This window comes from Limimaricola variabilis (assembly GCF_014195545.1).
In the GTDB taxonomy this organism is placed as follows: Bacteria; Pseudomonadota; Alphaproteobacteria; order Rhodobacterales; family Rhodobacteraceae; genus Limimaricola; species Limimaricola variabilis.
Genome location: NZ_JACIBX010000013.1, coordinates 1 through 92,205, shown reverse-complemented (window position 1 = coordinate 92,205; position 92,205 = coordinate 1). Strand labels below are relative to the sequence as shown.

Genomic DNA, 92,205 nt, shown 5'->3' with positions numbered 1-92,205 from the left:
GCCGCCAGGCCCGCCCCCGCCTCGATCAGGCACTCGTGCCCAAGCTTCTGCAAGTCACGCGCCGAAGACGGGGTCATCGATACCCGCGCCTCGCCAGCCGCCATTTCTCGTGGCGATCCAATAATCACGGTTCTGTCCTCCCACTGCCCATGGGCGCCCTCCCAAGCACCGCATGAAGCCTGACCCGACTATCCGCGTTGTTTTATCTAGTAGTCAATTATTTTGATCATGAAGAAATGATCATAAGCACCAATATGTTGCTTTTAAATAATAAAAACTGACGTCAGGCTGTTTTTTGATCTGATGCTAAAAATAGTTTTGACAAGTCGTATCGAGATCGCTCAGCCTTGGCGGCAGGAGGAGATCATGACCAGCCACTTGCCCAGCACCGGCGCCGCGATGGCCGAAACAGGGGATCTCGATGCCCTGATGGCCAGCGCCCGCCAGATCCGCGACGCGGCCTGGGGCCGCACGGTCACCTACTCGCGCAAGGCCTTCGTGCCGCTAACCAACATGTGCCGCGACACCTGCGGCTACTGCACCTTCGTCAAGCATCCCTCCTCGCCCGAGGCGCGGATCATGACGCCCGAACAGGTGCTCGCCGAGGCGCTGCGCGGCGAGCGCGAGGGCTGCAAGGAGCTGCTGTTCAGCCTCGGAGAAAAACCCGAGCTGCGCTATGAGGCGGCGCGCAAGGGGCTGGAACGGCTGGGTTATTCGAAGCTGACCGACTACCTGCGCGACATGTGTGCGCTGGTGCTGCGCGAGACCAGCCTGCTGCCGCATGTCAACGCCGGCACGCTCACCGATGACGAGATCGACACGCTCAAGCCGGTCTCGGCCTCGATGGGCATGATGCTCGAAACCGTCAGCCGCCGCCTGACCCGCAAGGGCCAGCCGCATTACGCCTGCCCCGACAAGACGCCGGTGCAGCGGCTGCGCACGCTGGAGCGGGCGGGCGAGAAGCGCGTGCCCTTCACCACCGGGTTGCTGATCGGCATCGGCGAGACCTGGGCGGAGCGGATCGAGGCGCTGGAGGCGATCAATGCCGCCCATGCGCGTCACGGCCACGTGCAGGAGGTCATCATCCAGAACTTCCAGCGCAAGCCCGACATCGAGATGGCCAACCACCCCGAGCCCGGCCTCGAGGACATGCTGCGCACCATCGCGGCGGCGCGGATCATCCTGTCGCCAGAGATCAGCCTGCAGGCGCCGCCGAACCTGAGCGCGCGGCACATCGCCTATCTCGACGCGGGCATAAACGATTGGGGCGGCATTTCCCCGGTCACCATCGACTTCATCAACCCGCAGCACGAATGGCCCGAGATCCGCGCCCTCGCCCGGTCCTGCGCCGAGGCCGGGTTCGAGCTGCGCGAAAGGCTCACCGTCTACCCGAGATACCTCACCGGCGACTCGGGCTTCATCAACCCGTCCGTGCGGGCCCGGGCACTCGGCATGGCCGGGGGCGAAGGGCTGGCGCGCGAGCAGCGGCACATCGGAGAGACAGCATGACCTTCCAGTCGACGACCCGGCAGTTCGCCTGCGATCCCGCCGCCGTGGGCGGCGCATCCGACCCGATCCGCGCGATCCTCGAAAAGGCGCTCTCGGGCGGCGAGGTGAGCACCGAAGAGGGCGTGGCCCTGTTCCGCGCCGAGGGGGCGGATATCGACGCCGTCTACCGCACCGCCGACACGCTGCGCCGCCGCGCCAATGGCGACCGGGTGAGCTTCGTGGTGAACCGCAACATCAACTTCACCAACATCTGCTACATGGGCTGCAGGTTCTGCGGCTTCGCCAAGCGCACCGAGGACAAATCCGCCGAATGGCTCGAACCTGCGCAGATCGTAGAGCGCGCGCAGCAGGCCTGGGATCGCGGCGCGACCGAGGTCTGCATCCAGGGCGGGCTGCACCCGAAGATGGAGGGGACCTACTACCGGCAGATCATCCGCGCCATCAAGACGGCACTGCCCGGCATGCACATCCATGCCTTCTCGCCCTTCGAGATCTGGTACGGCGCCTCCAAGACCAAGATGTCCTACCGCGATTTCCTGACCGATCTGAAGGAAGCCGGCCTCGATTCGATGCCCGGCACGGCGGCCGAGATCCTCGACACCGAGGTCCGGATGCAGCTCACCACCAATAAGCTCTCGGCCGAGCGCTGGGTCGAGATCATCCGCACCGCGCATGAGGTCGGCATCCCGACGACGGCCACCATCATGTACGGTCATGTCGATGCGCCCGAGCATTGGGCCGCGCATATCGCGCTCCTGCGCGACATCCAGAAGGACACCGGCGGCTTCACCGAGTTGGTGCCGCTTTCCTTCGTGCACACCGACTCGCCGCTCTACGCCCAGAACCCCGACAAGGTGCGCCCCGGCCCGACCGCGCGCGAGGTCGACCTGATGCACGCGGTGTCGCGGATCATGTTGCATGGCTGGATCGACAACATCCAGGTGAGCTGGACAAAGCTCGGTGCGGCGCGGGCGCAGGAGATGCTGTCGCGCGGGGTCAACGATCTGGGCGGCACGCTGATGAACGAGAGCATCTCGCGCGCCGCGGGCTCCGACCACGGGCAGGAGATCACTGCGAAGGAGCTGGTGCGGATGATCCGCGCCGCGGGCCGCGTGCCGGTGCGCCGCAACACCGTCTACGAGACGCGCGAGGTGTTCGAGCATCATGATCCCGAGGAACTGGCGCCGCTCGTGGACCGCAACGGCCGTGATCCGCTGGCCTTCCTCGAGATGTTCCCCGAGCGGCCCGCTGCCTCGGTCGAGGCTGCGCAATGAACCCGCGCAAGGTCTGCCTGCTGGCCGGTGGCGTCGGTGGCGCCAAGATGGCCGAGGGGCTTGCCGCCCATGACGACGTGGCGCTGACGGTGATCGGCAACGTCGCCGATGACGAGAGCTTCCACGGGCTGTGGGTCTCGCCCGATATCGACACGCTGACCTACAGCCTCGCCGGGCGGATCGACCGCGCGCAGGGCTGGGGCGTCGCCGATGAGGGGCACCGGGCGCTGGAGACGCTGAAGCTCTTGGGCGCCGAGACGTGGATGTCGCTCGGCGACCGCGATTTCGGTCTGCACATCCACCGCACGATGCGGCGCGCGCGGGGGGACCGGCCCTCCGACATTGCCCGTGACGTGGCCCGCGCCTTCGGCGTCACACCTGCGATCCTGCTGCCCACCGACGACGTGGTGCAGACCCGGCTGCGCACCACCGATGGCCGCTGGCTGAGCTTTCAGGAATATTTCGTGCGCGAGCGCTGCGCCCCGGAGATCCGCGAGATCGCATTTTCCGGCATGGACATGGCCCGCCCGACGCCCGAGGCGCTGGCCGCGATCACCGCGGCCGACCTGATCGTCATCGCGCCGTCGAACCCGCTGGTGAGCATCGCGCCGATCCTCGGCGTGCCCGGGATCACGGAGGCGCTGCGCGCCGCCACCGCGCCGAAGATCGCGGTCAGCCCATTTATCGACGGGCGCGTGGTCAAGGGCCCGGCCGACCGGATGATGGCCTCGCTCGGCCTGCGCGCCGACGCGCTCGGGGTCGCCCGGCGCTACCGCACGCTGGCCGACCGACTGGTCATCGACCATGCCGATGATGCCCTTGCGGCGGAGATCGCGGCCGAGGGCCCCGCCCCGCATTACAGCGACATCCTGATGAAATCGCAGGCCGACAAGGCCCGGCTGGCGCGCGAGATCCTCGATCTCGCCTTCACCCCGGCGGAGGCAATGGCATGAACACCGCGGGCAAGCGGCTCGTCGCGATTCCGATGAAGGATCCGCGCGACGCCAAGACCCGGCTCGGCCTCGCGCTGACGCCGGAGGAGCGCGGGCAGTTGGCGCTGAGCCTGTTCCGGGTGACGGTGAACCGGCTGCGCGATGCCATCGAGGGGCTCGGACCGCAGATCGATCTCGCCGTGGTCAGCGCAAGCCCGACCATTCGCGAGGAGGCCGAGACGCTCGGCCTGAGGGTCATCGACGATGGTGGCGCGGCGTCGCTGTCGCTGGCTGTGGAAGCGGCGGCAAACTGGGCCACGACGCACGGCTACGACGCGCTCTGCGTCCTGCCTGGCGATCTCGCCGATCCCGACCCGGTCGATCTGGCCTGGCTGCTCGACCACCCGCTCGAGGACGCGACGGCGGTGATCTGCCCGGCCAAGGACCTAGGCACCAACGCGCTGATGGTGCCGCTGCCCTGCCCCTTCGCCTTTGCCTACGGCGCGAAGTCGACGATCCGGCACCGCCGCGCCGCCGAGGCGGCGGGCCTCACACCGGTGATGATGCCGCTTGGCAGCCTGCGCGTCGACATCGACACCGTCGCCGACCTGCACCACCTGCCCACGGGCCATCTGCGCCACCTGCGTCAGGAGAACGCGCAATGAGCCTTTCCGTCTCGCTCACCGCCATCCCCGGCATCCCCGACATCCGCAACGGCGACGATCTCGCCGCGATCATCGGCGACCGGCTCGACGCCGCCGATCTCGGCCTGCGTCACGGCGACGTCCTGTGCGTCGCGCAGAAGATCTTTTCCAAGGCCGAAGGCTGCATCATTCCGCTCGACACGGTGACGCCTTCCGAGGAGGCGCTTCGCTACGCCGAGGAGCTGAACAAGGACCCCCGCAAAGTCGAGGTGGTGCTGCGCGAGAGCACTCGCGTGGTCCGCTCCTTCCGCCGCCCCGATCAGAACGAAGGCACGATGATCTGCGAGCATCGGCTCGGCTTCATCTCGGCCAACGCGGCGGTCGATGAATCGAATTTCGGCGAGGAAAGCGCCGTTATGGTGCTGCCGCCCGACCCGGATGCGAGCTGCGCGGCGCTGCGCGAGGCGCTAAAGGCCCGTTTCGGCGCCGAAATCGGCGTGGTGATGACCGACACCTTCGGCCGGCCCTGGCGGCTGGGACAGGTGAACGTCGCGATCGGCCTGTCGAAGGTGCCCGCGACGATCCGCGAGCAGGGCAACACCGATGCCTGGGGCCGCCCCCTGCAGGTGACCGAACCGGCGCTGGCCGACGAGATCGCCGCCGCCTCGGGCCTCGTGGTGCGCAAGGACGGCAAGACGCCCGCGGTGCTGCTGCGCGGTCTCGACTGGACGCCCGCCGAGAGCCGCGGCGCCGACATCCTACGCAAGAAACAAGAGGACATGTTCAGATGACTATCGCGATCATTGGCGGCACGGGACCGCAGGGACAGGGCCTCGCGCTGCGCTTCGCGCGGGCCGGCGTCGAGGTGGTTCTCGGCGGCCGCGACGGCGTGCGCGCCGCCGCCATCGCCGAGGAACTGCAGGCACAGCTGCCCTCGGACGCGGCGAAGATCCGTGGCCTCGACAACGAGGGTGCCACCGCCGCCGCCGAGGAAATGGTGATCCTCGCGGTCCCCTTCTCGGCCCACAACGCGACGCTCGAGGCGCTCAAGCCCGCGCTCGCGGGCAAGATCCTCGTCGACATCGTGGTGCCGCTCGCCGAGGGCGACCCTAAGAAGGTGGCCATGCCGCCCGAGGGCTCGGCCACCGAGGCCGCGCAGGCGCTCTTGGGCGACGAGATCCCGGTGATCGGCGCGCTGCACAACGTCTCGGCGGTGACGCTGAAGGCGCTCGACCAGTCGATCAACTGCGACATCCTCGTCTGCGGCAACAGCCTCGAGGCCCGCAAGAAGGTGATCGAGCTCGTGCGCAAGCTCGGCGTCGAGGCCTACAACGCGGGCGACGCGCAATCGGCGCGCTGCATCGAAGCGATCACCCCGATCCTGATCCGGCTGAACATCTCGAAAGCGGTGCCCTTCAGCCATGCGGGCATCCGCATCTGCCCGCCCGATCACTGAACGAACAAGAGACCATCAATTTTCTAGGGAGGAAAAATCACATGGAATTCGGCATCTGCTTCAAGGGCTTCGTCGAGCCCGAACGCGCCCGTGCCCTGGTCCGTCAGGCCGAGAACGCGGGCTTCGACTATTGCTGGTTCTACGACAGCCACATCCTGTGGCGCGAGAGCTTCGTCGCCATGGCGATGTGCATGGAGCACACCACCAAGATGCGCTTCGGCCCGCTGGTGACCAACCCGAACTCGCGCGAGTGGTCGGTCGCGGCCTCGCTGTTCGGCTCGCTCGCCAAGCAGTCCGGCGGCCGCTTCGACATCGGCCTCGGCCGCGGCGACAGCGCGGTGCGCGTGATGGGCAAGAAGCCCTCGACGCTCAAGCGGCTCGAGGAGTTCACCCACGTGGTGAAGGCGCTGATCCGCGGCGAGGAAGTGCAGTATGGCGAATGCCCCGAGCCGGTGAAGTTCCCCTGGGCCGACGGCTACGAGCTGCCCGTCTGGATCGGTGCCTACGGCCCCAAGGCGCTGGCCTCGGCCGGCCGTGTCGGTGACGGCGTGGTTCTGCAGATCGCCGAGCCGAAGATCGTGAAGTGGCTCGCGGATCAGGCCAAGAACGCCGGCACCGAGGCCGGGCTCGACATGTCGAACTACAAGGTGATGGCCGCCGCGCCGGCCCATACCGGGCCGATCGACGAGGCGATCGAGAAGGTGAAGTGGTTCCCCGCCATGGTCGGCAACCACGTCGCCGACATCGTCGAGAAATACGGTGCCGACAGCGACCAGGTGCCCTCCTCGCTCACCTCCTACATCGAGAACCGCAAGGGCTACGACTACTCCAAGCACGGCCAGAGCGATAACCCGTATCTCGACTTCATCACCGAGGACATCATCAAGAGCTTCTGCGTGCTCGGCACCCCTGAGGAGCACATCGCCAAGATCCGCGAGCTCGAGGAAGCCGGGACCACGCAGTTCAACATCTATCTCGACAGCGGCGACGAGGAGAAGATCATCGCCGATTACGGCGACACGGTGATCCCCGCCTTCCGCAAGGATGCAGGCAACGTCACCCAGCTGAAGGCCGTTTCCTGAGGGCCCAGCGCTCCGAGACACCCCCGGCGGGCGGCTCAGCCCGCCCGCCGGAACGGTCCGCCCCTGCCATCCGACCGCTGGTCTTGCCGTCTAAGTTGTGCAATAGGGCAAGCGGATTGACCTTTACGAGGGGCTGGACGGCTCATGGCACGCATGGCGGGCACGAAGCCCAAGACCCGGATCCAGCGCAAGAACACCGAACAGATCCTCGGCGCCGCGCTCGAAGTCTTCGCCCAGCACGGCTCCTCCGGCGCCTCGATCAACCTGATCGCCAAGACCGCCGGGCTTACCACGCCGAACCTGCTTTATTACTTCGAAAGCAAGGACGCGATCCGCCGCGAGCTTCTGGCCCGCACGCTGCAGCTCTGGATGGCGCCTCTGAACATGCTCAGCCCGCATGGCGAGCCGGTCGAGGAAATCTGCCAGTACATTCGGCGCAAGCTCGACATCTCGAAGAACTTTCCCAAGGAGAGCAAGTTCTTCGCCAACGAGATCCTGAGCGGCCTGCCGCAGTCCAAGAGCGAGATCTTCGGTCCGCTGAAGGAGCTCTACAACGCCAAGATCGCGGTACTGGAGGACTGGATCCAGACCGGCCGCATGGCGCCCGTTGACCCGCATCACCTGCTGTATTCGATCTGGGCCACGACGCAGCACTACGCCGATTTCGATGTGCAGATCGAGGAGATCGCACCGGAGAAGGCCAAGGACCGGTTCGCCGACGCCGAGGCCTTCCTGCTCGAGATGTATCGCAAGCTCCTCGCCGTCTGAACGGCCCAACCGGACCTGCCGATACATCGCAGGTGCGACGGGGAGAGGCTATAGGCTCCTGCCGCCCCTACGCCCAGCGCTGCCGGGCAAATATTGTCAGCGGGTGCAGTAGAGCTGGTGCAACGTTTCGAGCACGGCCGCGACCTCGCGCCCCTTCACGCTGTAATAGATGGTCTGCCCGTCGCGCCGCCCATCGACCAGACCGGCCTCCTTCAGCCGCTTGAGCTGCTGCGACATGGTCGGCTGCGACAGGCCGCAGGCCTGCGCCAGATCCCCCACCGAACGCTCCCCGTCCAGCAGGCGGCACAGGATCTGCAGCCGCGCCTCGGAGGCCAGCATGCCCATCAGCGCCGCCGCGCCCTGGATGTCGCCTTCGAGGAAATCGTCAGTGATTTTCATATTCGACCCATTGAATATTCATTCAAGCAAATATATTGATGTCCTGAAACAAGACAAGCCCGGCGGCGTTGACCGTCGTATCACGGAGTCGAGAGATGGAAACAGAGTTCACCCCCTGGCTGTCGCTCGCGGGCGGCATGATGATCGGGGCCTCGGCGGTGCTGCTGATGGCCACGAACGGCCGCATCGCCGGCATCAGCGGCCTCACCTCGCGGATCTTCGCGCGCTCCACCGATGGCGAGGCGCGCGGCGTCTCGGCGCTGTTCGTGCTGGGGCTGCTGCTCGCCGCGCCGATCTGGCTGGTGGTGTCCGGCGAATGGCCGCAGCAATGGGTGCCGTCGAGCCCGGTGTTGATGGCGGTCGCGGGCCTGCTCGTGGGCTTCGGCGCCACCTATGGCAATGGCTGCACCTCCGGCCACGGCGTCTGCGGCATCAGCCGCGGCTCGATGCGCTCGATCGTCGCCACCGGCACCTTCATGGCCGCGGCTTTCGTCACGGTCTTCGTCACCCGTCACCTGAGCGGAGGCTGAGATGAAACAGATCTTTGCGCTTCTCTCCGGCCTGATCTTCGGCTTCGGCCTGATCATCTCCGGCATGTCCGACCCGGCCAAGGTGCTGAACTTCCTCGACGTGTTCGGCACCTGGGATCCAAGCCTCGCCTTCGTCATGGGCGGCGCCATCGCGGTGACCGCACCGGGCTTTGCCTGGCTCACCCGCAGCCGCTCGCGCCCGTTCTTCGACACCGAGTTCCGCATTCCGAGCCGCACCGACCTCGACCCCAAGCTGCTGACCGGCGCAGTGCTGTTCGGCACCGGTTGGGGGCTCGGCGGCTTCTGCCCCGGCCCGGCGCTGACCGCGCTGCCGATCGCGGCGACCGGGACGCTGATCTTCGTGCCCTTCATGCTGGCCGGCATGTGGCTGGCTCGGCACACCCCCGACCTCTCCATGCCCCTTAGCAAAGGAGCCACCCAATGACCGACCCCCTCAAGAGCCGCGTCGTCCGCCATTCGCCCTCGACCGGCGAAGGCAGCCCCGATGTCTGGGGCATCTACGAGCCCGACACCGGGTCGATCCAGTATATCTGTGCCGACCCCAAGACCCGTCAGGCGGCGCTGATCGACGTGGTCTGGAACTTCGATCCCAAGAACTACCGTTTCTCCACCGAGAGCATGGATCAGGTCCTCGACATCGTGCGCGACAACGACCTGAAGGTGCAATGGGTGCTCGACACCCACCCCCATGCCGATCACGTCATGGCCTCGGCGCACCTCAAGGAGCGCACCGGCGCCCCCAACGCGATCGGCGCGCTGGTACCCGAGATCGCCAAGATCTGGGCCGACATCTACAACCTGCCCGACGCCTTCGACGCGAACCGTGATTTCGACCACCTGTTCGAGGAGGGCGAGACCTTCAAGATCGGTGAGCTGGACGCGCGCGTGATGCTCTCGCCCGGTCACACGCTGGGCTCGATCACCTATGTCTGCGGCGATGCGGCCTTCGTGCATGACACGCTGATGCATCCCGACGCCGGTACCTCGCGCTCGGATTTCCCGGGCGGCAAGACCGCCGAGCTGTGGGACTCGATCCAGGACATCCTCGCCCTGCCGGGAAACACCCGCCTCAATGTCGGCCATGACTACGGCACCAAGGAGCGCAAGGAGCCGATGTGGGAGGCCACGGTCGACGAGCACCGCGCGCACAACATCCACGTCAAGGATGGCACCGAGCGCGAAGCCTTCATTGAGCGCCGTCAGACCCGCGACAAGACGCTGGCGCTGCCGAACCGCATCCTCGCCGCGCTGCAGATCAACCTGCGCGGCGGGCGGCTGCCCCCGGCCGAGGATGACGGCAACCACTACCTGAAGCTGCCGGTGAACCGCTTCGATTGAGCTTTCGGGCGGCCCACGGGCCGCCCGCTTTCCTTCCCCCAAAGACCGGACGGATACGGATGACCATGCCCCCGCTGTCGCGCTATTTGCCGATCCTCAACTGGGGACGGCGTTACGACCGCTCCACCTTCACCGGCGACATGGTCGCCGCCGTGATCGTGACGATCATGCTGATCCCGCAGTCGCTGGCCTACGCGCTGCTTGCCGGCATGCCGCCCGAGGCCGGGATCTATGCCTCGATCGCGCCGATCGTGCTCTACGCGATCTTCGGCACCTCGCGCGCATTGGCGGTGGGCCCGGTCGCGGTGGTGTCGCTGATGACGGCGGCGGCGGTGGGCAACATCGCCGAGAGCGGCACGGTGGGCTACGTCGCCGCGGCGCTGACGCTCGCCTTCCTGTCGGGCGCGATGCTGCTGGCGCTGGGGCTGTTCCGCCTCGGCTTTCTCGCCAACTTCCTGTCGCACCCGGTGATCGCGGGCTTCATCACGGCGTCCGGCATCCTGATCGCGGCGAGCCAGCTGCGCCACATCCTTGGCATTCAGGGCGAAGGCCACACGCTGATCGAGATACTCGATGGGCTTTGGGCGCATGTGGGCGAGACCAACTTGATCACCGTCGTGCTCGGCGTCTCTGCCACCGCGTTCCTGTTCTGGGTCCGCAAGGGGTTGAAGCCGCTGTTGCGCCGTATCGGCCTTGGCCCGCGCATGGCCGACATCGGTGCCAAGACCGGCCCCGTCCTAGCCATCGTCGCCACGACACTGGCGGTCTGGCTGTTCGATCTGGGCGAACGCGGCGTCGCCATCGTCGGCGAGGTGCCGCAAAGCCTGCCGCCGCTCACCCTGCCCTCCCTTTCCCCGTCGCTGATTTCGCAGCTCTTCATCCCGGCGATGCTGATTTCGATCATCGGTTTCGTGGAGTCGATCTCGGTCGCGCAGACGCTGGCCGCCAAGAAGCGTCAGCGCATCGACCCCGACCAGGAACTGATCGGTCTCGGCACCGCCAATCTCGGCGCGGCCTTCACGGGCGGCTTCCCGGTGACGGGGGGCTTCTCGCGCTCGGTGGTGAACTACGATGCCGGGGCCGAGACCCCCGCCGCCGGGGCTTTCACCGCCCTTGGCCTCGCGCTGGCCGCGCTATTCCTGACGCCGCTGATCCACTACCTGCCCAAGGCGACGCTGGCCGCCACGATCATCGTGGCCGTGCTGAGCCTCGTCGATTTCTCGATCCTGAAACGCGCCTGGGCCTTCAGCCGCGCCGATTTCGCCGCCGTCTCGGCGACGATCCTGCTGACACTGGTGTTCGGTGTCGAGGTCGGCGTCACCGCGGGCGTGGTCACCTCGATCCTCGTGCATCTCTACAAGACCTCGCGCCCGCACATGGCGGTGGTCGGCCGAGTGCCGGGCACCGAGCATTTCCGCAACGTGCTGCGCCACGAGGTCGAAACCCAGCCGCATGTGCTGACACTGCGCGTCGATGAAAGCCTCTACTTCCCGAACGCCCGCTATCTCGAGGACCAGCTGTCGAACTACGCGGCCGACAAGCCCGAACTCACGGACGTCGTACTGATGTTCCCGGCGGTCAACGCGATCGATCTCTCGGCGTTGGAGTCGCTCGAGGCGATCAACACCCGGCTGCACGACGCGGGCGTCCGCCTGCATCTGAGCGAGGTGAAGGGACCGGTGATGGACCGCCTGAAGCGCAGCCATTTCCTCGACGAACTGACCGGCGAGGTGTTTCTCAGCCAACACGAAGCGGCCTGCAAGCTGGCCAAGGCAGCACCTCCCGCGGAGCCGTCCGAGCGGGCCGCCGGCTAAGGCCGGGCCCGTTCGGCCGTCATGCCGCCTGCACCTCCGGGCGGCGGCGTCCGAGCACGGGCGACAGCGCCGCGATCAGAAGGGCGAACAGCGCCACCAGCACGAAGGACAGCCGCAGGGATGCAATGTCGGCGATGAAGCCGATCGCCGGCGGACCGATCAGCATCGCGCCGTAGGCCAGCGTTGCGACCGAGGCGATCGCCTGCCCTGGCGGGATTTCGGGGTCGGCGGCGGCGCGGCTGAAGGCGAGCGGGATCACCGCGGCGTAGCCCATGCCCATCAGCACGAAGCCCAGAAGCGCCATCGGCAACGCCGCGGCCGTCGCGCAAAGCAGGTAGCCCGACGCGGCGAGCAGGCCGCTCGCCAGTGCCACGCGGCGCGGACCATGCCGCGTGATCAACCGATCGACGCAGAGCCGCATCGCCACCATCGTCACCGAGAACACGGCGTAGCCGAGCGTCGCGCCGTTCTCGCTGGCGCCGAGTACCTCGGAGAGGAACACCGCGCTCCAGTCCACCGCAGCGCCCTCGCCCAAACCGGCCCCCAGTGCGATCAGGCCGACCAGCACCAAGGCGCCGCGCGGAAAGGCAAAGACCGGATCACCGGCACCGCCGCTCCGGGTCCGCGAGGTCCAGTCGATCCGCAGGAACGGTCCGAACAGCAGTGCCGCCAGGATCGGCGCGGCGATGAAATGCAGCGCCACCGGCGCGTCGAGGCTGGTTGCGGCAAAGCCGCCGGCCGCGCCGAGACCGGCGCCAAGGCTCCACATCGCGTGAAAGGACGACATCACGGATCGGCCCATGTGACGCTCCACCTCAGCCGCCCAGGCGTTCATCGTCACGTCCATCGCGCCGTGCGACATGCCGAACAGAAACAACGCGAAGGCCAGCGCCGGCACCACCGGCGCCACCCCCACCAGCATGATCGAGACCAAGTAGGCGGCAGCGATCCAGCGCGTAACCCGCACCGCGCCGAAGCGGTCAGCCAGCTTTCCAGCCATGGGAAAGGAAACCAGCGCGCCCACCCCCATGACCAAGAGAAGCAGGCCGAGCCCGCCTTCGCCCAAACCGAAATTGGCGGCGACCGCCGGCACACGCGAGGCCCAGCAGCCCAGCAGCACGCCGTTGAGCGCGAAGGCCGCGGCCACGGCTCGCCATGGGGTGACGAGGTCAGGCATTGAGGATCTCCATTCCGGTTTCGGCCAGCGTCGCCGTCGCGCGCGCATCAGCATCGGTGACGAGAATCCGCAGCGCGTCACAGCCGACGACGCGGTGCCGCGCGCGGCGGCCGATCTTGGCGCTGTCGGCCAGGACCACGGCGCGGTGGCTGGCGGCGATCATCGCGCGCTTGGTATGCGCCTCGTCCGCGTCGTCCGCGCTCAACCCGAAATCGGCGTCGAGCCCGCAGGCCCCGAGAAAGGCGATGTCGACCGCGACGTTGGCAAACGCCTCGACCGTGTCCGATCCAACGGCGATGGCCCCCGCTTCAGAGAGACGCCCGCCCAATATCCGGGTCGGGATGCCCCCCGCGAGACAGGCCAGCGCCACTGCGGGCGAGGGCGTAACGACAAGGGCGCCGGGCAGCGACGGCAGGCGTTGCGCCAGTGCCAGCACGCTCGTCCCGCCATCGAGGGCGATCACCATGCCGTCCTCGATCAGGGGCAACGCCGCGGCGGCGAGCCGTTCGGCCATCGCATCAGTGATGGCTAGCCGTTCGAGGGTCGGGCGCACCGGCCGGGCCACGGGCAGCGCTCCGCCGCGGATGTAGCGCGCCCGGCCCTCGGCCTCGAGCGCCTTCAGGTCACGTCGGACCGTGTCGACCGACACGCCGAAATCACGCGCGGCATCCACGAGCGACAGCGGCGCGCCCCGGTCGAGGCGTGCCCTGATCGCGTCCCGCCGCAGTTCAGGGCCCTGATGATCTCCGTCCATGACACCTCCGGCACCACCAATATGCAGCTCCTTGCAGATTTCTGCAGCATCTTGCAATGATTCTGCAAGATTGTACCCGACGTGTGCGACTGCTGCCTGCCGACCGGCGCCTCAGACCTCGGGCGGCAGCACCAGAAGGGCGCGGAAATCATTGACGTTAGTCAGGGTTGGCCCCGTGACCACCTGCGCACCGACCTTCTCGAAGAAGCCATGCGCATCATTGTCGTCGAGCGCGTGGCAAGCGGCATCGAAGCCGAGCGGGTCGAGCGTATCCGGACCGACACAAGCCCCCGCCACCTCGTCGGCGCCATCCACCCCATCGGTGTCGCAGGCGAGCAAATGAACACGCGGATGGCCCGCCAGTTCGATAGCCGCCGCCAACGTAAATTCCGCATTCGGCCCGCCGCGCCCGCCGCCGCGACGCGTCACGGTGCATTCGCCGCCCGACAGCAGCAACACCGGCTTATCACCGGGCGCCATATCGGCGGCGATGTCGCGAGCCATGTGGGCTTGGCTCCGCGCCAGCTCACGCGCCTCACCCTCGAGCGCATCGCCGAGCATTCGCACCTCGCAGCCTGCCGCACATGCCAGTTCCTCCGCCACCGCGAGCGATTGCGCAGGCGCGGCGACGATCCGGGTTTCGGCCCGCGCCAGCCGCGGATCGCCTGGCGGCACCGGGCCGTCACCGGGTCTGGCCGCGGCGATCGCGGCGCGGGCCGCTTCCGGCAGAGCGATCTTCCAGCGGTCGATGATCTCGAGCGCCTGCGCCGGGGTGGAGCGATCGGCCACGGTCGGACCCGAGGCGATCTCGGCCGGGTCGTCACCGGGCACGTCCGAGATCACCAGCGTCAGCAGCCGCGCCGGCGCGCAGGCTGCCCCGAGCTGCCCGCCCTTCACCCGGCTGAGATGCTTGCGTACCACGTTCATCGCCGAGATTGGCGCGCCCGAAGTCAAGAGAGCACGGTTCACCGCCTGCTTGTCCTCGAGCGTCAGCCCCTCCACCGGCGCGCAAAGCAGGGCCGAGCCGCCGCCCGAGATCAGCGCAAGCACGGTGTCCTCGGAACCCAGCCCCGACACCAGTTCCAACATTCGCGCCGTCGCTTCGAGTCCCGCCTGGTCGGGGACCGGATGCGCCGCCTCGACGATCTCGATCCCCTTGCAGGGCCGGGCATAGCCGTAGCGGGTCAGCACCAGCCCCTCGCAGGGGCCATAGACGGCCTCGACCGCCTCGGCCATCCGCGCGCTGGCCTGACCCGCGCCGATGACCACCAGACGCCCTTCGGGGCGCGGCGGCAGGTGTTCGGGCACCACCCGCATCGGATCGGCGCGCGCCACCGCGGCATCGAACAGATGGCGCAGGAAACGGCTCGGCTCGGTGACGGCATCGGGCAAGGCGGTCATCTGGGTCTCCTCCTCGGCGCCCGGAGCGGGGGAGGCCAACCCGGCGCGCTTGCCCACCGTGATACAACCTCCTGCCAATCGGGCAAGCGCCCGGCCATCGAGGAGCAGATGCAGCTCCGTCGTCACAAGGCTCAACAAAGGCGGCAAGGACGCTTTCGACGGTGGCGCGACGGTTTCGCAGCGGCTCGGGGTCGTGCTGCTTATCGGCGCCACCGGCGCAGCGTGAGAGTGGACGGCCGGACCCGATGCGGGTCCGGCCGCCTAGACCGCGGACGTCTCAGACGCCCTCGAGCGCCACGGCGATACCCTGGCCCACGCCGATGCACATGGTCGAGAGCGACTTCTCGCCCGATGTCAGATCGAGCGCGGCGGTGCCGGTGATCCGTGCACCCGACATGCCCAGCGGGTGGCCGAGCGCGATGGCGCCGCCATTGCGGTTCACCCGTGCGTCGCCATCGGCGATGCCGAGATCACGCAGCGTGGCGAGCCCCTGGCTCGCGAAGGCCTCGTTCAGCTCGATCACCGCAAAGTCGTCCGGCGTCAGCCCGAGCCGCGCCATCAGCTTCTTCGAAGCGGGCGCGGGTCCGAAGCCCATGATGCGCGGTGCGACGCCCGCCGTCGCACCGCCGAGGAAACGCGCGATCGGGGTCAGCCCATGCTTCTTCGCCGCCGCAGCGGAAGCGACAATGAGCGCCGCCGCTCCGTCATTGACGCCCGAGGCGTTGCCCGCCGTCACCGAGCCGCCCTCGCGGAACGGAGCGCGCAGCTTGGCCAACGCCTCGAGCGAGGTGGCGCGGGGATGCTCGTCGGTGTCGACGATCTTCGGATCGCCCTTGCGCTGCGGGATCTCCACCGGGGTGATCTCGCGCGCCAGCCGTCCCGAGGCGATGGCCTCAGCGGCCTTGACCTGGCTGCGCAGCGCGAAGGCGTCCTGATCCTCGCGCGAAATGGCGAAATCCTCGGCCACGTTCTCGGCGGTCTCGGGCATCGAGTCGACGCCGTATTGCGCCTTCATCAGCTTGTTGACGAAGCGCCAGCCGATGGTGGTATCGAATATCTCGGCCGAACGCGAGAAGGCGGTTTCGGCCTTGCCCATCACGAAGGGCGCGCGGGACATGCTCTCGACCCCGCCGGCGACGATCAGCTCTGCCTCGCCGGCACGGATAGCGCGCGCGGCGGTGATCACCGCGTCCATGCCCGAGCCGCAGAGCCGGTTCATCGTGGTGCCCGGCACCGTCACCGGCAGACCGGCGAGCAGGGCCGACATCCGGGCAACGTTGCGGTTGTCCTCGCCCGCCTGGTTGGCGCAGCCATAGATCACCTCGTCGACGGCGTCCCAGTCGACACCCGCGTTGCGCGCCATCAGCGCGCGCAGTGGGATAGCGCCGAGATCGTCGGCACGGACCCCGGCCAAAGCGCCGCCATAGCGGCCGATGGGGGTGCGAATGTAGTCACAGATATAGGCATCGGTCATGTCAGAGCTCCGGAACGATAAGGTCGGCCACGGGGCCGTCGAGATTGAGCGTCGCGCCGGTCACGGCCTGTAGATCGCCCAGCGAGATCGCGGCGAGCTTCTCGCGCAGCACGAAGCGGCCCCCCTCGATATCCACCACGGCCAGCGAGGTGTAGACCCTCGTCACGCAGCCCACCCCGGTGAGCGGCAGCGAGCAGCGCTCCACCAGCTTGGGCGCGCCGGTCTTGGTGACATGATCGGTGATCACCGCGACACGCTTGGCGCCATGCACGAGATCCATCGCGCCGCCGACCGCGGGCACGCCGCTCTTGCCGACGCTCCAATTCGCGAGATCGCCGTTTTCGGCCACCTCGAAGGCGCCGAGGATGGCCACGTCGAGATGGCCGCCGCGCACCATGGCGAAGCTATCGGCGTGGTGGAAGAATGCGGCACCCGGGTTCAGCGTCACCGCCTTCTTGCCGGCGTTGATCAGGTCCCAGTCCTCCTGCCCCGGCGCCGGCGCGGGGCCGAAGTCGAGGATGCCGTTCTCGGTGTGGTAGATCGCCTTGCGCCCCGCGACCTGGTAGCGCGCCACCATCTCGGGAAACCCGATGCCGAGATTGACGTAAGAGCCGTCCTCGATGTCCTGCGCCGCGCGCCAGGCGATCTGCGCGTTGGACAGCTTGATGTTCGCGATGTCGCTCATGCGTAGACCGCCCCCTCGATGTTGAGATCCTCTTCCTGGCGCGCATGCGGCACCGCGACCACACGGTCGACGAAGAGCCCCGGGGTCACGACATGCTCGGGATCGATCGCGCCGGGCTCCACGATGCGAGTCGCCTGCACGATCGTCGTGGCGGCAGCCATGCACATCAGCGGGCCGAAATTGCGGCCGGCCTTGCGATAGACCAGGTTGCCGTGCCGATCGGCGATCTCGGCCTTGACCAGCGCGTAGTCGGCCTTGAGCCAGCGCTCCTGCACGTAGCCGCGCCCGTCGAACTCCGCGGTGGGTTTGCCCGCCGCCAGCTCCGTGCCGAAGGAGGTTGGCGTGTAGAAGGCGGGAATGCCTGCACCGCCCGCGCGGATCCGTTCGGCCAAAGTGCCCTGCGGCACCAGCTCCAGCTCGATCCGACCAGCGAGATAGGCCTCGGTAAAAGCGCGGGGATCCTTGGACTTCGGAAAGGAGCAGATGATCTTGCGCACCATGCCGGCATCGATCATCGCGGCGATGCCGATCCGGCCGTTGCCGGCGTTGTTGTTGATCACCGTCAGATCGCGCGGGCCGCGATCGATCAGCGCGTGGATCAGCTCGATCGGCGCGCCCGAGCCGCCGAAGCCACCGATCATCACGCTCGCCCCGTCGGGGATGTCGGCCACCGCGGCGGCGACATCGCCTATCGTCTTGTCCATATCCTGTCCTCCTCAGGCCGCCGCGCGGCGGCGCTTGGCCCCGATCCCTAGGAAGGACGGCCCCCGCCGGTCCAGAGGTTTCGTGCGCATCTTGACATTTGTTCGTAGTGCGGAACTTCTCGTGCGCATGGTGAACAAATCCCCCGATTTCGTGGCATCCTTCGCCAAGGGGCTGCGGGTCATCGCGGCCTTCGGCGCAGCCCATCCGCGGCTCTCCGTGGCACAGGCCGCGGCGCGCGCGGATCTCGACCGCGCCACGGCCCGGCGCTGCCTGCTGACGCTGGCGGCCGAGGGATACGCCGCGCATGACGGCAAGTTCTTCACCCTGACGCCGCGGGTACTGCGGTTGGGCATGTCGGCGCTGGCGGCGCTGCCGCTGGCGCAGATCGTGCAGCCCTGGCTCGACCAGCTTTCGGAGCGGGTCGGACAGTCGGCTTCGGTGGCGGTGCGCGACGAATGCGAGATCGTCTATCTCGCTCGCGCGGCGCAGCGGCGGGTGATGTCGATCGGGCTGATGCCCGGCTCAAGGCTGCCGGCGCATTGCACCTCGCTCGGGCGGGTGCTGCTGGCGGCCCTCCCCGAAGCCGAAGCGCGTGCCCTGATCGAGCGCAGCGACCTCGCGCCGCGCACACCGCTCAGCCTGACCGATCCGGAGGCGATCATGGCGCGGGTGGCGGCGGCACGCGCCGACGGCTACGCGATCATCGACCAGGAGGTCGAGCTGGGTCTGCGCTCGATCGCGGTGCCGCTGGTCGATGCGCGCGGGCAGACCGTCGCCGCGCTCAATCTCGGCATGGCCGCGACCCAGGACCGCGCCGAGACGCTGGCCGAGACCTACCTGCCCGAGATGCGCCGGGTGACGGCCGGGCTGGCGCGGGTCATCTGACCGCCGCCTGCCGCCGCCCAATCCGCAAACGACGCCAGGCCGTGGCCACGTCCATCTGGATCGCGACCAGGGATGGCACGACCAGCAGCACGATGAAGAAGCCCGCCGTCAGCCCGACGCAGAGCGTCACGACCATCGGCTTGAGGAATTCGGCCTGGGTGCTGGTCTCGGACAGCAGTGGCGCGAGGCCCAGCACCGTCGTCAGCGTGGTCAGCAGCACTGGGCGCAACCGCTCGGCCACCGCGCCGGTGATGGCCTGCAGCGGCGCCTCGTCGCGCAGCCGCTCGGTGATCGCCGAGACCAGCACGATCGAGTCGTTGACGATGATCCCGCTAAGCCCGATGAAGCCGACCGCCGAGAAGATCGACAGCGGCATGTCCCACCAGTAATGCCCCCAGACCAGCCCGGTGACGCCGACCGGAATGACCGCCATGATCGACAGCGGCCAGAACCAGTGGCCCAGCACCAGCGCCAGAACCATGTAGATCGCCAGCAGACAGACGGCATAGCCGATCACCGCGTCCGACCGGAAATCGGCCTCCTGCGCCGCGAGACCCTGCAGGTCGTAGGTCACGCCGTAGGGTGCGGCGACGCGCGGCAGCTCGACCGTCTCGATCTGCGTGCGCAGGCTCTCCGCCAGCGCCGCGTCCTGGGTCGACAGCTCTCCCGTGACCCGCACCACGACCTGTCCCGCCTCGCTGCGGATGGTCGACAGCACCGGCGCAGAGGAGCGGGTCGTGATCTCGGAGAGCGAGACCCAACGCCCCTCGGGGGAGTGCAGCAGGATCTCCTCGAGATAGGCCGCGCCCAGCGCGCCCTCGGGCAGCCGCACCTCGATCTTCGCGGTCTGCGTGCCCTGCGGCCAGCTCAGCGCCTCGACGCCCTGCAGCCGCTCCCGCAACTCGGTCGCGATGCCGCTCTCGGTAAAGCCCAACTCCTCTCCATAGGCGTTGAGCCGCAGCGCCTGCGCGGTCCCCGCCAGCGTCAGGTCATCCTCGACACCGGTGATCTGGGGGATCGCGGCTAGCGCGGCCTCGAGCGCCTCCGCGGCGGCATCGAGCTGCAAGGGATCGTCGCCGTAAAGCGCGATGTCGAGCCCGTCGCCGCCCGGCCCAAAACGCGCGGCACGGAAGCTGAAGGTCTCGAATTCGGGCGGCCGCACCAACGCCGCCTCGAAGGCCGCAACGAAGGCGTCCGTATCGTAGGGCCGATCGTCGGCCGGGATCAGTTCGATGGTCAGCGCGCCGAGCAGATCGGCATCCTTGTCGTCGGCACTCGCCAGCCCGCGCCCGGCACCACCGCCGATCTCGGTCAGCACCGTGACCACCGGGTCGGTGCCATGCTCGCCGGTGAAATCGGCGCGCACCTCGTTCGCGGCGCGCAGCATCTCCTCGAGCATCGCCTCGGTGTCGTCGCGGGTCGCGGAGTCGCGCATCGCGATGTTGGCTGTGATCACCGGCTCCTGCGGCGCGACGAAGAACCGCCAGGCGACGTCACGCTCCACGATCATCAGCACCGCCTGCAGCGTCACCCCCACGGCGACCAGCAGCACGGCGTAGCGCAGTGCCAGCACGCCCCGGATCGCCGGGGCGAAGACGCCGTCGCGCAGCCGCACGAAGCCGCGGTTCACCATCCGGCTCGGCCAGGCCAGCACGCCGCGATCCAGCCGCGCCAGACCATGGCCGAGATGGTGCGGCAGCACCAGGAAGCATTCGGCGAGCGAGGCGACCAGCACAGCGGCGACGGTGAAGGGAATGGTGGCGATGAATTCGCCGAAGCGGCCACCGACCGCCTGCAGCGACATGAAGGCCACCACGGTGGTCGCGGTCGAGGCGAGGATCGGGCCGAGCATCCGTCGCGCCGCCCGCTCCGCCGCCTGGGCGCGGGTTTCGCCGCGCTCGCGCCGACGCGCCTCGGCACTCTCGGCCACGACGATGGCGTCGTCGACGATGATGCCGAGGCAGATCATCAGCGCGAAGATCGAGATCATGTTGAGCGACTGACCGGTCAGCCACAGCACGCCCAGCCCAGCCGCCAGCGCGACCGGAATGCCACCCGCCACCCAGACCGCCGCCGAGGGCGACAGGAACACGAACAGCAGCACGAGCACGAGCACGAGGCCGAACAGCGCATTGTCCGCAAGCACCGTCAGCCGGTCGGCGATCTGCTCCGCGTTGTCGCGCATCGGCACGATCCGGATGTCCTCGGACCGACTGGCGACGAAGGCCTCGGCCACTTCGAGCGCCGCGGCGCGGATCTTGAGCGCATCGCCACCGACGCCGCGCTCGATGCCGATCACCACCGCGGGATCGCCCTCGAGGAAATAGGCGCGGCCGGAGCCCGCCTCCTCACTCTCGAAGGTCGCGATGTCGCCCAGCGCGACGGGCCCCGCATCCGTGGTCAGCGACAACGCCGCGAGGCCGGTCTCGGAGCGCCGCTCGGCGCCCACCCGGACGGCGGTGCCGCCGGACGCGGTCTCGCCCGCGGCGGCGTCGCTGGCGTTGCGGGCGATCGCCTCGGCGACGTCGCCGAGGCTCAGCCCATGCTCGGCCAGCCGCGCCGCCTCGATCTCGACGGCGATCTCCGGCGAGGTGGTGCCGCGCAGCGCGGCGCGGGTGATCCCGGCGCGCAGCAATTCGCGCTCCAGCGCCGCGCCCAGCGCCTCGATCCGGGCGCGCGGCAGGTCGCCCGCCAGCGCCAGTTCGAGCACCCGGTCGCGCCAGACACCGCGCCCGGTTTGCGCCTCCTCGGCATCCTCTGGCAGCGCCGCCGCCGAGGGCAGCGCGGTCTCGACTTCGGCCAGCGCCCGGTCGATGTCCCAGCCCGGTTCGAATTCGAGGCTGAAACGCGCGCCGCCCTCGCGAGCCACGGCCTGGATCTCCGAAAGCCCTTCGAGCGCCAGGAGGCCGGGGGTCGCCACGTCGACGATGCCCGCCTGCACGTCCTCGGCCGAGGCGTCTTCCCAGTCGATCGAGACGCTGACGGTCTCGCTCACCACGTCGGGGAGGAACTGGGTGCGGATCTGCGTCGCGGCGAACAGGCCGAGGGCGGTCACCACCAGCATCAGCAGGTTGGCCGCCGTGGCATGGCGGGTGAAGAAGGAGACGAGACGCATGGTCAGTTCTCCGACACGCGGTCGAGCCGCTCGAGCATCGCCGCCGGCGCGGCGCCGGTCTCGAGCGCGCTCTCGATCCGCGCTCGCAGCGGCGCGGGCAGCCCCTCCCCGGCCTCGAGCCGGGCCATCAGCCGAGCCCGGGTCGGTGGGTCGAGATCGACCATCTCTGCCTCGTTCGGGCTCTCCACCCGCTCCGCCGTCTCGGGAAGCGCGATACGTCCGCCGGCGATCAGCTCGGGCGTCGGGGCCACCACGTAGCGCAGCCCCGCCGCGTCGGGCGTCAGAATGGCGGCATCGACGGTGCGCCGTTCCACCTCGACCGCGACGCGGTCGAGCAGGCCGGTCTCATCCACGACCAGCAGCGTGTCGTCGGCGGAGAGCGCGTCATGCGGCACGGCCACCGCCTCGTGCGACGGCTCCTCGATCCGCAGTTCGACGAAATCGCCCGGTTGCAGACAGGCGCAGCCGCCCGTCTCGACGCGCAGCACCGCGATGCCGCGCGTGGTGCCGTCATTCCCGGTCTCGAGGCTGAGCCGGTCGAGCCGGCCCTGCGCGAGACCACCGCCCGGCGCCTTGATCTCGGCCGGGAGCGGCAGCAGCGCGCCGGTCTCGTCGCTTAGCCGCGCCAGCGTGCTGCGGGTCGGCTCCGCCCGCACCTCGAGCGCGTCGAGATCGGTGATCTGGCCCAGCGCGGCAGCGGTGACGCTTTGCCCCGCGACCGGCACTGCGCCGGTATAGAGCCCGCCGATCGGCGCATGCAGCTCGTGATCCTCGAGCGTGCGCTCGGCCCGCTCCACTGCCAGCCCGGCCTGCTCGAGCGCGATCTCGCCTTGGCGCACTTCGCTTTCGGCGGCAGCGATCTGGGCGGCCTGCGCGGCGACGCTCTGCCGTGCGCCCAGCGCCTGCGCGGCGGCGTCGTCGCGCGTCGAGGCCGCGACCCCTCCGCTCTGCGCCAGCGCACCGACGCGTTCGAGATTGGCCGCGCGCAACGCCGCCACTTCCTCGAGCAGCGCCATCTCCGCCTCCAGCTCGCCGATCCGGCGCCGGGCATCGGTCAGCGCGGTCTCGGCGGCCGCACGGGTGGCCTGCGCCTCGGCGAGCACGGTGCGGGCGGTGCTGTCGTCGATGCGCAGCAGCAGCTCTCCCGCCGCGACCCGGGCCCCGTCGCGCAGCCCTTCGGCCACCCAGGCGACGCGGCCGGTGACGGCTGGCGCGATCTCGACCGTGCGGGGCGCGACGACACGGCCATAGGCGGTGGAGACCGGCGTGACCGGCGACAGCGTCGTCGTGGCCAGCGCAACCGCGGCAGCCCTGGACTCGGCGCGCCGTCCCGGCCTACCGGGACGGCCCGACGCGGCTGCGTCGTCAGGTGCCAGCGCCGCGTCGAGACGCGTGGCTTGCCAGACAGCGAAGCCGGAGGATGCGGCTATGACCGCGAGGACTAGCAGCAGGCGCAGCATCGGGATCACGACCACCCCCTCCCGAAGGACGTGGCAATCGCGTGATCAGAGGAGGCGTTTCGTGGCCCGGCGGGCGTTCGGCAAATTGGCGACATGGGGTGCACGTCCTGACTACGGGAGCCGGCGGCTGTCAGGGCGGCGTCGCCACGGGCGTGGCGGCGGCGCGACGGCCGGCGTTACCCGAGGACTAGGCGAGGGTCGCCTGGCTGACCAAGATCGAATTGTCGCGAATTGTCGCAAGCGCCGGACGCCGGGACAGTCGACGACAATTCGTCCACGCGCCTGCCCGATCGGGAGGCGTTCCGTTCACCGCGCGGGGTCGGTCGCCTCGCGCTGGAACGGCAGGGGGCCGCCGGAACCGCCCCCTGCCGGTATCATATGCGCTACCTTTGGCGGCGGCGTCAGGCTCAGCCGCCGAAGCGCTCGCGCAGCAGCGCCTTTTGCACCTTGCCCATGGTGTTGCGCGGCAGTTCTTCGACGATCTCGATCCGGCGCGGCTGCTTGAACCGTGCGAGGCTGCCCTGCATCGCCGCCATCACAGCCTCGGGGTCGATCTCGGCACCGGGGCGCGGCACCAGCACGCCGACCACGCTTTCGCCGAAATCGGCGTCCTTCACGCCGATCACCGCGCTCTCAAGCACGCCGGGCTGCTCGTCGAGCAGGAGCTCGATCTCCTTGGGATAGATGTTGTAGCCGCCCGAGATGATCAGGTCCTTGTCGCGCCCGACGATCGAGACATAGCCGTCCTCGTCGATCCGCCCCAGATCGCCGGTAATGAAGAAGCCGTCCTCGCGCAGCTCGGCCTTGGTTTTCTCTGGCATCTGCCAGTAGCCCTTGAACACGTTGGGCCCGCGCACCTCGATCAGGCCGACCTCGCCTCGGGGCAGCTCCTCGCCGGTCTCGCGATCGGTAATCTTGAGCTCGACACCCGGCAGCGGAAAGCCGACTGTGCCGGCGCGCCGCTCGCCATCATAGGGGTTGGAAGTGTTCATGTTGGTCTCGGTCATGCCGTAGCGCTCGAGGATCCGGTGGCCGGTGCGCTTCTCGAACTCGACATGGGTCTCGGCAAGAAGCGGCGCGGAGCCCGAGATGAAGAGCCGCATGTTCTCGGTCAGCTCGCGGGTGAACCGCGCATCGCCCAGAAGCCGGGTGTAGAAGGTCGGCACCCCCATCATCGAGGTGGCCCTGGGCATCAGCTCGATCAGCGCGTCGAGGTCGAATTTCGGCAGGAAGATCATCGAGGCGCCCGCCACCGCGATCACGTTGGTCGCGACGAACAGCCCGTGGGTGTGGAAGATCGGCAGCGCGTGCAGCAGCACGTCGTCCTCGGTGAAGCGCCAGTGCTCGACCAGCGTCACGGCGTTGGAGATGAGGTTGCCTTGGGTCAGCATCGCGCCCTTGGAGCGTCCCGTCGTGCCCGAGGTGTAGAGAAAGGCCGCGAGGTCGTCCTCGTCGCGCGGGACGGTCTCGAAGCGGTCCTCATGCCGTGCCGCCTGCGCCATCAGCCCGCCATGGCCGTCGGCGCCGAGCGTCAGGATCTGCGCCCCGAGCCGGTCGCAGAGCGGCGCCAGACCGTCTTCGCGGGCCGGGTCGCAGATCACCAACCGTGCGCCGCTATCCTCGATGAAGTAGCTCAGCTCCTCGACCGTGTAGGCGGTGTTGAGCGGCAGGAACACCAGCCCGGCCCGCACGCAGGCGGCGTAGAGCGCGAGCGCCTGCTGGGATTTTTCCACCTGCACCGCGACCCGGTCGCCGGGCTTGAGCCCTGCATCGACCAGCGCATGGGCGATCCGCGCCGCCAGCGCGAGGAACTCGGCATGGCTGGTCACGCGCCCCTCGCGCGAGATCAGGAAGGGCGTATCGCGGCCCTCATGGCGTCCGAACAGCGTGTCGTAGAGCGGGTTGGCCATGCTCATGCCCCTTCCTTGCGTGCCCGCCCGTTGCGCGGGAGAAGGCCGCGCACCGCATCCGATGCCGCCACCTCCTGCCGCTTGGCAAAGCCTTCGTGGTTCTGGGTGATCTTTCCCAGGTCATAGAGATAATTCACCATCGCGCCGCAGCTCTCGGCGCGGCCCTTGGGCGAGATGTCGGCATTGGCATGGACCGCGTGCAGCTGCGCGCCATTGCCGAGGTGGAACCGCGCCACCGGGTCGAGCGGCATGCCGCCCTCGCGCTTGGCGGTGAGCAGATAGCGCGCCGCCGTGCGCCTGAGCGCCTCGTCGTCGAGCGTGGTCGGGTCGATCGCCTCGGCATCCATCCAACGGCGCAGGCCGGGGATTGGCGACAGCGTCACGAAGGTCCTGAGCCCCGGCAGCTCGGCCGACAGATCGGCCACCACCTGCTTGATCAGCGAATTGCCGAACGAGATCCCCGCCAGCCCCGACTGGCAGTTCGAGATCGAGTAGAACACGGCCGTGTCGGCCTCGGCCGCCTCGACCTCCTCGCGGTCTTCGGCCAGAACCTCCTGGATCGAGCCGGGGATGCCCCGGGTCAGCGCCACCTCGACGAAGATCACCGGCTCGTCCGGCATCGCCGGGTGAAAGAAGGCGAAACAGCGCCGGTCGGTCGGCTCGACCCGACGGCGCAGATCGTCCCAGCTGTCGATCGCGTGCACCGCCTCATAGGCGATGATCTTCTCGAGGATCTGCGCCGGGCTCTCCCAACTCACCGGGCGCAGCACCAGAAAGCCGCGGTTGAACCAGCTCTGGAACAGGTGTCGGAAATCCTGATCGAGCGCGGCGCGCGGATCGTCCCGCTTCAAGAGCCGCAGCAGGTCGGCGCGCATCGCCACAAGCCGCGCCGTGGCCCCCGGCACCCGGTTGAGTCGGCGCACCAGTTCCTGCCGGGGCGGCTCGGCCGCCTCTAGAAAGGCGCGGTAGGTCTTCGGCCCGGGCTTGGCCTCGTAGGCGTCGAGCGCGGTGCGCACCGTCTCGGGGTCGATGTCCAGCTCCTCGGCCAGATGTGCGAAGAAGGCGATCTTGGCCGCGTCGTCCTTGGCGGCGTAGCGCTCGAGCAGTTCGCGCGCCGATGTCAGCCCCGAGATCTCACCCGCGTTCGACAGCAGGTCGGCGATCAGCGCCGCGTCGGAGCGCGGGTCGGCCTCGCGCGCCGGCTGCCACGGGTAGCGGCGCTCGAGGATGGTCGAGAGGACGTCCGACAGCAGGCTCATATCGCTTTCCCCATGACGAAGTCGGGCAGCCAGGTCGCCAGACCCGGGAAGACCGACAGGATGACGATGGCCGCGACCATGCAGCCGACGAAGGGCAGCGAACCGAACAGCACCTTCTTGAGCGAGATGTCCGGCGCGATGCCGTTGATGACGTAGAGGTTGAGACCCACCGGCGGGGTGATCAAGCCGATCTCCATGTTGATCGTCACGATCACCGCGAACCAGTAGGGGTCGAAGCCGGCGGCGATGATGATCGGCAGCAGGATCGGCGCCGACATCAGGATCACGGCCACCGGCGGCAGGAAGAAGCCCGCCACCAGCAGGAACAGGTTGACGATCGCCATCAGCACCCAGCGGTTGACCTCGAGCCCGCCAATCCAGGCCGCCACCGACTGGGTGATGAACAGCGAGGACAGCATGAAGGAGAACACCCCCGCCGCGCCGATAATGAACAGGATCATCACGCTCTCGCGGGTGCTGTCGCGCAGGATCGCCCAGAGGGCCTTGGGCTGGACCATCTTGTAGATGATCATCACCACGATGATGCACAAAAGCGCGCCGACGGCGGCCGTCTCGGAGGGCGTCGCGATGCCGCCATAGAGCGCGTAGAGCACGCCCACGATGATCGCGAGGAAGGGCAACACGCGCGGTAGGATCTCGAATTTCTGGCGCCAGCTATAGGTGATGCCCGACAGCGCCACGCCCGCCGCGCCCCGCCGCCAGGTGTCGAAGATCGACCAGGCGATGAAGAGAAGCGTCAGCAGCAGGCCGGGGATGACGCCGGCGAGGAACAGGCGGCCGATCGAGGTCTCGGTCGCGATGCCGTAGACGATCATCGTCACCGAGGGCGGGATCAGGATGCCCAGCGTGCCGCCCGCGGCGATGGAGCCGGCTGCCACTTCGTCGGGGTAGCCGCGCTTGCGCATCTCGGGGATGCCCATCTTGCCGATCGCGGCGCAGGTCGCGGGGCTCGAGCCCGACATCGCGGCGAAAAGCGCGCAGGCGCCGAGGTTCGACACCAGAAGGCCGCCCGGCACGCGGGTCAGCCAGCGCTCCAGTGCCTCGTAGAGATCGGGGCCGGCGCGCGAGGACGAAATGGCGGCGCCCATGATGATGAACATCGGGATCGACAGCAGCGCGAAGCTGTTCAGCTCGCCGAAGAACAGCTCTGGCAGCGCCTCGAGCGAGCGGGCGCCGTCGACGATGAAGAGAAAGCCGGTGGCGACCACCAGAAGGCCGGTGCCGACCGAGATGCCGGAGAACAGCACCAGCACGGTGAACAGCGCGACCAGCGCGCCGAGGGTAAGCGGTTCCATCAGTGCCTCCGGTCTTCGGGCGAGACGGTCGGATCGGCGTCGTCATGCCCGGTGGCGACGGCCCAGAGATCGGCTACCAGCTGCAACGCGAAGAGCGCGAAGCCGAGCGGCACGGCGAGATAGGGAATCCACAGCTTCACGCCCCAGACGGTTTCCGAGCGCCAGTTGCGTTCCCAGGCGAGGTGGAACATCTCCCAGCCATAGAACAGCATCAGCCCGATCATCACGATCGTCGCGCCGAGCACGATGGTGGCCAGCACCCGGCGTGCCCCGGCGGGCAGAAGCCCCGGCACCAGGTCGACGCCGACATGGCCGCGCAGCTTCTGCACATAGGGCAGGCCCAGCAGCGTCGCACCGATCATCAGGTAGATGACGGCCTCGGTCTGCCACACGGTCGAGCGGCCCATCACGGCGCGCAGGAAGATCATCTGGCAGGTGATCAGCACGGAGGCGAAGATCATGAAGGCGGCCACGACCCCGCACAGGGTCGAAAGCTGGCCGATCGCGCGGATCGCGGCGGGTTCGGCCCGCCGAGTCGTGTCGGTCATGGAATGTCCTCGGGAATGGGGATGGCCCCGGCCTGCGCCGGGGCCGGTCGCTCTCACTCGACGGCCAGTGCCTTGTCGAGCAGCTCCTGACCATTCGGCGTCTCTTCGACGAACACCTTGAAGGCGGTCTCCTTGGCCAGCTCGCGCCAGGCGTTGAAGTCTTCCTCGGTCATCTCCGCGATCTCGACGCCGGCTTCGCGGAAGGTCTCGCGCGCCAGGTCGTCGCCCTTCTTGCCCTCTGCGAGGTAATAGGCCTCGGCCTTCTCGGCCGCCGCCATCAGCGCGGCCTGCTGCTCTTCGGTCAGCTCCTCGAAGGTCGTCTTGTTCATGATCATCGGCTGGTACATGAACCACAGCGCCGTGTCGCCGGCGGGCGTGTAGCACTTGAGCTGTTCGTAGAGACGATAGCTCACGAAGCTCTCCGACGAGGTGTTCGCGGCGTCGAGCACGCCGGTCTGCAGCGCCGGGTAGATCTCGGACGAGGCCATCGAGGCGATCGAGGCCCCTGCCCCGGCCAGCATTTCCTCGAAGCTCTTGCCGGCCGCGCGGATCGTCACGCCCTGCACGTCCTCGGGCGCGGTGATGCAGCCCTTGTTGGAGCCGAAGCCACCCGCGAGGTAGCCGTCGACCAGCACCATCACGTCGTCCTCGGCCATCACCTCGCGGATCGCGTCGCCGAACTCGGATTTCGACAACCGGTCGCCGTGCTCGAGGTTGCGCACCAGACCCGGCATCAGGGTCAGGTTGTAGGCCGGCTGCTGACCACCTGCATAGCTCAGCGGCAGCACGGTCATGTCGAGCTGGCCGCGCGACAGCGGCGTGTACTGCTCGCGCGCCTTGAACAGGGTCTGGTTCGGAAAGATCTGGATCTCCAGATCGACATCGGCAGCGGCCACCTCGTCGGCGACCATCTGCGCGACCTGGTGGCGGACGTCGCCCTCGGCCCATTGATGCGACAGGCGCAGCGTCTCGGCCCCTGCGGCGAGCGGTGCGAGCATGACCGCGACCGCGGCGAGCGGCATGGATTTCTTCATGGTGTCTCCTCCCTGTGCGCCAAGCCTCCCCGCCCGACGCCGCGTCACGCTGCGCAGGATTGCATGCGGTGTCAAGCTTTCGTATACAAGAAACAACATTCTGCATGTGCGAAGGGACGGGGGATGAGCGGCAGCCGCAGCGACCGGATCGCCGAGACGCTCGAGGACCAGATCCTGCGCGGTCGCTTCGCGCCGGGCACCCGGCTCGACGAGACCCGCCTCGCCGATGAGCACGAGGTATCCCGCACGCCGGTCCGTGAGGCCCTGCAGCGCCTCGCCGCGGCAGGGCTGGTGGAGCAGCATCCACGCCGCGGCGTCTTCGTGCGCGAGATCGGCACCATCGAGCTTCTGGAGATGTTCGAGGTGATGGCGGAGTTGGAAGCGGCCTGCGGGCGGCTCGCCGCGCGGCGGATCTCGGACGAGGCGCTGGACGAACTCGACCGGGTCAACGAGCGCTGCCACGCGGCGATGGAGGCGGGCGCCATCGACGGCTACTACCGCGAGAACGAGAGCTTCCATCACCTGATCTACGCGCAGTCCGGCAATGGTTTCTTGGAACGCGAGGCGATCCGACTGCATCGCAGGCTCAAGCCGTTCCGGCGCACCCAGCTGCATCTGCGCGGTCGCATCGCACAGTCGATGCAGGAGCATCGCGAGATCGTCGCCGCGCTGCGGGAGGGTGAGGCGGAACGGACGGCGGCGCTGCTTCGCGACCACGTGGCGATCCAAAGCGAGAAGTTCCGCCATCTGATGGCCGGGCTGCGCGAAACGGGCTGACCGGCGGTCCGGGCGGGATCGGATTGACGCGGCCCCGCACGGGGCCGCGCCATGGGTCGGGCGGTGGATCAGGCCAGCGCGAAGCTGGCGGCCGCGAGGTAGAGCGGAATGCCCAGCACGAGGTTGAACGGGAAGGTGATGCCCAGCGCCAGCGTCAGGGAGATCCCGGCATCGGCACGCGGCAGGGCCACGCGCATCGCCGCCGGCACGGCGATGTAGGAGGCCGAACCCGCCAGCGTCATCAGCAGCACCGTGCCCCCGAGCGACAGGCCGAGCGGCAGCGCGAGCGCGAGGCCCATGGCGGCGCCGAGCGGCGGCATCAGCAAGCCAAAGGCCAGCAGCCGCGCGGGGAGCTTGCCCCGGCTGCCTGCCAGGCTGCGGCCTGCGACCAACCCCATGTCGAGCAGGAACAGGCAGAGCACGCCGGTGAAGGGGGCGACGATGAAGCTCGACAGGTCCAGAAGACCCTTCGGCCCCGAGGCCAGCCCGATGAAGAAGGCGCCTACCAGCAGCACGATCGAGCCGTTGAGCAGCACCTCGCGCATGAGCCCCGGTCCGCTCTCGCCCGGCCCCGCCCGACGGGCAGCGAGCCAGAGCGCGGAGATGATCGCAGGCGCTTCCATCGCGGCGGCCACCGCCACCATGTAGCCCTCGGGCGGCAGACCGCGCGTCTCCAGTAGGCTGGTGGCGGCGACGAAGGTGACGATCGAGATCGATCCGTAATGCCCGGCGATGGCAGCGGCGTTGGTGGCGTCGACCCGGCTGAACCGCGTCAGGATCATCCAAGCCACCAGCGGCAGGGCGAAGGAGAGCATGGTTCCGGCCAGCAGGGTCAGCGCGAGCCGCGCCTCGAAGCCATGCGCCGAGACCGCCGCGCCGCCCTTGAAGCCGATCGCGAAGAGCAGGTAGATCGAGATCCCCTTGGCCGCCGCCTCGGGGAGCGCGAGGTCGCTGCGCGCCAGCGCCGCCGCGAGGCCGAGCGCGAAGCACAGGATCGTCGGGGCGAGCAGGTTGGAGGTCGCGAGAGCGAAGAAGCTGTCCATGCTCAGCCCTCCCCGCCGAGAGGAGCGATACCGGGCAGGCAAGTCGTGTGGCGCATGACGATGTCCTTCGAGGGCGCAGCGATATGGCGCTCCCTTCCCGCATTGCCGGTCATCGCTCAAATATATAGATACGATGCATTGGATAGTTATTGGCTATGCTCATGCGCCCGACCCTGCGACAGCTGCAGTACATCGTGACCGTGGCCGATACCGGCCGCTTCGGCCTCGCGGCCGAGATCCTCGGCGTGAGCCAGCCCAGCCTTTCGGCCCAGCTGGCCGAGGCCGAGGCGAGCCTGGGTGCGCGGCTCTTCGAACGCGGCCGGGGCGGCGCGAACCCCACCCCCATCGGCAAGGAGGTGGTGCGCCGGGCGCGGCGGCTTCTGGCCGACATGGAGGATCTGCGCGCGGTGAGCCGAGCCGGCGGTGCGATGCCGGGGCGGCTGCGGCTCGGCGTGCTGCCGACCGTCGGGCCATACCTCCTGCCGGAAGCCACGCGGGCGCTGCATGCGAGCTATCCAGATCTGCGGCTGATGGTGCGCGAGGAAGCGACGCGTGAGCTTGAGGAAGGGCTCGGATCGGGGCGCTTCGACATGGTGCTGTCAACGCCCGAGGACCATCCCGGCACGATCAGCCTGCCCGTGGCCGAAGAGGCGCTCTATGCCGCGGTGGCGGCCGACGACCCGCTCGCCCGGGGCAACGGTCCGGTCCGCCCGGCCGAGATCGGCGCGAGGCTGTTCCTTACCTTAGGCAGCAACCACCGCCTCGCGCGGATGGTGGCGGCGCTGGCGGCCGAGGCGGGCGGGCTGATCTCGGAGGAATACGAGGGCACCAGCCTCGACGCGATCCGCTCCATGGCCGCGACCGGCGCCGGGGTGGCGATCCTGCCCAGCCTCTACGCGCTCGACGCGGCCAAGCGCGGCCCCGACATCGTGCTGCGCAGCATCGTCTCGCACCACGCCCGCCGCACCATCGCTCTTGTGACGCGGGTTCGCGGCGATCGTCAGCCCGAATTCGAGGCCTTGGCCGCCGCCCTGGCCGAAGTCGCCCAAGGCCGCCTCGCCCAGTCCGCCTGAACCGCGCTGAAGCCTCCCCTCCCCCATGCATCGCCCTGTGCGCGCGCCCCGGATTGATCTCCGCCCTGCGAGCGCCGATGATCGCGCCTCGGGGAGGACGGTTCTTGGACAAGACTGAAGGCGACATCGCCGAGGCCGCGCGGCTGACCGCGCGCCTCGCCACCGCGCGGCTGCTCGTCGTCGACGACGAGCCCGGCATGCGCAACTTCCTCGTCAAGACGTTGGCGCCGCATTGCCGCGAGGTGGTCGAGGCCGACAGCGCCGAGGCCGCGGATGCGTTGACCGCGCGGCAGCTCTTTGACGTGGTGATCCTCGACAACCGCATGCCCGGCCGATCGGGGCTGGAATGGCTGGCCGAGCAGCGGCGGCGCGGCAGCCTGAGCGACACGATCATCATGACCGCCTTCGCCGATCTCGACACGGCGATCGAGGCGATGCGCGCCGGCGCGGTGGATTTCGTGCTCAAGCCCTTCCGCTCGAACCAGCTTCTCAATGCAGTGCGCCGTTGCGTCGAACTGGCCGCGATGCGCCGCGAGAACGCGCTGCTGCGCCATGAGCTGGCCACTGGCGATCCGGGCCGCTCCCGCCGGGCCCGGCTGATCGGCGCCTCGCCGCAGATCGAGGAAGTGCGGCAGATGCTGGAACGCGTCGCCCGCGTCCCGAGCCCGGTTCTGCTCACCGGCGAGAGCGGCACCGGCAAGGAGGTGGCAGCGCGGCACCTGCACGGCCTGTCCGAGCGCGCGGCCGGTCCCTTCGTGCCGGTTAATTGCGCGGCGATCCCCGCCGACATGCTGGAGATCGAGCTGTTCGGCCACACCCGCGGCGCCTTTCCGGGCGCCGACGCTCCGCGCGAGGGGCTGCTCGTGTCGGCGCAGGGCGGCACGGTGTTCCTCGACGAGATCGGCGAGCTTTCGGCTTCGGCCCAAACCGCGCTTCGCCGGGTGATAGAGGACCGGGCCGTGCGCCCGGTGGGCAGCGAGCGGGAGCGACCGCTCGACATCCGCCTCGTGTTTGCCACTTCGAAGAACCTCCCCGAGGAGGTCGCGGCCGGCCGCTTCCGCGAGGATCTGTGGTTCCGCGTCAACGTGCTCGAGATCAACATGCCGCCGCTGCGGCGGCGCGGGGCCGACACCGTCGATCTCGCCCGGCTCTTCGTGACGGAGCTGTCCTCGCAGCTCGGCCTGCCGGGGATCGACATCGACGCCGCCGCGCGCGCCGCGATCCTGCGCCACGACTGGCCCGGCAACATCCGCGAGTTGCGCAACTTCGTCGAACGCGCGCTGATCTTCGGGCGCTTTCCGGTCGAGCAGCTCAGCCCACCGCCCAGCGGCCCGATCGAACCGCTCGACGATGTCGAGCGCCGCGAGATCCTCTCGGCTCTCGAGGCGACCGGCGGCAACCGCGCCGAGGCCGCCCGGCGGCTCGGCGTCAGCCGCAAGACCATCGACCGCAAATGCGCGGCCTGGGGGCTGTGACCCTGCGCCCCTTCGGCATTTTCGCGCGGTCGGTGCGCGCGCGGCTGCTGGCGATTGCGCTGCTGCCGATGCTGGTGCTCTTGCCGCTGTTCATCGGCGTGAGCGTGCTGCGATGGTCGGACCGGCTCGACGAGCTGCTGATCGTCAAGGTGAACTCGGACCTGACCATCGCCGACCAGTATCTCGGGCGGCTTCTCGAGAACGCGGCCGAGCGGCTCGACGCGCTGGGCCGCTCGACCGAGTTCGCCAGCGCCATCGCCCGCGATCCCTCGGCGCAGGCCTTCCTTGCCGCGCGGCGCGAGGCGCTCGACTTCGATTTCCTGTTTCTTGCCCGGCCCGGCGGGCTGTCGCGCTTCGACGCGATCCTGCCTGCCGAGGACTGGCCGGTGATCGCGGCGGCGCTGGAGGGGCGCGCGATGAGCGCGGTCGATCTCTTCGCCCCCGACACGCTCGCTGCGCTGTCGCCGGATCTGGCCGAGCGGGCGGCGATCCCGCTCGTCCCCACCGCCGCCGCGCGGCCGACAGACAGGTTGCAGGAGGATCGCGGCATGATGGTGCATGCTGCAGCCCCGGTCGCGCTCGCCGGGGGTGGCCGCGCGGCGCTGGTGGGGGGCGTGCTGCTCAACCGCAATCTCGGGTTCATCGACACGATCAACGACCTCGTCTACCGCGACCGCTCCCTGCCCGAAGGCAGCCGGGGAACCGCGACGCTGTTTCTGGGCGACGTGCGAGTCTCGACCAATGTGCGGCTCTTCGAGAACGTGCGCGCGCTCGGCACCCGCGTCTCGGAGGCGGTCTCCGAGCGGGTGCTCGGCAATGGCGAGACCTGGCTCGACCGCGCATTCGTGGTCAACGACTGGTACGTCTCGGCCTATGAGCCGATCCTCGACAGCCATGGCGAGGCGGTCGGCATGCTCTATGTCGGCTTTCTCGAGGCCCCCTTCTCGGCGGCGCGGGCGAACTCGCTGCTCTCGGTGCTGCTGGCACTGCTCGCGGTTCTTGCCGTTACCGTGCCGCTGTTCCTGCGCTGGGCGGGACGGATCTTTCTGCCGCTCGAACGCATGACGCAGACCATGGCGCGGGTCGAGGCGGGCGACCTGCAGGCGCGCATCGAGACCCATGGCCCGGATGAGATCGGCCAGGTCGCAGGCCATCTCGACACCTTGCTCGACCAGGTGCAGGAGCGCGACGCGCGGCTGCGCGACTGGGCCGCCGCGCTGGAACGCGAGGTCGAGGCCCGCACCCGCGACCTGCGCGAGACCAATGCAAGGCTGGAGCAGACGACCAGACAGCTCGTCCTGTCGGAGAAGCTCGCCGCCGTCGGCGAGATCACCGCCAGCGTTGCGCATGAGATCAACAACCCTGTCGCGGTGATCCAGGGCAATCTCGACGTCGCGCGCGAGATGCTGCCGCCCGAGGCCGCCGGCGCGGTCAAGACCGAGTTCGACCTGATCGACGCACAGGTGCACCGGATCTCGGCGATGGTCGCCAAGCTGCTGCAGTTCGCCCGACCGGGCGACTATGCCCCCGGCGGCGAGAGCTTCGAGGCACGTGCGGCGGTCAGCGATGCATTGGCGCTGGCGCGCCATCAGTCCGGCATGTCCGGCATCGACATCGTCACCGACCTGGCGACCCAGGCGCGGGTGACCATCGACCGCGGCGAGCTGGTCCAAGTCCTGATCAACCTGATCGTCAACGCCATCCATGCCATGCCCGATGGCGGCACGCTGCGGATTGCTGCGCATGAAGCGCATCAGGAAGAGAAGGACTGGGTCAAGATCGTGGTCGCCGATACCGGCGCGGGGATCGCGCCAGAGGTGCTGGAGCGGGTGTTCGACCCGTTCTTCACCACCAAGCGCAGCCGCGGCACCGGTCTCGGGCTGTCGATCAGCCAGACCTTGGTGACGCAGGCCGGTGGCACGCTCCTTGCCGAGAGCACGCTCGGCGAAGGAAGCCGCTTCACGATCCGCCTGCCGGTCTCCACGGCGCCGTGAGGGACCGGCTGACCCGAGCCGTGCCTGCCTTCGGGCGACGTCGGGACAAAATGTCCACTTCGAATGCATCTGAATCCGGTCAAGAAGACAGAATGTCCATCTAAGTCTTTGTTTCATTTAAGCATTTTTCTTGACAGCGCAAGGGGCGCGTTACAAGCATCCTCGCCATGACGGCGCCTCCCGGCGGGCGGCTGCCGCGACTCTGGGAGGAGACATCAATGAGCTTGAGTGATGCGAAGGGGCCGCTGGGCTTCCTTCACAAGGACAACATCGTGGCCAAGCCCGGCTTCAACCGCTGGCTGGTCCCCCCCGCGTCCATCGCGATCCACCTGTGCATCGGCTCGGTCTATGCCTGGTCGGTCTTCAACCCGCCCCTGACCCGCGAGCTTGGCGTCGTGGCGGCCGCGGGCGACGACTGGTCGCTCTCCTCGGTGGTCTGGATTTTCTCCGTGGCGATCGTCTTCCTCGGCCTCGCCGCCGCCTTCGGCGGCAAGTGGCTCGAGAAGGTCGGCCCGCGCATGGTCGGCGTGCTGTCGGCCTGCCTGTGGGGCGGCGGCTTCGTGGTTGGCTCGCTCGGTATCGCCAGCCATCAGCTCTGGCTGGTCTATCTGGGCTACGGCGTGCTGGGTGGTTGCGGCCTCGGCCTCGGCTACGTCTCGCCGGTCTCCACCCTGATCCGCTGGTTCCCCGACCGTCGCGGCATGGCCACCGGCCTCGCGATCATGGGCTTCGGCGGCGGCGCGATCATCGCCACTCCGCTCAAGTCCTGGCTGCTCGGCCTCTATTCCGAGGCACCGACCCTGCTTGGCATGGCCGGTGAAGTCGAGACCGTGACCGAGAACGGCCGCCTGTTCGTCGAGCAGAACGGCACGCTGGTCGAGGCCGTGACCGCCACCGCAGCGCAGGCAGGGCAGATCGAGGGCGTGGTCGCCAATGGTCTCTACGCCGTCGGCACCGGTGACACCGGGGCGAGCGCCACCTTCCTGACGCTCGGCATCGGCTACTTCATCGTCATGATCATCGCCGCCTTCGGCTTCCGCGTGCCGGCCAAGGACTGGAAGCCTGAGGGCTGGCAGCCCAAGCCGGAATCGGCCTCTGCCGGGATGATCACCCGTTCGAACGTCCATATCGATCAGGCGATGAAGACGCCGCAGTTCTGGCAGCTGTGGATCATGCTGTGCTTCAACGTGACCGCCGGCATCGGCGTGATCGGCGTTGCCAAGACCATGATGAGCGAGATCTACGGCACCTCGATGCCGCTGATCGTCACCGCCGCCTTCGCCTCGACCTACGTGCTGATGATCTCGGTCTTCAACATGGTGGGCCGGTTCTTCTGGGCCTCGACCTCCGACTATATCGGCCGCAAGACCACCTACACGATCTTCTTCGTGCTGGGCGCGGCGCTCTACATGTCGATCCCGTTCTTCGCCTCTGCCACCGCGACCGACCCGTCGATCCTCTGGCTAATCGGCTTCTACGTCGCGACCATGATCATCTTCACCATGTATGGCGGCGGCTTCGCGACGATCCCGGCCTACCTGGCGGACATGTTCGGCACCATGCATGTCGGCGGCATCCACGGCCGTCTGCTGACCGCCTGGTCGACCGCGGGCGTGCTCGGCCCGCTTGCGATCACGAGCCTGCGCGACATGTCGGTGAAGTCGGCGATCGCGGATCTCGCGGCCCGCGTCGATCCGGCTGCCTTCGCGGAGAAGTTCGGCGCCGGGCTCGACCAGATCGACCAGCTCGTCACTGCCAAGACCGTGACCATCGCCCGGCTGATGGAGATCGCGCCCGAGGGCACGATCGACCCGACGCCGAGCCTGTACAACACCACGATGTACGTGATGGCGGCGCTGTTGGTGGTGGCCTTCTTCGCCAACCTGGCCATGCGTCCGGTGCGCGAGAAGCATCACTACCGCGCCCCCGAGACGGACATGCGCGCCGTCCCGGGCGAATGAGCGATCCGGTGTAACGTCGAACCCTTGGGGGCTGCGCCGATGGCGCGGCCCCTTTTTCGTTGTGCCATGCGGTCCGGCCAATGGCGCGAGCCCGCATGCACACGGCGCCTGTCCGGGCTCCGCTCCCGTTCTATGTCCCATTACGGACCGGCCGCACCACCGACGGATGCGGCTGACACTGTCAGGAGGAGGTTCACTTGTTCAAATTCACCATCGGCCCCGCCGCCCTGCTCGCCCTCGGGCTGAGCCTGCCGGCAGCGGCGCAGCAGGACGACACCGAGAGCAACCCTGCCGAGGCGTCGTTCTGCACCCCCGACTATGCCCCGGAAGACGGGGATGATGCCGAGGCCCGGCACGCATCCGAATTCGCCGAGATGGATCTCGACGAGGACGGGATGGTCTCGCAGGAAGAGTACACCGCCTGCCGCACCGCCGCCGAGGGCGGGTCCGAAGAGGCCAATGCAGAGGGAGAGACGGAAGGGTCCGGCGTCGATGTCGCCGCCGCCGATCTCAAGGCCGGGGAAGGTCTCTACAAGAAGGTCTGCCGCGCCTGTCACGGGCCCAAGGCGCAGGGCATGGCGAGCTTCCCGAAGCTCGCGGGCAACGATGCGGATTACCTCGCCTCGCGCCTGCACCAGTACCGCGACGGTGAGAAGGTGGGCCCGAACTCGGCGCTGATGATGCCGGTGGCGGCCAAGCTCTCGGATGACGATATCGCCAATGTCGCGGCCTATATCGCGACCGGGATCGAGTGATCGCGCGCCCCGATCGCGGGGCAACACGCGGGCGCTACGCCGTTTTTCGCGGCGCGCCCGCCGGATCGACCTAGTTTCATAACTGCCGATCAGGCGAAGACCTGTCGGAAATCTCAGGGAGGAGAAGAGATGACCCTATTGAAAAGCAGAACCGCGATGCCCGGGCTCATCCCGGTTATCGCTGGCGCTCTGGTCTTCGGCACGACGGCCGTCGCGCAGACCGGGACCAATACCTCGAGCCTGCAGCACGAGGTGGTGCTCGAGGGGCTGGAGAACCCGTGGGACATGGCCTTCCTCGATGACGGCACGATGTTCTTTACCGAAAAATGCAAGGGCCTCTCGGTTCGCATGTCCGACGGCACCGTCAATCCCTTGCTCGGCATGGGCGGGGTCGAGGGGTATCCCGAGACCTTCGACGACCTGTTCTGCGAGGGGCAGGCCGGCATGAACGGCGTGGCGATCGATCCGGAGTTCGACCAGAACCGCCGCATCTATGTCTACTCGGCCTCGAACATGTCGGACCCGCATACCAACCGGCTGATGCGGCTCACCGTGAACGAGGACTTCACCGCCGTGGCGGATCGCACCGACATCGTCGACGACGTGCCTTACAAGATGGAGGCGAGCGACCACCCCTTCGGCGGGCCGGGCGCGCATAACGGCGGCCGGGTGCGCTTCAACCCCGGCGATGGCTTCCTCTACCTGACCACCGGCGACAACCATAACGAGGAGATCCCGCAGAGCCCGACGCTGATGGGCAGCAAGGTGCTGCGCATCGATACCGACGGCAACGCCGCGCCCGACAACAACCCGCCCGAGGGTTTCGACGACCGCACCTACACCTATGGCCACCGCAATGTGCAGGGCATCGCCTTCCACCCGGGCACCAACACCCCGATCGTCGCCGAGCATGGCCCCTGGCACTCGGACGAGATCACGGTGCTCCAGAACGGCGGCAATGCCGGCTGGGACCCGCGCCCCAACATGGCCGGTCGCGACGACTGCCCGGATGACTATTGCGGCTATTCCCCGAACCAGATGGAGGGGATGAACCGCTACGAGCGGGCGGCCTTCATGCCGATGACCGACTTCGAGACCTATCCCGACGCCATGCCCCCGATCTGGGACAACAACGGCTGGTCGCAGGGCACCTCCTCGGCCGCCTTCCTGACCGGCGAGCAGTGGGGCGACTGGGACGGCGCGCTGGTGGTCGGCATCATGGGCATCGGCTTCGGCGGCACGCCGATCGGCCAGCGCATCGACGTCATCCAGCTCGACGATGATCTCGCCGTGACGGACGTGACCGAGATGACCCTGCCGATGGATGCCGGGCGGTTCCGCTCGGTGGTGATGGGCCCCGATGGCAGCCTCTATGCGGCTGTCGACGAGGGCATGATCCACAAGCTCACCCCCCAGTAACGGGGAAACGCGCCGCCTTCGGGCGGCGCGTTTTTCTTTGGGGACGGCTCACTCGTAGCGACGCCCGACCACACGCGGGAGGTGCCGAGGTCCGTCCAACACGCGGCCCCTGCCCGACCTTCCCCAGATCCGGAAGCATCTCGGGCGGGCGCGCGCGGCCGTGAAGCGTATCGCCTGCCGGAAACTGCAAGTGCCCCATCATGGCCGGGTCAACCGTGCCGCAGCTTGGGGGCATCCGCAATTCGCGCCTAGGTGTGACGGCCCGCGCCCCGGTGACCCGGGACGCGGGGTGGCGTGCCTCAGGAGGCGAGCGCCCGGTCGGTGCCGCGCTCGGACGGCACCAGGGCACGGACGAGATCACGCATGTGCAGCACGCCGACCTGCCGCCCGTCGCGCATGACGCGGTAGTGGCGGTTGGTGTCGCCCTCGGCCATCGAGATCACCGATTCCAGCGTGTCGTCGTGGTCGACCTCGCCGTCGAGCCCCTCGACCGGCGCTTCGGTCTTCTCCATCACCGATCGGGTGCGCAGCACCCGGGCGCGGTTGATGTCGCCGACGAAGTCCTCGATGTAGGGATCCGCCGGGTTCAGCAGGATGTGCTGCGGCTCGCCCTGCTGCACCACGAAGCCATCCTTGAGGATCACGAGGTGATCGGCGAGCTTGAGCGCTTCGTCGAGGTCGTGGGTGATGAAGACGATGGTCTTGTGCAACTCGGCCTGCAGGTCGATCAGCAGGTCCTGCATGTCGGTCCGGATCAGCGGGTCGAGCGCCGAGAACGCCTCGTCCATCAGCATGATGTCCGAGTTCGAGGTCAGCGCCCGGGCGATCCCGACACGCTGCTGCATCCCGCCCGAGAGCTGGTGGGGATACTGGTCGCCCAGGCCCTGTAGCCCGACCCGGTCGAGCCACTTGGTGGCCTCGTCGGCATAGGCGCGCGTCTTCTTGCCCTCGATGGAGGGGGCAAGGCCGGTGTTTTCCAGAACCGTGCGATGCGGCAGCAGCGCGAACTTCTGGAACACCATCGACATGCGGTGCTGGCGCAGGTCGCGCAGCTGCCGGGCGTTGTAGGTCAGGATGTTGTCGCCATCGACCAGCACCTCGCCCGCGGTGGGTTCGATCAGCCGGTTGAGATGGCGGATCAGCGTCGACTTGCCCGAGCCCGACAGGCCCATGATCACCGTGGTCTTGCCCGCGGGCATGTCGACGTTGATGTCGTTGAGGCCCAGCACGTGGTTTTCCTGCTCCAGCAGGTCCGCCTTGCTCATCCCCGCATGGACATGGGCAAGCGCCTTCTCAGGCGCGTCGCCGAAGATCTTGTAGAGGTTGCGGATCGAAATCTTGATCTCGTCGGTCATGTCCGTCTCCTCAGTGCTGCGACGCGTTGATGCGGGCCAGCGCCGCCTTGGTCACCCGGTCGAGGATGATCGCCAGCAGCACGATGCCGAAGCCGGAGACGAGGCCCACGCCCAGTTCGAGGCTGCGGATACCGCGCAGCACCAGCACACCTAGACCCGGCGCCGAGACCAGCGAGGCGATGACGACCATGGCGAGGCTCATCATGATGGTCTGGTTCACGCCGGCCATGATGTTCGGCAGGGCCAGCGGGATCTGAACGCCGAACAGCTTCTGGCGCTCGGTCATGCCGAAGGCGTCGGCGGCCTCGATTACTTCCTTGTCGACCATGCGGATGCCGAGATCGGTCAGGCGCACCACCGGCACGATGGCGTAGAGGATGATCGCGATGCCGTAGAGCTTGGGTTCGGTCACCGAGAACAGGAAGATGAGCGGGATCAGATAGACGAAGGGCGGCAATGTCTGAAGCATGTCGAGCACCGGGATCATGCCGCGCTGGACCTTGTCGTTACGGGCCATGGCGATGCCGATCGGCACCCCGAAGAGCACGCATATGAAGGCGCAGACGAAGATGATCGCCAGCGTCTGCATGGTGTAGTCGTAGTAGTCGATGAAAGCGAGGAAGGCGAAGGAGAGACCGACCAGCCCCGCCAGCTTGAGCGAACGGCCCACCGCGAAGGAGACGATCATCAGGATCGGGATCATCAGCCACCACGGCACCGCCTGCATCAGCCACAGCGCGTTGGTCAGCGCCCAGCTCAGCGGCTGGGTCAGCGGGTCGACCACCACCTGCAACCCGTCCTTGATGGCGAGAAAGCCGTTCTCGAGCCCGGAGGTCAGGTCGCGCGATTGCGGCATGGCCGGGCAGGCCTCGTTGAGCGCGTCGAGCGATGGGAAGGGCGTGTCCCAAGCCGATACCTCGGTCGCTTCGCCGCTGGTCTCGCTCAAGAGCGCGTCCATCGACATCAGCCCGCCTCCGGCGTCGTCGCCGCCGCACCACTCGCGCAGGCCCAGCCCGTCGAACACGAAATCATAGGTCGCCATTAAGGCTCTCTCCCGGCGGTTACCGCCTTGTTATTGCTTCAAAGAACATGACAAGGGGCGGCGCGGGCCGCCCCTTGAAGCGATCGGGCACAAGGCGCCGTCTTACTTGAGCAGCGCCGAGAGCTTCTCGCGGGCCTCGTCGTTGAGCCACTCGGACCAGACGTTTGGGTTGTTCTTGAGGAAGTAGACCGCCGCTTCCTCGTTCGAGGCGCCGTTCTCGTCGGCCCAGGCCAGAAGCGCGCTCATGGTCTCGGTCTCGAAGGAGAGCTTGCTCATCAGCTCGGCAATCTCCGGCTCGCGCTCGCGGAAATCAGTGGTCACCACGGTATAAACCGGGGCGGCCGGATAGGCGCTCACACCGGGGGTTTCGGTGTCCTTGTTGGCGTTGGCGGCATGCGCTTCGGCGTCGTATTCGCCGATCTTCACCTCGGTCATGTCGAACTTGCCGAGCGGCACGGTCGGACCCCAGTAGTAGCCGAACCAGGGCTCTTCGTTCTGCACGGCGGAGGCCATCGAGGTTGCCAGCGTCTCGCCAGAGCCGTGGTTGAACACTTCGAGGCCCGAGCTCTCGAGATCGAGCGCGCGGATCAGGTTGTCGTTGGTGACGCGGCAGCCCCAGCCGTCGGGGCAGTTGTTGAAGCGGCCGCCGACCAGCTCGGGGTTGGCCATCACGCCTTCGATGGTGGTCAGCTCGGGATGCTCCTCGGCGAGGTAGGTCGGAATCCACCAGCCCTCGACGCCGCCGGGGGTGAGCACCTGGCCCAGCTCCTCGACCTTTCCGGCCTCCTTGAGCTCCTTGTAGACGTCGCCGGTGGAGTTGGTCCAAAGCTCGGTCAGGATGTCCGGCTCGCCGTTCTCGGCGACCGAGGTGACGGCCGGCACGGTATCGGAGGGCACGGTCGCGACTTCGCAGCCATAGCCCTGCTCCATCAGGAACTTGGCGACGGCGGTGACGATCTCGGAGGATGCCCAGTTCATCTGGGTGATCGAGACCTCGCCGCATTCGGCAGCGGCGGCGCCCGGCAGGGCAATGGTCGCGAACAGCGCACCGAGTATCTTCTTCTTCATTCCGTTCTCCTCATGCTGGTCCATTGGCCTGACACGGCCGGATCCGTCGTTCAGATCCATGCCATGCTGGCGGGGATCTCCTGTCCCGTCAGGGGGCACGCGGCGTCACGCCGGCCCCGGGGACGAATATCGACCACTTGCCGCCATTCGGGGGGGCAACTTAGCGATTGTGCCGGGAGGAGCAAGCTAATAGCCCCAGAAAGCAATTAAACAGTTGTTTTATAACCGTATTCTGCCCGCGACACCCCGTCGAACGAAGCGGGCCAGGCTCGCCTCCCGGTAGAACTCGCGCCCCTCGGCCTGCGTTCCGCCGATGCCGGGGAAACCCGTTTCGCGCCGTGCGGAGGCGCGGAGTCTCTACCCATTCCAAGGCAGGGAATGCGCCCGTTACCGGCTGCCCGTTGCATCCTTTCAGGCCGATCCGGGTTGGACCGAGGAGACCAACGGGAGAACGCAGAATGATCGTCGGGCTGCTGCTTGCCGCCGGTGCATCGCGACGCTTCGGCGCGCAGGACAAGCTGCAAGCGGACTTCCGGGGCCGTCCGCTGGTCACACATGTCGCCGGGGCGCTGAGCCGGGCTGAAACGGACCGGCTGCTCGCGGTCTGCCGCACGGCCGAGGTCGCGGCGCTGCTCGATGGCTTCGAGAACCTGTCGCCCGATCCGGAGGGCGACCAGGCGGCGTCGCTGCGGGCGGGCGTGCGGCGCGCCCGGACGCTCGGCGCGACCAAGCTGCTGATCGCGCTGGGCGACATGCCCTTGGTTGGAACAGAGCTGCTCCACTCAGTAATCGCGGCCTGCGACTCTACGCATCCGGCGGCGGCGCATGACGGAACGCGGATGATGCCGCCGGCCTGTTTTCCGGCGGACATGCTGGCCGACCTTATGTTGCTTGCGGGCGACCGGGGGGCGGCCAGCCTGTTGCGCGGCCGCCCCCCGGGCACGGTGCGGCTCTGTCCCTCCCCCGCTGATCGGCTGCGCGACATCGACACGCCAGAGGCACTGCGTGCCGCCGAGGCGGGCTGAACGCTCAGAGCCCGGCCAGCACCTTGTCGAGCGTGGCCGGGAAGTCGCGGACCCGCACCCCGGTGGCGTTGTAGATCGCGTTGACGATCGCACCCGCGGCACCGCAGATGCCCAGCTCGCCGATGCCCTTGGCCTGCAGCGGGCTGGCCCAGTCGTCGCGCTCCTCCAGAAGTTCGACGGTGATCTGCGGCACATCGGCGTTCACCGGGATGTGGTATTCGGCGAGATTGTGGTTCGCGAGATGGCCGTCGCGGTCGTCGAAGGCCATTTCCTCGGTGAGCGCCATGCCGATGCCGAAGATCATTCCGCCCAGGCATTGCGAACGTGCGGTCTTGGCGTTGAGGATGCGACCGGCGGCGAAGCTGCCATGCATCCGCCGCACCCGCGTCTCACCGGTCACGCCGTTCACCGCCACCTCGACGAAATAGGCGCCGAAGGTCGCCTGCCGCACCGCCTTGGAGGTCTCGCCGGGCAGCACGTGACCTTCCTTGACGATCTCGTCGCCGTTCAGGATGGCAGCGAGGCTTTCGGTGCGGTTGTCGAACACGGCCTGCCCGTCCCTGAGCGTCAGATCCGTCTCGGCAACGCCGAGCCGCTGCGCTAACTGGGCGCGGATCGCCTGACAGGCGACATAGACCGACGTGCCGCTCGACGACGCACCCCATGATCCGCCCGACCCTGCGGCGGCCGGCAGGTCGGTGTCGCCAAGCACCACTTCGACGCTCTCGCGCGGCAGGCCGAGCATCTCGCCCGCGATCTGGCCGAGAATGGCATAGGTGCCGGTGCCGATATCGGTCATGTCGGTTTCGACCCGGGCGGTGCCGTCCGGGGCCAGCGTGACGCGGGCGCGCGATTCCTTGAGCACGTTGATCCGCGCTGCCGAGGCCATGCCGTAGCCGATCCACCATTCGCCCTCGCGGCGGCTACGCGTCGCCGGCCGGTCCTTCCAGCCGAAGGCCTCCGCCCCGCTATCAAGCGCCTCGCGGAAGCGGCGCGAGGAGAACTCCTTGCCCGACTCGGGATCCTTCTCGGGGATGTTGCGGCGGCGCAGCTCGACCGGGTCGATGCCCGCCGCCTCGGCCAACTCGTCCATCGCGCATTCGAGCACGGTGATGCCCACCGCTTCGCCCGGCGCGCGCACCGACCCGGCGCAGAGCCGGTGGACCCGCGCGAGGTCGAGTGACAGGCGGCGGTTTTCGCCGGCATAGAGGAAATGCGTCGCCTGCAGCACCGGCTCCGAGAACACTTCGCCGGGCAGGTTCGACACCAGCGCCGCCTGCCCGATCCCGGTCAGACGCCCTTCGGGATCTACGGTGAGACGGACGCGCTGCCGCGTCTCGGAGCGGCGCATCGTCGTCTCGAAGACCTGCGGCCGGGTGAGCGCCACCGAGACGGGGCGACCGGTCTCCTTCGCGGCGATGGCCGCGGCCACTGCCTCGGGGGCAAGGCCAAGCTTGGAGCCAAAACCGCCGCCGACATAGGGCGCGAGGATGCGCACCCGGTCGGGATGGATGCCCAGCGCGTCGGCAAGCTCGTTGCGATTGTATTTCAGCATCTGGTAGCTGCCGCGCAGGGTCAGATCCTCGCCCTCCCATTGGGCGATCGAGGCATGCGGCTCCATCGGCGCGCTGGAATGCGAGGGTGTGCGGTAGGTGACGTCGATGCTGTGCGTGGCCTTGGCCATGGCATCGTCGAGATCGCCCTGATCGACGCCCTTGGCGGGCTGCGGCTCGTAGGCCGCCGTCTCGGGATCGACGGGGCGCGGCGCGCCGCCCTCCAGCGCGATCTCGAGCGACTGGGCGGCATGGCGGGCCTGCTCGAAGCTTTCGGCCACCACCAGCGCTACCGGCTGGCCGAGGTAATGCGCCTCGTTCGGGTCCTGCACGGGCGCCTTGTTGGCAGTCCCCTGCGCCGGGTTGCGCAGGAGGCGCGGGTCGTGGATCACCGCCAGCACGCCGGGCATCGCCGCCACCGCCTCACGGTTGGCGAGGCGCACACGGCCGCTGTTGCCCGGCGCGCGCACCAGCATCCCGTGCGCGAGGTTTTCGATCCGATATTCATCTGCATAGGTGGCGGTGCCCGTCACCTTGAGCGGACCCTCCGGCCGGTCGAGAGGCGCGCCGACCAGCCCCTGCGCCATCCCGTCGAGCCGCCGGTCGGTGGCCGGAGCATCCATCTTGAGCTGTTCAGTCATGCCGCGGCTCCTGTCGTGAGGTCTGCCAGCACCGCCTTGAGCACGCGGCGCGCCAGCGGGATCTTGAACTCGTTGTCGCCATGACCCCGCGCATCCTCGAGCAGGATGTCGGCGGCGCGGTCGAACAGCGCCTCGGACGGGGACTGTCCGACCAGCGCGGCCTCGACATCCCGGTTGCGCCACGGCTTGGGCGCGAGACCTCCGAACGCCAGATCGGCGCGGCTGATCCGCCCCTCCTCGACCGCGACCACCGCAGCGACCGAGACCAGCGCGAAGGCGTAGGAGGCGCGGTCGCGCACCTTGCGATAGGCCTGCCGCCCCTCGACCGGGGCGGGCAGAATGACGGCCGCGATCAGGTCGCCGGGTGCCAGCACGGTTTCGCGCTCGGGCGTATCGCCGGGCAGCAAATAGAGGTCGTCGAGCGGCAGGCGCTCCGTCGCGCCGCTGGCGCGGACGATCTCGACCTCGGCACCCAGCGCCATCATCGCCACCGCCATGTCGCTGGGATGGGTGGCGATGCAATGCTCGGAAGTGCCGAGCACGGCGAGGATGCGGTTGACCCCTTCCATCGCGCCGCAGCCCGTCCCGGGCGCACGCTTGTTGCAAGGCATGGCACGGTCGTAGAAATACAGGCAACGGGTGCGCTGCAGCAGGTTGCCGCCGGTGGTGGCCTTGTTGCGGAGCTGTTGGGTCGCGCCGGACAGCAGCGCCCGGCTCAGCACCGGCCAGTGGCGGCGCACGCGCGGATCGTTGGCGAGATCGGTGTTGGAGACCAGCGCCCCGATGCGCAGCCCGCCCCCGTCGGTGGCCTCGATGCCGCGAAGTTCCTCGATCCGGTTGATGTCGACCAGGCGTTCGGGCGCCATCACCTCGAGCTTCATCAGGTCGATGAGGTTGGTGCCCCCGGCGATGAAGCTGCCCTGCGCAGCAGCGCGGGTCGCGTCTTCGATGCCGGTGCCGCGATGGTAGTCGAAGGGTCTCATGCCGTCTCTCCCGCCGCCTTGCGGATCGCGTCCACGATGTTGGGATAGGCCGAGCAGCGGCAGAGATTGCCGCTCATCCGCTCGGAGATCTCCTCGATGGTCAGTTCGGGCTGCGCCTCCAGATCCTCGGTGACATGGCTCGGCCAGCCCTGCGCGATCTCTTCGAGCATCGCGGTGGCCGAGCAGATCTGGCCCGGCGTGCAGTAGCCGCATTGAAAACCGTCCTTCTCGACGAAGGCCTGCTGCATAGGGCTGAGAGCACCGGGCTGGCCCAGCCCCTCGATGGTGGTCACCTCGTCGCCATCATGCATGCACAGGAGCGACAGGCAGGCGTTCACACGCCGTCCGTTTACCAGCGCGGTGCAGGCGCCGCATTGGCCGTGATCGCAGCCCTTCTTCGTACCGGTCAGGCCGAGATGATGGCGCAGCGCGTCGAGCAGGCTGGTGCGCGGGTCGAGATCCAGCTCTCGCGCCGTGCCGTTTATGGTCAGTGACGTCTGCATGCGGGGGCTCCTCGGGAATGGCTCATCGCCAGGCGGGCGATCGGCTGGGGATGGGGTCGTGATATGCCTCGCGGCGTGGCGCGGGGTCGGGATCGGTGGGGATGCAGCTTGCGGCCTCGACGATCTCGGCCAGCACCGAGACCGCGAGCACTCGCGGGTCGCGGGCGCCGGGGATGAGGCCGATCGGGCCGCGCAGCCGGTCGAGCGCCGAGGCGCCGAAGCCCGCCTCGGCCAGCGCCGCGCGACGGCGTGACTGCGCGCGCGCACTGCCCTGCGCCCCGACCCAGAAAGCCGGGCTGTCGAGCGCCACTGAAAGTAGCTCCGCTTCGTGGTCATGATCATGAAAGAACAGGACGACGGCGGTGAAACGGTCGATTGCGTCGGGGTCGATGCGCGCGGCCCGGCGCACCGGGTAACCGGCGGCGCGGGCGATCCGCGAGAAAGTGTCGGCCTCGCCCCCTTCCCCCAGCACCAGCATCCTAGGATCGGGGCGCAGCGTCAGCGCGGGGAGCCCCTCGACCTGCAGCCGGGTTTCACGGCGATCCGCGAGATCGGCCAGCGGCCTGTCGAGCATCGGGCCCGGCGCGACCGGAACGAGGGAGATGTCGATGCCGCTGCCGCAGGGCAGCCGGATGTCGATGAAGGGCGATCCCTTCCCGTAGCGCAGTCGCCTCGGCTGACCGCTCCGGTGAACCTCGGCGGCCTGAAGCGCGAGGTCGCCCTCGATGCAGCCCGAGGACAGTTGCCCGACGGGCGCGGCACCGTCGGGGAAACCCATCATCGCGCCGCATGGCCGATAGAAGCCGCCCTCGATGCCGGTCAGCACGGCGAGCACGCCGCCCGAGTCCGAGAGCGGGCGAAGAACGGAGGCGGCCTCGTACTCGAAAAGCGGGGCAAAGGGCGCATCGGCCTGTGCCTCGTTGGCGGGCTGGCGGGGCATGCGGGCACTCTTCGGCTGTCGGCGCATCGCTGCCCCAGCGCCCGGCGGCAGGCTTTGGTTCCGCCGTTCGCGGCCCTGCCCTGCTTGAAGCCGACACGCGAGAAGAATTCCGCCGAAGCAGAGGCCTCTCGCATGGGTTGTGCTCGCGCGGCGCAGGAGCATTTCCCGCGCCGCCATCCCTACCTTGGCCGCATTCGGCCGGAGCCGGGCGGCGATCAGTTAAAGAAGGTCGCTTCCATTACTGTCGCCGTGCCGCCGGTCAGGCGCAGGCGATCCCCAGCGCCCGGTCGAGATCGGCGATCAGGTCTTCGGGATCCTCGATCCCGATCGACAGCCGCACGAGGTCGGGCTCGGCCCCCGCTGCCATCTGCTGCTCCGCCGTGAGCTGGCGATGCGTGGTCGAGGCCGGGTGAATGATCAGGGAGCGGGTATCGCCCAGATTGGCGACGTGGCTGAACAGCTCCAGATTGTCGACGAGCTTCACGCAGGCCTCGAAGCCGCCTTTCACGCCCACGGTGAACAGCGCGCCCGCCCCCTTCGGCGTCACCTTGGCCACGCGGTGGTGCCACGGGGAGGACGGCAGACCGGCCCAGGTCACGCGGTCGATGCGCGGGTCGGCTTCCAGCCATTTCGCCACGCGCTCGGTGTTCGACACGTGCCGCGCCATGCGCAGGCTCAGCGTTTCTATGCCCATCAGCGCGTAATGCGCCGCCTGCGGGTTCAGCGTCATGCCCAGATCGCGCAGCCCGACCGCGATCGAATGAAAGGTGAAGGCCATCGGGCCCAGCGCCTCGTGGAAGTTCAGCCCGTGATAGGCGGGCTCCGGCGCTGCCAGCGAGGGGAACTTGCCCGAGGCCGACCAGTCGAACTTGCCGCTGTCGACGACGACACCGCCGGTGATCGTGCCGTTGCCGGTCAGATACTTCGTCGCCGAATGCACCACGAGGGTGGCGCCCTGCGCAATCGGATTGCACAGGAAGGGGGTGGCCAGCGTGTTGTCGACGATCAGCGGCAGGCCGACCCGGTCGGCCAGCGCGGCAACCTCTGGCAGGTCGGTGATATAGCCGCCGGGGTTCGAGATCGACTCGCAGAAGATCGCACGGGTGTCGTCGTCCACCGCCGCCGCAATGGCGTCGAGATCGTCGAAATCGACGAAGCGCGCCGACCAGCCGAAGCGCTTGATGGTCTGGCTGAACTGGGTGACCGACCCACCATAGAGCCGGGTCGAAACCACGATGTTGCAGCCCGGTCCCATCAGCGGGAACAGCGCCATGATCTGCGCCGCATGACCCGAGGAGCAGCAGACCGCTCCCGCGCCGCCTTCGAGCGCGGCCACGCGGTCGGCCAAGGCGGAAACGGTCGGGTTGGTCAGCCGCGAGTAGATGTAGCCGACCTCCTGCAACCCGAAGAGGCGCGCCGCATGGTCGGCGTCCTTGAAGACGTAGGAGGTGGTTTGGTAGATCGGCACCTGTCTTGCGCCGGTGGCGGGATCGGGCGCCGCCCCCGCATGGACCTGCATCGTGTCGAAGCCAAGCGCGCGTTTGTCGGTCATGTCCCTCTCCCTTACGTTTGGTCAGACGCTATTCCGGCGATGCGTCATCTACAACATCCCGTCCTTGGCCTTTGAGCTTCTCTGGGCGCACTACAGCCGTGGAAACGAGGCCAGTCGGGCCGCGAACGCCCATCATCCCAAGGGCGGAACGCCTCCTGCGGCCGGCCCTGTCGGGGGCGCGCCGCTCCCCTCCCGGGCGAGAAAACATTGCGCTGTCAAAGCTGAAGTGCTGTGATCCTTGCGATCCGGGCGTCGTTGAGGAGCGGCCGCCCGGGCATCTCTGGGAGGAGGACCACTCGACATGCTGAAGAAACCCACGTTCCTGGGCGCGACGGCGCTCGCCGCGCTGGCGCTGTCGGCCCACGCGGCCTCGGCGCAGGACGACTGCCCCGAGCGCGGCGCGCTCGACGCGATGTATTGCGACGCCGACGGCGATCTCGTGGCCGACGCGCCGACCGACGAAAGCCTGCTCAAGGACCCCGACACGCTCGTCTTCGCCTACACGCCGGTCGAGGACCCGGCGATCTACGAGGACATCTGGGAGCCTTTCATCGCCCATCTCGAAGAGGTGACGGGCAAGGACGTGCAGTTCTTTGCAGTGCAGTCGAACTCGGCCGAGGTCGAGGCGATGCGCTCGGGCCGCCTGCACATCGCGGGCTTCTCAACCGGGCCGACGCCCTACGCGGTGAACCTCGCGGGCGCGGTGCCCTTCGCGATCATGGGTTCGGATGACGGGCAGTTCGGCTACAAGCTGCAGCTCTACACCCAAGCCGACAGCGACATTCAGGAACCCGCCGATCTCGCGGGCAAGCGCGTGGCCCATACCTCGCCGACCTCGAACTCCGGCAACCTCGCGCCGCGCGCGCTGTTCCCGGATCTCGGCGTGGTGCCGGACGAGGATTACGAGGTCACCTATTCGGGCAGCCACGACCAATCGATGCTCGGCGTCGTCGCGGGCGATTACGACGCGGCCCCCGTCGCTTCCGAGGTGGTCGACCGGATGGCCGAGCGCGGCCTCTACGATCCCGAAGAGGTGCGCATCGTCTGGGAGAGCGACCCCTTCCCGACCACCTCCTATACCTATGCCCACGACCTCGCGCCCGATCTGAAGGAGAAGATCGAGGAGGCCTTCTTCAGCTTCGACTTCGAGGGCACGGCCCTGGGCGAGGAGTTCACCGGCGTCAGCAAGTTCATCCCCATCACCTATGAGGACCAGTGGGCGGTGATCCGGCAGATCCAGAAGGCCAATGGCGTCGAGTACACGCCCGAGGGCCTCGCGGCGGAGTGACGCGCATGATCCCGGCCCCGTCCGCGGGGCCGGGATCCTCAAGGAGAATGCAATGCTGAAGATCAGCGATCTGGTGAAGCGCTATGGTGGCGGCGAGCCGGTCTTGAAGAACCTCGACCTGACCATCGAGGGCGAAAGCGTGGTGTCGATCATCGGCTCCTCGGGGGCGGGCAAGTCAACGCTCCTGCGCTGCATCAACCGGCTGGTGGAGCCGACATCGGGCTCGATCACCCTCAACGGCACGGAGCTGACCCGCCTGCGCGGCGGTGAGCTGCGCCGCGCGCGGCGCAAGATCGGCATGGTGTTCCAGGGCTTCAACCTCGTCGACCGTCTCACCGTGATGGAGAACGTCCAGTCCGGCCGCTTGGGCTACATCTCGACTTGGGCCGCGCTGATGCGGCGCTACCCCAAGGAGGACATCCGCCGCGCCTATGAGCTGATGGAGCGGGTGGGCATCGCGCATTACGCCGACAAGCGCGCCGACGAGCTGTCGGGCGGCGAACGCCAACGGGTCGGCGTGGTCCGCGCGCTGATGCAAAAGCCCGAGATCCTGCTCGCCGACGAGCCGACCGCCTCGCTCGACCCCAAGACCTCGGAGCAGATCATGGGGCTTTTGCGCGATCTCTCGGGCGAGCTGAAACTGCCGGTGCTGATCAACATCCACAACGTGCACGAGGCCAAGGAATTCACCGACCGGATCGTCGGCATGCGCTATGGCCGGATCATCTTCGACGATCTGCCGCAGGCGCTCGACCAGGAAGCGATGGACCGGATCTATTCCGGCAGCCCCGCCGCCGACCGCGCCGGCGACATGCGGGCGGCGTCATGAGCACGCAGCCCGCCATGCCGCGCGATCACTGGCGCAAGCCCAGCTTCATCGCCAACCCTCTGTTGCGCTGGGTCGTCTATGGCGGCGCGATCTTCTACGTCGTGTGGACCCTCGCCTGGCTGCCGATCGACTGGGTGCGGGTGGCCGAGGGCGTCGAGCGCGCGGGCCGCATCTTCGGCGGTGCCTTCCCGCCGAGCTTCGAGCGGTCTGGCCTGTTGATCGACGGTTTCCTCGAAAGCCTGAAGATCGCCATCCTTGCCACCTTCGGGGGCGTGATCCTGTCGATCCCGATCGCCTTCATGGCAGCGCGCAACATCGTCCCCCTGCCGGTGTTCTACCTTGGCCGGGCCATCATCATCGTCGCGCGCAGCTTCCACCCGGTCATCGTTGCGATCATCTTCGTCAAGGCGGTGGGCTTCGGCCCTCTGGCCGGGGTGCTAACGCTGATCGTCTATTCCATCGGCTTCGTCGCCAAGATGCTGGCCGAGCGGATCGAGGAGATCGATTTCGGGCAGGTCGAGGCGATGCGCGCCGCCGGCGCCCCCTATCTCTCGACGCTGATCTACGCGGTGGTGCCGCAGATCATGCCGCGACAGGTCGGTCTCACCATCTACCAGCTCGACAGCAACCTGCGCGCCTCGGCCGTGGTCGGCATCGTCGGCGCCGGCGGCATCGGCTCGACGCTGGCCAATGCCTTCGGGCGCTACGACTACGACTTCGCGCTCGCCATCACCATGGTCATCGTCGCCGCGATCCTCCTGTCGGAGGCCGTGTCGGGCCAGATCAGGAAACGCCTATGACCCTCTCCGATCTCGGTCACGACGACTGGACCCGCTTCACCCTGAAACAGCGGCTGCAACGCTACGCCGTCTTTGTCGCCTGCGCGCTGGCCATCGGCTGGGCCATCTCGTCGATCGAGGTGATCTGGGCCTGGGTCTGGGATGCGCCGTCGCAGATGGGCGATCTGTTCGGCCGGATGATCCCGCCCGACCCGTCGAACCTCGGCGCGATCCTGCGGGTGCTGTGGGAGACGGTGAACATCGCCACCATCGCCACCGCCTTCGCGGTGATCCTGTCGCTGCCCGTCGCCTGGCTCGCGGCGCAGAACACCACGCCGAACCGCGCCACGCTCTGGATCGGACGCTTCATCCTCGTCTCGTCGCGCTCGATCAACACGATCATCTGGGCGCTCCTGTTCGTCGCCATCTTCGGCCCCGGCATCGTCGCGGGCATCGTGGCGATCATGTTCCGCTCCATCGGCTTTGTCGGAAAGCTCCTTGGCGAGGCGATCGAGGAAATCGACAAGCGGCCCGTCGAGGCGCTGGAGGCGACGGGTGCGTCGCGGCTTAAGGTGATCGCCTATGCGATCGTGCCGCAGGTCATGCCGACCTTCTGGGCCGTGTCGATCCTGCGCTGGGACATCAACCTGCGCGAGTCCACCGTGCTCGGCCTCGTCGGGGCGGGCGGCATCGGTATCATCCTGCAAGGCGCGATCGACACTTTCAATTGGCGCGAGGCAGCGACGGTTCTGCTGGCGATCCTGGGCCTGGTGATCCTGGGCGAGATCGTCTCGGCTTGGCTACGCCGCCGGATCCTGTGACCACTCCGCCCCCTGCCGGGCGCACCGCCTTCGACGCCTATCTGGCGATCCGCCATCGCCTGCCGGATGCGCCCGAAGGCAGTGCCTATGGCCGGGCGCCGCATCTGGGCGCCATCGCGGATCCCTTCGAGGTGATCCTGTTCGACGCTTATGGCGTGATCAATGTCGGTGAGACGCCGATCCTCGGCGCCGCCGCGCGGATCGCCGAACTGCGCAAGAAGGGCAAGCGGGTGATGGTGGTATCGAACTCCGCCGGCTATCCCAAGCGCGCGATGATGGCGCGCTACGAGCGGCTCGGCTTCGACTTCGCCCCCGAGGAGGTTGTGACCTCTCGCGAGGCGATGCTTGCCCGGCTCACACGCGAAAAGCCGCGCCGATGGGGCGTGATGCTGGGGCTGGGCCACGGGCTGCGCGAATTCGAGAAGATCGATGCGCATCTGCTGCTCGACGACGCAGCGGCCTATGACGCGGCCGAGGGCTTCCTGCTGGTCGGCTCGGACGGCTGGACCGTGAAGCGGCAGCGCCTGCTCGCCGCGAGCCTGCGCGCCCGGCCCCGCCCGGTGCTGGTCGGCAATCCCGACCTCGTCGCCCCGCGCGAGGGCGGGCTGACGCTCGAGCCGGGCCATTTCGCCCATGCGCTGGCCGATGCCGATCTCTGCGCGCCCGAGTTCTGCGGCAAGCCGTTCCGCGCGATCTTCGATCTGGCCCTGTCACGGCTCGATCCCGTGCCCGACCCGTCGCGGGTGCTGATGGTGGGCGATACGCTGCATACCGACATTCTCGGCGCCCGCGCCATGGGCTTCGCCTCGGCGCTGGTCACCGATCACGGCCCGCTGGCGGGAGAGGACATCGTGGCGGCGATCGACCGGGCAGGCATCATCCCCGACTTCGTGATCCCGCATATCTGATGGCGGGGGGCCGTGCGGCCCCCTGCCCTGCTCTGTGCCTCCTCAGAGACCCATGCAGTTGGCGTAGTAGGTCACCGTGGCGGGCCAGTCCGAGAAGATGCCCTTGATCCCCACATCCTGCGCCAGCGCGTCGAGCATGGCATAGGTGTCGCCGTCATCGTCGATGGCCTGCTCGACCGACTGGAAGTACCAGCCGCCGCCGGATGCCAGCGGGCCGGAGCGCTCCAGCGTCCAGGTGATGATCTCGAGCCCGGCGGCCTTGGCCTCCTCGGCATAGGCCGAGGGCACGATCTCGCCCGCCTCGTTGGTGGTGACCAGCATCCACATCGGCGGCGCGATGTAGTTCACCCCCATCTCGGCCAGCTCCTGCATGGTCGGCTTGAAGGTCGATGGGTCGTTGGCGTCGATCAGCCCCTCGTCATCATCCTCGGCCTCGTAGCGGTCGTCGAGATAGACCGCCTGCGCGCCGAACTCGGGCTCGTTCTCGATCCAGTACTTGATGTCGTCGAGGTTGAAGCTCTGCGCCCAGACGCGGCTCGGATCGATGCCCGCATCCTTGTACTCGTCGATGAGCTTCTGGGCATAGTCCTCTTGGCTGAAACCCTCATGCGGCATCTCCACCGACGGTGCCTTCAGTTCGGGCGTGAAATCCGCGCCGAGGCTGTCGATCAGCGCGATCGACTCGGCATGGGTCATCAGCTCGGTGCCCGCCACGTAGAGATCGGTCCGCCACGGCGCGGTGCCACCCTGGAACTCCTCGGGCGTGGTGGCCGCCGCGTTCGAGGCGTCCATCTTCGGGCTGAGCTCGCGGAATTCGGCCAGCGTCAGATCCGAGGTCCGGCACTCGGCGCTCGCATCGGTCCCCTCTCCCGCCGGGGTGAAGGCAGTGGTGCATTTCTCGGCGAGATCGGTGACGAGAATGTCCGTCGTGGTCGCCAGATCGTTCTGCGCGTGGCGGCAGACCAGCTCGTGATCGGCAGTGAAGGTCACGTCGCATTCGACGATGCCTGCACCCTGCCGCGCGCCGGCGACATAGGACTGCTTCGTATGCTCCGGGATCATCAGCGGCGCCCCGCGGTGCGCGATGGAAAAGGCAGTGCGCTCGGGCGTCTGACCCTGGCAGGCCATCAGCGTCTCCTTGAGCTCTCCATCCTCCATCGCGTCGATCAGGAAGAAGGGCCGCTCGCCATAGCTCAGCGGCGTTTCGCCCTCGGCCATATGGCTTTCGGCCAGCGCCATCGACGGCAGTGCAGTCGCCAACGCAAGAAGTCCCAGTCGTGTCATGTGTCGTCCTCCCTAGGATGCCAGGACCGGTCTCGGCGCCGGTCTTCTGGTGAGGGAAGCCTAACCGAAACGCCTCCTTGCGAAAAATCTTTTGCAACCATGCCGGGGATGGCCCCGCGCCGCGGTGAGGATCCGCCCCGCCCGCCCACGACTGCGGCGCCGAATTCCGGCGGCGGGACCCTCGGCCCTATCTGCAGCTCGGTTTCGATTCAGGCTCGCTGAACCCGTTTCGTCGCCTGAAGCCGAAGCTTCGCCGGCTGTCCGGAGCAGCCGGGCCCCACCCAATCCGTGACCTTGAACGCGGAAACCTCGCGATACCCCAGACGGTCGACGCTCTCGAGGCTGCACTCCCCGGCCGCCGCCGCAAGCTCGCGGAGCAGCACCCGGCGGTCCGACAGCGAGGCACGGCTGAACAGCGCGAGCTCCCAGATCCCCCCCCTCTCGTCGGTAACGGTGACATGGTCCGCCTGCTGGTTGGCGCCGCTCTCGAAGCAGCCAATCACCGGTAGGCTATGAAACGCGCGTCCAAGCGCCTTCGCCAGTCTGACTTCGGTCTTCATCGTCGGTCTCCGTTTCGGTCAGTGTGCTCTGCGGGCGCCTCGCGGGCCCGCAGAGCGGTGCGCGCCGATTGGCACGTCGGGTGGATGCTCCCTCGTCATGCGCGGAGCATCTCCTTCGAGGCGTCCTCCGTGAGATCGAGCGCTGATTCCTCGCCGCGCCCGGTCCGGGGGTACGGTGCTGCTTATCACAAACTGTCGTGAAAAGCGGCCCCGGAGTCGGGGGCCATGCTTACAGAACGCTCCATCCGCCCGCTTAGTTGCCTGAGGATGCCGGCCGCTTCCCGGCAATGGCGCATATGTGCTTCCGCATTGTCGTGATGACATTCAAGAAGAATAGCCAAGGATTCGAAGAGGAGCCGCTCTTGCTTGCTCACGGAAATACTTGCGAAACAGTAAGACATTGATGAACTCTCCCAAGAAAATCGATCAACGAGGGGGTCAAACGCCCAATAAAATCATTCGATCATTCCTCTCACCGCTGAACGAGAACAGGATCGGATCAGCCACTCAACACCAGGTACAATCCCGTACACGTCCATGGGCCAGAACTGGCTCATTCTGCCGGAATAAGCGCGATGGAAGCTGGCCAAAATGGCAGTGCGACGATACCTGCTGGATTTGGCCTATTCGCGTGGTGGTGCCCGATTATGTGTCGACCATTTGCCTTTGCCAAGCGATGCAGAACCGCACCTGCTCGGCCGGAAGCAACTGTTTCAAATTCGAAAATTCATTTGGAAAGACTTGCCCTAGGGCGACGCGCTTTAGCCTAGCTGAACACCGGCAAGGTCCTAACAGTGTTGAAGGCTGAGCATCCACAGCCGCCTCTCTGATTTATTTGCGGCCGAACCATTGCCTTCTTCTAAGCCGAGAAAATATTGATATTGCTGACACCGTGAGCATCAACATCCATGGAAGCCCCCCCTTTTATAGGGAGCCGCTTCTATTTCGAAGAGCATGCCTCTCCTCGCGGAGGTGCGGCTAGCGGCACCCGACGCCTCACTCGAAAAATGCCTGCAATTCCGAGACTGTCTCGCGGGAAAAAGGGTTCAAGCAATCTGAATAATCGGAAGTCTTGCCTATGCCGCCCTCGGCAGGCTGCGGCACGCGCCGGAAGGGGCCCGCCATCTAGGTGCGCAACATCTTCAAATACGACGTCTGCGACCGCCTGCTCGCCGGTCTCGATGCCGGAAGCGGCCGGGCCGCGCGCAAATCAACGCGCCGACCAAAGAGCGTCGCGAGACGGATACGCTCCATCGAGGCGCCCAAGATGCCGCCGGGGCCGTACAATCGCGAGAGCAGCGCCGAAACGAAGCGACGGGGCGCTTTCGCGCCCCGCCGCCGGTCGTGACCCGTGTTGCATGGCCGTTCGGCCGCTACTCCACCACCGGCGCCGCGCAATGCGCACCGGTCGCGGCAAGGCCCGAGCCGAGCGCCAGCATCGGCGGCGCCTGGTAGGGGTTGAGCGGCGCGCTGCCGGCGAGATCGGCGGCGATCAGCGCCGCGACGAGGCCCATGACCGCGAGAGCGATGGGGGTTCGGGTCATCGTCACACCTCCAATCCGAGCTTCGGACGCAGTTTCACGCCCCACCAGGCCCCGACAAACGCAGCCGCGAACCAGGCCCAACCATGCAGGCTGCCGGTCGAGATGCCAGAAAAGAACGCGCCCACGTTGCAGCCGAAGGCCAGCCGCGAGGAGTAACCCAGTAGAAACCCGGCAACCACGGTGGCGGTCCAGGCCAGCGGTGACAGGCGCGGCAGTTTCGCCGCGAGGCCGCCGCGCCAGACGCTAACCAGGAAGGCACCGCCGATCAGCCCGATATTGGTGAGCGAGGTGACGTCGGTAAGGATGCTTTGCTCGAGCCGTTCGGCGTTGGCAGGCGCGCTCCAGAAGGCCGAGCCGGACAGGTCGCCGCCCATCGCCTGCGCCCCTTTCGCAGCCCAGAGGCCCAGGCCATAGACGATGCCCCAAGGTTGGCCCGAGACCACGAGGTTGAGGATCGCCAGACCCGCGATCGCCACTGCCGCGATCCAAAGCCTGCGCGGCACCCGACGCGCCTGTGCCGGGGCCAGCCACAGCACCAGTGCGGCAACGGCCGCGAGGCCGGCCAGCGTGGCGAGAAGCCCGCTGGTGCCGGACAACACCACCACCGGCGCGGTGCCGAGCGAGATCCACCAATCCAGATTATAGGCCCCGGCAAAGCTGCCCAGCGCGAAGAAGGGGAGCGCCACCGCGCCCACCACGTTGCCACTCCCGGCGTTGACCAGCGTCCCCGAGCCGCAGCCCATGACCAGTTGCATCGCCGCGCCGAAGACGAAGGCCCCGCCGATCATCGCGACGCCGATCGGCGCATGCGCCCCGAACAGCTCTTCGCCATTGCTGGCCAAGAGCGGAAAGGCCGCCAATGCGACGAGCGCGATGGCCACGAGCTGTGCCAGAAGCCCGGCCGGGTCGCGCCGCAGGATCATCGCCCGCCAGGGTCCGGCAAAGCCGAAGCGCAGGCCTTCGAGCGCGATGCCGAAGCCGAGCCCGATCAGCAGGAGCGCGCCGTAGCGCGCCCCAGCCAGCGCCGCGACGAACAGCACGGCCGCCAGCGCAGCAACGATCAGCAGGCCGCGAGTGCCGATGGTGAAGACGCCCCGCGGGGCGTCCATGCTGGTGTCGGCCATCAGTGGTCTCCTCAGAGCGCGCCGGTGATCTGGTTCAGCAGATTGCGGAACACGCCGGGGGTATTCTCCATGGGCAGCCCGGCCTGCGACCAGCCGACCATGGATTCAGGATAGAGCTTCACGTCCTTGAGACCCGCCAGTTCGCTTAGCGCGAACCAGTTGGTCGCCGCCCAGTGACCGGTGTTGCAGAACGAAATCAGCGTCTCGTCGGAGGTGAAACCGCCCTCCTCGGCCAGCGCGGCGGCCGCTTCGGCATCGATCAGCGTCGGGTCGTCGGAGAACCAGTTGGAGTGGGTGAAGTACTCCGACTGCGGCAGCGTGCCGGGGCGCGCGGCGGCAGCATGCGCATCCTTGCCCGCCCAGAAGCTCTCTGGGCGCGCGTCCAGCAAGGTTGCCTGCGCCTCGCCTTCGACCACCTGCAGCACCTCGGCCTCGGTGGCGAGCCATTCGTCGGAGAAGCTCACAGTGATGGCGCTTTCTTCCGGCTCGACCGCCTCGGTCGACAGGGTATTGCCGGCGGCCTTCCAGGCGCCGACACCGCCATTGAGAATGGCGAGGTCGCTGACGCCGCTCGACTTCAGGGTCCAGTAGACACGGGCGGCGGCGCCGAAATCCGTCTCATCGCTGCCCTGATGGGTGATGACGATCGGCCGGTCGGCGGTCACGCCAAGGTCGCGCAGCACCTCGGTAAGCTTCTCTTCGGACGGCACCTGTCCGGGGTTCTCGGCGGGGCCGCGGAACAGGCCGTAGGGGGCGGACACGGCGCCCTCGATATGGCCCTCGGCATAGGCATCGCCACGGATGTCAAGAATGAGCGGATCGGTCGTGTCCAGCAGACCGGCCAGCTCGTCGGCCGTCACCAGCGGGCCGAACGCCTCGGCGTCCTGCGCCGGAGCCGGGCTGGAAAGGAGGGTCGCGGCGACCGCGACTGCGATAAACCTGTTCATCGGATCGGCCTTTCGATCAAGGGAATGACCTCTAGATCTGGCAGGGCCGGATCGAGTTCAAGCCGTGGTTCCGGCCCCCTCGACCGGCAATCCGGACCCGCGTTCCCGAGATGGGGCGATGCTGGGACATGCGGTCGGAAAACGAAGCATTGGCTGGCCACGCGTCCCGAATGACGTGCCAAAAAAGAACCTGTCGGAACGTCCTTCCCATGCCGAAACCCTTGAGGTGCGGCTTTGGCAGCCGGATCACGGGCGGGCGGCCTGACACCTTTGCCGGTCGCCCGTGGGTGCGAATGAGGACTTTCTCATTCAACCTTCGCCCGGGACCTGAAATATTGTGGATCCCTGGTGCGGCAGATCAGGAAAAGCGCCAAGGCGTAGCTCAGGGCCAGTGAAAGAGCGACCAGCTCTCCGCCATCCTCGACCAGACCGAACAGGGCATAGGTCTTGGGAACGACCTTTCCGACGATCCCGCTCAACGCGTCAACGATCACCGCGAAGGCAGCGAGGATGGCTGCGGTCGAGAGAGCGCCCCTTGCCCCGTGCTTTGCCAATATGTTGCGTCGCGGCCAAGAGGCGTAGAGGGCCAAGGCGAACACCCCTCCGATGACGATGAATGAAAGGAGATCGCCGGCAACCGGGCCTCCGATGAACGCGAATGCGTTCTCATGTATGCTAAAACCGTTATCCAGTGCGATGAACAGAAACAGCATCGAGAACACGGCAAACACCAGATGCCGCGATACGGTATAGACCATCAGGTAGAGCACGGCTGTAACGACGCTCTTGGAATACTCCCAATACTCGCTCAGGCTCTGGTCCCTCGTCAGAGAAAGAAAATCCCTCACTTCAGTGCTTATCGGGAAATCGAGGTAGAAGAGCCTCTTCTCGTTGGCAACGACGACGACATGCAGGAGCACGAATAACAGGTCGAGAGCAATCAGCACGCCGAACGTATATACGAGCACCTTCCCCCATATGGAACGAAAATCTCTTGCGCGTACTGAAGAGAAATCGAAGGGCAGACGAGATACCGACAACATGTTAAGAAACATAAATTACCTATAAACCAACATCACCTAGCAATACGATTCTACGTCGGTGCCGCAGGTCGACACCGAATTATTCGGGCCATTTGAGACCCAAATTGGGATAAACAGCGGGACTTTACCCCGGGATGGATTACCAGCGACACCCGCACGGCTTCAGGCTATTGACCTATAGCGCGCCTGCCAGCCGGGCCGGCGAGCAAGTGCCGAATTCAAATAAGGTACCACTGGCGATTTCGGTCAAGCCCGATCCCTTTTCTCTGGACCTCGACCATATCAACCCCTAATTGCACATTAAGATTGAGACACCACCCCAAGAAACACCCCTGGCGGAGTTAACTTTCCAGAAACACTCGGCAAATTGTTTGCTGGTCATTTCGCGCGGCCCTTTGCCCTTCCGCCCGAGACGGGATTCCCAGCTGGCCTCGGCAAACGGGATGATTTCAGGAATGGCCCTCGTGGGACCCGGATCTGCCCCCGTCGCCGCCATGTTAGGCAGTGATCGGACCGACGTGGTCTCCCACAGCGAGCAGCCGCGCCCAATTCCAGACGTCGTCCACCGGGCTGCTCGGCCCGTTGCGGTCCGGATCACCCCTCTTGCAGGGACTTAAGATACTCGGAGAGCGCGACGAGCGGCTGCGGCGTGGGGGTGAGGATCCCGTCGCCGGTGTCGACATGAAAAGTCGGGCCGGTGAAGGTCTGCGAGAACTCGGGCATCACCTGCCCCGGATCGTCCTGCCGGAAATAGCCGTCGATGTAGGACATGACATGCACCGTTGGAAACGCCTCGCCCTCCGCACGCAACCGCGTCAGGTCGGCGGGCGGGCGCGGCAGCCCGGCAGCGAGTGGCCCGTCGCCCCGCCCAGCCGAGCCATGGCACGAGGCGCAGTTCTCCATGAAGAGCGCGCGCCCCGTGGGCAATTCCGGCTCCGGCGCGGCACAGGCCGCCAGCAGTGCCGCCCCCATGGCCCCAGTCGTGATGATGATCCGTTTCATGTCCTGCTCCTTCATGGCCCCGGACCCGTCTCGGCCCTTGTTCCCAGCACTCGCCGGTGCCGGGCCGGGCCGCCTTGATCTAGATCAAGCCACGGCATCGATCGGGTTGATCGGGATCAAGGCGCGCGGGCCGGTGGCGCGGCAGGCTCGTGCCATCGCAGACACAGGAGAGACCGATGTCCCGGGGAACCGTTGCCGTCCTAACCACCGACGCCGTGCTGGATCGCGGCGCGATCGCCACCGCGCTCGCACTCACCGAGACCGGCGAGGCGCATCTCGACATCCATTGCCTCGGGATCGAGAGCACGCCGCCGGATGCCTATCTGGCGGGACCGGCGCTGATGCTGACCATGCCCGACCGCGATGCCGCGCAGGCGCGCGCTCTGGAGTTGGAGGCCGAACTGCGGCCGCTGATCCCCGCGCATCGCGGCAATGTACAGCTGCATCGCCACCACATCCGCGAAGGTCTCATCGGGCACGACGTCGGCCGCATCGCCCGTCTCGCGGACCGGATCGTCTCCGCCGCGCCCTATGGCCCCGAACCCCGCCCCCTTCAGGTCGCGACGCTGGAGGCGGCGCTGTTCGCGGGCGGGTTGCCGGTCATTGTCGTTCCCGATGGCGGCGCGGAGATCGCGCCCAGCCCCTCTCGGCTCATGGTCGCCTGGGACGACAGCCGTGAAGCGATGGTCGCGGTGCGGGCCGCGCTCCCCATGCTGCGCCGCGCGGGCTGCGTCGACGTGGTGATCGTCGATCCGGAGGTGCAGGCCGGCGACCGCTCGGACCCCGGAGGCGACATCGCGCTGTTCCTTGCCCGCAACGGCGCGCGGGTCGAGGTTTCGGTGCTGGCGCGCAGCCGGTTCCGCGTCTCGGAAGTGTTGCGGCGTCACGCCCTCGATACCGGCGCCGAAGCGGTGGTGATGGGGGCCTACGGGCATTCCAGGCTGCGCGAACGACTCTTCGGCGGCACCACGCGCGAAATGCTGACGGATGCGCGCGTGCCTCTCATCCTTGCTCGCTAGGGGCGCGGCAGCACCGCGATTTCCGGCGCGTCGCTCACATGGCGGCGCGTCGTCAGGCGGAGCATGGCGCGGTGGTGCTTGTCGCGCACGACCTCCAGAAGCTCGACCGAATGGTCGCGGCTGTCCTGCAGCCGCCGAATGCGCGAGCCTGGCGCGCCGATCGGGCGCAGGTGATGTTGGCGCAGTTCCGGCACGAGAACGGCCGCATCCGCAAGTGCGTCCTCAAGCACGGCCTCGGCCTCTAGATAGGCGCGGTAAGCGCGGATCAGGGCGCGGCGGGCGGCGATGGCATCGGGGTTCATCTTCGCATCCTTTCAGGACAAGACGACTCTCCTGCCCCGATTGACGCAAAGCATGGCGGTCCTGTCAACGATTGCCGGGCCAAAACAGGGCCCGTTGGAGCAGCGCCCTGCCCCCAACCGAAACCGGTCGAAAGGTCGCCCTTACGCGATACCGCGCGACCCGGTCGCCGTTCACCTCCCGCATCGGCCGGTGGCGATTGATCCACCGGCACTTGGATCACCTGTCATGACCCTGACACGTCGTCCAAGCCCCATCCGCCTGCGAAGAAGCCACGCAGGCGTCGATGAAGCGCATGCCGTCGAGCCCGTCCGACAGGCCGGGCAGACTGTCCGGCATGGCGCCGGAAAGGATCGCATCGGCGGCGTCGGAATAGAGGCTGGCGAAGGCTTCAAGATAGCCCTCCGGGTGTCCTGCCGGCACCCGCGCCGCGCCTTCGAAGCCCGGACCGCCCCGTGTCAGCATCTGTGATGGCTCTCCCAAGCGGGTCAGCCGCAACCGGTTCGGGTCGGCATGCGACCACTCGAGCCCAGCCTCGGAGCCCAGCACGCGCAGGCGGAGGTCGTTGTCGTGCCCCGGCGCGACCTGGCTCGCCCAGAGCATGCCGCGCGCCCCGCCCGCAAAGCGCAGCAGCGCCTGCGTGTCGTCATCGACCCGCCGGCCCGGCACGAAGGCGGTGAGCTGCGCCGCGACGCTCTCTATCGCGAGCCCCGAGACGTAGCGCGCCAGATGCGCGGCATGGCTGCCGATATCACCCACCGCGCCGCCCGCGCCCGAGCGCGCGGGATCGGTGCGCCACTCGGCCTGTTTGTTGCTCTCGTCACGCGCGAGCCAGTCCTGCGCGTATTCGACCTGCACCACGCGGATCTCGCCCAAGGCGCCTTTGGCCACCAGCCGTCGCGCCTCGCGAACCATCGGGTAGCCCGCATAGGTGTGGGTCAGGATGAACAAGGCCTCGGAAGCCTCGGCCACCCGCGCAAGCTCCTCCGCCTCGGCCAGCGTGGCGGTCAGCGGCTTGTCACAGATCACGTGGATGCCTGCTTCGAGAAAGGCGCGCGCGGCGGGCAGGTGCATATGGTTGGGGGTGACGATGGCGACGGCCTCGATGCCGTCGTCGCGCGCGGCCTCGGCGCGGGCCATCTCCTTGAAATCGGAATAGCTACGCGCCAGCCCCAGCTCTTGCGCCGAAGCCTCGGCGCGGGCGGGGTCCGAGGACAGTGCCCCCGCCACCAGATCGAAGCGCCCGTCGAGCCGCGCGGCGATGCGGTGCACGCCCCCGATGAAGGCCCCCTGCCCGCCACCGACCATGCCGAGCCGGATGCGCCGGCCGTTCATGCGCCGAGCCCCAGCATGGCGCGGATCTGCGCCCGGTCGATCCCGCCGCCCGCGAAATCGTCAAAGGCGTGCGGCGTCGGCTCGATGATATGCGCCGCGATGAAGGGTGCGCCCTCGGCGGCACCTTGCGCGGGCGACTTCAGCGCGCATTCCCATTCCAGCACCGCCCAGCCATCATAGCCATGCTGCGCCAGCTTGGAAAACACGGCGACGAAATCGACCTGCCCGTCGCCCAGCGAGCGGAACCGCCCGGCCCTATCGGCCCAGCCGGCAAAGCCCGAATAGACGCCTTGCCGTGCGCTTGGATTGAACTCCGCATCCTTGACGTGAAAGGCACGGATGCGCTCGTGGTAGAGGTCGATGAAGCCGAGATAGTCGAGCTGCTGCAGCACGAAATGCGACGGGTCATAGGCGATGTTCGCACGGCTGTGCCCGTCCACGGCTTCGAGAAACCGCTCGAAGCTGGTGCCATCCATCAGGTCCTCGCCCGGATGCAGCTCGTAGGCGTAATCGACGCCCACCTCCTCATGCGCATCGAGGACCGGCCGCCAGCGCCGCGCCAGCTCGGCGAAGGCCTCTTCGACCAGACCCTTGGGGCGCTGCGGCCAGGGGTAGAGATAGGGCCAGGCCAGCGCGCCGGAAAAACCGAGCTGCACGTCGAGGCCGAGATTGCGCGAGGCGCGCGCGGCCTTGATCACCTCGCCTGCCGCCCATTCGGCCTGCGCCTCCGGCCGGCCGCGCAGCGCCTCGGGGGCAAAGCCGTCGAATTGCGGCGCATAGGCGGGGTGGACCGCGACCAGCTGGCCTTGGATATGGGTCGACAGCTCGGTGATCTCCACGCCCGCCTCGGCGCAGACGCCCTTCAGCTCGTCGCAATAGTCCTTGGACCCTGCGGCGAGGTCGATGTCGATGAAGCGCGGGTCGACGGGGATCTGGATCCCCTTGTAGCCCAAGCCCGCCGCCCATCCGGCGATGCCGGCCAGATCGTTGAAGGGGGCGGCATCGCCCGCGAACTGGGCCAGGAAGATCCCCGGCCCCTTGATCATGGAAGCCATGTTGCCGCTCCTTATGCCAGCAGGGTCTGTGCGGCCGCGATGTCGAGCGGCGCAGGCCGCTCGCAATCCGTCTCGATCTCGACGTAGCGGCTCTCCTCGCCGGCGCGCAGGATCGCGGTCATCACCTCGACCACGTGCAGCGCATAGGCGTCGTTGCAACGATGCGGCCGCCCTTCGACGATGGCCTGCGCCATGTCGGCGAGCCCGGCGCTGCGGTAGTCGGCGACCATGCCCTCGGGGATCTCGCGGTTCGGCGGCCCGAGCGGGTGGTCCCAGGCGGGCAGCTCGGCGGCCTCGTCGCGCTTGGTGATCCGCACCTCGCCGTCGAAGAAGTTCGGATCGGGGATGTGGATCGTCCCCTCGGCGCCGTAGAGCGCCATTGGTGCGATGTCCGACTGCCAGACATCCCAGCTCGCCATCAACGTCACCACCGCGCCGGAGCGGAACTCCAGCAGTGCGTGGATCGTAGTCGGTGTCTCCACGGGGACGGTTTCACCGAGCCGCGCGCCGTTGCCGATGGTGCGGGTCTTCGAGGGGGTCGAAGTGAGCGCCGAGACGCGGGCGACCGGACCGATCAGCTGCACGAGGTTGGCGATGTAGTAGGGCCCAAGATCGAGGATTGGGCCGCCGCCCTTCAGGAAGAAGAAGTCGGGGTTCGGGTGCCAGCTCTCCATGCCGGGGCTCATCACTGCGCAGGTGCCCGATGTGATCCGCCCCACCGCGCCATCGTCGATCAGCTTGCGCGCCAGCTGGTGCGACGAACCCAGCACGGTGTCGGGTGCCGAACCCACGCGCAGCCCCTTTTCGGCGGCGAGCTTCGCCAGCGCCTGCCCCTCCTCCACAGTGAGGACGTAGGGCTTCTCTGAATAGACGTGCTTGCCGGCCTCGAGCGCGCGCGACGAGATCTCGAAATGCGCGGCCGGGATGGTGAGGTTGAGGACGAGGTCGACCTCCGGGTGCGCGAGCAGCGCGTCGACGCTCATCGCCTCGACGCCGAACTCCTCGCCGCGTGCCTGCGCGGTCGCGGGGTTGATGTCGGCCACGGCGCGGAAGCTGACGGCACCGAAATTCTTGGCGCGCGCGAGATAGGAGGTGGAGATGTTGCCGCAGCCGATCAGGCCGATGCGAAGCGGGTTGGTCATGGGTCCGGTCTTTCTCAGAGCTTGGCGAAGCTGTCGCGCGCGGTGCGGGCGAAGCGATCGAAATCATTGGGGTTGTCGTGCTCGGCCACGAGGATCTCGCAGCGCGACTGCGCCTTCAGCGCGGCGAAGATCGCCGGCCAGTCGAGCGTGCCGGTGCCGGCATCGGCCCAGCCATCCTCGTCCGCCTTTTCGCCCGCGGGCGCGATGTCCTTGAAGTGTGCTGCGGTGATGCGCTGCCCGTGCCGGGCGATCCAATCGAGCGGGTCACCGCCGCCGCGCACGATCCACGCGATGTCGGGTTCCCAGTCAATCTTCGGCGCCTCGGTCAGCAGGATCTCCATCGGCACCGAGCCGTCAGCCAGCGGCGTGATCTCGAAGTCGTGGTTGTGCCAGCCGAAGGAGAGGCCGCGCGCAGCCAACGCCTCGTGGCACTTGGCCAGCCGGGCCGCGAGATCGCGCCAGCCCTGCGCTTCGGCGGGGCGCTCCTCGGGCGTCAGGTAGGGCGCGAAGATCCGGGTCGCCCCGAACACGCCCGCAAGTTCGGCCACGCCGTCGGGATCGCTTTCGCACATCTCGATCGGCACGTGGATCGAGGGCATCTTCATCCCGGCGGCATCAAGCGCAGCGCGGGTGGCGCGGGCCTCCTCGAAATTTGCGAAATACCCCTCGGCGGCGTCGTAGCCGAGCGCGCCGAGCTTCGCGATGACGTCCGTGTAGGGGGTGTAGTTGCGGGCGGAGTAGAGCTGGAGCGAAAGCAGCATGTGAATGGTCCTTACGGGGTTCAGAGACGCAGCTCGGTGGCGGCGTCGAAGAGGGAGGCACGGGCCGGGTCGAGCCCGATGGTGATGCGATCGCCGCCCCGGATCGGGGTCTGACCATCGATGCGGATGCGGAAGTCGTCCTCGCCGATGCGGGTCCAGAGCAGCGTGTCGGCTCCCATCGGCTCGACGATCTCGACCGTGACTTCCGTGCGCACCGGGGCGGTGGCCGCGGCCTCGCCCACCAGCACATGCTCGGGGCGGATGCCGAAGACGGCCGCGCCGTCCCTGGGCGGCGCGGCGAAGTCGTAACCCACCATCGGCACCGTCACCGCCCCCCGGAACTCGGAACCGCGCAGGTCGCCGCGCAGCAGGTTCATCGGCGGCGCGCCGATGAAATCGGCGACGTAGAGGTTGGCGGGGCGGTTGTAGATCTCGAGTGGTGCTGCGAGCTGCTGGATCACGCCGCCCTTCATGATGGCGATCCGGTCGGCCAGCGTCATCGCCTCGACCTGATCGTGGGTGACGTAGATCATCGTGCTGTCGAGGCTGTTGTGCAGCCGCTTCAGCTCCACCCGAAGCTCGGCGCGCAGCTTGGCATCGAGGTTCGAGAGAGGCTCGTCGAACAGGAACACGTCGACATCGCGGACCAGCGCCCGGCCGATGGCGACCCGCTGCCGCTGCCCGCCCGAAAGGGCTGCGGGCTTGCGCTTCAGGAGCGGGCCGAGATGCAGGATTTCGGCGGCGCGGGCGACGCGCTTGGCGATCTCGTCCTTGGGCAGCCGCGCGTTCTTCAGCCCGAAGCTGAGATTCCCCTCCACCGTCATCTGCGGGTAGAGCGCGTAGGACTGGAACACCATGCCGATGCCGCGCTCCGACGGCTCGGCCCAGGTGACGTTCTTGCCTTCGATGAAGATCTGGCCGCCGGTCGGCTCCAGAAGCCCCGCGATGCAGTTCAGGAGCGTGGACTTGCCGCAGCCCGAGGCGCCGAGCAGCACTAGGAACTCGCCCTTGTGGATGTCGAGGTTGAGGTCACGCAGCACCGAGACAGAGCCGAAGTCGAGCTGCAGGTCGCGGATCGAGACCGATTGGCCGTCGAGAGCGGGATGGGACTGGTCGAGCATGGCGTATCCTTTCCTCAGCCCTTGACCGCGCCCGCGGCGATGCCGCGCACGAAGAGCTTGCCGGAGATGAGATAGATGGAGAGCGGAACCAGGCCGGTAATCAGCGTCGCGGCCATGTTGACGTTGTATTCCTTCACCCCTTGGGTCGAGTTGACGATGTTGTTGAGCTGGACCGTCATCGGGTAGGTGTCGGGCTTGGTGTAGATCACGCCGAACAGGAAGTCGTTCCAGATGCCGGTGATTTGCAGGATCATCGCAACCGCGAAGATCGGCAGCGACATCGGCACCAGTACCCGCAGGAAGATCCCCCAGAAGCCCGCCCCGTCGACCCGCGCCGCCTTGAACAGCTCCTCGGGGAGCGAGGCGAAGTAGTTGCGGAACAGCAGCGTGATGATCGGCATGCCGAACACGGTGTGCACCAGCACCAGCCCCCAGACCGAGCCCATCAGCCCGATCTCGCGCAGGATCACCACGATCGGGTAGATCATCACCTGGTAGGGAATGAAGGCGCCGAAGATCAGGATGGTGAAGAACACTTCCGATCCCTTGAACTTCCAGTTGACCAGCGCGTAGCCGTTGACCGAAGCCACCGCGATCGACAGCACCGTCGATGGCACGACGATGGCGACCGAGTTCCAGAAGCCGCGCGACAGCCCGTCGCAGTTGAGCCCGGTGCAGGCTTCGGCCCATGCCTTGACCCATGGCTGGAAGGTGACCTCCACCGGTGGCGCGAAGATGTTGCCCATGCGGATCTCGGGCATGCCCTTGAGCGAGGTCATTACCATGACCCACAGCGGCAGCAGCCAGTAGAGCGAGACGAGGCCGAGCGCGCCGTAGATCATCACCCTCTTGGCGGTGATGCGGGATTTGGGTCGGGCACCGACCGGGCCTGCGAGTGTGCGGGCGGGCCTGCCGGCCGCTTGGTCGGGGGTGAAGGCTACATCAGCCACGGCGCTTTCCTCCGAATTCGAGAACCGCCCAGGGGATGACGATCACCAGCACGGCGAGCAGCATCATGGTCGAAGCGGCGAAGCCCTGACCGAGGTTCTGGTTGGCGAACATGTAGTCGTAGACGTATTTCGCGGGCACTTCGGAAGCGTTGCCGGGACCGCCGCCGGTGAGCGCCACCACGAGGTCGTAGAGCTTCACGATGCCCGCGCCGATCAGCACCACCGAGGTCACGAAGACCGGGCGCAGGATCGGCACGACGACCAGGAGATAGGTCTTCCAGGCCGGGATGCCGTCGACGCGCGAGGCCTTCCAGATGTCCTCGTCGACGCCGCGCAGACCGGCGAGCATGATAACCGTGACGAGGCCCGTGCCCTGCCACAGCCCCGCCATCAACAGCGCCACCATGACGAGGCCGGGGCTGTTGAGGGGATCGAAGGCGAAGCTTTCCCAACCGGCGGCGCGGACCATGCCCTGGATCCCGAGATCGGGGTTCAGGATCCACTGCCACACGAGCCCGGTGACGATGAAGGACAGCGCGTAGGGATAGAGGATGATCGAGCGGAACACGTTCTCGCCGCGGATCTTCTGGTCGAGCAGCGCCGCGAAGACGAAGCCCAGCGTCAGCGACAGCAGCAGTGTCAGGATGCCGTAGATCGCGAGGTTCTCGACCGAGGCGATCCATCGCGACGACGACCAGAGCCGGTCGTATTGCGCGAAACCGTCGAAATTCGCGCGTGGCAGGAGTTTCGAGTCGGTGAAGCTGTAGACCACGGTCCAGAGCGAGCAGCCGATGAAGACGACGGTGGCGGTGACCACCATCGGCACGGCGGCGAGCTTGGCCATGGGATTGCGCAGCAGGCTACTGGGGCGTCGGGTGGACACGCGCGCATCTCCTCTGTCAGGGGAAGGTTGGGGCCGCCGCCGTGGGAAGCAGACGGCCCCCGGGGAGGATCACTTGTCGCTGAGGATGACCTCGGCGAAGCGCTCCTGCGCCTCTTCCGCCGACATGTCGGAGGCGAAGAACTCGGCCAGCAGGTCGCCGACCTGCCCCGCCACGTCGGGCGAGATCAGCATGTCGACGCTGTCGATCACCTTGCCCGCCTTCAGCGCCTCGAGGCCCTTTTGCATGCAGGCCCCCGCCTCGGCCAGATCGACGTCGCCGCGCACCGGCAGCGAGCCCTTCTTGGTGTTGAAGGCGATCTGCGCCTCGGGCGAGATCAGCAGCCGCGCGAGGTCCTTCTGGCCCTCGGTGATCGCCTCGTCATCATTGGCGGGGAAGTAGAACGCGTCGCCACCGGTGGAGATCAGCGGCTCACCGCCCAGACCCATGAGACAGTCGTAATCCTGCCCCGCGACCTGCCCCGCGACCTGGAATTCGCCCTGCGCCCAATCGCCCATCACGTTGGCCGCGGCCTCGCCGTTGATCACGGCGGCAGTGGCGAGGTTCCAGTCCTGCACGTTGGTGCCCTCGAGCATCTCGCGCGCTGCGACCGCCTCCTCGAACACCATCGCCATCTCCTCGCCGCGCAGTACGGCTTCGTCGCCATCGCGGTAGACGCCGTAATACACCTCTTCGCCGCCCAGTCCCGAGACCAGCGTCTGGAACAGGGTGGCGAATTGCCATGCCTGCAGCCCTTCGATCAGCGGCTGCACGCCCGCCTCGCGCAGTGCCGGAGCGGCGGCCTTCAGCTCTTCCCAGTTCTGCGCCGGCTCGACGCCGGCCTTTTCGAAGGCCTTGATCGAGGTCCACATCCACTGCGGCGAATGGATGTTGAGCGGCACGCAGTAGACGCGGCCCTCGAAGGTGCAGGCGTCGAGCAGCGACTTGGGCTGAACCAGCTCGGCCCAGTTGCCCTCTTCGGCCAGCTCGGTCAGGTCGAGCATCATGCCCGCCTCGACCAGCTCCTGCGCCTGCTGGCCATGGTTGAGCTGGGTCGCGGCCATCGGGTCGCCGCCCAAGATGCGCGAGATGATGATCGGGCGCGCGGTGCCGCCGGACCCCGCGATCGCGCCGTCGACCCAAGTGTGATCGGTCCCCGCCTCGAAGGCGCTCGCCAGCTCGCGTACCGCCGCGGCTTCACCGCCGGAGGTCCACCAATGGGTGATCTCCAGCTCGGCGGCCATCGCCGTTGCGGGCAGCACAGCCATGGCGCTGGCGGCGAGCAGGCGGCGCAAGGGCACCTTGCGGGTATCGGCGTGGATCATGGTCATTCCTCCCTGGGGAGCCCCTCGGCTCAGATTGTTGCGACGGCGCCTTATCCCCCCATGGAAATGGCACCAGTAAACGATTGCGGAAGCATGATCTGGCACTGCAATCGTTTACATAGCTTCGCGTCAGGCTTCCCATCTGTCAACGGAAATGTAATGGTTTACATCGTTGACGTGGACCATTTTGGTCTGTGCCGGAGGGGGGAGCCGGAGAATTGTCGCTCAGTATCAAGGATATCGCCCGCCTCAGCGGCGTATCGACCGCCACCGTCAGCCGCACCCTGTCGCATCCCGAACGAGTGTCGGAGACCACACGCGAGGCGGTGATGGCGGTGGTCGACCAGCACGGCTACCGGGTGAACTCCATGGCCCGCAACCTGCGGCGCCAACGCGCCGATTCGGTGCTCGCCATCGTGCCGGATCTGGGCAACCCGTTCTTCTCGGCGATCTTCGCCGGGCTGCAGGAGACGTTTTCGGCGCAGGGCACCGACCTGCTCGTCACCGACAGCCGCTCTGCCCTGCGTGGCGGCCAGTCGCTGCTGTCGCATCTGCGCGAGGCGCGGGTCGACGGGCTGGTGTGCCTCGACGGCGGGCTGCCACAAGCGGCGCGGGCCGAACTCAAGGCGCCCGACATCGCATCCCGCGTCGTCTTTGCTTGCGAATGGCTGGTCGAGGGGGGCTTCCCCTCGGTGCGCAGCGACAACCGCGCCGGGATGCGGCTCGCGGTCGATCATCTCGTGGAGCTCGGCCACCGCGACATCGCCTACCTCGCCGGGCCCGAGGGCAACGTGCTCGACACCGAACGCCGCGCCGGTGTTGTCGACGCAATGGCGGCGCATGGGCTGGCCCTTCCGGCGGTCCAGTTCGGACGCAATGATTTCTCCCTCGAGGCTGGGCGGGCTGCAGCCGAGGACTTCATTTCGCTCCCGGCACGGCCCACAGCCGTGATCTGCGCCTCGGACCAACTCGCCGTCGGCTTTGCCTCGGGGCTGCACGCGCGCGGGCTGCGGGTGCCCGATGACGTGTCGCTGGTCGGTTTCGATGACATCCAGACCGCAGAATTCGTGATCCCGCCGCTCACCACGATACGGCAGGATCGGATGCGGCTCGGCGCACAGGCGGCAGGGCTGCTGCTGCGGCAGATCGCGGGCGCGGCCTGCCCGGCCGACAAGGTGATCACCCTGCCCGTCTCGCTTCAGATCCGCGGCTCGACCTGCCCGCCGGGCCGGGACTGAGCTGCAAATGGGGCTTCGGGACATCGACAGCATCACGAACCTCGCTGCTCAAAGCACGAGGTGGCCGAGGACGAGAGACATGGCTCTATAATAGGCGCGCCTGCCCCTCACCTCGTCGTCAGGTTGACCGAAAGCCACCACTCCCGCAGCGACGCTTCGAGCGCCGTCACGTGGTGTCCGTGTGCCTCCAGATCAGCGATCTCCCGGTTCAGCCTGCGCTTGATCACGGCATAGCGGGCCAACAGCTCCTTTTGGGTCAGCGCGTTGCCATGTGTCCAGTCCGCACGGGCTTTCAACATTTGTTCAGCGGCATCGATCTTGTGACCGACTTCGTCCAGTCTTTCGGTAAGCGTGTGTTGCGTCTCCATGACGACCTCCGAGCTAACTACCCGACGGGATGTCGGACCCCCGAGCCGAAGGGGCGTCGCTCTTTCTGCGGAGAGGCAGCGATCCAGCATCGCCCGACGTCGTCACCGGCGCGATCCATCCATTACAGGGTCGCGTCCGGGCCTACATGTATACGCTTTCGCAGCTGACCTGTCCATCTGGCCGGGAGGGACGGCGGCAGCCCGAGGTGAGCTTGCAGGCAAGCTCAGCCCCTTGCCAAGCCGACGCCGCTCGGTGTCCAAACCCTGCCCAAGCACGGCTGAACGCCGTTAACCTGTACCCCCGAAGTCAGGCGCTATGGCGGTGGGAGTCGTTGCTTCCAGCTACTCGGTCGGCGGAACGATGGCGGCCGGCTCCGCTGGCCCCGCGATCCATTCGACGACGACCTCGCCGAGCGACCAGACCAAGATCAGAGCAACAATCGCTGCGATAGCCATGACCATATATACGCCCGGCGAGGCCGGCTTCTTCCCAGTGTCCATACCATTGCCCCCTCCATCGAAGGCATGGTGAGTGTATCACGGTGCGGATCGACTGCCGTGATTTAGATCAAGGGCAGAAGCGGAAAGGACTGCTTCCGGAGAGACGCCTGCCGAACCCTTGGGCGCGATATCCGCCCCAGCGGACTTCCCGCGACTGCGGCCTGGATCGGCCCCTATGCACGAGCACCGGGATGGCCCACCAACCCCTGGTAGCAAAATGCTTTCCGGCGCTTGACCTCCCTGCGTCTCGATCCAACTGCTCCACCCATTACCAAGCGTAAACATATCGCGATGGCTATGGGTGGGATCGCAACCGTTCGGCGCTGCCCCCTCCTCCCAGCAAAGTGGCTGCGCCTCCCATGACCGCCGCGACAAGCTGACCCGTTGTCGGTGCCATGCGTATCTCTTTGGCATCTGGCGCATCACGCCGGAATGAGATGGAGCACAACCATGCCAAACGGACTTCTTCTCGACCACTGCATCGAACCCAGCGGCCTCGTGGATGCCGGGATTTTCGCCACGGCGCTCGGCGTCGACCTCGCCGACCTCTTGCGCGTGGCGCCCACACAGAGGCACCTCAAGGACCTTCATGTGGTCATCTGCCTTGTTCGCCCGTGGACACGGACGGCGTCGGACAGCTGGATCTGGTATTGCACCAAGCGACTCGACCGCTTCGATGGCCGCACTCCGGCCGCCATGATCAGCGAAGATCGATGTGCCGAGTTGAAGGATTTTCTCGAGGCCGGTCAGGTGCTGACCGATCTCTGGCCGCCGTCCATCCCGCTCCACTACACGTCGGGAGAGGTCAGGACCGCCGCAAATGGCTAAGCCGGATCACCGCGGGGGCGGCCGCTTCCTTGCCTTGAGCTTTCAGGCGAGTTCCAAACCCACGCGGCTTTCACCGCGCAGACGCAGCACCGTGTCCCGAAGGCGCTGAAGGACACGCGACAGCTCCAGCATGTCGAAATCATTCCGGTCGAGCAGAGCCGCGAGATCGGCGTGTGCCAAGGCCGTCTGCGATCGCGCCAGCGAGCCCGCGACCTTCTGGCGGCAGGTGTCGATGGTGCGTGCGGCGGCATCGAGCGCATGGCGCACGCGCAGCGTGTCGGCCTGGCGGCGGAGCAGCGACAGCACGGCGTCCACGTCGGCGATGCTGCGCGAGATGGTGATGCTGTCGTAGTGGGAAGTGGTCGAATGGGTCATGTATCGTTCGCTTTCGGTCCGGAGGGGCCTGCTTGGGGCCGCGCTCCTGAGATCTGGTGAATGACCCGTCCTTCGCCGCGACATCGAGCCGGCGGTGCAGAAGACGGGCTGAAAAAGGGTTGCGCCTCCCGGCCGCCCCCTGAGGAGACCAGCGGCGTCACGCAGGGCTCAGGCCAGGCGCCTGAGGCCCGCGGGAACGGGGTGGCATCCGGCGCCGAGAGGGGCAGCGCGAGATGTCGCGGCGAGGGCGTCACGAGGCAACGGGCTTCGCGGGGCGCTCATCCTGCAATGGGATGCGTCGACCAAATCGGGAAGGGCAAAGCCCGACCCCGCAACGAAACCCAGTATCTTAAGAGACCGGAGATAATGGTGCCCGGGGGCGGAATCGAACCACCGACACGAGGATTTTCAATCCATGCGGCTCGGGTCGGCAGGTGTCGCGCGAGGGGCATGTCTGGAGAAGACTCAGACCCAAGGCTACGGCCCGTGATCCGCTCTCACGTCTCGGACCTTCGTGGCCCACCGCACAAGAACCCCTGCTCTGACGAGAAACGCCTCGCCCGCATCACGCGAACGAGGCGTCGGTGCAGTCGGCGCCAAGGCGCCAGACCGCTCAGACGAGTTCGATGTTCTTCGCAGCCTCACGGCCGTCGCGGCCGGCCTCGATGTCGAAGCTGACCTTCTGGTCGTCACGCAGGCCAGTCAGGCCGGAACGCTCGACGTCAGAGATGTGGACAAAAACGTCCTTGCTGCCGCCGTCGGGCGCGATGAAGCCGAAGCCTTTGGTGGTGTTGAACCATTTCACGGTGCCAGTGGCCATCGTGTGATCTCCTATCATGTGCTGCCCGCGGACATGCGGCAGCTCGGCTTGGTCAGTGTCGCATCGAGAGGAACTGCAGCCGGTGAAGGAGAACAGTGATCGAGGAAGTAACGTTTGCAGGGCCTATATGGAGGTGAGTGCCTCCCCACACAAGGCAATTCGAGAACGGAGCTGCTGTCGGCGGATCACCGCCACAACGCTTCAACCGAATTGAGGATCTGCCACCGCGCCTAGCCAGGACTAAACCATCAAGCCGCCATTAGGTGTCCATCGTCATGGTGATCGAGGCGTGGCCGATGATCGTCTGGATCTTCTTGGGGTTCCAGCCTTGCTCGATGAACAGCGACGCAGCCGCGTGGCGCAGCGAATGGAAGCCGAAGCGCGGCCTGCCAGCCTCATCCACGAGGCCGAGCTCGCGCATCATCGGCCGATAGACGCGGTTGTTGATGTTCGAGTAGCTCTGCACCTTGCCCTTCGAGTTGGGGAAGACAAGGTTCAGATCGCTTTCGACAACCTCGTCGCGCCACGCCAGCAGCGCGTCATGCACCATCGGTGCCATCGGGATCTCGCGCCGCCCTGCCCTGCTCTTCGGCGCGCCGATCTGCTGAAACTCGTCGGCCCGCTGATAAACGCGGATCACGCGCCGCTCAAAGTCGACGCCATCCCAGCTCAGGCCGCGCAGCTCCGAGATGCGCATGCCGGTGAAGATGGCCGTGATGAACATGACCCGATGCGAGGCCGGCGCCTTGTCGATGACCAGGCGGATCTCGTCCTTGGTAGGGATCACCTTGCCGTCGCCCGCGGTGCGTGACTGGCGCTTCAACTTCACGTCGGTGGCCACGTTGTGCTCGACCCATTCGCGCTCCATGGCCTCGGACAGGATCGAGCGCAGGCTGACCATGACCTTCTTCACCTGCGCGCGGGAAACACCGGCATCAAGCAGGTCATGCATGAAGTCTGAAGTCCGGCACCGACTAGTCCAGACCGAACAGTTGCAAGAGACTTTCGACAAAGCCAGTCGTCTGGCGGAGCGCCAGGCCGAACAGCAACTCATCCTCAGGCAGACTTGGATGGCGGCGTCGCTGTAGCTCTGCTGGCGGCCCCTCTTGCCGCTTGGTAGCAGCGTCCAGACCATGTCGGGATCGAACCAGATTGTCAGGGAGCCACGCTTCTTCAGCGCCGCGCCATAATCAGACCAGTTTCTTGTCTCGTCGCTCGGCGGCGTCGGTCTGCTGCTCATGCACGCCCGCTACCATGCAGCTTCCGAGAGATGAATCCCGTTGGTCTGTTTGCGCAACAGAGCCGCTGCATGGGCGCGAGTGCCGCAGTCCCCGGTGCGAGAGCCACCGCCGCCGATTCATCCTCCTTCTAGGGTCGTCCGTTCGTACGACACGAACACACTAGGCCGCGGAATCGGCTCGATCTGCACTTCCACATCACGACGAAACGTACATCCCTGCATAACGGGAAGGTGATATGACGTTTTAAGGTAGCTTCGTAAAAGCGGCTAGCTGACAAGCCCCCGCCCCGCGTGTCTACAATGAAGCCTTCTCCGCTCGAAAGCCGGTGGATTGTTTCGCCCCGCCATACGATCAGCCGTTCCCTGCCCCGAACGCGCCCACTTCTGCCCCTAGGACCCGTTTCATCAACTTCGAGTAGCCTTGGGAGCAATAAATGGAAAACAAGATCGTGCCTGTCCTCCTGACATCTGCTCTTCCCCGTGCTCTCAGCTTGGCCGGCGTATTCAGCCTCGCCTGGGGATCTGGCCCCGCGGCTCAGCCCAGTGCTCAGACCACGCGCTACGCCTCTCCCTATCAAGCCGAGGTCCTGCGCTACGCCCCCGCCAGCCAAAGCCCGGCCAGCTCCCCCGCTGCGGACAACATGGGGATGCTGCTGCTCGGCTTGGGCCTTGCCGTGGGCGCAGTGGCTGGCTTGGCGGGCGGCGGATCTTCAGGCAGCGTCGGCACGGTCACGCCGTCGGACCCCCCTCCGCCCACGCGGCCGGCCCCGCCGCCGAGCACGCCCCCTGACTCCTCGTCGCCTCCTGTTACCTCCCCGCAGCCCGAGACCCCCTTTCCGCCGGCGGGGGGGCAGCCCTTCGAGTCGCATCCCATCGACCAAACACCTTGGCAGCGCAGTCCCGAATTCGAACGCAATTATGGGCTCGACCTGATCAACGCCGAGCACCGCTATGCCGATGGCGCCAGCGGGCACGGCACGCTCGTCGCGATCTTCGATACTGGCGCGAAACTCGACCACCCCGACCTCGCGCCCCGAATCGATCACGCGCGGTCTTGGAACTACTTCACTAACACTCAGGGCGTGAACGACATCGACGGCCATGGCACGCACGTTGCCTCGATCGTGGCGGGCGCGCGCAACGGTCGAGGTGCGCATGGCGTGGCCTTCGAGGCCGACCTCATGATCCTCAAGGGTCTGCCCGACGCCGGCACCAAGACTACCCCGGATGCCCGTGCCATCTTCGCCGACGCCCAGCTTCGGGCCAGCGCCGCCGGCGCCGCCGCCATCAACCACAGCTGGTCCTTTGTCGACAGCCAAGGCCACTCCCTCACCATCGACCAGTTTCCGACCGCCCCGGACCTGCAGCGCTTCTACGGCACCGACCTCCTCGCCGCGCTCGATCGTTCGGCGGGCGATGGGCTCGTCTCCGTCTTCGCCACCGCCAATGACGGCTACAATCAGCCCAGCGTCACCGCAGGGGCCGCGATCCACATGAGCGAGGCGGTCCGCCGTCACACGCTCGCCGTCACTGCGATCGACGAGGCTGGGGCCATTACGAACTGGGCCAATCGCTGCGGCCAGGCGCGCGATTTCTGCTTGGCCGCGCCGGGGGATCGAATCGAAGCGGCAGGCATCCGCTCCGAGACCGCGATCTATTCAGGCACCTCGATGGCCGCGCCGCATGTGGCCGGCGCCGTGGCACTCCTGAAGAGTAATTTCCCTGAGCTCACTGGAGGCGAGATCACCACCATCCTGCTCGAGACGGCGCGCGACGCCGGCGCGCCTGGTCCCGACAACGTGTATGGCCGCGGGATTCTTGACCTGCAGAACGCGGTTGCGCCGCAGGGCCAGATCCGCATTCCTGCCGGCGACACTATCCATGACCCCGCGCACGAGCTGAGCCAAAGCGGCATCGCCTCCGGCGGCGCGCTAGGCCGAGCCCTGAAGGGAGCTACCCAAAACCGCGCGATCATGGTCAGCGACGTCTATGACCGGGGCTACGGCATGAGGCTGAGCGGGCTTGTAGAAGCAGACGGGGCCGCGGCGCTCAACACGCGGGGGCTCAGGGCCTTCACCCAGAAGCCGATCAACGGTCCGATCGCGGTAAGCGGATCGCGCGAGCTCCACATTGGCGGCGCAGAGGGCTGGGCCGATGGCGACGCGCTCACCATGCCCTATGCCAGTCTCCTTGACGCGACGCGGCTGAGCTACACCGACCGGATCGGCGACTACGAGCTGTCGATATCGAGCACGGGGGCCGAGAAAGGCGTGGCATTCGCCACTGCGAGCCTCGGATTTGAGGCCGCTGGAGGTGGCGTCCGACTAGAGCTAGGCTCACTGCGCGAACGCGGCGCGCTTCTGGGCGCCGAGGTCTCGGGCGCGATGGGCGAGGATATCATGACACGGACGCATTTCGCCTCTCTGGGCCTCGACCTGGCACTCTCCGCGGAGACCGAGCTTGTGCTGAACGGCGCCTGGGGCCGCTCCTCCTTCGCATCAGACGGCATTCTGCAAAGCGGCGAAGACATCACCACCACCTCCCTCGCGGTCGGTTTGGCCACTACAGATTTTATGGCGCCGGGCGATCGGGTCACGATCGGTCTTTCGCGTAACTTGTCAATTGGGGGGGGCAAGATCGGTCTCGACATGCCGGTGACAATGGCGGCCTCGACGGGCACGGTCCGCTCTGAGGCCATCCTCCGCGAAACTTCTTACGTGGAGATGGAAGACACTTTGGCACCCACAGATCTGCAGATCGGTTACTCGCGCGCGATCGGGTCGGGGCGGCTGGCCGGCGGTGCGATCTGGCGCCTTAACGAAGGCGATGGCGCGGCTGCGCTATCGGTGGGCTACACCCTTCGCTTCTAGCTTCAGCCTCCTCTGGGCTGCTGCCGGTCTTCTGAACAGCAAGTTGAGGCCGCACAGCGCACGTTCCAAACCCTAACGAGCTGAGTGAGTAAGTACTTGTGACCTTCACCCCGCGGCGTGCCGCTAGACGCCGGTACGCCCGCGATCGCCCCGGCCGTGAAGCCGCTGTACCGTATCGCGCAGGCCCTGCGGGATGCGGCTCAGGGCGGTGGTGTCGAACTCCCCTGTGTCCCGCAAGGTCGCGAGATCGGCATGCGCCAAGGCCGTCTGCGATCGCGCCAGCGAGCCCGCGACCTTCTGGCTGCAGGTGGCAATCGTGCGCGCAGCCGCATCGAGCGCATGGCGCACGCGCAGTGCGTCGGCCTGACGGCGCAGCAGCGACAGCACGGCGTCCACGTCGGCGCTGCTGCGCGAGATGGTGATGCTGTCGTAGTGGGAAGTGGTCGAATGGGTCATGTATCGTTCGCTTTCGGTCCGGAGGGGCCTGCTTGGGGCCGCGCTCCTGAGATCTGGTGAATGACCCGTCTTCCGCCGCGGCATCGGGCCGGCGGTGCAGGAGACGGGTTGCAGAAGGGTTGCGCCTCCCGGCCACCCCTCGGGGAGACCAGTGGCGTCACGCAGGGCTCAGGCAATGCGCCTGAGGCCCGCGGGAACGGGGTGGCATCCGGCGCCGAGAGGGGCAGCGCGAGATGTCGCGGCGAGGGCGTCACGAGGCAACGGGCTTCGCGGGGCGCTCATCCCGCAATGGGACGCGTCGACCAAATCGGGAAGGGCAAGGCCCGAACCCGCAGCGAAACCCAGTATCTGGAGAGACCGGAGATAATGGTGCCCGGGGGCGGAATCGAACCACCGACACGAGGATTTTCAATCCATGCGGCTCGGGCCGGCAGGTTTCGCGCGAGGGGGCGTTCCTGTAGAAGCACCACAAGCCCAAGGCTACGGCCCATGATCGGCTCTCACGGCTCGGACCTTCGTGGCCTACCGCACAAAAACCCATGCTCTAACGAGAAACGCCTCGCCCGCATCACGCGAACGAGGCGTCAGTGCAGTCGGCGCCAAGGCGCCAGACCGCTCAGACGAGTTCGATGTTCTTCGCAGCCTCACGGCCATCGCGGCCGGCCTCGATGTCGAAGCTGACCTTCTGGTCGTCACGCAGGCCAGTCAGGCCGGAACGCTCGACGTCAGAGATGTGGACGAAGACGTCCTTGCTGCCGCCGTCGGGCGCGATGAAGCCGAAGCCTTTGGTGGTGTTGAACCATTTCACGGTGCCAGTGGCCATCGTGTGATCTCCTGTCATGTGCTGCCCGCGGACATGCGGCAGCTCGGCTTGGTCAGTGTCGCATCGAGAGGAACTGCAGCCGGTGAAGGAGAACAGTGATCGAGGAAGTAACGTTCGCACCCCCTACATGGGGCTGGCCCGCGGGATAACAAGCCCCCCTGCGCGTCCCAGTTGCAGGTGCCCGCGTTTCTGCGCCGACGGGGGGACCGGGTATCTGGCCGGCCGGCTCGTCTCGCCGCTGGGCGCTGCTCCGCAAAGCCTCCCATCAGGACCAGCGCCTCCCGGTTTCAGCTTCATGGAGGTCGACTTCATGCAGCAGCGATCCGTTCGAAGGAGTCGTCATTCAGTGTGAGCCAGGATCGATCCGTTCACAGGGTCTCAATGCGCAGCTTTCGGACTGCGATCGCGCCGTCAACGAACGCCTGCTCCTCGGCGCTCAGCACGCGGTGGCGCGGGTAGAGCGGCACGGCACGATCATTCACGATGCCGACCTCCCAGCCATCAGTCGTCTCGAAGAAACGCTGCGCCCCGGCCTCGCCAAACTCGTGCAAAAATCCCTGAACCACGACATCGAGGTAGCTCAGCAAGATCGGCATGCGCTCCTTCATCGGCCAGCGCCCCGGCACGACAGAGTAGATCGCAACCTCGACCGGGTCTGCGACGGCGTGATCCACATCGTCACAGGCACGAATCCGGGCATAGCCTGCCTCTCGGGTGTCGAGCGCCGTCCAATTGCCGCCCGGCACATGCGCCATCAGCCCCTCGATCGTGGTGGCCGCGTCGCGCACGACGCTCAGGAACGCATGATCGCGGTGCCCTGTCAGGCACCAGGTCCGGCGCCAGCCGCGTGCCTTGGCCGGGTGAGCCTCGGCAAAGTCATGCGTGCTGCGATTTACGAGGCTGCCGTAGCCGAAAAAATGCGGGCGTGGTGTCATGCCCTACCCCATAGGGTGCGAGGTCATTCTGCCGCAAGCCTCTCACGCTGCCAGCAGATCGCGCTCCATCCGCGGAGAGCGCAATGTCCTTGGAGCCGCTCGCGCCTAGCCATACGCATCCATCGCCCCGGTGATCACGGTGTCAGGTTCTCTCGGGGTTGCAGTAAGGCTCAATGAACAGCGACTCCGCATCGCATGTGACCTCTGAACGCTCGGACCGAGACGCGACGTCTCAGTGCGGACTGCTTGCCATGCCGAATGGTCTCGCCATCTAGTGGCTCGCGCACTTGCGCGTTCGAAGCTTGAATATCCAACAGAGAAACTAGCTCGACCCCATGACCGCTCAGAAAACCCCGGAACCCTTGGCCTCCTCCAAAAGTCCGAGCACAGTCAGCGCTCGCGAAGACCGCAATCACTCCCCCGCAGGCGACACTGCAGAGGCCCAAGTTCAAGTTGACCTGGAATCACGTATCGCGGACCTTCAGAAGCGGCTCGAGCCACTAGCACGAGCTATCGGCGCTGAAGTGGAGGTCCGGCCCCTCGTAGACGAAGTAGCCGCCCCCCGAGAAGCTTAAGCGGCCCCTTCTTCAAGCCGCCATCAGGTCACGCTCCATCTTCTCGAACAGGGCGACGTCGTTGTCCGCGCTCTCGAAGAGATGGCCATAGGTATCCATCGTCATGGTGATCGAGGCGTGGCCGATGATCGTCTGGATCTTCTTGGGGTTCCAGCCTTGCTCGATGAACAGCGACGCAGCCGCGTGGCGCAGCGAATGGAAGCCGAAGCGCGGCCTGCCAGCCTCATCCACGAGGCCAAGCTCGCGCATCATCGGCCGATAGACGCGGTTGTTGATGTTCGAGTAGCTCTGCACCTTGCCCTTCGAGTTGGGGAAGACAAGGTTCAGATCGTTTTCGACAACCTCGTCGCGCCACGCCAGCAGCGCGTCATGCACCATCGGTGCCATCGGGATCTCGCGCCGCCCTGCCCTGCTCTTCGGCGCGCCGATCTGCTGAAACTCGTCGGCCCGCTGATAAACGCGGATCACGCGCCGCTCAAAGTCGACGCCATCCCAGCTCAGGCCGCGCAGCTCCGAGATGCGCATGCCGGTGAAGATGGCCGTGATGAACATCACCCGATGCGAAACCGGCGCCTTGTCGATGATCAGGCGGATCTCGTCCTTGGTAGGGATCACCTTGCCGTCGCCTGCGGTGCGTGACTGGCGCTTCAACTTCACGTCGGTGGCCACGTTGTGCTCGACCCATTCGCGCTCCATGGCCTCGGACAGGATCGAGCGTAGGCTGACCATGACCTTCTTCACCTGCGCGCGGGACACGCCCGCATCGAGCATGTCATGCATGAAGTCGCGCACCCGGCTGCGCGACAGTTCGGCCAGCGCTACATCGCCAAGCCGCGGCTTGATGTGAATAGTGACATGACTCCGGTAGGCTTTGAGCGTGGCGCGTTCGAGTTCGTTGCGCTCGCAGGTTTTGAGCCAGCTCAGGCAGGCGTCTTGAATGGACTTCGGGGCGGTCGGCATGGGGCACTCTTCGTGTTGCTGCATCTGCCGCCATTATACGAGGCGTGGAGAGGCCCGTCGGGCCTAAACCCATGCTCCAGTGTGATTTTTCCACTCTAACCTTGTGCCGCCCAACCCCGCCTCATCCCCGTTGCATCCCCGCGTCGTACGGACTATTTGCCTCTCATGCCTATGCATTTACGTAGCAATGACGCCGGCGAAGGCTTTGCCACGGCGACCGGGTATATCCTCCTGACCCATGGCCCGCGCCATGGAATGAAGCTTGCCGATCATCCGGCGGCGCAGGCTCAAGGTCGCCACATTCGGCGACTCTCGCCCCCAAACGTCAAGATCACGTGGCGCGGAGACTATGCCCGGCGAGCAGGTGGTCTGGAGGACCTCCCCGTCCTGAAGACTCTTCTTGCTGGATTGGCAGAGCCCGGCCATCGCGACCTGCTCGTGATCTCTGACGTGGCTAGGCTGTTCAAACATATGACTTTGGAGAAGCGCCGCGACTTGCGGGCCGCCCTGGAGCGACACGGAGCCTCAATCTACGACGCCAGCCGAGGATGCCTGCTCAAGAACATGTCGCCCGACCTCCTCACCTTGCTCCAGTTTCACGGCCTTGCCGATCAATCAGTCAGGCACCCGATCAGGGGCGCAAAGCGACGAACTGATCCCGGTCGCACGGCAGAGGCCAGCACCAAGTCGCGAGAGATGCGTGGCCTGCAGGCGGACCAGAAGGCCGAAGCGCTGCAAGCCATCCGCGCCGAAATGACGGCCTTGCATGGGGCCGAACCGACCCTGACAGCAGTGGCCAACGAGGCGAACCGTCGCGGCTTGTTCACCACACGCAACAGGCCATGGACGGCCTCGACCGTAGGCCGCACACTGCGCCGCCTGCAGGGCGCGCCATAGGTGCGCTTCCCGGCACTGCGGCCACCCAAGTTCATATTTCGGCACCATCGCCACCTATGCGGCTCCTGCACGCCCTATGGGGTGCTATAGCGTCGTGCGAAGCCAACCAGCGTTGCCAGTCAGGATCCCCGGACACACTGTCGAGCCGGGGGCGGACTTGCTCCCAAGTCCGCCTGCCCTCATTTGAACGCTCGACCGGCCGAGCGATCGAATTCGTTTGCTGGCACATTTCTTGAGATGCCGATCATGCAGTCACCGCCAGCGTACCCCCACCTGCTGTCAGCCGAATGCTACGACAACCTTGTCGACATGCGCAGCAGTCACCGAACCCGTCGCGCGCCAACGCCTCATCAAGTTGCTCGCCGAACTGGGCGGCATCCATCCCGCGCCATCGGGTCAAACCGAAGCTGCAGATGATCACCAGCGCCCATGCGAGGCACTGACCGAGACTGAGCGGCTGATCTGGCACCTGCTCGAAGACCTAGAGGGCACCGGCGATCCCAAGCGACGTTAGAACGGCAAGGGCCAGATTTCGAGAGGCGCAGGGAAGGCCATAAGTGCGCTTCCCGGCACCGCGGCCATCCAAGTCCAGATTTCGGCACCATCGCCACCTACGCGGCTCCTGCACGCCCTGTGAGGCGACCTCGCCACAATCATTCGCAAGTACAGGCAGACCAGCTCATCGATGGCTTGATTGACGCCGAACCCATCGCTTCCCGTTGGTCGCTCAACCTGCGCCGCGACCAGATCCAATGGCCGACATTTCTCTTGAGATGCCGGACATGCAAACGAGGCCTGCGCGCCTACCCATGCAATCCACTGATTATTGCGGCAAGCTTGTCGACGGCTCTTGCGCGGCAACTGGCAGTCCCGATCCGCGCCGACACGCTTGTAGGTGCTGGCCCAGCTAGCCGGCCTCCAGCTCGAGACGCCGGGCCAGTCCGCAGCCGCAGTTGGCCCCGAACTCCAAGACCATGATGAACTTACCGAAACCGAGCAGCCGATCTTCACCTGTTTGAGGGGGAGGATGGCGGCGACCCTCGCGAAGGCTAAAGAGGAGGGAAGGAGAAGAGAGACCGCTGGGGAGAAGGCCGAGAGCCAAAGACACCTGCGGGACTGTGCCACCCGCTAGGTCAAAGTCCCACTCCAGTCAGCAAGGCGGTCCGAGTTCCTCTGCGCAACCTGACGCTGCGTCATAAGGGGTATTGTTCACCAAATGTGAACGAGCAGAACGCGTCATGTATGTTAACACGGATGACGCGAACCCTGCCTGTCCTGCTAACGTTCGCCCTCTGCCGGGAACTTGTTCCCGGCTCTTTTTTGCCATTTCGTTCTGATCGGATGCAATAGCAGCTTGCGTCCCAGCGCGGGGGTGAGCTGTCGCCCCCCTCCCCCAGGCGACCTCGCGCCGGGACAGACAAAACATTACGGCCTCGCCATCTTACGTCAATGAAAACAACAAGCTGCACCGCGGCGTGAGCCCCCCTGGAAAGGCCCTTCTTGAAGGAGCATCGCAAACTCCAAGCTCATACCCGATCCCAGCCTCTCCAGCGGAATAAGCAGGGGGCATGTCAACGAACCGGCTGGTCAAGGAAACGAGACGAGAAGGCACATGGGAGGAGGCGTCGGGGCACGGAGAATTTCTGACCAGCAGTCGACGACCATGCTGCACTCAGGCGCCACACCATCTTCTCGGGGGCGGCACCAAACCCCGCCCGCTAACGTTGCTCCTGCTCATGGACGTGTAAGAACACAACAGTAGCAAACACCCCTGCAGCCGACATTCCTCGGTCCGCTCCGCCTTCCTTGTATCTGGTGCTGGCCTCGCCCTGCCTGCCCAGCCTCCTGAGGCCAACACCCATCGCCGGCAGCTAGGCCGGCGGTTCAGCTCCCTCATGGCGGTCATAGCGCCATGTCGGCTGCTCCGGGCTTCACATCAGTACATGGGATCATCCGGACCGCGCGACTTCTACCGCCACGCCACGATTTCGCCTGGAAGCTCGATCGCATGAGCAAACTCGAAAACATTCTCAAGCAATCCCTCCTTTTCCGCGACCGCGGCCAGATCTCGAACATCGACGAAGCGAACCTGCTCCGGCACCCTGAAGGCCTGGCGGTCGGCACGAGACCCGACAAGGGCGAAGACGGTCCGCGCACCTCCAGCCTCTTGGCCTTGCTCAAGAAGACTATGGGCCGCCTCTGGGCCGCCCGAGCAGATGACCAAGGGCGGGGTATGGTGATCGAGAAAGGCAAGCACTTCTCGCCCTTTTCGGCAGTCCTGATGCGCTGCAAAGATCCCCCTGACTGCATCGGGGATCACGACGGTCAGGTCGAGCTCCACGAGCAGATGCATGTGGCGAGCAATCCAAAGGCTGTGAAGGGGAGTTGCATCGAGCATCACGAGCATGCTGCGGCCCCGCTTGCCGTCTTGTACAGATGCGAGCAACGCGTCCCTTGCGGTGGCCTCGTCCATGACAAGTCCCTCCCTGCAAGCTTTCGTTTCAGATCGACCATATCACAACGATGGCGGGGCGGGGAGGAAAGCAGCGCTGCTCTAACGAGCCCGTTCTCAAGAGCAATTGAAACGCAGCGGAGGTCGCGTCGTGCCTTGCCAGGCTCGCGGTCCACCTTCGGAGCCCCAATTCGCACGGTCCTCAAACTGAGCACTATCACAAGGCATCACGAGGCCTCGCATGTCGTCAGCCCCAAGGAGATGCCTATGACCACCAGCCCCACAGCCGCCTTTCTGAAGCTTGCCATTGCCAACAGCGACCTGACCCAGCGCGAGATCGCCCAGCAGGCCGGACTGCCCAAACCGAATGTGCTGTCGATGATGAAGACCGGCGAGACCAAGGTACCGTTGAACCGCATCCCGGCATTGGCCGAGGCTTGCAGGGTCGATGCCGCAACCTTCATCCGCATCGCCATGACCGAGTATCACCCGGAAATCTGGCGTGTGCTCGAAGCTGAGTTCAGTAGCGAAGCATCTCGAGACGAGCGCGCCCTGCTCGACGCTCTGTTCTCGGTAAACGTGACGAGCCAGGTCATCTGGGACGAGCCGCTGTTGAAGGCCATCAGGGGTGTCATCGAACTCGGCCAAGCGCGGCCGCGGACACGTCAGGACATCACTGAAGAGGAGATCGACCGGCTGCTGGGCTGACAGGCAAGACGTCTAACTTTTCTTGACCCTGAACTCTTACACTCGAGGTTTGGCCCCTGCTCGCCGCGGGAGCTGATTGTCCAACGCATGCTATGCTTGAGGGCTGCCCGGCGGGAGCTGCACGCCGGGCTTGCCCCCGGACACCTAATAACTGTGGGAGCTCGCCGCCCAGCCCGTCTTCTCCTAGCGACAGTTCCAAGCCTTCTGAAACCCATAGACCTCAGACCAGAGTGTCTACCTTCTTGAATAGAGGCCAGCATCCAAGACTTCCCACAGCTCCTGCTTCTCGCCCCATTTCGTTGACAGGCGGCGCAGTGCGCCATCGACCTTCTGGTTCAGGTCCTTGTGCGAGTAGAGGTAGCCATTCCTTGCTAGCGACCGGGGCCTTTCTCCGGGCAGACCATGCGCCCTTCGCGCTCGAAGCAGATCACGCTCTGCAAGGTGCAGCAGGTGCAGGCCATAGACGCCCCCTCGGCGAAACACCTGCTCTTCGTCGACGTGCCCCCGGAGCCCCAAGTCAATGTCGCTCCCCTTTGAACGGATCGTGGGCAAGAAGAACTCGAACACCTTGGGGCGCAGCGTCTGAAACTTAAACTTGTAAAGATCATCCACGCGGTCAAACCGCTCCATCGGAACCCCCTGCCCCAACCTTTCGTGCCTGTTGAAGATCGTCACCTCGATCCGCGCCCGCTTCTCCTCGTCGGGAAGATCTCTGAACAACCCGGCGCTCGGGTCGCGCTCGTCGGTCTCCTTGTTCATGATCCGCACTAGGACAGGCCCGTTCTTGGGACCAACATAGTAGGTGCCGTCTACGACCGGCTGATGATGTGCCGTCTCGTGAAACACCGTGGAAGCTTCGCGGGCCAGACCCAGTTTAGCAAAGGGCTGGGTGATGCCTCTGCGCCAGTTGGTGGGGCGATCTGCGACGATGTGTTTCGTAGGTGAGCCCCTACGGAAGAATACCCGCGGCCTTGCCATGTGCTGCTCGGTGTATTCCGGCAGAACCCGCAGGTGACGTCGGAGTAGCTCGACCATCTGCCAACGCAAAAGATCGCGCCGCGGTCTGTCTCCGGCTTCGGCCTCCTTCACGTAGAAGTCGACCGAGACCTCCACCGCGTCGATGAAGAAGACCGGCTGCACTTCCTCCCAGTCGCGATACTTGTCGCGGACGGCGGCCAGCGTCAGGGCCAGCGCCCGGGGCGTCGGGTCTTGCAGCTTCAGCAAAAACTCCCGGCCTATGTATCCTTTCTGCTCGTCTAGCCCGGTGACGAACGCGTTCTCTCGCAGGCCGTGCTGGCGCAGCGTCGCGTTAACGGAATTGCGGATGTTGAGCGCCTGCCGTGGTTTGAAGGTGGAAAACCGCAGCCGAACCCAGTCGAGCACAGCCCGCGTCCTGTAGCGACCGAGATCGACCTGGGGGATCAACTCCTCGCGGCCGTCGAAGCGCTGCTGGCGCAGGGAGCAGGGCTGGCGCTGGTAGTCGATGCTGGGCGGCTCCAAGTGGCCGGGCCAGTCCGGCTCGTGGACGAAGCTGAGCGGGATCTGCATGAATGGGGTGGTCAGGCCTGTCATCCGCGCCGCGCTTCGGGTGATTTGACGGGCGCCCTGAATACGCGAAGTCCTAGAAAAAACAAGCTCGTCTATAGTGGCGTTGCAGTCAGTCAAGCCAGGTGGGGCAGCCAACCTTATACCTCCTGCAAGGAGACGGTCCGCTACACGCAACCCAGAGCATTCAGAGAGCCCACACAGGCAGAGTGGAGCTCTCGCCAAGCGCCCGCGCCTTTGGCAGCCCGACGGCGCCTGAACGCTCTGCCAACCATGCCCGACGCGTCTTAGCAGACCTCGACCTATCCCCCGCCTGCGCACAGGGGATGTCGTCGAACTCCTGCAGCTCCATGCCAACCAACACGTCACGATCTTCGTCAGAGGTCACGATCACATGTTTGCCAAAGGCCACACGATAATCGTCGGAGTCGACCGTGTCGCGGCCCGTGGCCCACGGACAGTTCGCCATGACTACTGCCGCCCGAGAGGGTTTGAAAGCCCGGCATAAACAGCCAGGTCGTTCACGTGATCATTCTAAAAGGATCACGTGAACTTTGCCTGTCTGTCCCTATGCGCCAGGGACGGGAGTTGGTCTCCCGCTCTTGTCCTGACACTCCCTGTTGGACTGCCTGAGCCCAGTCGCGATAGCGCGCAGCACTCCCCACATCTCCCGGCCGCCCCGCACTATCGCTCGCAAGACCATACCCGCCCCTTCCCAAAGGTCAACGATAACAATAAGCTGCGCCGCAGCGTGACCTAAGGGCAAAGCCCCGACACCTGCCAAGCTCATCCTGTTTCGAAGCCACAGCATTCATGCTTCGCCCAACCAGTATTGCAATCGACCATGCCCCGTTTCACTCCGCGACTGCGCTACAAACGGAAGCAGCACATCGCGTTGTAGAAAGGCGCGTGATCCACAAGGTTTGCGAAGGGGCGATCAGCACAACAACCACTATCAGGCTGGCCGATCCGTTGCACTTGTAGGTCGGGGTGACTTCCAACGGCACTCGCTGTGCCCGCCGGCAATGAACTTGGACTCTCTGCGTGGAGCGGTGCTGGCCCAGCATGCGGCAGGCGCGGCGCTCGGACACGCCCAGTTCCTACCGCACATGGTCGATGCACTGGCGGCGGCGCGAGGGGCTTGAGACAGTTTCCCCGCGCCGCCTCAGCCAGGATGAGCTTGTCGAGCGTCAAATCGGAGACCGCCCGCCTGAGCCGCTGGTTCTCCTTCTCGAGCTCCTTCAGCCGCTTCAGCTGGCTCCGGCTCATGCCGCCGTATTGCCGGCACCACCTGTAGTAGCTCTGCTGCGTGATGCCGACTTGGCGCACCGCATCGGCGACTGGCATGCCTTGGCCATGCAGCACCTCGATCTGCCGCAGCTTCAGCACGATGTCCTTAGGCTTCTCGCGCTTTCCACCCATCGCTTCGTCTTCCTCGTGACGAGATAAATCTATCTCAGTGGGCGGAGCACTTCAGTGGGGGCGGAACACCGCTGGCACCAAGAGGTGCCGTCATGGGAAGGCTGCACGCAGGCAACTGACTGTTTTAGCACCTCACCCAAAGGCTTAGGCACAAATGCTGCGTCGCGTGGCAGCGGGCGCACCGGCAGACCGTCTGGGCGTGGGCGGGCCTGCGCCAGCCAGCTGCGACGGTCACTCAGACCCCAGCTGATCACCGCTCGGCAATGGCACTCCTCAAGTACGGCTGTCAGAAACACCCTTGCCGCCTCTGCCACGAAGGCATCGCGTACGTCGATCTCGACCGGGGCGGTGCGATCCGAAACATCGAGTTCGGTCACCATGACCGGCAGACCAAGCTGCGCAACCGCTCGCAAAAAATGGCGCAGCGCCGGATGGTCATGCGGACCATCACTGGCATCGAGATGTCCTTGCAGCCCCAACGCTCCGATCGGCGTCCCTCGTCCAAGTTCGCGCTCAAGCAGGCGC

The 92,205-nt window shown here is 66.8% G+C and carries 83 protein-coding genes, 1 tRNA gene and 2 pseudogenes; 32 read left to right on the top strand and 54 right to left on the bottom strand.

What is annotated here, in order from left to right; genetic code table 11:
- Nucleotides 1–104, bottom strand: a 104-nt coding sequence (locus FHS00_RS14760) for a hypothetical protein (protein ID WP_221188857.1), incomplete at its 3' end; no start/stop codon positions are given.
- 262 nt (nt 105–366) lie between these two features.
- Here FHS00_RS14760 and cofG point away from each other — a divergent pair.
- From cofG to FHS00_RS14720, 8 genes are all read left to right on the top strand, one after another.
- Nucleotides 367–1,509 (top strand): 7,8-didemethyl-8-hydroxy-5-deazariboflavin synthase CofG, encoded by a 1,143-nt coding sequence (cofG, locus tag FHS00_RS14755; RefSeq protein WP_183474850.1) that lies wholly within the window; start codon nt 367–369, stop codon nt 1,507–1,509.
- Nucleotides 1,506–2,783 (top strand): 5-amino-6-(D-ribitylamino)uracil--L-tyrosine 4-hydroxyphenyl transferase CofH, encoded by a 1,278-nt coding sequence (cofH, locus tag FHS00_RS14750; RefSeq protein ID WP_183474849.1) that lies wholly within the window; start codon nt 1,506–1,508, stop codon nt 2,781–2,783. The genes cofG and cofH overlap by 4 nt, the downstream gene beginning before the upstream one ends.
- Nucleotides 2,780–3,736, top strand: coding sequence for a 2-phospho-L-lactate transferase (gene cofD, locus FHS00_RS14745; protein ID WP_183474848.1), 957 nt, complete (start codon nt 2,780–2,782; stop codon nt 3,734–3,736). The genes cofH and cofD overlap by 4 nt, the downstream gene beginning before the upstream one ends.
- Entirely contained in the window at nt 3,733–4,380 is a 648-nt protein-coding gene (gene cofC, locus FHS00_RS14740) for a 2-phospho-L-lactate guanylyltransferase (protein WP_183474847.1), read from the top strand. The genes cofD and cofC overlap by 4 nt, the downstream gene beginning before the upstream one ends.
- Nucleotides 4,377–5,150 carry a coenzyme F420-0:L-glutamate ligase gene (gene cofE, locus FHS00_RS14735; protein WP_183474846.1) on the top strand — a complete coding sequence of 258 codons (774 nt, stop codon included), beginning with the start codon at nt 4,377–4,379 and terminating at the stop codon, nt 5,148–5,150. Before cofC ends, cofE begins: the two co-directional genes overlap by 4 nt.
- Nucleotides 5,147–5,815 carry an NADPH-dependent F420 reductase gene (gene npdG, locus FHS00_RS14730; protein WP_183474845.1) on the top strand — a complete coding sequence of 223 codons (669 nt, stop codon included), beginning with the start codon at nt 5,147–5,149 and terminating at the stop codon, nt 5,813–5,815. The genes cofE and npdG overlap by 4 nt, the downstream gene beginning before the upstream one ends.
- Nucleotides 5,816–5,856: 41 nt before the next feature.
- On the top strand, nt 5,857–6,897 hold the full coding sequence (locus FHS00_RS14725; protein ID WP_183474844.1) for a TIGR03842 family LLM class F420-dependent oxidoreductase: 1,041 nt from the start codon (nt 5,857–5,859) through the stop codon (nt 6,895–6,897).
- 144 nt (nt 6,898–7,041) lie between these two features.
- Nucleotides 7,042–7,665: a TetR family transcriptional regulator C-terminal domain-containing protein gene (locus tag FHS00_RS14720; protein ID WP_183474843.1), complete on the top strand. Its 624-nt coding sequence runs from the start codon at nt 7,042–7,044 to the stop codon at nt 7,663–7,665.
- 96 nt (nt 7,666–7,761) lie between these two features.
- Here the strand turns inward: FHS00_RS14720 and FHS00_RS14715 are convergent, their stop codons facing one another.
- On the bottom strand, nt 7,762–8,064 hold the full coding sequence (locus FHS00_RS14715; protein ID WP_183474842.1) for an ArsR/SmtB family transcription factor: 303 nt from the start codon (nt 8,062–8,064) through the stop codon (nt 7,762–7,764).
- Between the two features lie 95 nt (nt 8,065–8,159).
- On the opposite strand from FHS00_RS14715, the gene FHS00_RS14710 reads away from it, so the two are divergent.
- From FHS00_RS14710 to FHS00_RS14695, 4 genes are all read left to right on the top strand, one after another.
- Nucleotides 8,160–8,594 carry a YeeE/YedE family protein gene (locus FHS00_RS14710; RefSeq protein WP_183474841.1) on the top strand — a complete coding sequence of 145 codons (435 nt, stop codon included), beginning with the start codon at nt 8,160–8,162 and terminating at the stop codon, nt 8,592–8,594.
- 1 nt (nt 8,595) lies between these two features.
- Nucleotides 8,596–9,039 carry a YeeE/YedE family protein gene (locus tag FHS00_RS14705; RefSeq protein ID WP_085897827.1) on the top strand — a complete coding sequence of 148 codons (444 nt, stop codon included), beginning with the start codon at nt 8,596–8,598 and terminating at the stop codon, nt 9,037–9,039.
- The gene (locus tag FHS00_RS14700) at nt 9,036–9,953 is read left to right on the top strand and encodes an MBL fold metallo-hydrolase (protein ID WP_183474840.1); all 918 of its coding nucleotides are present in this window, start codon (nt 9,036–9,038) and stop codon (nt 9,951–9,953) included. Before FHS00_RS14705 ends, FHS00_RS14700 begins: the two co-directional genes overlap by 4 nt.
- A gap of 65 nt (nt 9,954–10,018) precedes the next feature.
- Nucleotides 10,019–11,767: a SulP family inorganic anion transporter gene (locus tag FHS00_RS14695; protein ID WP_183474859.1), complete on the top strand. Its 1,749-nt coding sequence runs from the start codon at nt 10,019–10,021 to the stop codon at nt 11,765–11,767.
- A gap of 19 nt (nt 11,768–11,786) precedes the next feature.
- Here the strand turns inward: FHS00_RS14695 and FHS00_RS14690 are convergent, their stop codons facing one another.
- From FHS00_RS14690 to FHS00_RS14665, 6 genes are all read right to left on the bottom strand, one after another.
- On the bottom strand, nt 11,787–12,944 hold the full coding sequence (locus FHS00_RS14690; RefSeq protein WP_183474839.1) for an MFS transporter: 1,158 nt from the start codon (nt 12,942–12,944) through the stop codon (nt 11,787–11,789).
- Nucleotides 12,937–13,698, bottom strand: coding sequence for a DeoR/GlpR family DNA-binding transcription regulator (locus FHS00_RS14685; RefSeq protein WP_183474838.1), 762 nt, complete (start codon nt 13,696–13,698; stop codon nt 12,937–12,939). The genes FHS00_RS14690 and FHS00_RS14685 overlap by 8 nt, the downstream gene beginning before the upstream one ends.
- Nucleotides 13,699–13,809: 111 nt before the next feature.
- Nucleotides 13,810–15,099, bottom strand: a complete 1,290-nt coding sequence (locus FHS00_RS14680) for a glycerate kinase type-2 family protein (RefSeq protein WP_183474837.1) — start codon at nt 15,097–15,099, stop codon at nt 13,810–13,812.
- A 277-nt stretch (nt 15,100–15,376) separates the two neighbouring features.
- A complete protein-coding gene (gene pcaF / locus FHS00_RS14675) occupies nt 15,377–16,573 on the bottom strand; it encodes a 3-oxoadipyl-CoA thiolase (protein WP_183474836.1) in 1,197 nt (398 codons plus the stop codon).
- A 1-nt stretch (nt 16,574) separates the two neighbouring features.
- Entirely contained in the window at nt 16,575–17,258 is a 684-nt protein-coding gene (locus tag FHS00_RS14670) for a 3-oxoacid CoA-transferase subunit B (protein ID WP_183474835.1), read from the bottom strand.
- Nucleotides 17,255–17,962 carry a 3-oxoacid CoA-transferase subunit A gene (locus FHS00_RS14665; protein WP_183474834.1) on the bottom strand — a complete coding sequence of 236 codons (708 nt, stop codon included), beginning with the start codon at nt 17,960–17,962 and terminating at the stop codon, nt 17,255–17,257. Before FHS00_RS14665 ends, FHS00_RS14670 begins: the two co-directional genes overlap by 4 nt.
- 127 nt (nt 17,963–18,089) lie before the next feature.
- On the opposite strand from FHS00_RS14665, the gene FHS00_RS14660 reads away from it, so the two are divergent.
- Entirely contained in the window at nt 18,090–18,848 is a 759-nt protein-coding gene (locus FHS00_RS14660; RefSeq protein WP_183474858.1) for an IclR family transcriptional regulator domain-containing protein, read from the top strand.
- Here the strand turns inward: FHS00_RS14660 and FHS00_RS14655 are convergent.
- The 7 genes from FHS00_RS14655 to dctP form a co-directional block, all read right to left on the bottom strand.
- Nucleotides 18,841–21,963 carry an efflux RND transporter permease subunit gene (locus tag FHS00_RS14655; protein WP_183474833.1) on the bottom strand — a complete coding sequence of 1,041 codons (3,123 nt, stop codon included), beginning with the start codon at nt 21,961–21,963 and terminating at the stop codon, nt 18,841–18,843. The two genes, FHS00_RS14660 and FHS00_RS14655, sit on opposite strands and share 8 nt — an antisense overlap.
- A 2-nt stretch (nt 21,964–21,965) precedes the next feature.
- Entirely contained in the window at nt 21,966–23,432 is a 1,467-nt protein-coding gene (locus FHS00_RS14650; protein ID WP_183474832.1) for an efflux RND transporter periplasmic adaptor subunit, read from the bottom strand.
- Between the two features lie 398 nt (nt 23,433–23,830).
- Nucleotides 23,831–25,333 carry a malonate--CoA ligase gene (locus FHS00_RS14645; RefSeq protein ID WP_183474857.1) on the bottom strand — a complete coding sequence of 501 codons (1,503 nt, stop codon included), beginning with the start codon at nt 25,331–25,333 and terminating at the stop codon, nt 23,831–23,833.
- A gap of 2 nt (nt 25,334–25,335) precedes the next feature.
- Nucleotides 25,336–26,592, bottom strand: coding sequence for a malonyl-CoA decarboxylase (locus FHS00_RS14640; RefSeq protein ID WP_183474831.1), 1,257 nt, complete (start codon nt 26,590–26,592; stop codon nt 25,336–25,338).
- Nucleotides 26,589–27,908, bottom strand: a complete 1,320-nt coding sequence (locus FHS00_RS14635; RefSeq protein WP_183474830.1) for a TRAP transporter large permease — start codon at nt 27,906–27,908, stop codon at nt 26,589–26,591. The genes FHS00_RS14640 and FHS00_RS14635 overlap by 4 nt, the downstream gene beginning before the upstream one ends.
- Nucleotides 27,908–28,456, bottom strand: a complete 549-nt coding sequence (locus tag FHS00_RS14630) for a TRAP transporter small permease (protein ID WP_183474829.1) — start codon at nt 28,454–28,456, stop codon at nt 27,908–27,910. Before FHS00_RS14630 ends, FHS00_RS14635 begins: the two co-directional genes overlap by 1 nt.
- 53 nt (nt 28,457–28,509) lie before the next feature.
- Nucleotides 28,510–29,490, bottom strand: coding sequence for a TRAP transporter substrate-binding protein DctP (gene dctP, locus FHS00_RS14625; protein WP_183474828.1), 981 nt, complete (start codon nt 29,488–29,490; stop codon nt 28,510–28,512).
- Nucleotides 29,491–29,613: 123 nt separating this feature from the next.
- Between dctP and FHS00_RS14620 the strand changes: the two genes are divergently transcribed.
- Entirely contained in the window at nt 29,614–30,267 is a 654-nt protein-coding gene (locus FHS00_RS14620; RefSeq protein WP_183474827.1) for a GntR family transcriptional regulator, read from the top strand.
- Nucleotides 30,268–30,335: 68 nt separating this feature from the next.
- On the opposite strand, the gene FHS00_RS14615 is transcribed toward FHS00_RS14620, so the two are convergent.
- Entirely contained in the window at nt 30,336–31,310 is a 975-nt protein-coding gene (locus tag FHS00_RS14615) for a sodium-dependent bicarbonate transport family permease (RefSeq protein ID WP_183474826.1), read from the bottom strand.
- 161 nt (nt 31,311–31,471) lie between these two features.
- On the opposite strand from FHS00_RS14615, the gene FHS00_RS14610 reads away from it, so the two are divergent.
- The 6 genes from FHS00_RS14610 (at nt 31,472) to FHS00_RS14585 (ending at nt 39,987) form a co-directional block, all read left to right on the top strand.
- Nucleotides 31,472–32,383 (top strand): LysR substrate-binding domain-containing protein, encoded by a 912-nt coding sequence (locus tag FHS00_RS14610; protein WP_183474825.1) that lies wholly within the window; start codon nt 31,472–31,474, stop codon nt 32,381–32,383.
- A 104-nt stretch (nt 32,384–32,487) separates the two neighbouring features.
- Complete coding sequence (locus FHS00_RS14605; RefSeq protein WP_246391360.1) at nt 32,488–33,858, top strand: sigma-54-dependent transcriptional regulator; 1,371 nt, start codon at nt 32,488–32,490, stop codon at nt 33,856–33,858.
- Nucleotides 33,855–35,852, top strand: a complete 1,998-nt coding sequence (locus FHS00_RS14600) for a sensor histidine kinase (RefSeq protein ID WP_343064607.1) — start codon at nt 33,855–33,857, stop codon at nt 35,850–35,852. The genes FHS00_RS14605 and FHS00_RS14600 overlap by 4 nt, the downstream gene beginning before the upstream one ends.
- Nucleotides 35,853–36,070: 218 nt before the next feature.
- On the top strand, nt 36,071–37,813 hold the full coding sequence (locus tag FHS00_RS14595) for an OFA family MFS transporter (RefSeq protein WP_183474822.1): 1,743 nt from the start codon (nt 36,071–36,073) through the stop codon (nt 37,811–37,813).
- 197 nt (nt 37,814–38,010) lie between these two features.
- Entirely contained in the window at nt 38,011–38,568 is a 558-nt protein-coding gene (locus FHS00_RS17765) for a c-type cytochrome (protein WP_246391358.1), read from the top strand.
- Nucleotides 38,569–38,724: 156 nt separating this feature from the next.
- Nucleotides 38,725–39,987: a PQQ-dependent sugar dehydrogenase gene (locus FHS00_RS14585; protein ID WP_183474821.1), complete on the top strand. Its 1,263-nt coding sequence runs from the start codon at nt 38,725–38,727 to the stop codon at nt 39,985–39,987.
- 299 nt (nt 39,988–40,286) lie between these two features.
- Here the strand turns inward: FHS00_RS14585 and FHS00_RS14580 are convergent, their stop codons facing one another.
- The 3 genes from FHS00_RS14580 to FHS00_RS14570 all read right to left on the bottom strand — a co-directional run bounded on the left by FHS00_RS14580 (nt 40,287) and on the right by FHS00_RS14570 (nt 43,452).
- Entirely contained in the window at nt 40,287–41,342 is a 1,056-nt protein-coding gene (locus tag FHS00_RS14580) for a quaternary amine ABC transporter ATP-binding protein (RefSeq protein WP_183474820.1), read from the bottom strand.
- Nucleotides 41,343–41,352: 10 nt separating this feature from the next.
- The gene (locus tag FHS00_RS14575) at nt 41,353–42,384 is read right to left on the bottom strand and encodes an ABC transporter permease (protein ID WP_183474819.1); all 1,032 of its coding nucleotides are present in this window, start codon (nt 42,382–42,384) and stop codon (nt 41,353–41,355) included.
- Nucleotides 42,385–42,486: 102 nt separating this feature from the next.
- Nucleotides 42,487–43,452 (bottom strand): ABC transporter substrate-binding protein, encoded by a 966-nt coding sequence (locus FHS00_RS14570; RefSeq protein ID WP_183474818.1) that lies wholly within the window; start codon nt 43,450–43,452, stop codon nt 42,487–42,489.
- A 458-nt stretch (nt 43,453–43,910) separates the two neighbouring features.
- On the opposite strand from FHS00_RS14570, the gene FHS00_RS14565 reads away from it, so the two are divergent.
- Complete coding sequence (locus tag FHS00_RS14565; protein WP_183474817.1) at nt 43,911–44,477, top strand: nucleotidyltransferase family protein; 567 nt, start codon at nt 43,911–43,913, stop codon at nt 44,475–44,477.
- Nucleotides 44,478–44,481: 4 nt separating this feature from the next.
- On the opposite strand, the gene FHS00_RS14560 is transcribed toward FHS00_RS14565, so the two are convergent.
- The 5 genes from FHS00_RS14560 to FHS00_RS14540 all read right to left on the bottom strand — a co-directional run bounded on the left by FHS00_RS14560 (nt 44,482) and on the right by FHS00_RS14540 (nt 50,649).
- Nucleotides 44,482–46,671, bottom strand: coding sequence for a xanthine dehydrogenase family protein molybdopterin-binding subunit (locus FHS00_RS14560; RefSeq protein ID WP_183474816.1), 2,190 nt, complete (start codon nt 46,669–46,671; stop codon nt 44,482–44,484).
- Nucleotides 46,668–47,654, bottom strand: a complete 987-nt coding sequence (locus tag FHS00_RS14555) for an FAD binding domain-containing protein (RefSeq protein ID WP_183474815.1) — start codon at nt 47,652–47,654, stop codon at nt 46,668–46,670. Before FHS00_RS14555 ends, FHS00_RS14560 begins: the two co-directional genes overlap by 4 nt.
- Nucleotides 47,651–48,157 (bottom strand): 2Fe-2S iron-sulfur cluster-binding protein, encoded by a 507-nt coding sequence (locus FHS00_RS14550; RefSeq protein ID WP_183474814.1) that lies wholly within the window; start codon nt 48,155–48,157, stop codon nt 47,651–47,653. Before FHS00_RS14550 ends, FHS00_RS14555 begins: the two co-directional genes overlap by 4 nt.
- Before the next feature lie 22 nt (nt 48,158–48,179).
- Entirely contained in the window at nt 48,180–49,097 is a 918-nt protein-coding gene (locus FHS00_RS14545; RefSeq protein WP_183474813.1) for an XdhC family protein, read from the bottom strand.
- 259 nt (nt 49,098–49,356) lie between these two features.
- Entirely contained in the window at nt 49,357–50,649 is a 1,293-nt protein-coding gene (locus FHS00_RS14540) for an O-acetylhomoserine aminocarboxypropyltransferase/cysteine synthase family protein (RefSeq protein WP_183474812.1), read from the bottom strand.
- 301 nt (nt 50,650–50,950) lie between these two features.
- Between FHS00_RS14540 and phnD the strand changes: the two genes are divergently transcribed.
- Genes phnD through FHS00_RS14515 form a run of 5 tightly spaced genes read left to right on the top strand, consistent with a single transcriptional unit; the run spans nt 50,951 to nt 55,274 of the window.
- Entirely contained in the window at nt 50,951–51,937 is a 987-nt protein-coding gene (gene phnD, locus FHS00_RS14535; protein WP_183474811.1) for a phosphate/phosphite/phosphonate ABC transporter substrate-binding protein, read from the top strand.
- A gap of 52 nt (nt 51,938–51,989) precedes the next feature.
- Nucleotides 51,990–52,766 carry a phosphonate ABC transporter ATP-binding protein gene (gene phnC / locus FHS00_RS14530; protein ID WP_183474810.1) on the top strand — a complete coding sequence of 259 codons (777 nt, stop codon included), beginning with the start codon at nt 51,990–51,992 and terminating at the stop codon, nt 52,764–52,766.
- Nucleotides 52,763–53,566: a phosphonate ABC transporter, permease protein PhnE gene (gene phnE, locus FHS00_RS14525; protein WP_183474809.1), complete on the top strand. Its 804-nt coding sequence runs from the start codon at nt 52,763–52,765 to the stop codon at nt 53,564–53,566. The genes phnC and phnE (FHS00_RS14525) overlap by 4 nt, the downstream gene beginning before the upstream one ends.
- Nucleotides 53,563–54,366, top strand: a complete 804-nt coding sequence (gene phnE, locus FHS00_RS14520; protein ID WP_183474808.1) for a phosphonate ABC transporter, permease protein PhnE — start codon at nt 53,563–53,565, stop codon at nt 54,364–54,366. The genes phnE (FHS00_RS14525) and phnE (FHS00_RS14520) overlap by 4 nt, the downstream gene beginning before the upstream one ends.
- Nucleotides 54,363–55,274, top strand: coding sequence for an HAD-IIA family hydrolase (locus tag FHS00_RS14515; RefSeq protein WP_183474807.1), 912 nt, complete (start codon nt 54,363–54,365; stop codon nt 55,272–55,274). The genes phnE (FHS00_RS14520) and FHS00_RS14515 overlap by 4 nt, the downstream gene beginning before the upstream one ends.
- Nucleotides 55,275–55,316: 42 nt before the next feature.
- Here the strand turns inward: FHS00_RS14515 and FHS00_RS14510 are convergent, their stop codons facing one another.
- The 7 genes from FHS00_RS14510 to FHS00_RS14480 all read right to left on the bottom strand — a co-directional run bounded on the left by FHS00_RS14510 (nt 55,317) and on the right by FHS00_RS14480 (nt 62,778).
- Nucleotides 55,317–56,558 carry a glycerophosphodiester phosphodiesterase family protein gene (locus tag FHS00_RS14510; RefSeq protein ID WP_183474806.1) on the bottom strand — a complete coding sequence of 414 codons (1,242 nt, stop codon included), beginning with the start codon at nt 56,556–56,558 and terminating at the stop codon, nt 55,317–55,319.
- Between the two features lie 209 nt (nt 56,559–56,767).
- Nucleotides 56,768–57,118, bottom strand: coding sequence for a hypothetical protein (locus FHS00_RS14505; RefSeq protein WP_183474805.1), 351 nt, complete (start codon nt 57,116–57,118; stop codon nt 56,768–56,770).
- Between the two features lie 1,373 nt (nt 57,119–58,491).
- The gene (locus tag FHS00_RS14500; protein ID WP_183474804.1) at nt 58,492–58,662 is read right to left on the bottom strand and encodes a hypothetical protein; all 171 of its coding nucleotides are present in this window, start codon (nt 58,660–58,662) and stop codon (nt 58,492–58,494) included.
- Nucleotides 58,663–58,664: 2 nt separating this feature from the next.
- On the bottom strand, nt 58,665–59,786 hold the full coding sequence (locus FHS00_RS14495) for a YeeE/YedE family protein (protein WP_183474803.1): 1,122 nt from the start codon (nt 59,784–59,786) through the stop codon (nt 58,665–58,667).
- 11 nt (nt 59,787–59,797) lie between these two features.
- A complete protein-coding gene (locus FHS00_RS14490) occupies nt 59,798–60,733 on the bottom strand; it encodes a sulfurtransferase (protein ID WP_183474802.1) in 936 nt (311 codons plus the stop codon).
- A 305-nt stretch (nt 60,734–61,038) separates the two neighbouring features.
- The gene (locus FHS00_RS14485; RefSeq protein WP_183474801.1) at nt 61,039–61,701 is read right to left on the bottom strand and encodes a hypothetical protein; all 663 of its coding nucleotides are present in this window, start codon (nt 61,699–61,701) and stop codon (nt 61,039–61,041) included.
- A gap of 669 nt (nt 61,702–62,370) precedes the next feature.
- Nucleotides 62,371–62,778, bottom strand: coding sequence for a c-type cytochrome (locus FHS00_RS14480; protein ID WP_183474800.1), 408 nt, complete (start codon nt 62,776–62,778; stop codon nt 62,371–62,373).
- Nucleotides 62,779–62,954: 176 nt separating this feature from the next.
- Here FHS00_RS14480 and FHS00_RS14475 point away from each other — a divergent pair, with 176 nt between their 5' ends.
- Entirely contained in the window at nt 62,955–63,797 is an 843-nt protein-coding gene (locus FHS00_RS14475) for a universal stress protein (protein WP_183474799.1), read from the top strand.
- On the opposite strand, the gene FHS00_RS14470 is transcribed toward FHS00_RS14475, so the two are convergent.
- The 9 genes from FHS00_RS14470 to FHS00_RS14430 form a co-directional block, all read right to left on the bottom strand.
- On the bottom strand, nt 63,794–64,099 hold the full coding sequence (locus FHS00_RS14470) for a hypothetical protein (protein WP_183474798.1): 306 nt from the start codon (nt 64,097–64,099) through the stop codon (nt 63,794–63,796). The genes FHS00_RS14475 and FHS00_RS14470 overlap by 4 nt on opposite strands.
- Before the next feature lie 217 nt (nt 64,100–64,316).
- The gene (locus FHS00_RS14465; protein ID WP_246391356.1) at nt 64,317–65,432 is read right to left on the bottom strand and encodes a Gfo/Idh/MocA family protein; all 1,116 of its coding nucleotides are present in this window, start codon (nt 65,430–65,432) and stop codon (nt 64,317–64,319) included.
- Nucleotides 65,429–66,487 (bottom strand): sugar phosphate isomerase/epimerase family protein, encoded by a 1,059-nt coding sequence (locus tag FHS00_RS14460; protein ID WP_183474797.1) that lies wholly within the window; start codon nt 66,485–66,487, stop codon nt 65,429–65,431. The genes FHS00_RS14465 and FHS00_RS14460 overlap by 4 nt, the downstream gene beginning before the upstream one ends.
- 11 nt (nt 66,488–66,498) lie before the next feature.
- Complete coding sequence (locus FHS00_RS14455; protein WP_183474796.1) at nt 66,499–67,629, bottom strand: Gfo/Idh/MocA family protein; 1,131 nt, start codon at nt 67,627–67,629, stop codon at nt 66,499–66,501.
- Between the two features lie 14 nt (nt 67,630–67,643).
- A complete protein-coding gene (locus FHS00_RS14450; RefSeq protein ID WP_183474795.1) occupies nt 67,644–68,390 on the bottom strand; it encodes a sugar phosphate isomerase/epimerase family protein in 747 nt (248 codons plus the stop codon).
- A gap of 20 nt (nt 68,391–68,410) precedes the next feature.
- Nucleotides 68,411–69,511, bottom strand: coding sequence for an ABC transporter ATP-binding protein (locus FHS00_RS14445; RefSeq protein ID WP_183474794.1), 1,101 nt, complete (start codon nt 69,509–69,511; stop codon nt 68,411–68,413).
- Between the two features lie 14 nt (nt 69,512–69,525).
- Nucleotides 69,526–70,461, bottom strand: a complete 936-nt coding sequence (locus tag FHS00_RS14440) for a carbohydrate ABC transporter permease (RefSeq protein WP_322336124.1) — start codon at nt 70,459–70,461, stop codon at nt 69,526–69,528.
- Nucleotides 70,454–71,305, bottom strand: coding sequence for a carbohydrate ABC transporter permease (locus FHS00_RS14435; RefSeq protein WP_183474853.1), 852 nt, complete (start codon nt 71,303–71,305; stop codon nt 70,454–70,456). The genes FHS00_RS14440 and FHS00_RS14435 overlap by 8 nt, the downstream gene beginning before the upstream one ends.
- 108 nt (nt 71,306–71,413) lie before the next feature.
- A complete protein-coding gene (locus tag FHS00_RS14430) occupies nt 71,414–72,667 on the bottom strand; it encodes an ABC transporter substrate-binding protein (RefSeq protein ID WP_221188855.1) in 1,254 nt (417 codons plus the stop codon).
- A gap of 218 nt (nt 72,668–72,885) precedes the next feature.
- Here FHS00_RS14430 and FHS00_RS14425 point away from each other — a divergent pair, with 218 nt between their 5' ends.
- Nucleotides 72,886–73,905 (top strand): LacI family DNA-binding transcriptional regulator, encoded by a 1,020-nt coding sequence (locus tag FHS00_RS14425; RefSeq protein ID WP_183474793.1) that lies wholly within the window; start codon nt 72,886–72,888, stop codon nt 73,903–73,905.
- 107 nt (nt 73,906–74,012) lie between these two features.
- Here FHS00_RS14425 and FHS00_RS14420 read toward each other — a convergent pair whose 3' ends face one another.
- Nucleotides 74,013–74,273, bottom strand: coding sequence for a 3-ketoacyl-ACP reductase (locus tag FHS00_RS14420; protein WP_183474792.1), 261 nt, complete (start codon nt 74,271–74,273; stop codon nt 74,013–74,015).
- 951 nt (nt 74,274–75,224) lie between these two features.
- Between FHS00_RS14420 and FHS00_RS14415 the strand changes: the two genes are divergently transcribed.
- A complete protein-coding gene (locus FHS00_RS14415) occupies nt 75,225–75,602 on the top strand; it encodes a hypothetical protein (protein ID WP_183474791.1) in 378 nt (125 codons plus the stop codon).
- A gap of 42 nt (nt 75,603–75,644) precedes the next feature.
- Here FHS00_RS14415 and FHS00_RS14410 read toward each other — a convergent pair whose 3' ends face one another.
- The 5 genes and pseudogenes from FHS00_RS14410 to FHS00_RS14390 all read right to left on the bottom strand — a co-directional run.
- Nucleotides 75,645–75,977, bottom strand: a complete 333-nt coding sequence (locus tag FHS00_RS14410) for a hypothetical protein (RefSeq protein WP_183474790.1) — start codon at nt 75,975–75,977, stop codon at nt 75,645–75,647.
- Nucleotides 75,978–76,344: 367 nt separating this feature from the next.
- Nucleotides 76,345–76,461, bottom strand: a tRNA-Phe gene (locus FHS00_RS14405).
- A gap of 129 nt (nt 76,462–76,590) precedes the next feature.
- Complete coding sequence (locus FHS00_RS14400; RefSeq protein ID WP_183474787.1) at nt 76,591–76,797, bottom strand: cold-shock protein; 207 nt, start codon at nt 76,795–76,797, stop codon at nt 76,591–76,593.
- Nucleotides 76,798–77,056: 259 nt separating this feature from the next.
- The gene (locus tag FHS00_RS14395) at nt 77,057–77,665 is read right to left on the bottom strand and encodes a tyrosine-type recombinase/integrase (RefSeq protein ID WP_281372323.1); all 609 of its coding nucleotides are present in this window, start codon (nt 77,663–77,665) and stop codon (nt 77,057–77,059) included.
- A 109-nt stretch (nt 77,666–77,774) separates the two neighbouring features.
- Nucleotides 77,775–78,037: pseudogene (locus FHS00_RS14390) on the bottom strand (transposase); the annotation flags it as partial.
- 434 nt (nt 78,038–78,471) lie between these two features.
- On the opposite strand from FHS00_RS14390, the gene FHS00_RS14385 reads away from it, so the two are divergent.
- Nucleotides 78,472–80,907 carry a S8 family peptidase gene (locus tag FHS00_RS14385; RefSeq protein ID WP_183474789.1) on the top strand — a complete coding sequence of 812 codons (2,436 nt, stop codon included), beginning with the start codon at nt 78,472–78,474 and terminating at the stop codon, nt 80,905–80,907.
- Between the two features lie 123 nt (nt 80,908–81,030).
- Here the strand turns inward: FHS00_RS14385 and FHS00_RS14380 are convergent, their stop codons facing one another.
- The 4 genes from FHS00_RS14380 to FHS00_RS14365 all read right to left on the bottom strand — a co-directional run bounded on the left by FHS00_RS14380 (nt 81,031) and on the right by FHS00_RS14365 (nt 84,656).
- Nucleotides 81,031–81,363, bottom strand: coding sequence for a hypothetical protein (locus FHS00_RS14380; RefSeq protein WP_183474788.1), 333 nt, complete (start codon nt 81,361–81,363; stop codon nt 81,031–81,033).
- A 616-nt stretch (nt 81,364–81,979) separates the two neighbouring features.
- Nucleotides 81,980–82,186 carry a cold-shock protein gene (locus FHS00_RS14375; RefSeq protein WP_183474787.1) on the bottom strand — a complete coding sequence of 69 codons (207 nt, stop codon included), beginning with the start codon at nt 82,184–82,186 and terminating at the stop codon, nt 81,980–81,982.
- A gap of 368 nt (nt 82,187–82,554) precedes the next feature.
- The gene (locus FHS00_RS14370) at nt 82,555–83,121 is read right to left on the bottom strand and encodes a gamma-glutamylcyclotransferase family protein (protein ID WP_183474786.1); all 567 of its coding nucleotides are present in this window, start codon (nt 83,119–83,121) and stop codon (nt 82,555–82,557) included.
- Between the two features lie 587 nt (nt 83,122–83,708).
- Entirely contained in the window at nt 83,709–84,656 is a 948-nt protein-coding gene (locus tag FHS00_RS14365) for a tyrosine-type recombinase/integrase (RefSeq protein ID WP_183474785.1), read from the bottom strand.
- 255 nt (nt 84,657–84,911) lie between these two features.
- Between FHS00_RS14365 and FHS00_RS14360 the strand changes: the two genes are divergently transcribed.
- Entirely contained in the window at nt 84,912–85,553 is a 642-nt protein-coding gene (locus FHS00_RS14360; RefSeq protein WP_183474784.1) for a hypothetical protein, read from the top strand.
- Nucleotides 85,554–87,522: 1,969 nt separating this feature from the next.
- Here the strand turns inward: FHS00_RS14360 and FHS00_RS14355 are convergent.
- Nucleotides 87,523–88,026 (bottom strand): hypothetical protein, encoded by a 504-nt coding sequence (locus FHS00_RS14355; protein ID WP_183474783.1) that lies wholly within the window; start codon nt 88,024–88,026, stop codon nt 87,523–87,525.
- A gap of 246 nt (nt 88,027–88,272) precedes the next feature.
- Between FHS00_RS14355 and FHS00_RS14350 the strand changes: the two genes are divergently transcribed.
- Nucleotides 88,273–88,713 carry a helix-turn-helix domain-containing protein gene (locus FHS00_RS14350; protein WP_183474782.1) on the top strand — a complete coding sequence of 147 codons (441 nt, stop codon included), beginning with the start codon at nt 88,273–88,275 and terminating at the stop codon, nt 88,711–88,713.
- Between the two features lie 234 nt (nt 88,714–88,947).
- Here the strand turns inward: FHS00_RS14350 and FHS00_RS14345 are convergent, their stop codons facing one another.
- The 3 genes and pseudogenes from FHS00_RS14345 to FHS00_RS17980 form a co-directional block, all read right to left on the bottom strand.
- Complete coding sequence (locus FHS00_RS14345; protein WP_183474781.1) at nt 88,948–90,285, bottom strand: hypothetical protein; 1,338 nt, start codon at nt 90,283–90,285, stop codon at nt 88,948–88,950.
- A gap of 1,010 nt (nt 90,286–91,295) precedes the next feature.
- Nucleotides 91,296–91,680, bottom strand: a pseudogene (locus tag FHS00_RS14340) (transposase); the annotation flags it as partial.
- Between the two features lie 29 nt (nt 91,681–91,709).
- Nucleotides 91,710–92,159 (bottom strand): endo-1,4-beta-xylanase, encoded by a 450-nt coding sequence (locus FHS00_RS17980; RefSeq protein ID WP_425486045.1) that lies wholly within the window; start codon nt 92,157–92,159, stop codon nt 91,710–91,712.
- Between the last annotated feature and the right edge of the window lie 46 nt (nt 92,160–92,205).

Coding starts and splice junctions, on each gene's coding strand:
- npdG (WP_183474845.1), top strand. CDS start 5,147: ATGACTATCGCGATCATTGGCGGCACGGGACCGCAGGGACAGGGCCTC.
- FHS00_RS14630 (WP_183474829.1), bottom strand. CDS start 28,456: ATGACCGACACGACTCGGCGGGCCGAACCCGCCGCGATCCGCGCGATC.
- FHS00_RS14690 (WP_183474839.1), bottom strand. CDS start 12,944: ATGCCTGACCTCGTCACCCCATGGCGAGCCGTGGCCGCGGCCTTCGCG.
- FHS00_RS14430 (WP_221188855.1), bottom strand. CDS start 72,667: ATGATCCACGCCGATACCCGCAAGGTGCCCTTGCGCCGCCTGCTCGCC.
- FHS00_RS14670 (WP_183474835.1), bottom strand. CDS start 17,258: ATGAGCGACATCGCGAACATCAAGCTGTCCAACGCGCAGATCGCCTGG.
- FHS00_RS14570 (WP_183474818.1), bottom strand. CDS start 43,452: ATGAAGAAGAAGATACTCGGTGCGCTGTTCGCGACCATTGCCCTGCCG.
- phnE (WP_183474808.1), top strand. CDS start 53,563: ATGACCCTCTCCGATCTCGGTCACGACGACTGGACCCGCTTCACCCTG.
- dctP (WP_183474828.1), bottom strand. CDS start 29,490: ATGAAGAAATCCATGCCGCTCGCCGCGGTCGCGGTCATGCTCGCACCG.
- FHS00_RS14575 (WP_183474819.1), bottom strand. CDS start 42,384: ATGGCGACCTATGATTTCGTGTTCGACGGGCTGGGCCTGCGCGAGTGG.
- cofD (WP_183474848.1), top strand. CDS start 2,780: ATGAACCCGCGCAAGGTCTGCCTGCTGGCCGGTGGCGTCGGTGGCGCC.
- FHS00_RS14640 (WP_183474831.1), bottom strand. CDS start 26,592: ATGAGCCTGCTGTCGGACGTCCTCTCGACCATCCTCGAGCGCCGCTAC.
- phnD (WP_183474811.1), top strand. CDS start 50,951: ATGCTGAAGAAACCCACGTTCCTGGGCGCGACGGCGCTCGCCGCGCTG.
- FHS00_RS14615 (WP_183474826.1), bottom strand. CDS start 31,310: ATGGACAGCTTCTTCGCTCTCGCGACCTCCAACCTGCTCGCCCCGACG.
- FHS00_RS14400 (WP_183474787.1), bottom strand. CDS start 76,797: ATGGCCACTGGCACCGTGAAATGGTTCAACACCACCAAAGGCTTCGGC.
- FHS00_RS14505 (WP_183474805.1), bottom strand. CDS start 57,118: ATGAAGACCGAAGTCAGACTGGCGAAGGCGCTTGGACGCGCGTTTCAT.
- FHS00_RS14545 (WP_183474813.1), bottom strand. CDS start 49,097: ATGCCCCGCCAGCCCGCCAACGAGGCACAGGCCGATGCGCCCTTTGCC.
- FHS00_RS14665 (WP_183474834.1), bottom strand. CDS start 17,962: ATGGACAAGACGATAGGCGATGTCGCCGCCGCGGTGGCCGACATCCCC.
- FHS00_RS14435 (WP_183474853.1), bottom strand. CDS start 71,305: ATGGCCAAGCTCGCCGCCGTGCCGATGGTGGTCACCGCCACCGTCGTC.
- cofE (WP_183474846.1), top strand. CDS start 4,377: ATGAGCCTTTCCGTCTCGCTCACCGCCATCCCCGGCATCCCCGACATC.
- FHS00_RS14725 (WP_183474844.1), top strand. CDS start 5,857: ATGGAATTCGGCATCTGCTTCAAGGGCTTCGTCGAGCCCGAACGCGCC.
- FHS00_RS14580 (WP_183474820.1), bottom strand. CDS start 41,342: ATGACCGACGAGATCAAGATTTCGATCCGCAACCTCTACAAGATCTTC.
- FHS00_RS14470 (WP_183474798.1), bottom strand. CDS start 64,099: ATGAACCCCGATGCCATCGCCGCCCGCCGCGCCCTGATCCGCGCTTAC.
- pcaF (WP_183474836.1), bottom strand. CDS start 16,573: ATGACCGATGCCTATATCTGTGACTACATTCGCACCCCCATCGGCCGC.
- FHS00_RS14540 (WP_183474812.1), bottom strand. CDS start 50,649: ATGACCGACAAACGCGCGCTTGGCTTCGACACGATGCAGGTCCATGCG.
- FHS00_RS14375 (WP_183474787.1), bottom strand. CDS start 82,186: ATGGCCACTGGCACCGTGAAATGGTTCAACACCACCAAAGGCTTCGGC.
- FHS00_RS14475 (WP_183474799.1), top strand. CDS start 62,955: ATGTCCCGGGGAACCGTTGCCGTCCTAACCACCGACGCCGTGCTGGAT.
- phnE (WP_183474809.1), top strand. CDS start 52,763: ATGAGCACGCAGCCCGCCATGCCGCGCGATCACTGGCGCAAGCCCAGC.
- FHS00_RS14355 (WP_183474783.1), bottom strand. CDS start 88,026: ATGGACGAGGCCACCGCAAGGGACGCGTTGCTCGCATCTGTACAAGAC.
- FHS00_RS14655 (WP_183474833.1), bottom strand. CDS start 21,963: ATGCGTCTCGTCTCCTTCTTCACCCGCCATGCCACGGCGGCCAACCTG.
- FHS00_RS14495 (WP_183474803.1), bottom strand. CDS start 59,786: ATGGCCGACACCAGCATGGACGCCCCGCGGGGCGTCTTCACCATCGGC.
- FHS00_RS14585 (WP_183474821.1), top strand. CDS start 38,725: ATGCCCGGGCTCATCCCGGTTATCGCTGGCGCTCTGGTCTTCGGCACG.
- FHS00_RS14510 (WP_183474806.1), bottom strand. CDS start 56,558: ATGACACGACTGGGACTTCTTGCGTTGGCGACTGCACTGCCGTCGATG.
- FHS00_RS14450 (WP_183474795.1), bottom strand. CDS start 68,390: ATGCTGCTTTCGCTCCAGCTCTACTCCGCCCGCAACTACACCCCCTAC.
- FHS00_RS14385 (WP_183474789.1), top strand. CDS start 78,472: ATGGAAAACAAGATCGTGCCTGTCCTCCTGACATCTGCTCTTCCCCGT.
- FHS00_RS14710 (WP_183474841.1), top strand. CDS start 8,160: ATGGAAACAGAGTTCACCCCCTGGCTGTCGCTCGCGGGCGGCATGATG.
- FHS00_RS14480 (WP_183474800.1), bottom strand. CDS start 62,778: ATGAAACGGATCATCATCACGACTGGGGCCATGGGGGCGGCACTGCTG.
- FHS00_RS14715 (WP_183474842.1), bottom strand. CDS start 8,064: ATGAAAATCACTGACGATTTCCTCGAAGGCGACATCCAGGGCGCGGCG.
- cofC (WP_183474847.1), top strand. CDS start 3,733: ATGAACACCGCGGGCAAGCGGCTCGTCGCGATTCCGATGAAGGATCCG.
- FHS00_RS14345 (WP_183474781.1), bottom strand. CDS start 90,285: ATGACAGGCCTGACCACCCCATTCATGCAGATCCCGCTCAGCTTCGTC.
- cofH (WP_183474849.1), top strand. CDS start 1,506: ATGACCTTCCAGTCGACGACCCGGCAGTTCGCCTGCGATCCCGCCGCC.
- FHS00_RS14685 (WP_183474838.1), bottom strand. CDS start 13,698: ATGGACGGAGATCATCAGGGCCCTGAACTGCGGCGGGACGCGATCAGG.
- FHS00_RS14455 (WP_183474796.1), bottom strand. CDS start 67,629: ATGACCAACCCGCTTCGCATCGGCCTGATCGGCTGCGGCAACATCTCC.
- FHS00_RS14460 (WP_183474797.1), bottom strand. CDS start 66,487: ATGGCTTCCATGATCAAGGGGCCGGGGATCTTCCTGGCCCAGTTCGCG.
- FHS00_RS14635 (WP_183474830.1), bottom strand. CDS start 27,908: ATGGAACCGCTTACCCTCGGCGCGCTGGTCGCGCTGTTCACCGTGCTG.
- FHS00_RS14680 (WP_183474837.1), bottom strand. CDS start 15,099: ATGACCGCCTTGCCCGATGCCGTCACCGAGCCGAGCCGTTTCCTGCGC.
- FHS00_RS14555 (WP_183474815.1), bottom strand. CDS start 47,654: ATGAGACCCTTCGACTACCATCGCGGCACCGGCATCGAAGACGCGACC.
- FHS00_RS14490 (WP_183474802.1), bottom strand. CDS start 60,733: ATGAACAGGTTTATCGCAGTCGCGGTCGCCGCGACCCTCCTTTCCAGC.
- FHS00_RS14700 (WP_183474840.1), top strand. CDS start 9,036: ATGACCGACCCCCTCAAGAGCCGCGTCGTCCGCCATTCGCCCTCGACC.
- FHS00_RS14720 (WP_183474843.1), top strand. CDS start 7,042: ATGGCACGCATGGCGGGCACGAAGCCCAAGACCCGGATCCAGCGCAAG.
- FHS00_RS14465 (WP_246391356.1), bottom strand. CDS start 65,432: ATGAACGGCCGGCGCATCCGGCTCGGCATGGTCGGTGGCGGGCAGGGG.
- FHS00_RS14565 (WP_183474817.1), top strand. CDS start 43,911: ATGATCGTCGGGCTGCTGCTTGCCGCCGGTGCATCGCGACGCTTCGGC.
- FHS00_RS14695 (WP_183474859.1), top strand. CDS start 10,019: ATGCCCCCGCTGTCGCGCTATTTGCCGATCCTCAACTGGGGACGGCGT.
- FHS00_RS14705 (WP_085897827.1), top strand. CDS start 8,596: ATGAAACAGATCTTTGCGCTTCTCTCCGGCCTGATCTTCGGCTTCGGC.
- FHS00_RS14395 (WP_281372323.1), bottom strand. CDS start 77,665: ATGGAGCGCGAATGGGTCGAGCACAACGTGGCCACCGACGTGAAGTTG.
- FHS00_RS14410 (WP_183474790.1), bottom strand. CDS start 75,977: ATGACCCATTCGACCACTTCCCACTACGACAGCATCACCATCTCGCGC.
- FHS00_RS14365 (WP_183474785.1), bottom strand. CDS start 84,656: ATGCCGACCGCCCCGAAGTCCATTCAAGACGCCTGCCTGAGCTGGCTC.
- FHS00_RS14415 (WP_183474791.1), top strand. CDS start 75,225: ATGCCAAACGGACTTCTTCTCGACCACTGCATCGAACCCAGCGGCCTC.
- FHS00_RS14380 (WP_183474788.1), bottom strand. CDS start 81,363: ATGACCCATTCGACCACTTCCCACTACGACAGCATCACCATCTCGCGC.
- FHS00_RS14350 (WP_183474782.1), top strand. CDS start 88,273: ATGACCACCAGCCCCACAGCCGCCTTTCTGAAGCTTGCCATTGCCAAC.
- FHS00_RS14610 (WP_183474825.1), top strand. CDS start 31,472: ATGCGCCCGACCCTGCGACAGCTGCAGTACATCGTGACCGTGGCCGAT.
- FHS00_RS14500 (WP_183474804.1), bottom strand. CDS start 58,662: ATGACCCGAACCCCCATCGCTCTCGCGGTCATGGGCCTCGTCGCGGCG.
- FHS00_RS14360 (WP_183474784.1), top strand. CDS start 84,912: ATGAAGCTTGCCGATCATCCGGCGGCGCAGGCTCAAGGTCGCCACATT.
- cofG (WP_183474850.1), top strand. CDS start 367: ATGACCAGCCACTTGCCCAGCACCGGCGCCGCGATGGCCGAAACAGGG.
- FHS00_RS14560 (WP_183474816.1), bottom strand. CDS start 46,671: ATGACTGAACAGCTCAAGATGGATGCTCCGGCCACCGACCGGCGGCTC.
- FHS00_RS14595 (WP_183474822.1), top strand. CDS start 36,071: ATGAGCTTGAGTGATGCGAAGGGGCCGCTGGGCTTCCTTCACAAGGAC.
- FHS00_RS14420 (WP_183474792.1), bottom strand. CDS start 74,273: ATGGAGACGCAACACACGCTTACCGAAAGACTGGACGAAGTCGGTCAC.
- FHS00_RS14445 (WP_183474794.1), bottom strand. CDS start 69,511: ATGCTCGACCAGTCCCATCCCGCTCTCGACGGCCAATCGGTCTCGATC.
- FHS00_RS14550 (WP_183474814.1), bottom strand. CDS start 48,157: ATGCAGACGTCACTGACCATAAACGGCACGGCGCGAGAGCTGGATCTC.
- FHS00_RS14620 (WP_183474827.1), top strand. CDS start 29,614: ATGAGCGGCAGCCGCAGCGACCGGATCGCCGAGACGCTCGAGGACCAG.
- FHS00_RS14645 (WP_183474857.1), bottom strand. CDS start 25,333: ATGGCCAACCCGCTCTACGACACGCTGTTCGGACGCCATGAGGGCCGC.
- FHS00_RS14370 (WP_183474786.1), bottom strand. CDS start 83,121: ATGACACCACGCCCGCATTTTTTCGGCTACGGCAGCCTCGTAAATCGC.
- FHS00_RS14660 (WP_183474858.1), top strand. CDS start 18,090: ATGGTGAACAAATCCCCCGATTTCGTGGCATCCTTCGCCAAGGGGCTG.
- phnC (WP_183474810.1), top strand. CDS start 51,990: ATGCTGAAGATCAGCGATCTGGTGAAGCGCTATGGTGGCGGCGAGCCG.